General features: G+C 60.4%; 91 protein-coding genes, 1 tRNA gene, 1 pseudogene and 1 riboswitch. Of the genes and pseudogenes, 51 read left to right on the top strand and 42 right to left on the bottom strand.

Annotated elements, in window-relative coordinates; translation table 11 throughout:
* A partial coding sequence (locus PMI31_RS17250; RefSeq protein ID WP_008019470.1) for a DUF5801 repeats-in-toxin domain-containing protein occupies window positions 1–1,838 on the top strand: 1,838 nt, incomplete at its 5' end.
* A 285-nt stretch (window positions 1,839–2,123) separates the two neighbouring features.
* On the opposite strand, the gene PMI31_RS17245 is transcribed toward PMI31_RS17250, so the two are convergent.
* Window positions 2,124–2,843 carry a response regulator transcription factor gene (locus tag PMI31_RS17245; RefSeq protein ID WP_008019469.1) on the bottom strand — a complete coding sequence of 240 codons (720 nt, stop codon included), beginning with the start codon at window positions 2,841–2,843 and terminating at the stop codon, window positions 2,124–2,126.
* A 918-nt stretch (window positions 2,844–3,761) separates the two neighbouring features.
* Here PMI31_RS17245 and PMI31_RS17235 point away from each other — a divergent pair.
* The 4 genes from PMI31_RS17235 to PMI31_RS17220 all read left to right on the top strand — a co-directional run bounded on the left by PMI31_RS17235 (window position 3,762) and on the right by PMI31_RS17220 (window position 8,954).
* Entirely contained in the window at window positions 3,762–5,363 is a 1,602-nt protein-coding gene (locus tag PMI31_RS17235) for a tetratricopeptide repeat-containing response regulator (protein WP_008019466.1), read from the top strand.
* Window positions 5,363–6,055 carry a sensor histidine kinase gene (locus PMI31_RS17230; RefSeq protein WP_008019465.1) on the top strand — a complete coding sequence of 231 codons (693 nt, stop codon included), beginning with the start codon at window positions 5,363–5,365 and terminating at the stop codon, window positions 6,053–6,055. The genes PMI31_RS17235 and PMI31_RS17230 overlap by 1 nt, the downstream gene beginning before the upstream one ends.
* 201 nt (window positions 6,056–6,256) lie before the next feature.
* On the top strand, window positions 6,257–7,501 hold the full coding sequence (locus tag PMI31_RS17225; protein WP_177323570.1) for a glutamine synthetase family protein: 1,245 nt from the start codon (window positions 6,257–6,259) through the stop codon (window positions 7,499–7,501).
* A 70-nt stretch (window positions 7,502–7,571) separates the two neighbouring features.
* Window positions 7,572–8,954 carry an MFS transporter gene (locus PMI31_RS17220; protein ID WP_008019462.1) on the top strand — a complete coding sequence of 461 codons (1,383 nt, stop codon included), beginning with the start codon at window positions 7,572–7,574 and terminating at the stop codon, window positions 8,952–8,954.
* A 64-nt stretch (window positions 8,955–9,018) separates the two neighbouring features.
* Here the strand turns inward: PMI31_RS17220 and PMI31_RS17215 are convergent, their stop codons facing one another.
* From PMI31_RS17215 to flgA, 4 genes are all read right to left on the bottom strand, one after another.
* Window positions 9,019–9,765, bottom strand: coding sequence for a flagellar brake protein (locus PMI31_RS17215; RefSeq protein ID WP_008019461.1), 747 nt, complete (start codon window positions 9,763–9,765; stop codon window positions 9,019–9,021).
* 93 nt (window positions 9,766–9,858) lie between these two features.
* Window positions 9,859–10,326, bottom strand: a complete 468-nt coding sequence (locus tag PMI31_RS17210) for a flagella synthesis protein FlgN (RefSeq protein ID WP_008019460.1) — start codon at window positions 10,324–10,326, stop codon at window positions 9,859–9,861.
* A 48-nt stretch (window positions 10,327–10,374) separates the two neighbouring features.
* Window positions 10,375–10,701 carry a flagellar biosynthesis anti-sigma factor FlgM gene (gene flgM / locus PMI31_RS17205; RefSeq protein WP_008019459.1) on the bottom strand — a complete coding sequence of 109 codons (327 nt, stop codon included), beginning with the start codon at window positions 10,699–10,701 and terminating at the stop codon, window positions 10,375–10,377.
* Between the two features lie 167 nt (window positions 10,702–10,868).
* A complete protein-coding gene (flgA, locus tag PMI31_RS17200) occupies window positions 10,869–11,627 on the bottom strand; it encodes a flagellar basal body P-ring formation chaperone FlgA (protein ID WP_008019457.1) in 759 nt (252 codons plus the stop codon).
* A gap of 83 nt (window positions 11,628–11,710) precedes the next feature.
* Between flgA and PMI31_RS17195 the strand changes: the two genes are divergently transcribed.
* The gene (locus PMI31_RS17195; RefSeq protein WP_008019456.1) at window positions 11,711–12,643 is read left to right on the top strand and encodes a chemotaxis protein CheV; all 933 of its coding nucleotides are present in this window, start codon (window positions 11,711–11,713) and stop codon (window positions 12,641–12,643) included.
* A gap of 45 nt (window positions 12,644–12,688) precedes the next feature.
* The gene (cheR, locus tag PMI31_RS17190) at window positions 12,689–13,516 is read left to right on the top strand and encodes a protein-glutamate O-methyltransferase CheR (protein WP_008019455.1); all 828 of its coding nucleotides are present in this window, start codon (window positions 12,689–12,691) and stop codon (window positions 13,514–13,516) included.
* Window positions 13,517–13,564: 48 nt separating this feature from the next.
* Here cheR and PMI31_RS30805 read toward each other — a convergent pair whose 3' ends face one another.
* Window positions 13,565–13,918, bottom strand: a complete 354-nt coding sequence (locus PMI31_RS30805) for a hypothetical protein (protein WP_157213287.1) — start codon at window positions 13,916–13,918, stop codon at window positions 13,565–13,567.
* Between PMI31_RS30805 and flgB the strand changes: the two genes are divergently transcribed.
* From flgB to flgE, 4 genes are read left to right on the top strand one after another with little or no spacing between them, the layout of a single operon-like run.
* A complete protein-coding gene (flgB, locus tag PMI31_RS17185) occupies window positions 13,883–14,290 on the top strand; it encodes a flagellar basal body rod protein FlgB (RefSeq protein ID WP_007988729.1) in 408 nt (135 codons plus the stop codon). The two genes, PMI31_RS30805 and flgB, sit on opposite strands and share 36 nt — an antisense overlap.
* Window positions 14,291–14,293: 3 nt before the next feature.
* Window positions 14,294–14,737 (top strand): flagellar basal body rod protein FlgC, encoded by a 444-nt coding sequence (gene flgC, locus PMI31_RS17180; protein WP_007980123.1) that lies wholly within the window; start codon window positions 14,294–14,296, stop codon window positions 14,735–14,737.
* A 15-nt stretch (window positions 14,738–14,752) separates the two neighbouring features.
* A complete protein-coding gene (flgD, locus tag PMI31_RS17175; protein ID WP_008019453.1) occupies window positions 14,753–15,475 on the top strand; it encodes a flagellar hook assembly protein FlgD in 723 nt (240 codons plus the stop codon).
* A 31-nt stretch (window positions 15,476–15,506) separates the two neighbouring features.
* The gene (gene flgE / locus PMI31_RS17170) at window positions 15,507–16,838 is read left to right on the top strand and encodes a flagellar hook protein FlgE (protein WP_008019452.1); all 1,332 of its coding nucleotides are present in this window, start codon (window positions 15,507–15,509) and stop codon (window positions 16,836–16,838) included.
* 177 nt (window positions 16,839–17,015) lie between these two features.
* On the opposite strand, the gene PMI31_RS17165 is transcribed toward flgE, so the two are convergent.
* The 4 genes from PMI31_RS17165 to PMI31_RS17150 form a co-directional block, all read right to left on the bottom strand.
* Window positions 17,016–18,275, bottom strand: coding sequence for an OprD family porin (locus PMI31_RS17165; protein ID WP_008019451.1), 1,260 nt, complete (start codon window positions 18,273–18,275; stop codon window positions 17,016–17,018).
* Between the two features lie 437 nt (window positions 18,276–18,712).
* On the bottom strand, window positions 18,713–20,173 hold the full coding sequence (gene emhC / locus PMI31_RS17160) for an efflux RND transporter outer membrane subunit EmhC (RefSeq protein ID WP_008019450.1): 1,461 nt from the start codon (window positions 20,171–20,173) through the stop codon (window positions 18,713–18,715).
* Window positions 20,173–23,334: an efflux RND transporter permease subunit EmhB gene (emhB, locus tag PMI31_RS17155; protein ID WP_008019449.1), complete on the bottom strand. Its 3,162-nt coding sequence runs from the start codon at window positions 23,332–23,334 to the stop codon at window positions 20,173–20,175. The genes emhC and emhB overlap by 1 nt, the downstream gene beginning before the upstream one ends.
* A 3-nt stretch (window positions 23,335–23,337) precedes the next feature.
* Window positions 23,338–24,495: an efflux RND transporter periplasmic adaptor subunit gene (locus PMI31_RS17150; RefSeq protein WP_008019448.1), complete on the bottom strand. Its 1,158-nt coding sequence runs from the start codon at window positions 24,493–24,495 to the stop codon at window positions 23,338–23,340.
* A 266-nt stretch (window positions 24,496–24,761) separates the two neighbouring features.
* On the opposite strand from PMI31_RS17150, the gene emhR reads away from it, so the two are divergent.
* Window positions 24,762–25,394, top strand: a complete 633-nt coding sequence (gene emhR / locus PMI31_RS17145) for an efflux system transcriptional repressor EmhR (protein ID WP_008019447.1) — start codon at window positions 24,762–24,764, stop codon at window positions 25,392–25,394.
* Between the two features lie 229 nt (window positions 25,395–25,623).
* Here the strand turns inward: emhR and PMI31_RS17140 are convergent, their stop codons facing one another.
* Genes PMI31_RS17140 through PMI31_RS17130 form a run of 3 tightly spaced genes read right to left on the bottom strand, consistent with a single transcriptional unit; the run spans window position 25,624 to window position 28,210 of the window.
* On the bottom strand, window positions 25,624–26,673 hold the full coding sequence (locus PMI31_RS17140; RefSeq protein ID WP_008019445.1) for an alkene reductase: 1,050 nt from the start codon (window positions 26,671–26,673) through the stop codon (window positions 25,624–25,626).
* A 30-nt stretch (window positions 26,674–26,703) separates the two neighbouring features.
* Window positions 26,704–27,870 (bottom strand): MFS transporter, encoded by a 1,167-nt coding sequence (locus PMI31_RS17135; RefSeq protein ID WP_008019444.1) that lies wholly within the window; start codon window positions 27,868–27,870, stop codon window positions 26,704–26,706.
* 37 nt (window positions 27,871–27,907) lie between these two features.
* Entirely contained in the window at window positions 27,908–28,210 is a 303-nt protein-coding gene (locus tag PMI31_RS17130) for an ArsR/SmtB family transcription factor (RefSeq protein ID WP_008019443.1), read from the bottom strand.
* Window positions 28,211–28,380: 170 nt separating this feature from the next.
* On the opposite strand from PMI31_RS17130, the gene PMI31_RS17125 reads away from it, so the two are divergent.
* Window positions 28,381–28,959 (top strand): acyl carrier protein phosphodiesterase, encoded by a 579-nt coding sequence (locus PMI31_RS17125; RefSeq protein ID WP_008019442.1) that lies wholly within the window; start codon window positions 28,381–28,383, stop codon window positions 28,957–28,959.
* A 47-nt stretch (window positions 28,960–29,006) separates the two neighbouring features.
* Here PMI31_RS17125 and PMI31_RS17120 read toward each other — a convergent pair whose 3' ends face one another.
* Window positions 29,007–29,798 (bottom strand): lysophospholipid acyltransferase family protein, encoded by a 792-nt coding sequence (locus PMI31_RS17120; RefSeq protein WP_008019441.1) that lies wholly within the window; start codon window positions 29,796–29,798, stop codon window positions 29,007–29,009.
* Window positions 29,798–30,553 (bottom strand): L-ornithine N(alpha)-acyltransferase, encoded by a 756-nt coding sequence (gene olsB, locus PMI31_RS17115; protein WP_008019440.1) that lies wholly within the window; start codon window positions 30,551–30,553, stop codon window positions 29,798–29,800. Before olsB ends, PMI31_RS17120 begins: the two co-directional genes overlap by 1 nt.
* A gap of 155 nt (window positions 30,554–30,708) precedes the next feature.
* Between olsB and PMI31_RS17110 the strand changes: the two genes are divergently transcribed.
* The 5 genes from PMI31_RS17110 (at window position 30,709) to PMI31_RS17090 (ending at window position 35,048) form a co-directional block, all read left to right on the top strand.
* Window positions 30,709–31,596 carry an acyl-CoA dehydrogenase family protein gene (locus tag PMI31_RS17110; RefSeq protein ID WP_008019438.1) on the top strand — a complete coding sequence of 296 codons (888 nt, stop codon included), beginning with the start codon at window positions 30,709–30,711 and terminating at the stop codon, window positions 31,594–31,596.
* A 153-nt stretch (window positions 31,597–31,749) separates the two neighbouring features.
* The gene (locus tag PMI31_RS17105; protein WP_008019437.1) at window positions 31,750–32,844 is read left to right on the top strand and encodes a serine hydrolase domain-containing protein; all 1,095 of its coding nucleotides are present in this window, start codon (window positions 31,750–31,752) and stop codon (window positions 32,842–32,844) included.
* On the top strand, window positions 32,841–33,164 hold the full coding sequence (locus PMI31_RS17100) for a hypothetical protein (RefSeq protein ID WP_008019435.1): 324 nt from the start codon (window positions 32,841–32,843) through the stop codon (window positions 33,162–33,164). The genes PMI31_RS17105 and PMI31_RS17100 overlap by 4 nt, the downstream gene beginning before the upstream one ends.
* 134 nt (window positions 33,165–33,298) lie before the next feature.
* On the top strand, window positions 33,299–33,889 hold the full coding sequence (locus tag PMI31_RS17095) for a YceI family protein (protein ID WP_008019433.1): 591 nt from the start codon (window positions 33,299–33,301) through the stop codon (window positions 33,887–33,889).
* 1 nt (window position 33,890) lies between these two features.
* Window positions 33,891–35,048 (top strand): phospholipase D-like domain-containing protein, encoded by a 1,158-nt coding sequence (locus PMI31_RS17090; protein WP_008019432.1) that lies wholly within the window; start codon window positions 33,891–33,893, stop codon window positions 35,046–35,048.
* A 70-nt stretch (window positions 35,049–35,118) separates the two neighbouring features.
* Here the strand turns inward: PMI31_RS17090 and bglX are convergent, their stop codons facing one another.
* The gene (gene bglX, locus PMI31_RS17085) at window positions 35,119–37,410 is read right to left on the bottom strand and encodes a beta-glucosidase BglX (protein WP_008019430.1); all 2,292 of its coding nucleotides are present in this window, start codon (window positions 37,408–37,410) and stop codon (window positions 35,119–35,121) included.
* Between the two features lie 262 nt (window positions 37,411–37,672).
* On the opposite strand from bglX, the gene PMI31_RS17080 reads away from it, so the two are divergent.
* From PMI31_RS17080 to PMI31_RS17055, 6 genes are all read left to right on the top strand, one after another.
* Window positions 37,673–38,278, top strand: a complete 606-nt coding sequence (locus tag PMI31_RS17080) for a LemA family protein (RefSeq protein WP_008019429.1) — start codon at window positions 37,673–37,675, stop codon at window positions 38,276–38,278.
* 37 nt (window positions 38,279–38,315) lie between these two features.
* Window positions 38,316–39,068 carry a TPM domain-containing protein gene (locus PMI31_RS17075; RefSeq protein WP_008019428.1) on the top strand — a complete coding sequence of 251 codons (753 nt, stop codon included), beginning with the start codon at window positions 38,316–38,318 and terminating at the stop codon, window positions 39,066–39,068.
* Window positions 39,069–39,096: 28 nt separating this feature from the next.
* Window positions 39,097–39,714 (top strand): TPM domain-containing protein, encoded by a 618-nt coding sequence (locus tag PMI31_RS17070; RefSeq protein ID WP_008019427.1) that lies wholly within the window; start codon window positions 39,097–39,099, stop codon window positions 39,712–39,714.
* Between the two features lie 132 nt (window positions 39,715–39,846).
* Window positions 39,847–40,149, top strand: coding sequence for a helix-turn-helix transcriptional regulator (locus PMI31_RS17065; protein ID WP_008019426.1), 303 nt, complete (start codon window positions 39,847–39,849; stop codon window positions 40,147–40,149).
* Entirely contained in the window at window positions 40,136–40,492 is a 357-nt protein-coding gene (locus PMI31_RS17060; RefSeq protein ID WP_008019425.1) for a putative holin, read from the top strand. The genes PMI31_RS17065 and PMI31_RS17060 overlap by 14 nt, the downstream gene beginning before the upstream one ends.
* Window positions 40,492–40,770 carry a phage holin family protein gene (locus tag PMI31_RS17055; RefSeq protein WP_008019424.1) on the top strand — a complete coding sequence of 93 codons (279 nt, stop codon included), beginning with the start codon at window positions 40,492–40,494 and terminating at the stop codon, window positions 40,768–40,770. The genes PMI31_RS17060 and PMI31_RS17055 overlap by 1 nt, the downstream gene beginning before the upstream one ends.
* A 23-nt stretch (window positions 40,771–40,793) precedes the next feature.
* On the opposite strand, the gene PMI31_RS30045 is transcribed toward PMI31_RS17055, so the two are convergent.
* Window positions 40,794–41,219 carry a helix-turn-helix domain-containing protein gene (locus PMI31_RS30045; protein WP_081500318.1) on the bottom strand — a complete coding sequence of 142 codons (426 nt, stop codon included), beginning with the start codon at window positions 41,217–41,219 and terminating at the stop codon, window positions 40,794–40,796.
* Window positions 41,220–41,519: 300 nt separating this feature from the next.
* Between PMI31_RS30045 and PMI31_RS30040 the strand changes: the two genes are divergently transcribed.
* The 3 genes from PMI31_RS30040 to PMI31_RS17045 all read left to right on the top strand — a co-directional run bounded on the left by PMI31_RS30040 (window position 41,520) and on the right by PMI31_RS17045 (window position 43,523).
* Window positions 41,520–41,798 (top strand): ogr/Delta-like zinc finger family protein, encoded by a 279-nt coding sequence (locus PMI31_RS30040; protein ID WP_008019422.1) that lies wholly within the window; start codon window positions 41,520–41,522, stop codon window positions 41,796–41,798.
* Window positions 41,799–41,800: 2 nt separating this feature from the next.
* The gene (locus tag PMI31_RS17050; RefSeq protein WP_008019421.1) at window positions 41,801–42,163 is read left to right on the top strand and encodes a hypothetical protein; all 363 of its coding nucleotides are present in this window, start codon (window positions 41,801–41,803) and stop codon (window positions 42,161–42,163) included.
* Between the two features lie 133 nt (window positions 42,164–42,296).
* The gene (locus tag PMI31_RS17045) at window positions 42,297–43,523 is read left to right on the top strand and encodes a class I SAM-dependent methyltransferase (RefSeq protein ID WP_008019419.1); all 1,227 of its coding nucleotides are present in this window, start codon (window positions 42,297–42,299) and stop codon (window positions 43,521–43,523) included.
* Here the strand turns inward: PMI31_RS17045 and PMI31_RS17040 are convergent.
* Together PMI31_RS17040 and PMI31_RS30035 are read right to left on the bottom strand one after the other, a co-directional pair.
* Window positions 43,513–44,428 (bottom strand): annotated as a pseudogene (locus PMI31_RS17040) (DMT family transporter). The gene PMI31_RS17045 and the pseudogene PMI31_RS17040 sit on opposite strands and share 11 nt — an antisense overlap.
* Window positions 44,429–44,592: 164 nt before the next feature.
* Complete coding sequence (locus PMI31_RS30035; protein ID WP_157213286.1) at window positions 44,593–45,579, bottom strand: hypothetical protein; 987 nt, start codon at window positions 45,577–45,579, stop codon at window positions 44,593–44,595.
* Between the two features lie 117 nt (window positions 45,580–45,696).
* Here PMI31_RS30035 and PMI31_RS17030 point away from each other — a divergent pair, with 117 nt between their 5' ends.
* From PMI31_RS17030 to PMI31_RS17020, 3 genes are all read left to right on the top strand, one after another.
* The gene (locus PMI31_RS17030) at window positions 45,697–46,278 is read left to right on the top strand and encodes a DJ-1/PfpI family protein (protein WP_008019414.1); all 582 of its coding nucleotides are present in this window, start codon (window positions 45,697–45,699) and stop codon (window positions 46,276–46,278) included.
* A 14-nt stretch (window positions 46,279–46,292) separates the two neighbouring features.
* Window positions 46,293–46,598, top strand: coding sequence for a ribbon-helix-helix domain-containing protein (locus PMI31_RS17025; protein WP_008019413.1), 306 nt, complete (start codon window positions 46,293–46,295; stop codon window positions 46,596–46,598).
* A 178-nt stretch (window positions 46,599–46,776) separates the two neighbouring features.
* Entirely contained in the window at window positions 46,777–47,121 is a 345-nt protein-coding gene (locus PMI31_RS17020; protein WP_007999360.1) for a YegP family protein, read from the top strand.
* 109 nt (window positions 47,122–47,230) lie between these two features.
* Here PMI31_RS17020 and PMI31_RS17015 read toward each other — a convergent pair whose 3' ends face one another.
* Window positions 47,231–48,250 (bottom strand): DUF4917 family protein, encoded by a 1,020-nt coding sequence (locus PMI31_RS17015; protein ID WP_008019412.1) that lies wholly within the window; start codon window positions 48,248–48,250, stop codon window positions 47,231–47,233.
* A 132-nt stretch (window positions 48,251–48,382) separates the two neighbouring features.
* Here PMI31_RS17015 and PMI31_RS17010 point away from each other — a divergent pair, with 132 nt between their 5' ends.
* The 4 genes from PMI31_RS17010 to PMI31_RS16995 all read left to right on the top strand — a co-directional run bounded on the left by PMI31_RS17010 (window position 48,383) and on the right by PMI31_RS16995 (window position 53,164).
* Window positions 48,383–49,291, top strand: coding sequence for a LysR family transcriptional regulator (locus PMI31_RS17010; protein ID WP_008019410.1), 909 nt, complete (start codon window positions 48,383–48,385; stop codon window positions 49,289–49,291).
* Window positions 49,292–49,539: 248 nt separating this feature from the next.
* Window positions 49,540–50,733, top strand: a complete 1,194-nt coding sequence (locus tag PMI31_RS17005; protein ID WP_008019409.1) for a CaiB/BaiF CoA transferase family protein — start codon at window positions 49,540–49,542, stop codon at window positions 50,731–50,733.
* Window positions 50,730–51,656 carry a hydroxymethylglutaryl-CoA lyase gene (locus tag PMI31_RS17000; protein WP_008019408.1) on the top strand — a complete coding sequence of 309 codons (927 nt, stop codon included), beginning with the start codon at window positions 50,730–50,732 and terminating at the stop codon, window positions 51,654–51,656. Before PMI31_RS17005 ends, PMI31_RS17000 begins: the two co-directional genes overlap by 4 nt.
* A gap of 176 nt (window positions 51,657–51,832) precedes the next feature.
* Complete coding sequence (locus PMI31_RS16995; RefSeq protein ID WP_008019407.1) at window positions 51,833–53,164, top strand: MFS transporter; 1,332 nt, start codon at window positions 51,833–51,835, stop codon at window positions 53,162–53,164.
* 128 nt (window positions 53,165–53,292) lie between these two features.
* Here PMI31_RS16995 and PMI31_RS16990 read toward each other — a convergent pair whose 3' ends face one another.
* Window positions 53,293–53,781 (bottom strand): DMT family transporter, encoded by a 489-nt coding sequence (locus PMI31_RS16990; protein WP_008019405.1) that lies wholly within the window; start codon window positions 53,779–53,781, stop codon window positions 53,293–53,295.
* Between the two features lie 77 nt (window positions 53,782–53,858).
* On the opposite strand from PMI31_RS16990, the gene PMI31_RS16985 reads away from it, so the two are divergent.
* The 6 genes from PMI31_RS16985 to tam all read left to right on the top strand — a co-directional run bounded on the left by PMI31_RS16985 (window position 53,859) and on the right by tam (window position 58,674).
* Window positions 53,859–54,767, top strand: coding sequence for a LysR family transcriptional regulator (locus PMI31_RS16985; protein WP_008019404.1), 909 nt, complete (start codon window positions 53,859–53,861; stop codon window positions 54,765–54,767).
* A gap of 87 nt (window positions 54,768–54,854) precedes the next feature.
* Entirely contained in the window at window positions 54,855–55,493 is a 639-nt protein-coding gene (locus tag PMI31_RS16980) for a LysE family translocator (RefSeq protein ID WP_008019403.1), read from the top strand.
* 79 nt (window positions 55,494–55,572) lie between these two features.
* Entirely contained in the window at window positions 55,573–56,919 is a 1,347-nt protein-coding gene (locus tag PMI31_RS16975) for a sensor domain-containing protein (RefSeq protein ID WP_008019402.1), read from the top strand.
* Window positions 56,920–57,036: 117 nt separating this feature from the next.
* Complete coding sequence (locus PMI31_RS30030; RefSeq protein WP_008019401.1) at window positions 57,037–57,195, top strand: KGG domain-containing protein; 159 nt, start codon at window positions 57,037–57,039, stop codon at window positions 57,193–57,195.
* 73 nt (window positions 57,196–57,268) lie between these two features.
* Entirely contained in the window at window positions 57,269–57,772 is a 504-nt protein-coding gene (locus tag PMI31_RS16965) for a DUF4142 domain-containing protein (protein WP_008019400.1), read from the top strand.
* A 131-nt stretch (window positions 57,773–57,903) separates the two neighbouring features.
* Window positions 57,904–58,674 carry a trans-aconitate 2-methyltransferase gene (gene tam / locus PMI31_RS16960; protein ID WP_008019399.1) on the top strand — a complete coding sequence of 257 codons (771 nt, stop codon included), beginning with the start codon at window positions 57,904–57,906 and terminating at the stop codon, window positions 58,672–58,674.
* A 548-nt stretch (window positions 58,675–59,222) separates the two neighbouring features.
* Here the strand turns inward: tam and PMI31_RS16950 are convergent.
* From PMI31_RS16950 to PMI31_RS16895, 12 genes are all read right to left on the bottom strand, one after another.
* Window positions 59,223–59,296, bottom strand: a tRNA-Gly gene (locus PMI31_RS16950).
* Between the two features lie 181 nt (window positions 59,297–59,477).
* Window positions 59,478–60,362: an alpha/beta fold hydrolase gene (locus tag PMI31_RS16945; protein ID WP_008019397.1), complete on the bottom strand. Its 885-nt coding sequence runs from the start codon at window positions 60,360–60,362 to the stop codon at window positions 59,478–59,480.
* Between the two features lie 314 nt (window positions 60,363–60,676).
* Complete coding sequence (locus PMI31_RS16940) at window positions 60,677–61,369, bottom strand: pseudouridine synthase (RefSeq protein WP_008019395.1); 693 nt, start codon at window positions 61,367–61,369, stop codon at window positions 60,677–60,679.
* A 34-nt stretch (window positions 61,370–61,403) separates the two neighbouring features.
* Entirely contained in the window at window positions 61,404–61,622 is a 219-nt protein-coding gene (locus tag PMI31_RS16935; protein WP_008019394.1) for a cysteine-rich CWC family protein, read from the bottom strand.
* Window positions 61,609–62,445: a GGDEF domain-containing protein gene (locus PMI31_RS16930; RefSeq protein ID WP_008019393.1), complete on the bottom strand. Its 837-nt coding sequence runs from the start codon at window positions 62,443–62,445 to the stop codon at window positions 61,609–61,611. The genes PMI31_RS16935 and PMI31_RS16930 overlap by 14 nt, the downstream gene beginning before the upstream one ends.
* Window positions 62,446–62,636: 191 nt before the next feature.
* Window positions 62,637–64,415 carry an allophanate hydrolase gene (gene atzF / locus PMI31_RS16925; protein WP_008019392.1) on the bottom strand — a complete coding sequence of 593 codons (1,779 nt, stop codon included), beginning with the start codon at window positions 64,413–64,415 and terminating at the stop codon, window positions 62,637–62,639.
* A gap of 25 nt (window positions 64,416–64,440) precedes the next feature.
* Window positions 64,441–68,073: an urea carboxylase gene (uca, locus tag PMI31_RS16920; protein ID WP_008019391.1), complete on the bottom strand. Its 3,633-nt coding sequence runs from the start codon at window positions 68,071–68,073 to the stop codon at window positions 64,441–64,443.
* Window positions 68,074–68,329: 256 nt separating this feature from the next.
* Window positions 68,330–68,971: an urea amidolyase associated protein UAAP2 gene (locus tag PMI31_RS16915; protein WP_008019390.1), complete on the bottom strand. Its 642-nt coding sequence runs from the start codon at window positions 68,969–68,971 to the stop codon at window positions 68,330–68,332.
* Between the two features lie 11 nt (window positions 68,972–68,982).
* Entirely contained in the window at window positions 68,983–69,708 is a 726-nt protein-coding gene (locus PMI31_RS16910; RefSeq protein ID WP_008019389.1) for an urea amidolyase associated protein UAAP1, read from the bottom strand.
* Window positions 69,709–69,721: 13 nt separating this feature from the next.
* A complete protein-coding gene (locus tag PMI31_RS16905) occupies window positions 69,722–70,510 on the bottom strand; it encodes an ABC transporter ATP-binding protein (protein WP_008019388.1) in 789 nt (262 codons plus the stop codon).
* A complete protein-coding gene (locus PMI31_RS16900; protein WP_008019387.1) occupies window positions 70,507–71,322 on the bottom strand; it encodes an ABC transporter permease in 816 nt (271 codons plus the stop codon). The genes PMI31_RS16905 and PMI31_RS16900 overlap by 4 nt, the downstream gene beginning before the upstream one ends.
* Before the next feature lie 15 nt (window positions 71,323–71,337).
* Window positions 71,338–72,405: a putative urea ABC transporter substrate-binding protein gene (locus tag PMI31_RS16895; protein WP_008019386.1), complete on the bottom strand. Its 1,068-nt coding sequence runs from the start codon at window positions 72,403–72,405 to the stop codon at window positions 71,338–71,340.
* A 60-nt stretch (window positions 72,406–72,465) separates the two neighbouring features.
* Window positions 72,466–72,566: riboswitch (guanidine-I (ykkC/yxkD leader) on the bottom strand.
* 283 nt (window positions 72,567–72,849) lie between these two features.
* Between PMI31_RS16895 and PMI31_RS16890 the strand changes: the two genes are divergently transcribed.
* Both PMI31_RS16890 and PMI31_RS16885 read left to right on the top strand, forming a co-directional pair.
* A complete protein-coding gene (locus tag PMI31_RS16890) occupies window positions 72,850–73,107 on the top strand; it encodes a hypothetical protein (RefSeq protein ID WP_008019384.1) in 258 nt (85 codons plus the stop codon).
* 167 nt (window positions 73,108–73,274) lie between these two features.
* Window positions 73,275–73,721, top strand: a complete 447-nt coding sequence (locus tag PMI31_RS16885; RefSeq protein WP_008019383.1) for a hypothetical protein — start codon at window positions 73,275–73,277, stop codon at window positions 73,719–73,721.
* Window positions 73,722–73,787: 66 nt separating this feature from the next.
* Here PMI31_RS16885 and PMI31_RS16880 read toward each other — a convergent pair whose 3' ends face one another.
* Window positions 73,788–74,900 carry an enoyl-CoA hydratase/isomerase family protein gene (locus PMI31_RS16880; protein ID WP_008019382.1) on the bottom strand — a complete coding sequence of 371 codons (1,113 nt, stop codon included), beginning with the start codon at window positions 74,898–74,900 and terminating at the stop codon, window positions 73,788–73,790.
* Between the two features lie 132 nt (window positions 74,901–75,032).
* Between PMI31_RS16880 and ung the strand changes: the two genes are divergently transcribed.
* Complete coding sequence (gene ung, locus PMI31_RS16875) at window positions 75,033–75,725, top strand: uracil-DNA glycosylase (protein WP_008019381.1); 693 nt, start codon at window positions 75,033–75,035, stop codon at window positions 75,723–75,725.
* A 97-nt stretch (window positions 75,726–75,822) separates the two neighbouring features.
* On the opposite strand, the gene PMI31_RS16870 is transcribed toward ung, so the two are convergent.
* The 5 genes from PMI31_RS16870 to PMI31_RS16850 are packed head-to-tail and all read right to left on the bottom strand — an operon-like array spanning window position 75,823 to window position 81,198.
* Window positions 75,823–76,866 carry an AbrB family transcriptional regulator gene (locus PMI31_RS16870; RefSeq protein WP_008019380.1) on the bottom strand — a complete coding sequence of 348 codons (1,044 nt, stop codon included), beginning with the start codon at window positions 76,864–76,866 and terminating at the stop codon, window positions 75,823–75,825.
* On the bottom strand, window positions 76,859–78,373 hold the full coding sequence (locus tag PMI31_RS16865) for a tripartite tricarboxylate transporter permease (protein ID WP_008019379.1): 1,515 nt from the start codon (window positions 78,371–78,373) through the stop codon (window positions 76,859–76,861). The genes PMI31_RS16870 and PMI31_RS16865 overlap by 8 nt, the downstream gene beginning before the upstream one ends.
* 1 nt (window position 78,374) lies before the next feature.
* The gene (locus tag PMI31_RS16860; RefSeq protein WP_008019378.1) at window positions 78,375–78,833 is read right to left on the bottom strand and encodes a tripartite tricarboxylate transporter TctB family protein; all 459 of its coding nucleotides are present in this window, start codon (window positions 78,831–78,833) and stop codon (window positions 78,375–78,377) included.
* Between the two features lie 58 nt (window positions 78,834–78,891).
* Window positions 78,892–79,869 carry a Bug family tripartite tricarboxylate transporter substrate binding protein gene (locus tag PMI31_RS16855; protein WP_008019377.1) on the bottom strand — a complete coding sequence of 326 codons (978 nt, stop codon included), beginning with the start codon at window positions 79,867–79,869 and terminating at the stop codon, window positions 78,892–78,894.
* 39 nt (window positions 79,870–79,908) lie between these two features.
* A complete protein-coding gene (locus PMI31_RS16850; protein WP_008019375.1) occupies window positions 79,909–81,198 on the bottom strand; it encodes an OprD family porin in 1,290 nt (429 codons plus the stop codon).
* A 238-nt stretch (window positions 81,199–81,436) separates the two neighbouring features.
* Here PMI31_RS16850 and PMI31_RS16845 point away from each other — a divergent pair, with 238 nt between their 5' ends.
* Entirely contained in the window at window positions 81,437–82,108 is a 672-nt protein-coding gene (locus PMI31_RS16845) for a response regulator (RefSeq protein WP_007979804.1), read from the top strand.
* Window positions 82,101–83,489, top strand: coding sequence for a sensor histidine kinase (locus PMI31_RS16840; protein WP_008019374.1), 1,389 nt, complete (start codon window positions 82,101–82,103; stop codon window positions 83,487–83,489). Before PMI31_RS16845 ends, PMI31_RS16840 begins: the two co-directional genes overlap by 8 nt.
* Window positions 83,490–83,564: 75 nt before the next feature.
* Here PMI31_RS16840 and PMI31_RS16835 read toward each other — a convergent pair whose 3' ends face one another.
* Together PMI31_RS16835 and ygfZ are read right to left on the bottom strand one after the other, a co-directional pair.
* The gene (locus tag PMI31_RS16835; RefSeq protein WP_008019373.1) at window positions 83,565–84,386 is read right to left on the bottom strand and encodes an HDOD domain-containing protein; all 822 of its coding nucleotides are present in this window, start codon (window positions 84,384–84,386) and stop codon (window positions 83,565–83,567) included.
* 34 nt (window positions 84,387–84,420) lie between these two features.
* Complete coding sequence (gene ygfZ / locus PMI31_RS16830) at window positions 84,421–85,362, bottom strand: CAF17-like 4Fe-4S cluster assembly/insertion protein YgfZ (protein ID WP_008019371.1); 942 nt, start codon at window positions 85,360–85,362, stop codon at window positions 84,421–84,423.
* 148 nt (window positions 85,363–85,510) lie between these two features.
* On the opposite strand from ygfZ, the gene PMI31_RS16825 reads away from it, so the two are divergent.
* A complete protein-coding gene (locus tag PMI31_RS16825; RefSeq protein ID WP_007979797.1) occupies window positions 85,511–85,765 on the top strand; it encodes an FAD assembly factor SdhE in 255 nt (84 codons plus the stop codon).
* Window positions 85,749–86,201 carry a protein YgfX gene (locus PMI31_RS16820; protein ID WP_008019370.1) on the top strand — a complete coding sequence of 151 codons (453 nt, stop codon included), beginning with the start codon at window positions 85,749–85,751 and terminating at the stop codon, window positions 86,199–86,201. The genes PMI31_RS16825 and PMI31_RS16820 overlap by 17 nt, the downstream gene beginning before the upstream one ends.
* Here the strand turns inward: PMI31_RS16820 and nadB are convergent.
* Window positions 86,170–87,786, bottom strand: a complete 1,617-nt coding sequence (nadB, locus tag PMI31_RS16815) for an L-aspartate oxidase (RefSeq protein ID WP_008019369.1) — start codon at window positions 87,784–87,786, stop codon at window positions 86,170–86,172. The genes PMI31_RS16820 and nadB overlap by 32 nt on opposite strands.
* Window positions 87,787–88,338: 552 nt before the next feature.
* Between nadB and rpoE the strand changes: the two genes are divergently transcribed.
* The 4 genes from rpoE (at window position 88,339) to PMI31_RS16795 (ending at window position 92,110) form a co-directional block, all read left to right on the top strand.
* The gene (rpoE, locus tag PMI31_RS16810; RefSeq protein ID WP_003172477.1) at window positions 88,339–88,920 is read left to right on the top strand and encodes an RNA polymerase sigma factor RpoE; all 582 of its coding nucleotides are present in this window, start codon (window positions 88,339–88,341) and stop codon (window positions 88,918–88,920) included.
* Between the two features lie 31 nt (window positions 88,921–88,951).
* The gene (locus PMI31_RS16805; protein WP_008019368.1) at window positions 88,952–89,539 is read left to right on the top strand and encodes a sigma-E factor negative regulatory protein; all 588 of its coding nucleotides are present in this window, start codon (window positions 88,952–88,954) and stop codon (window positions 89,537–89,539) included.
* Window positions 89,540–89,547: 8 nt separating this feature from the next.
* A complete protein-coding gene (locus PMI31_RS16800) occupies window positions 89,548–90,507 on the top strand; it encodes a MucB/RseB C-terminal domain-containing protein (protein WP_008019367.1) in 960 nt (319 codons plus the stop codon).
* Window positions 90,508–90,685: 178 nt separating this feature from the next.
* On the top strand, window positions 90,686–92,110 hold the full coding sequence (locus tag PMI31_RS16795; protein WP_008019365.1) for a DegQ family serine endoprotease: 1,425 nt from the start codon (window positions 90,686–90,688) through the stop codon (window positions 92,108–92,110).
* The last annotated feature ends 183 nt before the right edge of the window (window positions 92,111–92,293 follow it).

Here is a 92,293-nt window from a genome sequence, read left to right as displayed (position 1 = left end):
TGTTCAAGGACGACGGACCGAGTATCAGCACCACCGGCACGGAGCCGACGCTGACAGTGGACGAGACGCTGCTGGCGAGCAACGCCACCCAGAGCTTTGCGGCCAACTTCACTTCGGCGTTTGGTGCCGATGATGCCGGCACCCTGACCTATGCGCTGGGCGTGGTGGCCGGAGCCTCCGGGCTGACCGACACGGCCTCGGGCCAGGCGGTGAACCTGTCGCTCAATGGCACCGTGGTGGAAGGGCGTACGGCCACGAGCAACCTGCTGGTGTTCACCGTCGGCGTAGCCGCCAATGGCAGCGTCACGCTCGACCAGCTCCGCGCCGTGGTGCATTCCAACACCACTAATCCCGATGACTCGACGAGCCTGACCTCGGACAACCTGGTGACGCTGACGGCGATCAAGACCGACAGGGACGGCGACAGCGCCCAGGCGACGCTGAACATTGGGCAGAATCTGGTGTTCAAGGACGATGGGCCCGCACTCACTTTCGGCAACCTGATCGGGACCGGTAGCGTCCTTGCGCAATCCGGGTTCTGGAGTATGGCGACGGGAGCCGACGGGCTGGGTGCGGCCGGTTTGGATATCTCGTTGGTCAATGGCCAGTTCACCCTCGTCAGGCCAGACAACACGACCACGACCGGGACCGGCACGCTCCACGAGCTGTCGCCATCACCGGATATCAATGGCGCGTACCAGTTCGCAGGAACCTTGACCGGTGATTTCGACAACAACGCCGCAACGGCGAATACCACCGTCGACTACACGTTGACCGCCTATGCCGATGGCCGCTATGCGCTGGATCTGGTGCAAGGCTTCAGTTCGACGATAGTGCTCAGCAGTGCCGACGGCTCGCTCGCTGCCGGTGGCCCGGACTCGGTGCGCACATTGTTGATTCCGCAGACGAGTAACCCGGCTATTCCTTCGACATCCGAGGAGATCGTGTTCTTTTCCGCGAAGGCTCTGGCGTCGACCTCCGACATCCTGACCGGCATCGGGCTCGGAGCACCCGACCCCACCGAAGCCGCGCTACAGACCAACCCCCTGCCATCGTACATAGACCCGGCGGCCATGAACGTCAGCACGTCCGGTATCGGCGTCGGCAACAACGTTTTCCAGGGCGATAACCTGGCGGCAATCAGCGCTGCCGATGAAAGTTTCGTCATCAATCCAGAGAGCCTGCTGACGGGAATGAAGGTCTTCATCGACAACTCCGTGGCGGGTTACAACACCGCAACCGAGGACCTGTACTACAGGATCTTCTACGCGGATGGCTCGTTTTCGAACCGCGTCGAGGTGAACACCCTGACGCCGGAGGCGGGCGGACAGGTGTCCTTCCTCATCCAGAAGGAGGGTGCGACACTGATCGACGCTGTTCAGCTGACGATGGGCCGGGGCGATGTCAAGATCCCGGTGATCCAGTTCATTCAGCAGAGCGAGAGTCTGGCCAGCGATGTCCAGCTGGCGTTCAGCGCGACGCTGACGGACAAGGATGGCGACTCGGCGACGAGTACGTTTGCCGCCAACCTGTTCGCCAACGACCCGGCCAACGCATCCTTCGACTTCTCGCTGGTTGGCACGATCGGTAAGCAGGATGCGTTCAACATCGATCTGTCAGTCAATGAGAACCTGTACCAGGTCACCGGCTTCGATGTGGGTTCAGGCGTGCAAGACAAGCTGGTGCTCAACGGCGACCCGAACGCCGTTGTCCAATCGATCAACAACACCGGCGCAAACAGCGTCGTGACGGTTGCCGAGACTGGCGGACAAACAACAACCATCACCTTGGTCGGGGTCGATCTTCAGAGCACCGACATCTTTTTTGGCAGCGCCTGAGGCATTGCGCGCGTGAACGGATGCGAGGGTGGCCTAGGAAACCACCCTCGCATTCTTTTTGCAGTTCTGATACGAGATCCCCATGATCGCATGCGCTGTGAACTGGCGAGCAGCACAGGGCTTAAAGAACGCGGCGGGTAGATACAGGTTGACTCGGCAGGATATGCCGAGAACGACTGGAACATTCCGGGCACTCTGTTCCAGGCCACCGACAAGGACGGCGACACGCTGACGGCCAACCTTCCCTGAAAGTGAGGGGCAGACCGTCTTGTATTGGCTTGAAATTCAATCCAGCTCCACCCAGGAGGACTTGGGCGGTGTTTCGTTGTTGGTGAGCCCGTGTTTCAGTGCATACATCAGCAAGTCGATGCGGTTGATGAGATTCAGCTTTTGATAGATGTTGCTGAGGTGGTTGTGCACGGTGTGCTCGCTGATCCCCAGGCGCCCGGCGATGCTCACATATTTGGCCGACGGTTCGCCCACGATGGCGCAAATCAGCTCTCTCTCGCGCAGCGTCAACCGCGCCTGTTTCGCCTGCTCCAGATTGCATTTAAAGGGTGCTTGCCCGGTCGCGGCATAGCCGGAAAGGCCGCCGGCCCAGGCTCTATCCATTGCGATGTCGCTATGGTGGACCTTGAGGATGGCCTGGGTAATCGATTCCGTCGGGTCTTCCGCCAGCACGATGCCGCGAGCGCCAGCCTCTATCGCCTGGGCTGCGGGAACGGCTTCGTACAGGCCCTTGAACAGCAGCACTTTCATTTCGGAGTTGCGGGTGAGTCCCGCGACGACCTCCAGAGGATTCAGCGCATCCGGAAAGAAACTGAAAAAAATGACATTGGGTCGCAATTGATTGGCAAGATCCAGTGCATGGGTATAGGTGGTGGCCTGGCCTGTCACTTCCATTCTGGGCTTTCTGGCATCAATCAAGTCGTGAAGGCCCTTGAGCACGAGGGGGCGGCAATCGATCAGCATCACGCTAATTGGCTCTTTTGGGTCAGTGATCATCTTCCTGTCCCCCTTGAAAAACCAAGGATGGCCTCCGCCCACAGGCCTTTGCGGGTCAGCAACTTGCTTGTCTGGTCGCCGCGATTGAAGGACAGATTTGAGCGCCGGGAGGCCGCGATGGTGCTCGCCCAGGTATTGGCAACCGCCGGCCATGAGGCTATCTCCATCAACAGCGCCGGCAGCGAGGGCAAACATTTCCAAAAGGCAGGCAAAGCCCGAGACAGAAAATAAATACGAATAATTATCAGTGAATTGCACATGACGATGTACTCCCTCACCCCTCAACGGAGTCTAGGTCAGCCCAGGGTGCTGCCAGACTGACCATCCGTCAGTCGTCAATGCAAGCCCAGTGCAGGCTGGCCTGACCGATGTTCTCAAGGGACGGGGTAACCCTCGAAAATCAAGGCATTAGGCTCGTCACAGGTGACCTGCGACTAAAGACTGATTCTGATCAAAATCGTCAATTAATCGACGAATGGCGTTAGCTTAGGAGTGCTGTTTTTGGTTAGTCAATTTATCGGCGTATCTTGCCGGGTCTAGCCATCTGCAAGTCAGAGCTTGGCGACATCAGTGAGCAGCACTGGCCGCTCCCGTCCTGCGTATGCGTCAGGCCATTGAGGGCGTTCATTTATCAGCACTTTTTTGTGCGCGATGTCTCGTTTTCAGTAACGTCTTCACCTATTCGGAGTGAGCGTTGGGGAAGCTTCTCAAGGGAACACCACTGCTGGCCGATAACACGGACAGTCAGGGGCCATTTTGCCTTTTGCGGTTGGCTGGGGGGGCTCATCTCTGTGAGAAGGTGTTTGATAGCCTAGTGCCACCAGTTATCATCTGCGCGCCAAAACAGCGGCTGCGAAGCTGAGTCCGTCCGTGTATTTGCCTTTGGGTTGTTCTTCTTAAATTGCCTGGAAATCTTCGATGCTGTCGTATCACCAAAAGCGTTTTCTGATCGTCGATGATTTCTCGGACTTCCGCAGTTCGGTTCGGTCGATGCTGCGCGAACTGGGTGTCAAGGAAGTGGACACTGCCGATACCGGCGAACAGGCGCTGAAAATGTGTTCGCAGAAGCAGTACGACTTCATCCTGCAGGACTTTCACCTGGGTGACGGCAAGAAAAACGGCCAGCAGGTGCTCGAAGACCTGATGGAGGAAAAGCTGATCAGCCATGAAGCGGTGTTCGTCATGGTCACCGCTGAAACCAGCCAGGCCATGGTGCTCAGTGCGCTGGAGCACGAGCCCGATGCCTATCTGACCAAGCCCTTCAACCGTTCCAGCCTGGCCCAGCGCCTGGAGCGTCTGGAGCAGCGCAAAACCCTGCTCAAGCCAATCCTGCAGGCCCTTGACCGCGGCAAACCGATGGAGGTGCTCAACGCCTGCATCGCCTTGTGCAAGCAAGACATCCGCTATTCGCCACTGTGCCTGCGCTACCGCGCCGATGCCCTGCGCGACCTCAATCAGAACGAAGCGCTGGAGCGGCTGTACGACGGCATCATCGCCGACCGCCCGTTGCCATGGGCGTTTGCCGGGTTGGGCAAGTTGCTGTTCAAGCGCGGCCAGGTCGGGCAGGCCAAAGGCATCTACGAAAAAGCCCTGAAGGTCTTCCCGATGATGCCGTCGCTGTATGACGGCATGGCTGACGTGCTGGTCGCCGAAGGGGATACCAAAGGTGCACAGCGTGTTCTGGAAGAGGCAATTCGCCTGTCGCCGCTGGCGGTGCGCCGGCAAGCGTTGCTCGGTAAGCTGGCGATGACCAACGAAGACTTCGACACGGCGGCCAAGGCCTATCGCCAGGCCGTAAGCCAGGGTGCGCAGTCGCGATTCAAGGATGCCGAGAGCAACCTCGGCCTGGCCCACGCATTGATCAGCAAGGGCAGCGAAAGGGGGCTGGACACGCGAACCCGACTGGAAATCAACACCACATTGAGCGCCGTGGCCAAGGAAAATCCCTCTGATCCGGGCCTGCAAATCCGCGCGCGCCTGATGAAGGCCACCAGTCTGTTGCTCAACGATGCCGAGACGGCGGACAAGCTCACCGAGCAAGCCCTGTTGCGCCTGGACGGCATGGAGCAATTCATGAGCGCCGAAGCGGCATTGCTGGTGGCCAAGCAACTGAAAATGCTCGGGCAGAGCGAGGCCGGCACCGCGATGCTGAAAAATTGCGTGGAAATCTACGGCGACGACCCGGCGGTCATGAAGGACATCGCCAAGCAGACCGACGACCCGAGCATCCTCAATTCCGGCAATGCCGCGGCAGAACTCAACCGTCAGGGCGTGCGCGTGTACAAGACCGGCAATCTGGTGGAGGCCCGGCAGGTCTTTCGCAAAGCCCTGGCCATGCAGCCCAAGAACATCAGTATCGCCCTGAACCTGGCGCAGTCGTTGTTGCACGGCACCGATACCGGCGCTCCTTCAGCGGAGCTGGAAGAATGCCGGACCTGCCTGAAAATGGTTGGCCTGATGCCCGACACCGACGCACGCTATCCGCGTTACCAGAAGCTCAACAGCAAGGCGTTTGGATAATGAACGAAAACCGGCAGGCACTGGATTTCTCCACGGTGATCGCCTCTACCGTGCACGACATGAAGAACTCGCTGGCCATGCTGATGCAGGCTCAGAGCCAGTGGCTGGCGCGATTGCCGGAGTCGGCGCAGCGGACGCCGGAGCAGGGCGTGATCGACTTCGAGTTCGCCCACCTCAACGGCATGCTGGTGCAGCTGCTGGGTCTGTACAAGCTCGGCGTCAATCAGATGCCATTGCAACCGGCCTACCATGAACTGGACGACTTCATCGAAGCGCAACTGGCTTGTCATCAGGAAGTGTTCGCCAGCCGCGGCATCATGGCCACCTATGAAGTGGACCCGCTGAGCCCGCTGGGTTTCTTCGACCGCGAGTTGATCGCGTCGGTGTTGGCCAACTGCATCAACAACGCGATTCGCTTTGCACGGCATGCCGTGTTGATCAGCGCCAGCGACGAAGCCGGGCAACTGGTGTTGACCATCAATGACGATGGCGAGGGGTATCCGGCGCAGATGATCGAGCGTCAGGCCGATTACGTGCAGGGCATCAATCAAAGCACCGGCAGCACAGGGTTGGGCCTGTACTTTGCCGGACGAATTGCTGCGTTGCATCAACGCAACGGCGTCGGCGGACGCACCGAAATCGGCAATGGCGGTCCGTTGGGCGGTGGGGTGTTCCGTCTTTACCTGCCCTGACAGGCAGCATATTTATCGACGCTGCTTGAAATTCCGAACACGCGGAGCCTATTTTGTACGGTCGCCGTTCGCGGCCCGCACAATAACAAGGATAGTGTCATGACCACCGTTGGCCTGAGTTCACTCGCGCAGCGATTGACGGGCATTGATGAAGTTGAATGTGTCACGCCGGATTTGAATGGCGTTCCACGGGGCAAAGTGATGACCTGCGAGGGGTTTCTCGACGGTCGACGTTTGCAGATGGCGCGGGGTGTGCTGCTGCAATGCATCATGGGCGGATACCCGCCGGCGCGTTTTTACGGCAGCGACGATGGCGACCTGGCGCTGATCCCGGACCCTGCGCAAATCCACCGTCTGCCCTGGAGCCATCCGCCGCGGGCCTTCGCCATTTGTGACGCGGATGAACTGGGCACCACCACCAGCTGCAATCTGTCGACCCGTGGTCAGCTCAAGTCGGTGATTGCCCGTTATGCGGCCCGTGGCCTGGCGCCAGTGGTGGCGACCGAGCTCGAGTTTTTTGTCTTCGCACCCAACACTGATCCGACCCAGGCTTTTCAACCGCCATTGGGGTTGGACGGTCGTCGCGAGGATGGTCAGTCGGCGTTCAGCGTCAGCTCCAACAATGGGCTGCGTCCCTTCTTCCATGAAGTCTACGAATGCATGGCTGCGTTGGGTTTGCCTCGCGATACCTTCATGCACGAAATGGGCGTCAGCCAGTTCGAGATCAATCTGCTGCATGGTGATCCGCTGTTGCTGGCCGACCAGACGTTCCTGTTCAAGCACCTGCTCAAGGAAGTTGCACTCAAGCATGGTCTGAGCGTGGTGTGCATGGCCAAGCCGTTGGCGCATACGCCGGGCAGTTCGATGCATATCCACCAGAGCGTGGTCGAGATCGATTCGGGGCGCAACGTGTTCAGCGATGAGGCGGGGCAGGAGACGGCCACCTTCCGCCATTTCATTGCCGGTCAGCAAGCGTGCATGGCCGACTTCACCGCGCTGTTTGCGCCGAACGTGAACTCCTATCAGCGCTTGTGCCACCCTTACGCCTCACCGAATAATGCCTGCTGGTCCTACGACAACCGGGCGGCCGGCCTGCGTATTCCGGCCAGTCTGCCGGTGGCCCGTCGGGTCGAGAACCGCCTGCCGGGCGCCGATGCCAATCCCTATCTGGCGATTGCCGCCAGCCTGGCGGCGGGGTTGCATGGCATCGAGAACGCGTTGGAACCGAGCGCGCCGATCCAGGGTGAATTCGAAGTGCCGGACAATCTTTCGTTGCCGTGTACCTTGCATGCGGCACTTGAGCGTCTGAAACGTAGCCAGTTGGCCAGGGAACTGTTCGGTGCGGAATTCATCGAAGGCTACATTGCTTCGAAGACTCTGGAACTGAGCAGTTTCCTTGATGAAATTTCTCCCTGGGAACGGCGTGTTTTAGCCGCCCAGGCCTGACGATCCGTCGACATCCGGCTATCGTTTAGCGATAGCCGATTCTCACTGCAAGGAGCCGCTCGGAACGCCGATGCGCCAAATCTGGAAATCCTTTCGAGCGCTGTATTTCGCCTCGCTGATGATGTTGATCGGCTCGGGCCTGTTGAGTACTTACCTGGGCTTGCGCCTGGCGGCCGATCATGTCGACAGCCTGTGGGTCGGTGCCTTGATGGCCGCCAACTACTTCGGCCTGGTGCTGGGGGGCAAGATCGGTCACCGCTTGATTGCCCGGGTCGGGCATATCCGGGCCTATTCGGCCTGTGCCGGGATTGTCGGCGCGGCGGTGCTGGGCCATGGCCTGATCGATTGGCTGCCGGCCTGGTTGTTCCTGCGGGTGATCGTCGGCCTCGGCATGATGTGCCAGTACATGGTGATCGAGAGCTGGCTGAACGAGCAGGCCGAAGCCAGGCAACGCGGATTGGTGTTCAGCGGCTACATGATCGCCTCTTACCTGGGGCTGGTGATGGGGCAGCTGATTCTGGTCATGCACCCGGCGCTGGGGCTGGAGTTGCTGATGCTGGTCGCCCTGTGTTTCGCCCTTTGCCTGGTGCCCGTGGCGCTGACCCGACGGATTCACCCTGCACCCTTGCATCCGGCGCCCATGGAACCACGGTTCTTTATCAATCGCGTGCCACAGTCATTGAGCACGGTGCTCGGGGCTGGCCTGATCGTCGGTTCGTTCTACGGTCTGGCGCCGCTGTATGCCTCGCAGCAAGGGTTGTCCACGGAGCAGGTCGGCCTGTTCATGGGGTGCTGCATTTTTGCCGGGCTGGTGGTGCAGTGGCCGTTGGGCTGGTTGTCCGACCGCTACGATCGGGCGGTGTTGATCCGCAGTTTTGCATTCAGCCTGGCCCTGGCGGCATTGCCGTTGGCGATCATGCCGCAGGTGCCGCTGGAGGTTCTGTTTATCGCCGGTTTCGTCTGCTCGTTGGTGCAGTTCTGCCTGTATCCGTTGGCGGTGGCGTTCTCCAACGACCATGTCGAAGGCGATCGCAGGGTGTCCCTGACGGCAATGTTGCTGGTGACCTATGGCGTTGGCGCGAGTATCGGGCCGCTGGTAGCCGGCGTGCTGATGAAGTTGTTCGGCAGCCAGATGCTTTATGCGTTTTTCAGTTTCTTCGCGCTGGTACTGGTGTGGCGGATTCGCCCGAAAGCGGTGACCAACCTGCATCAGGTGGAAGATGCGCCGCTGCATCACGTGGCCATGCCGGACAACATGACGAGTTCACCGCTGGTGGCCTGCCTCGACCCGCGTGTTGACGAGCAGGTGGTGCAGGATCAGATGCACAGTCCGGTGAGTACCGGGCCAGAGCCTGAATCAGAACCTGAAACTGTCACCGAAACTGAATCCGATCAGCCGCCGGAAGATCCTGATACGGGGCGGGACCCAAACCTCAGCGAGGTCAGGCCTTAAATCCCGGGCACAAAAAAACGGGCAGTCACCGCAAGGGGGCTGCCCGTTTTTTTTTGGCGCTCTATCAGATGTCGTCTTTGTCGAAGCGGCGTGCTTCGCGTTGCAGCTGGTAGACGAAGCGTTCGACCTGACGCTGCACCAATCCGCTCATGTTGTGGAAGCGAACGCCGGCGAAGGTGGTGGAAATCTTTTCTTCGAAGTGCAGATAACGCAATTCGACCGGAGCGGTCATTTTGCCAAAGGGCAGGTCGGCGTTGAAGCGGTCGTACACCTGGCCCAGTTGCAGGCTGCCAGTGATGTCGCCGTCGAAGCGCAGTTTGCAGCCGGTCGCGGAAATATCCAGCAGCTTGCCGCTGATGGGGGCCTTGAGCTTTTCGCCGTCGAGGTTGACGTTGACCAGTTGTGCCAGCTTCAGTGCCGCACGGAACGCATTGCGGCGCTGGTGATACACCACTTCATCGGGCAGGGCGCCGCGATAGCAGCGGCTGTCACCGGATTCGTCGATGTTCAATTGGCCGTTGCTTTCCCAGGCAATGCGCACGCCTTCGTGGAAGCCTTCGACCTTGAACGGTTCGCCCGCCAGCAGGTAGCGCTCGCCATCGCGGGGGATCATTTCGTCCAGGGCAATCATGTTGCGGTCACGGTCCAGATCCACCAGATAGCTCTGGAAGCGCTGGCTGCGCTCGTGGAACGTGATGATCAGCGGGTCATGGCTTTCGAGCAGCTGGCGCAGGTTGCCGGAGATTTCCAAGGGCGTGGAGAGCACCTTGGGTGGCTGCGGAGCATCATCCACGGATAAGGCATTGGACACGGTTAATCAATCTCCAGACAAAATTTGACTACGGCTAGCCAGCATTTTGCCAGCATCTTTCGCGTCTTGGATAGAGCGGGCTCATCGAGCGGGCTAAGCCTGACTGAGCGGGCGTGGCTTAGCAAGCTTGGAGAATGTACCGCTGGCATCGTACAGCGCCGGGGTTTCACCGCCATTGAGGATTTTCAGCTGGGTGGCCGTAGCGGCCTGCTGAGTGAGGATCGACTGACCGTTGTTGGCGTTGATGGCCTGGCACTGGGCCAGGAGATCGGTCAACACGTCACTTTGCGCCAGCAACTGGTCGCCAATGCTCGACTGGCTGGCCAATTGCTCAAGACCGGCACGGTTGGTCGGCAGGTTGAGGCTGGCGAGAACTTCACTGCGCTTGCGGCCATGCTGTTCGAGCAGGACGACCAATGCCTGTTTCTGCGCCAGGATGTCCTCGAGCAATGGCATGTCGCGGCCATGCAATGCGAGGGATTCGGTCTGCAGTAATTCCAGCAAGTGTTGCGCTGGAGCAAAGTCGTCGGTGATCAGTTGCAGTAAATGAGTGTCGTGCATGGCTGGCCTTGGGTTTTAAGCGTCCAAAAGCCTGGCGCTGGCGGTGGCCTAGCGCTGGGCTTCGAAGTTGAGCAGTTTGCTGGCTACACGGTTGCTGTCGACCTTATAGCTGCCATCGGCAATCGCTGCTTTCAACTCGGCCACGCGGGCTTTGTCGACGGCAGGCTGATCGCGCAGCTTGTCAGTGACCTTCTGCAACTGTTGAGCCTCATCGCTGAGGTGTACCGATTCCCCGCTTTTGACGGTACCGGCCTGTTCGGCCGCGGACTCCAGCGGCGCGGGTTTGCCGGCTTCGGCGTTTTCCTTGCTGGCGCTGGTACGTGTACTGCCCGTAAGGGACGAGGAGCTGTTCAAACGGCTGAAATCGATGACCATGATAAAAAACCTCTGGGAATTTGGACGCTTGCCATGGTTTCGGCCATTCCCTGGAAAACTTTAGGTCCATTTATCAATGAACCTCGCGCGCGTCAGCGCTTGCCCTGCATGGAGCACAGTCTAGGGAACCGCCGCGGCAAGCGCCACATTCCGCTGAACAGAGAGCCTTACATGGACACTTCCACCTGCCCCGGCGCCATGACCTGTGCCTTGATGACTCGCTGGGAGTTGAGGTTTTTCACCCGGATCTGTTCGCTCAGGCTGCCGTTTGACAGGGCTTCGCCCGGCATGCGCACGCTGAGCGTACCGCTGCGGGCGGTAATCACCACCTGATCACCCTTGCGGATGACCTCGGCCTGTTCGATGTGCACCAGGGTAATCACCTGGTCGGCGACCGTTGGTCGGGTCAGTCGCTGCCCGATCGCCTGATCAAGGGAGGTCAGGTAGCCCTGGCTGATCAGGCTGATATCGCGCTCGCGCAGGACCACATCACCAGGCTCGACAATGGCGGCACGGCGCAGTGGCCGGGCGGTGGTCACGACATCGCGAAACAGGCGGACTTGAGCGGGCACGAAGACGGTCCAGGGGGCCGCGCCCTCGCAGCGGACCTTGACCGTGACCCGGCCCAACGGTTTGGGACTCTCAAGGGTTGCTGTCAATTCCTTGTCGCACATGGGCATGTGCATGCGCGGATCGAGCGGGTTGACCTGGATCTCGTAGCGACCTTCCGTTTGACTGGTAGCCAGATAGTCTTCTACGGTGAATTCAAGAAAGCCCTGAGTGACGCCGATAAGCATGTCAGGCAAGGTAACCGCGTCAGCAAGGGCAGGGCTGCCAGCGTTGAACAGGCAAACAGTCGCCAGCACGCCGAGCCATTTGCGGCAGGGTGTGGTCAGGCGTCGAAAAAATGTCGGTTCTGTGTTCATAACGATTAAAAAAGCAAGCGCCGTGCCGTTTAGTGATGAAGGCGCGTCGCAACAACACTTGGCGTTGGGGTAGGAGTCTGGGCATGGCTGGTGTAATGGATTCGGTAAACCAGCGCACGCAACTGGTGGGGCAGAATCGCCTGGAGCTGTTGTTGTTCCGTCTCGACGGTCAGCAGCTGTACGGGATCAACGTATTCAAGGTTCGGGAGGTGCTGCAATGCCCAAAATTGACGCTGATGCCCAAATCCAGTCCTGTCGTGTGCGGCGTGGCGAACATCCGGGGGGCGACCATACCGATCCTTGATCTGGCGATGGCCACCGGCTCCGGTGCTTTGAAGGACAAGAACAATCCCTTCGTGATCATCACGGAGTACAACACCAAGACCCAGGGTTTCCTGGTCCGCTCGGTGGAACGCATCGTCAACATGAACTGGGAGGAGATCCATCCGCCACCCAAGGGCACCGGACGCGATCATTACCTGACGGCGGTGACGCGGGTCGACAATCAGTTGGTCGAAATCATCGACGTCGAGAAAGTGCTGGCGGAAGTGGCACCGACGCCGGAAGCGATTTCCGTCGGCGTGGTGGATGTCGAAACCCAGCACAAGGCGCTTTCGTTGCGCGTGCTGACGGTCGACGACTCGTCGGTGGCGCGCAAGCAGGTCACGCGTTGCCTGCAGACGGTCGGCGTCGAAGTGGTGGCGTTGAACGACGGTCGGCAAGCGCTGGACTACCTGCGCAAACTGGTCGATGAGGGCAAGAAACCGGAAGAAGAGTTCCTGATGATGATCTCCGACATCGAGATGCCGGAGATGGACGGGTACACACTGACGGCGGAAATCCGCAACGACCCGCGCATGCAAAAGCTTCATATCATCCTGCATACTTCGTTGTCGGGGGTGTTCAATCAGGCGATGGTCAAGAAGGTCGGTGCCGATGACTTCCTGGCAAAATTCCGTCCTGATGACCTGGCATCCCGGGTAGTCGACCGGATCAGGGCAGCAGATATCAGCTAGGGGCCTGCGCCCCTGGCAGTCAACACGATTTAAGAGGCGGCATCATTGTCTACGGGTAATTTGGATTTCGAACAGTTCCGGGTGTTCCTGGAAAAAGCCTGTGGCATTTTGCTCGGTGAAAACAAGCAGTACCTGGTCTCCAGCCGTCTCAACAAACTGATGGAACAGCAAGGCATCAAGTCTCTGGGGGAGCTGGTTCAGCGCATGCAGACTCAGCCGCGCAGCGGTTTGCGCGAGCAGGTGGTAGACGCCATGACCACCAACGAAACCCTGTGGTTTCGTGACACCTACCCGTTTGAAGTCTTGAAGAACAAGGTACTGCCCGAAGCGATCAAGGCCAGTCCCGGCCAGCGCCTGCGCATCTGGTCGGCGGCGTGCTCCTCAGGCCAGGAACCGTATTCGCTGTCGATGTCCATCGACGAGTTCGAGCGGGTCAACATGGGCCAGTTGCGGATGGGCGTGCAGATTGTCGCCACCGACCTGTCCGGCACCATGCTGAGCAACTGCAAGACCGGCGAGTACGACAGCCTGGCCATCGGCCGTGGTCTGTCGCCCGAGCGCCTGCAGCGTTATTTCGACCCGAAAGGGCCGGGGCGCTGGGCGATCAAGGCGCCGATCAAGAGCCGGGTGGAGTTCCGTTCCTTCAACCTGCTGGACAGCTACGCGAGCCTGGGCAAGTTCGATATCGTGTTCTGCCGCAACGTGTTGATCTACTTCTCCGCCGAGGTGAAGAAGGACATCCTGTTGCGCATCCACAGTACGTTGAAGCCGGGGGGGTACCTGTTCCTCGGTGCTTCCGAAGCACTGAACGGTTTGCCGGATCATTACCAGATGGTCCAGTGCAGCCCGGGGATCATTTACCAGGCGAAGTGATTTCGTTGGTGTTGTCAAAAAAACGGGAGTCCTCAGGGGCTCCCTTTTTTATGCCTGCCGATATCCCACGGTTAACTCAATCCCATGTAGGAGCTGGCTTGCCAGCGAAGGCGTCGTGTCAGTCGATCTCAGCTTTTCTGGTCCACAGCTTTCGCTGGCAAGCCAGCTCCTACCTGGTGAGGTGGTGTTCTCAAGAAGGGTGCCAAGCGGCAGAAAAGCGGCATCCGGCGGAAAACCGTTGCCGCTTTTCTGGCATTGCCGCACTGCCATGGCCGGCAAAGCCCCGGTTTCCGGGCTTTTTTGAATTGGCATGGGGCTTGCTAAGTTGATCCTACGAAAAATCAGGTCACCCGAAGGTTTCCCGACATGAGCATCAGCTTCGATAAAGCGCTCGGTATCCACGAACAAGCCCTGGGCTTCCGCGCCCAGCGTGCCGAAGTCCTGGCCAACAACATCGCCAACGCCGATACCCCGAACTACAAGGCTCGGGATCTGGACTTCTCGAAAGTGCTCGCCGAGCAGAACGAGAAAACCAAAAACGGCACCTTCGCCTTGAACATGACCAACAGCCGTCATATCGAAGCTGAAGGTCTGGGCAATGGCGACGAGTCGTTGCTGTATCGCACGCCGATGCAACCGTCGATCGACCAGAACACCGTGGATGCTCAGCTGGAGCAGTCGAACTACGCGGAAAACGCGATCGGCTTCCAGGCCAGCTTCACCCTGCTCAACAGCAAATTCAAAGGGCTGGTATCGGCCCTGCGCGGAGAGTAAGCCATGTCTCTATCCAGTGTTTTCAACATTGCCGGTAGCGGCATGAGTGCGCAGACCACGCGTTTGAACACCGTCGCTTCGAACATCGCCAACGCCGAGACCGTCTCGTCGAGCATCGACCAGACCTACCGCGCGCGCCACCCGGTGTTCGCCACCATGTTCCAGGGCGGCCAGAGCGGCGGCAGCGACTCGCTGTTCCAGAGCCAGGACGCCGCCGGTCAGGGCGTGCAGGTACTGGGGGTGGTCGAAGACCAGAGCAACCTCGAGGCGCGCTACGAGCCGAACCATCCGGCGGCTGATGCCAAGGGCTACGTCTACTACCCGAACGTCAACGTGGTTGAAGAAATGGCCGACATGATTTCCGCGAGCCGTTCGTTTCAGACCAACGCCGAAATGATGAATACCGCCAAGACCATGATGCAGAAGGTCCTGACCCTCGGTCAGTGATAAGGGGCGACTCAGATGAGTGTTACCGATTCCACCAGTGGTTTGAGCCTCAAGGACATCCTGGCCAACTCCTCGATCAAGACCAACACCACGACTGATGGTCTGGCGTCGGCGACCGGCAAATCCACGGGCAACCAGGCGCTGGGCAAGGATGCGTTCCTGCAGTTGCTGGTGACCCAGCTGAAAAACCAGAACCCGCTGGAGCCCCAGGACAACGGCGCGTTCGTGGCTCAGTTGGCGCAGTTCAGCAGCCTGGAAGGCATTACCACGCTCAACGACACTGTGAGCGGCCTGGCCAGCAACTACAACTCGTCCCAGGCATTGCAGGCTTCGTCGCTGGTGGGTCGTTCGGTCATTGCACCCGGTGACAAGGCTGTGGTCGACACGTCGAAGAGCCTCAGCGGTACGGTGGTGGTGCCATCGTCGGTGGCCGCCGCCACCCTGAAGATCACTGATGCGGACGGCAAGACCGTACGCACCATCGACCTGGGCGCTCAGAAAGCAGGCAACGCCAGCTTCATCTGGGACGGCAAGAATGACGCGGGCGAAACGGTAGCTGCAGGCACTTACACCTTCGGCGCTACCAGCACGATCGATGGGCAGTCCGTGGCGCTGATCACCAACCTGCCAGCGACCGTCAACAGCGTGACCATCAGCCAGACCGGCGGTGAGTTGATGCTCAATCTGGCCGGGCTGGGCACCATCGCTCTGTCCAAAGTACAAACCATTGGTATGTAAAGCCGACTAACCCGGCACAAAGGAGTGGATCATGTCTTTTAATATCGGCCTTAGCGGTCTCTTTGCATCCAACAAACAACTGGACGTGACCGGCAACAACATCGCCAACGTCGCGACCACCGGTTTCAAATCGTCCCGTGCAGAATTCGAAGATGTTTACTCGGCAACTCGTCTGGGCACCGGCAGCAAGACCGTCGGCAACGGCGTGCGCCTGGCCAACATTTCCCAGCAGTTCGGCCAGGGTGACGTGAGCAACACCGGCAACGTGCTCGACATGGGTATCCAGGGCAATGGCTTTTTTGTCCTGAGCAATAACGGCTCGCTGACCTACACCCGTGCCGGTACGTTCAAGACTGACAAGGACGGCTACGTCACCAACAGCGACGGCACTGCCCGCCTGCAAGGTTATGGTGTGGACTCCAACGGCAAGATCGTCAATGGTGTGCTGACCGACCTGCGGATCGATACTTCCAACCTGGCGCCAAAATCCACCAGCCTGGTTTCATCGACCATCAACCTGAACTCCACCTCGCCGGTGATCGACCAGGCAGTAGCCGCCAACAAGTTCGATCCGTCCAAGACCGAGACCTTCACCAAGTCGTTCAGTACCCCGGTTTTCGATACTCAGGGTAACCAGCACCCCATGGATCAATACATGGTCAAGACCGGGCCGAACACCTGGGATACCTATACCCTGATCGATGGTCGCAACCCGGACGGCAGCGATCCCAAGGTGACCGCGCCGATCCCTTCGACCATGACGTTCGACGCCTCCGGCAAACTGGTCTCGGTCAGCACGCCGGTGACGCCACCCACCACGCCACCGACTTCGGTGATCAGCAGCGACCTGAAAATCGCCAACTGGACGCCGGGTACCGTGACCAATGGCGTGTGGACCGCCAACGGTTCTGCCGCCAACCCGGCCGGTGTGACCATTTCCATGGCCAACACCACCCAGTTCAACGCCGATACAGCGCGTTCGATTCCTTCGCAGAACGGTTACGCCACTGGCCAGATCACCAACCTGACCATCGACGGCAGCGGTGTGCTGCTGGCCAACTTCAGCAACAACCAGACCAAGCCGATCGGCCAGATTTCCCTGGCCAGCTTCACCAACGAGCAAGGCCTGCAGCCGGTAGGCGGCACCAGCTGGAAAGAAACCTACGTGTCGGGCATCCCGGGCTACGATGCTCCGCAAACCGGCACGCTGGGTTCGATCGTTTCCAACTCCCTGGAAGAGTCCAACGTCAACCTGACCAACGAACTGGTCGACCTGATCAAGGCGCAGAGCAACTATCAGGCGAACGCCAAGACCATCTCCACCCAGAGCACCATCATGCAGACCATCATTCAGATGACTTGATGCGTGTTGGTTGAGGCTGCTTCACAAAGAGCCCCTCGAGAGAGGGGTTTAGTGAGAGGGTCAGCCTGACCGAAAAGCCCTGCAAGCGTAAACCTGCAGGGCTTTTCGGTCGGGCTGACCATGCACTTCTGTGTCCGGTGTTTTTCTGTAGAAGACTCGCGATAGCGGTAGTGAATTTTACAGCAGGCTGATCGGGTAGCTGATGATCAGGCGGTTCTCATCGAACTCGTTGTTGCTGTAGTCGCGACGCATGGTCGAGTTGCGCCATTTCACGTTCAGGTCTTTCAGCGCACCGCTCTGCACGGTGTAGCCCAGTTCCGATTCACGCCCCCATTCCTTGCCATCGGTGATGCTGCCGGTGTGCACATTATTGCCACTGATGTAGCGATTCATCAGGGTCAGGCCCGGTACGCCGAGGGCGACGAAGTTGTAGTCGTGGCGCACTTGCCAGGACTTTTCCCGAGCATTGTCGTAGCTGGAGTTGTAGCTGTCGTTGGCCAGTGTGCCGCCGCTGGTGCCGTTGACCCGCATCCAGGCGTTATCACCGGTGAGTTTCTGCAGGCCGACGTAGAACGTGTTGCCGCCGTACTTGGCCGAGAACAAGCCATACAGGGTTTTGTTGTCCAGCTCGCCGGCCCGGGCGCTGCCGTCATCCTTGCCGTAGAAGAAACCGAGGTTGGCGCCCAGAGTCCAGTCGCCAAGCGGTTGGCTGTGAATCAGGTTGATGAACTGCTGGCTGTAGATGTCCTTGAGCTCGGCGTTCCACAGACCGATCTGGGTACGTTTGTCGTTGAACACGTATTCACCGCCCTCGAAGTTGAAACGGTCGGAGGTGAACGCGGCTTTGCCGGTCATCGACATGTCGCTCATGCTGCTGTCGTCGCGTGGGCTGTTCTGGCGGAACTGGCCGCCGTAGAGCGTCAGGCCATTGATTTCCTTTGAGGTGATCTGGCCGCCGCGGAAAGTTTGCGGCAACGAGCGACCGTCGTCCGAGCGCAGGATCGGCAACACGGGCATCCACTCGCCAACCTTGACTTCGGTCTGCGACAGCTTCGCCTTGAATGCCACGTTGGTGCGGCCGAAGTTGTCCGCCGGGCGGCCGTCGTGATCCAGCGGCAGCAGTTGCGTACCGCCGGTGCCTTTGCCGCCGTCGAGCTTCACCGAATACAAACCGAGCACATCCATGCCGAACCCGACGGTGCCCTGGGTGAACCCGGATTTGGCGTCGAGGATGAAACTCTGCGTCCATTCTTCAGCCTTGCCCTGGGCCTTGGTCGGATTGGTGAAGTTGCGGTTGATGTAGAAGTTGCGCAGGTTCAGGTTGACCTTGGCGCCTTCGACAAAACCCGGCTCTTCGGCGCAGGCGGGCAGGGCGGCACTGGCCAGGGCGGCGGCGATCAGGCCGGGAACGAAATAATGCGCGGTGGAAGGCGTCATGGGCTCGGGTCTCTCTAATTCTTGGGGATGAAGCAGGGTGATGCCGCAACCCGGGGTTGCAGACGAACATTGCAAATCAGCACAAACGAAGCGGGTCAGCCGGAGAGGGCGGGGCGCGGGGGCATGGTGTCGAACCTGTTGTTATTGGTTTTGTGGGGCGGATGGTGAATTGAATGTACTAGATGGTTCAATCGGTGAAAGCAGGTTTTGGGCGATTATCGAACGCAAGATTGGCCAGGGTTTTGTGGTGACGGTACTGGCCTCATCGCGGGCAAGCCCGCTCCCACAAGGATTGATGTCGTTTACTTAATTTGTGCTCGACACCAAAACCTGTGGGAGCGGGCTTGCCCGCGATGAGGCCATACCTGACAACACAAATTTTCTCGCAGCCAACAAAAAGCCCACCAAAAGGTGGGCTTCTCGTATTCACAGCGCTATCAGAAATACTTCATCTTCGGCGCTTCTTCTTTCAACGGCTCGTTCTTCGCCGTCTGTTCGTTCCAGCCACCACCCAGGGCCTTGTACAGGTTGACCTGGCTGACCAGTTGCGCCAGACGGTCAGTGATCAACACCTGTTGCGCACTGAACAACTGACGCTGGGCATCGAGGAAGGTCAGGTTGCTGTCGACACCGATGCGGTAACGACGCTCGGCCAGGCCGTAGTACGCCTGGTTGGCGCTGACGAAGTCTTTCTGTGCCTGCAACTGCTGGACGTAGGTCTGGCGGGCGGCCAGGCCGTCGGCGACTTCCTGGAAGGCCGTTTGAATGGACTTCTCGTAGTTCGCCACGCTGATGTCTTTCTGGATTTTCGAGTAATCCAGGCTGGCGCTCAGGGCGCCGGCGTTGAAGATCGGCAGGTTGATCTGCGGCTGGAACAGCCAGGTGCCCGAACCACCCTTGAACAGACCGGACAGGTCGGGGCTCAGGGTACCGGCATTGGCGGTGAGGCTGATGCTCGGGAAGAATGCAGCCCGTGCCGCGCCGATGTTGGCGTTGGCGGCCTTCAGGTTGTACTCGGCTTGAAGGATGTCCGGACGACGCTGCAGCAGGTCCGACGGCAGGCCGGGTGGAACGTCGCTCAGCAGGTCGTCGTCAAGTGGCTTGGCCGCTTGCAGGTTGGCCGGGACTCCAGTACCGAGCAGCAGCACCAGGCTGTTCTCATCCTGGGCGACCTGACGGGTGTACTTGGCCAGTTGCGCACGGGCGTTTTCCACCGAGGTGCGCGACTGTGCCAGGTCCAGGGCCGAGGCGACGCCGACTTCGTTGCTGCGGGCGGTGAGCTTGTAGCTCTCCTCGAAGGTGGCGAGGGTGTCCTGGGTCAGCTTGTACAGTTCCTTGTCGGCCTGCCAGGTCAGGTAGGCATTGGCCACACTGGCCACCAGGCTGATCTGCGTGCTGCGACGGCCTTCTTCGGTGGCGAAGTACTTCTGCAACGCTTCTTCGTTCAGGCTGCGAACCCGACCGAACAGGTCGAGTTCATAGGCGCTGACCCCGACCGTGGCCGAGTAGGAACTGACGATGCCCGACTGACCCGTTTGCGAGGAGTTTTCCGGAACCCGCTGACGGCTGCCGGTGCCGTTGGCCGAGACAGCCGGGAACAGATCGGCACGGGAGATGCGGTACTGAGCCGCAAACGCGTCGATGTTCAGGGCCGCGACACGCAGGTCCCGGTTGTTTTCCAGGGCAACCTGGATCAGCTGTTGCAGCGCCGGGTCATGGAAAAACTGCTTCCAGCCCTGCTCGGCGGCAGCTTGCGCCGGTGCCTGGGCCGGCGAGTACGCCAGGCCCTGCGGGTACTGCCCCGCCACCGGCGCTTCGGGCTGCTGATAATCAGGTATCAGCGAGCAACCACCGAGCACGAAGGCGGCGACTGCCAGGGAGAGTAGCGACTTGCTCATTAGCCAGCCTCTTTAGAAGTTTCAATAGCGTCATCCTGGTCGGCGATTTTACGCTGGCCAATGGACGACACGGTGACGAAGAACAGCGGGACCCAGAAGATCGCCAGCACAGTGGCCGTGATCATACCGCCGATCACGCCGGTACCGATTGCATGCTGGCTACCCGAACCTGCCCCTGTGGAAATCGCCAGTGGTACCACACCCAGAACGAAGGCGAGCGAGGTCATGATGATCGGTCGCAGACGCATGCGGCAGGCTTCGATTGCCGCATCACGCAGGCTACGCCCTTGTTCGTGCAGTTCCTTGGCAAATTCGACAATCAGAATGGCGTTTTTCGCCGCCAGACCGATAGTCGTCAACAGACCTACCTGGAAGTACACGTCGTTGGACAATCCGCGCAGGCTGGTGGCCATCAGTGCACCGATGATCCCCAGCGGTACCACCAACATCACCGCGATCGGAATCGACCAGCTTTCATACAACGCCGCCAGGCACAGGAACACCATCAGCAGCGACAGGGCGTACAGCGCCGGCGCTTGCGAACCGGACAGACGTTCTTCATACGACAGGCCGGTCCAGGAAATACCGACACCCGCCGGCAGTTTCTTGGCAATGGCTTCGACTTCGAGCATGGCTTCACCGGTGGAGTAACCCGGTGCCGGGGAGCCGAGGATTTCCATCGCTTCCACGCCATTGTAGCGAGCCAGTTTCGGCGAGCCGTAAATCCACTCGCCCCTGGCGAACGCCGAGAACGGAACCATGGTGCCGCTGGCGTTGCGCACGTACCACTTCTGCAGGTCTTCAGGGCCCATTCGAGCGCCTGGCCTGCCTTGCACGTAAACCTTCTTCACTCGACCGCGGTCGATGAAGTCGTTGACGTAGCTACTGCCCAGGGCAATCGACAGGGTGTTGTTGATGTCGGCGATGGTAATGCCCAGGGCACTGGCCTTCTCGTCATCGATTTCCAGCTGGTATTGCGGCTCGTCGTTCAGGCCGTTCGGACGCACCTGAGTCAGAATCTTGCTTTGCGCGGCCATACCAAGGAACTGGTTTCGCGCTTGCATCAATTTTTCGTGGCCGATACCGGCGCGGTCCTGCAGGAACACGTCGAAACCGGTGGCGTTACCCAGTTCCAGTACCGCCGGTGGCGCGAAGGCGAACACCATGGCATCGCGGAAGGTGAAGAAGTGCTTCTGGGCACGGGCCGCCACCTTGAACACGTTGTTGTCGGCGTTACGTTCGTCCCAGGGTCTGAGCATGATGAACGCCATCCCCGAACTCTGGCCACGGCCGGCGAAGTTGAAGCCGGTCACGGTAAACACCGAGTTCACCGCATCGCCTTCGCCGCCGTCCTTGCCCGGGCGCAGCAGGAATTCACGCATTTCATCGACGACCACTTGGGTACGCTGGGCCGTGGAACCGGCCGGGGTTTGCACCTGGGCGAACAGTACACCCTGGTCTTCCTCAGGCAGGAACGCCGTTGGAATGCGGCTGAACAGCCAGATCATACCCACCACGATCAGCAGATACGCCAGCAGATACGGGATCTTGCGCTGCAGGATATTGCCGACACCGCGTTCGTAGCTGCGAACGCCGCGGTCGAAATTGCGGTTGAACCAGCCAAAGAAACCGCGTTTCGGGGTGCCGTGCTCGCCTTTCGGAATCGGCTTGAGCATGGTGGCGCAGAGCGCCGGGGTGAAGATCAGTGCAACCAGTACCGACAGGGCCATGGCCGAGACGATGGTGATCGAGAACTGCTTGTAGATCACACCGGTGGAACCGCTGAAGAATGCCATTGGCAGCAGAACCGCCGACAGCACCAGGGCGATACCGACCAGTGCGCCCTGGATCTGGCCCATGGACTTCTTGGTGGCTTCTTTCGGTGACAGGCCTTCTTCGCTCATCACCCGTTCGACGTTTTCCACCACGACGATGGCGTCGTCCACCAGCAAGCCGATGGCCAGCACCATACCGAACATGGTCAGGGTGTTGATGCTGAAACCGGCGGCCGCGAGGATCCCGAACGTACCGAGCAATACCACCGGCACGGTCATCGTGGTGATGATGGTGGCACGGAAGTTCTGCAGGAACAGGAACATCACCAGGAACACCAGGGCGACCGCTTCGACCAGGGTGTGAACCACGCCCTTGATCGATTCGGTTACGACCGGAGTGGTGTCATACGGGAACACCACTTCCATCCCTTGCGGGAAGAACGGCTTGAGGTTGTCGATGGTCGCGCGCAGGGCCTTGGCGGTATCGAGAGCGTTGGCACCGGTGGCCAGTTTCACGGCCAGGCCGGAAGCCGGAGCACCGTTGAACTGGGCGTTGATGCTGTAGTTCTCACCCCCCAGGCCGACTTCGGCAACATCCCTCAAGCGAACCTGGGAACCGTCCTTGTTGACCTTGAGCAGGATCTTGTCGAATTGCTCCGCAGTCTGCAGGCGGGTCTTGCCGATGATCGTCGCGTTCAACTGGGTGCCGGGCAGGGCAGGCAGGCCGCCGAGCTGACCGGACGACACCTGGACGTTCTGTGCGGCGATGGCGGTTTTGACGTCGATCGGGGTCAGGTTGAAGTTGTTCAACTTGGCCGGGTCGAGCCAGATACGCATGGCGTACTGGGAACCGAACACCTGGAAGTCGCCGACACCGGCGGTCCGCGAGATCGGGTCCTGCATGTTCGACACGATGTAGTTGGACAGGTCGTCCTTGGTCATGCTGCCGTCACGCGACACCACGCCGATCACCAACAGGAAGTTCTTCACGGCCTTGGTGACGCGGATACCTTGCTGTTGCACTTCTTGCGGCAGCAGCGGGGTGGCCAGGTTCAGCTTGTTCTGGACCTGAACCTGCGCGGTGTCGGAGTTGGTGCCTTGCTCGAAGGTGGCGGTAATGGTCATGGTGCCGTCGGAGTTACTTTCCGACGAGACATAACGCAGGTTGTCGATACCGTTGAGCTGTTGCTCGATCACCTGAACCACGGTGTCCTGAACCGTTTGTGCCGAAGCACCCGGGTAGGCCACGGAGATGGCGATCGCTGGCGGCGCAATGCTCGGGTACTGGTTGATCGGCAGTCTGAGGATCGATAGTGCCCCGACCAACATGATCACCAGGGCAATTACCCAGGCGAAAATCGGACGGTCGATAAAAAATTTCGACATGGTTTACTCCCCTTTGCCGCCAGAGGCTTTATCAGCTACCTGGGCGGGGGCCGGGTTCTTTACGGCTACGTTGGTCGCTTCACTGACCTTGACTTCGATGCCAGGTTTGACGAATTGCAGACCTTCGGTGATCAGGCGATCGCCGGCCTTCAGGCCGTCTTCGATCAGCCATTGGTTACCGACGGTGCGGTTGGCCTTGAGTTGACGCAGTTCGACCTTGTTGTCCGGGCCGACGACCAGTGCGGTCGGCGTACCTTTGAGGTCGCGGGTCACGCCTTGCTGCGGGGCCAGGATCGCCGCGCTGTTCACACCGGCCAGCAACTTGGCGTGCACGAACATGCCGGGCAGAAGGGTGTGGTCAGGGTTCGGGAAAATGGCGCGCAGGGTGACGGAACCGGTGGTCTGGTCAACCGAGATTTCGGAGAACTCCAGCTTGCCGTCCAGCTTGTAGTCGCTGCCGTCTTCGAGGGTCAGCTTGACCGAGGCCGCGTTGTCGCCGGCTTTCTGCAGGCGACCGCTTTCCAGCTCACGGCGCAATTGCAGCAGCTCGACCGAGGACTGCGTCACGTCGACGTAGATCGGGTCGATTTGCTGAATCACCGCCATCGCATCGACCTGGGCATTGCTGACCAGCGCGCCTTCGGTCACCGAGGAGCGGCCGATGCGGCCGGTCAGCGGGGCGTAGACCTTGGTGTAGCGCACATTGATCTGCGCGGTTTGCAGCGCGGCTTCCGATTGCAGGCGGTTGGCTACTGCGGTGTCGTATTCCTGACGGCTGACGGCTTGTTCGTCGACCAATTGCTTGTAGCGGTCGGAAATCGACTTGGTCGAACGCAGGTTCGCTTCCGCGCTGGCGAGCGTTGCTTCATAGATCGATGGATCGATCTGATAGAGCTGCTGGCCGGCCTTGACGTCGCTGCCTTCCTTGAACAGGCGCTTGAGAATGATGCCGTTGACCTGAGGACGGACTTCGGCAATGCGGAATGCACTGGTACGGCCGGGCAGATCGGATGTCAGGGTGAAGGCTTGAGGTTGCAGAGTCACGACGCCGACCTGAGGTGGTGGGGCGGCCGGTGCTGCCTCTTCCTTTTTGCATCCGCTGAGCAGCGATGCCAGGGCGACGGCGGCGACCAGAGCGGTAACAGCTGGCTTGAATTGCATGAAAATCCTCGGGTCAGGCGCGTAAAGAACGCACTAGAAAGGTGGAAGGTTGAAAAGTGTATGCCGAGTGGATAAGTAGCTTGCTAAGGAATATACTTACGTACATGGCTGTTTGTAAATACCCAGGCTGCGTATCAACGCCGTTACACAAGCCGTTTGAAGGTTGGAATTGTAGGCCGGGGATGAATCCCTGGAACGTTCGCCCCACTTTGTATTCAGCTGATATTCAGACATCGCTGAAGCACCCTGATTGAGGTTGTACTGCCATGGTCCGTCGTACCAAAGAGGAAGCTCAGGAAACCCGCGCGCAAATTCTCGTGGCGGCCGAAAAGGCCTTTTTCGAGCGAGGCGTGGCGCGCACGACCCTGGCGGACATCGCGACCCTGGCCGGCGTCACTCGCGGGGCCATTTACTGGCATTTCAGCAACAAGGCGGACCTGGTACAGGCCATGCTCGACAGCTTGCATGAGCCCCTTGATGAACTGGCCAAAGCCGCCGAGAGCGAAGACGAACTCGACCCGCTGGGCTGTATGCGTCGGCTGCTGATTCATTTGTTTCATGACGTTGCACTGGATCCCAAGACCCGGCGTATTAACGAGATTCTTTTTCATAAGTGCGAATTCACCGATGAAATGTGCGACCTGCGCCAACAACGGGTGTCGGCCAGCCTCGAATGCAATGTACGAATCGGCCTGGCCCTGAGTAATGCCGTGAATCGCGGCCAGTTGCCGGAAAACCTCGATACCGCCCGCGCCGCAATCAGCTTGCATGCTTATATAGATGGCATCCTGTACCAGTGGTTGCTGGCCCCCGACAGTTTTGAATTGCACACCGAAGCCGAGCGTTGGGTTGATACCGGACTGGATATGCTGCGCTTGAGCCCCAGCCTGCGCAAATGAAACAAAATGTGTAATAGGCTCGGCGTGTGTCAGCCGGGGGGCTTTTTGACTCGATGTGCCGTAATGGGGTGCTTTTATATACGCACCCCGGGCGGGATGACAGGTAGCAAGCTCAGTATTTTGTAGGGATTTTGTGTCGAGTCTGTGAGAGATCCGTATATCGCTCCTACAGGCAGTAAAAAGCCCCGGCTCTTTCGAGTCGGGGCTTTTGGTTTTAAACGGTTGCCGGTTACAGCGTCGGGTAGTCGATGTAACCAACCGGGCCCTTGGCGTAGAACAGTTCCGGACGCGCTTCGTTCAGCGGCGCGTCAGCCTGCAAACGTGCCGGCAGGTCAGGGTTGGCAATGAAAGGTACGCCGAAGGCGACTGCATCAGCCTTGCCGCTGGCGAGCAATGCGTTGGCACTGTCCTTGGTGAAACGCTCGTTGGCAATGTAGGGGCCGCCGAAGGCTTCCTTGAGTTGTGCGCCGAGGCTGTCGGCACCTTCTTTCTCGCGCGAGCAGATGAAGGCAATGCCACGCTTGCCCAGTTCGCTTGCGACGTAGGTGAAGGTTTCAGCCAGGTTGTCGTCGCCCATGTCATGCAAGTCAGCGCGTGGCGACAGGTGCACACCCACGCGGCCGGCACCCCAGATTTCGATGGCGGCGTCAGTCACTTCCAGCAACAGGCGCGCACGGTTTTCCAGGGAGCCGCCGTAGTTGTCGGTGCGCTGGTTGGTGCTGCTTTGCAGGAACTGGTCGAGCAGGTAACCATTGGCGGCATGGATTTCCACGCCGTCGAAGCCGGCGGCCTTGGCGTTCTCGGCACCGACGCGGTATGCGTCGACGATGTCGGCGATTTCAGCGATTTCCAGGGCGCGCGGGACAGGAAAGTCGGCCAACGGACGAACCAGGCTGACGTGGCCCTTTGGCTGGATGGCGCTCGGGGCGACCGGGGCTTCACCGTTCAGGTACAAACCGTGGGAAATGCGACCCACATGCCACAACTGCAGGAAGATCTTGCCGCCCGCGCCATGGATGGCCTTGGTCACGTTGGACCAGCCACGCACCTGATCGTTGGACCAGATGCCCGGGGTGTCCGGGTAACCGACGCCCATCGGGGTAACCGACGTGGCTTCACTGAGGATCAGCCCGGCGGAGGCGCGCTGTACGTAGTACTCGGCCATCAGCGCGTTTGGCACGCGACCTTCGTCGGCGCGGCAGCGGGTCAGTGGCGCCATGATGATGCGGTTGGCCAACTCGAGGTCGCCCAGTTTGATCGGATCGAAAATAGTCGTCATTTAATGCAACCCTCGTGAGGTAATGGTCTGTCAGTTGGTAGCAGGGGCCAGATCGGGATTGCCGCTCTGACGGAAAGTCATCAGGGTCACCAGCAGGGCGAGTACCGCCAGGGCCGCCGCGGCGAGGGGCACGCTGGTCAGGCCGAAGCCGTGGGCGATCACGCTGCCGCCGACCCAGGCACCGAGTGCGTTGCCGATGTTGAAAGCGCCGATGTTCAGGGTCGACACCAGGTTCGGTGCCGCTTTGCCGAAGGTCACCACGTTCACTTGCAAGGCCGGTACGGCGGCAAAGCACGCGGTGGCCCAGAGGAACAGGGTGATCTCGGTCGGGATCAGCGCGACGCTGGTCCAGGTCAGCACGGTGGACACCACGGCCATGGTGATGAACACACCGATCAGCGTGGCGGCCAGGCCTTTGTCGGCCATCTTGCCGCCGAGGATGTTGCCGACCGTCAGGCCCAAGCCGATGAGCATCAGGGTCCAGGTCACGCCACGGGGCGAGACGCCGGTGACTTCGCCCAGCAGCGGCGCGACGTAGGTGAACAGGGTGAACACCGAGGCGGCGAACAATGCCGTCATGCTCAGGGACAGCCAGATGCCAGCGCCCTTGAGCGCAGCCAGTTCGGCGCGCATGTCGAGTTTTTCTTCATCACGCTTGGCCGGCAGGAAGCGGATCAGACCGATCAGCGCGATCACACCGATCACAGTCACGGCCCAGAAGGTCGAACGCCAGCCGGCTTCCTGACCGAGGGCGGTGCCCAGCGGTACGCCGAGGACGTTGGCCAGGGTCAGGCCGGTGAACATCAGGGCCACGGCCGAAGCGCGTTTGTTTGCAGGCACCAGACCGGCAGCCACGACAGAACCGATACCGAAGAAGGCGCCATGACAAAGGGCCGTCACCACACGGGCGAACATCAGCACGTTGTAGTCACTGGCCACTGCGCAGAGCAGGTTGCCGATAATGAAAATGCCCATCAACGCCACCAGCGCAGCCTTGCGCGGCAGTCTGGCGGTGGCCAGCGCCATGAACGGCGCGCCGATGGCCACACCCAGGGCGTAACCGGTCACCAGCCAGCCGGCACCGGGAATCGACACACCGAGGTCAGCCGCCACGTTGGGCAGCAGGCCCATGATGACGAACTCGGTGGTGCCGATGGCGAAGGCGCTCAAGGCCAGGATGAGTAGCGAGAGGGGCATGGGGTAATTCCTTTTTTAAGCTGGCTGACGTTAAGGGTCAGAGCTCTTTACTGAAGGTTTTGAGGAACTCCTGGATGGTTTCCTCGTTGCGTTTGAAGAAATGCCACTGGCCGACTTTGCGGCTGCTGATCAGGCCGGCGCGTTGCAGGGTCGCCAGGTGTGCGGACACCGTGGATTGCGACAGGCCGCAACGCTGATCGATCTGCCCGGCGCAAACGCCGTGCTCGTTACTGTGGGACTGGTCGGGAAATTCGACGGTCGGGTCCTTGAGCCAGTGCAGGATGTCTCGCCGGACTGGGTGTGCCAGGGCTTTTATTATTTCGTCGAGATTGATGGTCATGATGTGGGCTCGTGATGTTTAAAACGCTATATCGCGATGAAGCGAACTTTAAATCGGTATTTCGCGATATACAAATATGATTTGGCTCTGACCAGCTCACATTTCGGTATATCGAGTTATAACGATATGTTGAGTGTAACAAGGCAATGGGGCAGTGCTAAGCTGCGCCCATGAACTATCTCGCACATCTTCACCTCGGTGGCCAGCGTCCTGGCCAATTGCTCGGCAGTCTGTATGGCGATTTCGTCAAGGGACGGCTGCAAGGGCAGTTCGCTCCGGAAATCGAGGGGGCCATCCAGTTGCACCGCAGCATCGACGTGTTCACCGATCGCCATCCGCTGGTGGATGTCGCGTTGTCGCGTTTTTCCCTGACCCGTCGTCGCTACGCGGGGATCGTGCTCGACGTGTTTTTCGACCATTGCCTGGCCCGGGACTGGGCGCTGTATGCCGACCGGCCCCTGGCGTTGTTTACCTCGGACGTTTACCGGGTGCTGTCCAGCGAACGGCAATTGCCGGGGCGGCTGGCGCAGATTGCGCCGCACATGGTGGCCAATGACTGGTTGGGTTCTTATCGGGAGTTCGAAGTGCTGGAGCAGGTATTGCGCGGGATCTCGCGACGCCTGACCCGGCCGGAGGAACTGGCGGCGGCGATGCAAGAGTTGCGGCGGTTGTATGAACCGTTGAGCGAGGACTTTCGGTTGTTCTATCCGCAGCTGCAGGATTTTGCCCGGAACTATCCAACAACATAAAACCCCTGTAGGAGCGAGCAAGCTCGCTCCTACAGGGGGGCATGTGTTTACGCCGCGATGGCAGGGCGCATCGGTGCTCGCTGAGGTTCAACCACAGCCCCGAACAACGCCTTCTGCACCGCCTGCTGCGCCTCGAACGCCAGTGCCGCGCGTTCCCGGCCCTGGCACTCGATTGGCTTGAGCAGATGAATCTCCACGCCGCCACGGTCATTGGCGAACAGGCGCATCAGGTGCGAGAGCAGATCATCGTCGCCAATGAACGGCGCCAGCGCGCAAGGCTCGCCGTCACGCACATAACGAATCGCTACCGGCTGCATCGCCACTTCGGAATCGATGGCGGCGGACAGCAGGCGACCATGGAAGGTACGCAGCGAACGGCCATCGGTGGTGGTGCCTTCCGGGAACATCAGCAGCGGGTAGGCTTGTTCCAGGTGGCGGGTCATCTGCTTGCGGATCAACTGGCTGTCACCCGAGCCGCGGCGGATGAACAGGCTGCCGGCCTTGGCCGCCAACCAGCCGGCCACTGGCCAGGTGCGCACTTCGGCCTTGGACAGGAACGACAGCGGCGTGAGCATGCCCAGCAGCGGGATGTCGGTCCAGGACACGTGGTTGCTGACCCAGAGCATCGGTGCCTTCGGCAGCTCGCCGTGGACGGTCACGTCAAAGGGCAAGGCGTTGCTCAGGCGGGCCATGAAAAACCGCGACCAGCGTTGCCGGCGCGCCATCGAATGGGCCATGCCCAGGCGCTCGAATACCCCGAACACACTGGCCATGCCCAGGCCCAGCGTCACCACCATCAGCACTCGCGCGATTCGCGCGTATACGCGCAACCGGCTCATTACACAGCCGCCTTGAAGTGTTTGGCGTAGCGCGGGCAGAGTTCGTCGCGCTTGAGCAGGATGAACACGTCGGCGACCTGGAAGTCTTCGTCCCAGCATGGCTCGCCGCAGATCTTCGCGCCCAGGCGCATGTAGGCCTTGAGCAGCGGTGGCATTTCGGCAATCACGTTCGACGGGATGTCCAGGCTTGGCAGCGGGTTCTTCGGCTCGGCGCGCAGGTGTTCGGTGCACAGGTAGCGTTCGCGCAGACGCTGCATGATCGCGTGTGCCTGCACGCCGCCATCCTGCATCGGAATGCTCGCGCAACCCATCAGGTAGCTGTAGCCGCCCTGGTTCAGGACTTCGGCCAGTTCGCCCCAGAGCACGGCAATGGTGCCGCCGTTGCGGTAGGCCGGGTCGACGCAGGTGCGACCGATTTCCAGGATAGGGCCCTGCAGGTGCACCAGGCCGTGGAGGCTGAATTCTTCTTCGCTGTAAAACCTGCCCAGGCTGCTGGCAGCGGTGTGGTCGAGCAAGCGGGTGGTCGCCACCAGACGCCCGGTGTTCAAGTCACGCACACCGATGTGGGCGCAGTGAACGTCGTAGTCATCCATGTCCAGACCCAGTTCAGCGCCCTTGAGCCTGGCGTTGAATTCGCCGCTGAACACGTTGAAGCGCAAGGCCTGGGCTTCCTGCAGCGCCACGGCGCCCACCAGGCGTTCGGCTTGCAGGCGGCGTTCGTTGCCGGTGTCGCTGATGCGGGCGATCTGAGTCATGGCGAATCTCCGTGCGGGCTGCTCACCCGTCTTTGGGCTACAGCGAATCGACTTTCTTTGTCTAGCCGTGTTGTGCAAAGTCAGGCTATGTAGCCCCGGTGTCATCGCCATTAAGCTTTGGTGATGCTTATATGACAGCCCTCAAGGAGCCCCCTATGCCCTGGCAAACCCTGTTGAACCGCCGTGATCGCTTGCCCGCCAACCCGGATCTGGCCGAAGGTTTCGCGACTTTGCTGCAGCAGTTGGGAGCGGTCACGCCGTTTGAATTGGCCGTGCTCGGCGGGCGGCTGATGGCGACGCCGGGGCTGGCATTTCTGGTGGGCTATCAAGCGGCCTTGCGCATGCTCTGGCCGAGCGCGCCACTGAGCCTGGGCGCGTTGTGCGCCACCGAACAGCGCAGCCTGCGCCCGGCCGACATGCAAACCCGGGTGAGCGGTTTGCGCCTGAGCGGACGCAAGGATTTCGTCACCGCCGGGGATGCCGCCGACTGGCTGCTGGTGGCGGCGCGCAGCGAGGCACCCGGCGCCGATCCGCGTTTGAGCCTGGCGGTGATCTATCGCGATGAACCGGGTGTGCGCGTTGAAAAACTGGTGCCGATCCCGTTGATGCCGGACATCAGCCATGGCCGGTTGTATCTGGATAACGCGCAGTGCGAGTTGCTCGCGGGGGATGGCTGGGATGCCTACGTCAAACCGTTCCGCACACTGGAAGACATCTATGTACTGAGCGCCATGACGGCTTGGTTGTATGGCATCGGCCAGGACTGTGCCTGGCCGCAATCCTTGCAATTGCGCCTGTTGGGGTTGTTGGCCGGGTGCGCGGAAACCAGCCGCCAGCCACCGACCAGCCTGGCCGGGCATGTGGTGCTGGGCGGGTTGTTTGCACAGTTCGAAGGGCTCAAGGCTGAAGTGAACGAGGCACTGGCTGCAGGGCCTCAAGAGTGGGCGGCGATGTGGCAGCGCGACCGAGCGGTGATGGAGTTGGCGGCGGGGGCGCGGGGCAAGCGGTTGGCCAAGGCGTTGGCGGAATCTGCGTTGCCCTGACTGGCCTCTTCGCTGGCAAGCCAGCTCCTACAGGGGTGATGATGACCTGTAGGAGCTGGCTTGCCAGCGAAGGCGCCTTCAAAGGCAACACAAACTCCAAAACTGTCATCAACCTCGATTAGGCTCAGCCAGTTCAATCTCCGAGCCCCCGCCATGCCCAAAGGCTTGTCCCTGATTTTCATGCTGTTGCTCAGTTTCACGGCCCGGGCCGAATATTGGCCCGCCGAGCAATGGCCGACCGCCCCGACACCGACCGGCCCGGCGCTTCAAGCCCTGGAGGTCTACGCCTTCCCATCTCGCGATGACAGCACACGCCAGGGCATTCGCACCGATGCCTTGCTGGTGATCCGCGACGGCCAGTTGCTCTACGAGCGCTACGCCGGTCCGACGACGGCCGAGACGCCGCACCTGACCTGGTCGATCAGCAAGAGTCTGATGGCCACGGTCCTCGGCGTGGCCTACGGCGAAGGCTTGTTCAAGCTCGACGACCCGGTGGCGAAGTTTTATCCGCCCCTGCAAAAGCATCCCGACATGACCATGGCCGACCTGCTGCACTGGGCCTCGGGCCTGGATTGGCAGGAGGACTATGAATACGCACCGCTGAAGTCTTCGGTGGTGGCCATGCTCTACACCCGCGGTTACCACGACATGGCCGCGTTCACCGCAGCCCATGCTGCGTACGCGGCGCCGGGCCAGGCATTTCGCTACTCCAGCGGAGACAGCAACCTGTTGTCCGCTGCGCTGAAAACCATCGTCGGCCCCAGCCGCTATCCCGACTATCCGTGGGCTGCATTGTTCGAACCGCTGGGCATTCGCCACGCCGTCTGGGAAACCGATGCCACGGGCACTTTCGTCGCTTCGTCCTATGCCTACCTCACTGCACGGGATCTGGCCCGGGTCGGTCTGTTGATGGACCGCGAGGGTCGCTGGGGAGACAAACAACTGCTGCCCAAGGACTGGGTCACGTTCAACCGCGAACCGTTCGCTCACTATCACGCCCATCAGGACGATGCCGTTCCTGGCGGGCAATGGTGGCTCAATCGAGCTGTTGAGGGCATGGCACGACCCTGGCCCGATGCCCCGGCCGACACCTTCGCCGCGCTGGGTCATTGGGGGCAGGCGATGTATGTGATCCCCAGTGAACACCTGGTGATCGTCCGCTACGGCGATGACCGCGACGGCAGTTACCGGCACAACGAATTGCTCAAGCTCGCGCTCAACGCCTTTGCCGGGAAGGTGCAGCCATGACCGGTTTCATTCGCCGTCGACCGGTGAGTTCCCTGTTGCTGATCCTGCTGATCGCCTTGCTCGGCTGGAGCTGGCACGAACGGCTGGCACTGTGGGCGTTCCCCGACATCATCAGCGCGTACACGGCCAAGGAATACTGTTCGTGCCGCTACGTGATGAACAACGACGTCGAGTACTGCCACCGTTATGTGAAACAGTGGCTGCCCGCCAGCAGCTTTACCGATGACCCGACCGGCAAGCGCGTAGCGGTCAGCGGCATGGGCCGCAGCAACAGCGCCGTGTGGATCGGCGAGCGCCAGGGCTGTCGCTTGCAGCCTTGAATACGAATGGAATCCAGGGTGAGGGCAAGGCTTTTTGTGGCGAGGGGGAATGAGTTCAAAGGGCAATAGAAAGTTTGCAACTTGTGACAACCCAGTTAAGGTTCAGCACAGGTTTATCTGCCCCACGAGTCTCTATGTTGATGCGCTCCACCCTCCAACCCCTCGCCTTCCTGCTGCTGGCTGGCGCCGCTTTGTCGGCCCGTGCCGATTGGTACCTCGATGGCGAGTCTTCGCGCCTGTCGTTTGTCAGTACCAAAAATGCCAATGTCTCGGAAGTGCAGCGTTTTCTGGTGCTGCACGGCAAGGTCGATCCCGAGGGGCTGGCGCAGGTGGAAGTCGAACTGGAGTCGATCAATAGCGGCGTTCCGTTGCGCGATGAGCGCATGCGCAAGGCACTGTTCCAGATCGACCGGTTTCCCGACGCCTTGATCACCACGAAAATCGATCTGCGCCCGATCAACGACCTCGCTCCCGGCGCACAGCTGGAGTTGCGCCTGCCGCTGAAGGTCGACCTGCACGGCAAACAGCGTGAGTACCAGGCCCAACTGCTGGCGACCCGTCTGGATGACCGGCGCTTTCAGGTGGTGACCCTCGAGCCGCTGGTGATCAACGCCGAAGATTTCGATTTGGCTCCCGGCCTGGAAGCATTGCGCAAGATGGCCGATCTGTCGGCGATCAGTCTGTCGGTACCGGTGGGTGCGGTACTGATTTTCACGGCGCGCTGACATGGCCGGTCCGGTTTTTCCCTGGCGTGAAGGCAACCATTTCGAACTGCTGGTCGACGGTCCGCAGTTTTTTCCGCGCATGCTGGTGGCGATTGCCCGGGCTGAAGAGCAGGTCGAGCTGGAGCTGTATCTGGTGGAGGCGGGCGCCTGTGCCGAAGCCATGGTCCAGGCCTTGGTGCAGGCCGCCGAGCGCGGTGTGCGGGTGCGCTGCCTGTTCGATGATTACGGCAGCCTCGCCTTCACCCTGGCCTTGCGTCAGCGCCTGATGTCTACCGGTGTGGAGCTGCGTTTTTATAATCGCCTGAGTTGGCGACGTTGGGTCGGCAACTTTTACCGCGATCACCGCAAGCTGCTGCTGGTGGACCAGAGCCTGGCCGTGGTCGGCGGCACAGGTGTCACGGATGAGTTCTGGACGCCGGGCGAAGACGTCAGCGAATGGCACGAAGTGATGGTGGAAATCACCGGCCCGCTGGTGCTCGACTGGCAGCTGCTGTTCGATCGACAGTGGATTGCCAACCGCCATCGACGTGCCTGGCGACCGGCCTCGCATTTCGGCTTGCCGCGATTACCCCGTGTGCCGTCCCAGGGCGAGGGTATGGGGCGGGTGGCGTATGCCGACGCCCGTCAACACCGGGACATTCTACAATCGCTGGTGCGCGCCCTGAACAGCGGCCATCGACGGATCTGGCTGGCCACGCCGTACTTTTTGCCGACCTGGAAAGTCCGCCGTTCCCTGCGCCGGGCGGCTGCCCGGGGCGTCGATGTGCGCTTGCTGCTGACCGGCCCCCGTACCGATCACCCATCCGTGCGTTACGCAGGCCATCGCTACTACCCGCGGCTGCTCAGGGTCGGGGTGAAGATCTACGAATACCAGCCGTGTTTCCTGCACCTGAAAATGGTCCTGATCGATGATTGGGTGAGCATCGGCTCGTGCAACTTCGATCACTGGAATCTGCGCTTCAACCTGGAAGCCAACCTGGAAGCACTGGACCCTGGATTGACCCGAGCGGTAGCCGCGAGTTTCGAGAACGACTTCGCCCTGAGCCAGCAAGTCAGCCTGGAAGAATGGAAGCGACGGCCACTGTGGCGGCGGGTCAAGCAGCGGGTGTGGGGATGGGTGGATCGGGTGGTGGTGAATCTGCTGAATCGGCGGGGATAGTCGCTACACCCAGAAACATTGTGGGAGCTGGCAAGCCAGCTCCCACAATGTTTCTGGGTGTCTGGAATAGTTACAGCAACTCAAAACTCTGCTGCGTCACGTCCGCTGAATCCAGGCCGATCTGCACGTTGAACTTGCCCGGCTCTGCCGCGTACTTGAGCTGGGTGTTGTAGAACTTCAGGTCGTCCTCGGTGATGGTGAAGTGCACGACCTTCTGTTCGCCGGCCTTGAGCATCACTTTCTGGAAGTTCTTCAGTTCCTTGATCGGGCGGATCATCGAGCCGGCCACGTCCTGGATGTACAACTGCACCACGGTTTCGCCGTCACGCTTGCCGGTGTTTTTCACCGTGACGCTGGCGTCGAGCTTGCCGGTCTTGTTCAGCGTGGTCGACGACAGCGCCATGTCGCTCAGGCTGAAGTCGGTGTAGCTCAGGCCGTAACCGAACGGGTACAGGGGACCTGTGGTGTCATCGAAATACTGCGAGGTGTAGTTGCCCGGTTTACCCGGGGTGAACGGCCGGCCAATGGTCAGGTGGTTATAGTAGGTCGGAATCTGGCCTACCGAACGCGGGATGGTGATCGGCAGTTTGCCCGACGGGTTGTAGTCGCCGAACAGCACATCGGCGATGGCGTTGCCGCCCTCGGTGCCGGTGAACCAGGTTTCCAGGATCGCGTCGGCCTGTTCTTTCTCTTCGAGGATCGTCAGTGGACGGCCGTTCATCAACACCAGCACCAGCGGTTTGCCGGTGGCTTTCAGGGCACGGATCAGCTCGCGCTGGTTTTCCGGGATGTTGAGGTCGGTGCGGCTCGACGATTCGTGGGACATGCCACGGGATTCGCCGACTGCTGCCACCACGACGTCAGCCTCCTTGGCTGCTTTTACTGCTTCATCGATCAGCACGTTCGCCGGGCGCGGATCATCCACCACTTCCGGCGCATCGAAGTTGAGGAAGTTCAGGTAACCGAGGATTTTCGGGTCGCTGGTGATGTTGGCGCCACGGGCGTAGATCAGTGTCGACTTGTCGCCCAGGGCGTTGGTCATGCCGTCGAACAGGGTCACCGATTGCGCCGGCCTGCCGGCGGCGGCCCAACTGCCCATCATGTCGATGGGGGCCTTGGCCAGCGGGCCGACCAGGGCGATTTTCGCGGTCTTGTTCAGTGGCAGGGTTTCGTTCCGGTTCTTCAGCAACACCATGCTGCGGCGCGCCACATCACGGGCCTCGGCACGGTGCAGGCGGCTGTCGGCGTAGGTGTCGGCCGGATCATCCTCGGCCTTGCCAATACGCAGGTACGGGTCCTTGAACAGGCCCATGTCGTACTTGGCTTCCAGTACCGCGCGCACGGCGTTGTCGATGTCGCTCTGCTGGATCTCGCCGGACTTCAGCAACCCAGGCAGTTCTTTGCCGTACAGGGTGTCGTTCATGCTCATGTGGATGCCGGCCTTGATCGCCAGCTTCGCCGCTTCGCGACCATCGGCGGCAACGCCGTGCTTGATCAGCTCGAATATCGCCCCGTGGTCGCTGACCGCCAGGCCCTTGAAGCCCCATTCCTTGCGCAGCAGGTCGTTCATCAGCCAGGTGTTGGCCGTGGCCGGTACGCCGTTGATCGAGTTCAGCGCGACCATGACCCCGCCAGCGCCGGCATCGATGGCGGCGCGGTACGGCGGCAGGTAATCCTGGTACATCTTGACCGGGCTCATGTCGACCACGTTGTAGTCGCGGCCACCCTCGACGGCGCCGTACAGGGCGAAGTGCTTGACGCTGGCCATGATGCTGTCGGCCGCGTTCGCGCCAGTCCCCTGGAACGCCTTGACCATCACGCCGGCAATGCGCGACACCAGGTAGGTATCTTCGCCGAAGCCTTCGGAAGTACGGCCCCAACGCGGGTCGCGGGAGATGTCGACCATCGGCGCGAAGGTAATGTCGAGGCTGTCAGCCGCGGCTTCCTTGGCGGCGATGCGCCCGGACAGGCCGATGGCGTCCATGTCCCAGCTCGAGGCCAGGGCCAGCGGGATCGGGAAAATGGTGCGGTGGCCGTGGATCACGTCGTAGGCGAAGAACATCGGGATCTTCAGGCGGCTGCGCATGGCCGCGTCCTGCATCGGCCGGTTTTCCGGGCGGGTGATCGAGTTGAACGTACCGCCGATGTTGCCTGCCGCGATTTCCTTGCGGATCATTTCGCGCGGCATTTCCGGGCCGATACTGATCAGGCGCAACTGGCCGATTTTTTCATCGAGGGTCATTTGCTTCATCAGGTTGCTGACGAAGGCTTCCTTGTTCTCCAGGGGTGCGGGGGTCGTGGCGGCCAATACGTTATGACTGGCCAGGCTGACGAACAGGCCCAGCAAACACAGCTTCTTCATGAATAGTTTTCTCAAGGGCCCAAACGGCGATGTACACGCCGGCCAGCCAAAATTTAGGGAGCGTCTATTGTTGTTCGGGTGCCGGCTCAACAAACCAGAGCCAAAAACGACAGCCAGCGGGCGGATGCGTTTTTGCGCAGGGCCTCTTTTTAGCCCATCGGCCCGTTGCAATCCAGAGGCGCGGGCGATTATGCCCCAAGACCCGGCTCAGAAGGATTCACGGTCGGTTTTTTCATGAAATGTACAAGGGAGCGTCATTCTGATGAATGTAAGTCCAACCTACCGTTCGCGTTTGCAGGTCGTCACGCTGCTGGTGCTGGCCACGTTGCTGACAGCCTGCGGCATCAACAACATCCCGACGCTCGATGAACAGGCCAAGGCCGCCTGGGGCCAGGTGCAGAACCAGTATCAGCGGCGCGCCGACCTGATTCCCAACCTGGTGGAAACCGTCAAGGGCTACGCCAGGCATGAAGAAGAGACATTGACTGCGGTCATTGAGGCCCGGGCCAAAGCCACGTCGATCCAGGTGGATGCCTCGACCCTCGACAACCCGGAAAAACTCAAGCAGTACCAGCAGGCCCAGGATCAACTGAGTGGCGCCTTGAGCCGTTTGATGGTGGTTTCCGAGCGTTATCCGGACCTGAAGGCCAACCAGAACTTCCTCGCCTTGCAATCGCAGCTCGAAGGCACCGAGAACCGGATCAGCGTGGCCCGGCGGGATTTCATCCTCGCGGTGCAGAAATACAACACCGAGATCCGCACGTTCCCCGGACGCCTGTGGCACAGCGTGATGTACAGCAATCTGCCGGTTCGCGAGACCTTCGAAGCCACACCAGGGGCGGAAAAGGCCCCCGAGGTCAAATTCTGAACAGCGGTAATCGGCGTCACCACGCAAGAGGTTGCCCATGCGCGTCCTGAAAACAGGCCTGTTGCTGTTGTTGTGGGTGGTGACGATCACGGCCCGGGCCGAGCTGAGCTTCCCGGCGCTGACCGGACGGGTGGTCGACAACGCGCAGATGATCGAGCCATCGGTGCGCGAGCAACTCACCCGGCAACTTCAGGCCCATGAGCAAGCCACCGGCGAACAGCTTGTGGTAGTGACTTTGCCGGATTTGCAAGGCACCGACATCGCCGACTTCGGTTATCAACTGGGGCGTCACTGGGGCATCGGGCAGAAGGACAAGAACAACGGCGCCTTGCTGATCGTCGCCCGCAACGAGCGCAAACTGCGCATTGAAGTCGGCTACGGCCTGGAGGACCGACTGACGGACGCCCAGAGTTCGGTGATCATCAACCGGGTCGTCACCCCGGCGTTCAAGACCGGCAACTTCAGTAAAGGTATCAGTGACGGCGTGGCGGCGATGCTGGTGGTGCTGGGCGGCAACCCCTTGGACGAACCGTCGACCGCGTATGAATCCAGGGGCGATCCGGGGGACGATTTCGTCTCGCGGCATCCCGGGTTGTTGGTGTTTTTGGTGATGTTGTTCATCCTGACTGTTTTTGTGTGCCAGATGCTCGGTATCCTTCCCGCCGGCCGGGGCGGCTCCGGTGGATCCGGGGGCGGCTTTGGCGGTGGTGGATTTGGCGGCGGTGGAGGAGGAGGCTTCAGCGGCGGCGGGGGCAGTTTCGGCGGGGGCGGTTCGTCCGGCGGCTGGTGATAATAAAAACGAGCAGGCAATTCACGACATGGCATTACTGACTGAACACGAACAGCGCAAAGTTGCCGAGGCCATTGCCCGGGTCGAGCGCGATACCGATGCAGAACTGGTGACCGTGCTCGCGGCCCGCGCCGACGACTATGCGTACATCCCGTTGCTATGGGCCAGCCTGCTGGCGCTGCTGGTGCCGGGCATCGTGCATTACCTTACCGGTTGGCTGACCATGCACAGCCTGCTGATGGTGCAATGGGCCCTCTTCATCGTCCTGTGCCTGGTGTTCCGTCTGCCGAAAGTCACCACCCATCTGATCCCGCGCTCGGTGCGCCACTGGCGCGCCTCGAACCTGGCGCGCCGACAGTTTCTGGAGCAGAACCTGCACCACACCGAAGGCCGCACCGGCGTGCTGATTTTCGTTTCCGAGGCCGAGCGTTATGTGGAGATCCTGGTGGATGAGGGCATATCCAGTCGCCTGGACAACAAGAACTGGGACGCCATCGTCGCCACGTTCACCCAGCAGGTGAAGCAGGGGCAGACGCTGCAAGGGTTTGTCAGTTGTATCGAAGCCTGCGGCGAGCTGCTCAAGGTGCATGTGCCCGTGACCCATGTGCGCAATGAGTTGCCGAACCGGTTGGTGGTGCTCGGCTAACCCTTGATATAGAGCGGTTTGTCGCGCGCAAGGGTACAAAGGCCACGTGTTGTCCGAGTCCGTTCTTCTCTTCAACATCTCTCTCTAACAGCTAGCGCTCTGTGACGGGCGTTCTGACGTAGAGGGAATTTCATGCCTGAGCATCAAACGTGTGACTCTTTTTCCGATGCAGTACCCGATGGCGAGGAAGATCAGCCACCGGCGCAACTGACCGCGAAGGAGACGCAAACCTTAATGTGGTTGTTCAAAGGTAAAACGTCCTGGGAAATCGCCCGGATTCAGAATTGCTCGGAATCCACGGTCAATTTCCACTTCTCCAATATCCGCCGCAAGTTCGCCGTTAACTCCCGCAGTGCCGCGTTGCTCAAAGCCATCGAGTTGGGTGCCATCAGCATCGGCAAGACGGTTGCGCGAGGTGTTCATGAATCTGAGTGATTCGGCCTACAACAGTTTCAGCGGGCTTTTGTTGGGGCTGGGTATCGCAACGTTGCCGGCGATTGATGGCGAGGCACTGTTTGGTGCAGCGCTGGGGGCGTGGCTGGTTACTACCACTCGCGGCAACTTCAAGGCGTGGCAGCGAATGGGCTCCTGGTTGTTGTCGGCAGGTGTTGGCTATCTTTTTACGCCTGTCGCGCTGCAGCTGGCCCCTTTCCTGACTACAGGCGTGACGGCGTTTTTCTGTGCGCTGATCGTGATTCCGATCAGTATCAAAATCATGCAGTGGATCGATGGTGCCGGTCTCGGCGAAATCATGCGTCACTTCAGGGGGCGAGGGTAATGGGCAATGAAATGGTTGCGCTGATTCTTGTAACTGGCGTTGCTCATCTACTGAGTGCCCTCAGGCTGGCGTGTTATCAGCGCGACGAAGAACGTCACTGTTGGCGCGATGGACTATTGACCAGTCTGCTCGGTGGGGCGTCATGCATTGCCGGCATGGATGTACTACTGGCATTTGTACCGGTGAGCCCGTGGCACACCGTCATGAGCGTTTTGTCATGTGCAGTCATTATTCGTAGTGGCGGAAACATCATGGTGTTGTGGCACGCGTTGAAATAATGAGCTTGAGACTGTCTGTGGTTTCACGTTTCGTTTGGATGTTGAAGTGATGAAAGGACAGAGGCCATTTCCGAAAGTTTGAGCTCCAGATCACGCAGGCGTCGCTTTTCTTCCAATGTGTTTTGTATGGCGCAACGGTCATCTTCATCGAGCAATCGCCACAACGCGAGAATGGTGTTTTCCCGAGTCGTGCTTTCCTGTGAGCTTTCGAACGGCCCGGTCGGTGCTGGTCGCCGGATAGGGCCTTCACCCAGTAGCAACCAGTCAAGAGAGATGCCGCGAGTCTGGGCGATTTCTATGCATATTGAGTATGGCGTGCTGTCGCGGCCCTTCCAGCTGCTGAGGGTTTGCGGGCTGATCTTTAGTGCTGAAGATAAGGATGCATCGGTTTTTGTTCCGGTAATCTGTTTTAGACGCGCCAGAACATCTTGTGATTTTTTGCTACGCAATTTGAGCCTCTTCCTTTTGACATATGCTTTTCGAGTGCCTAACGTATGCGTAATGAGTACTTTTTTTCTTGTGAGTAATCAATCATCAACTATGAATCAGAAGAATACGATGTCGAAACTTCCTAATGGTATCAGGGTGATTTCCTACGAGCATGGATCACACCCAATACGCATCCACCCATTGCACTTCCTTTTGACGGGCAAATGTTTTTCGCTAGACCGAACAGCAGAGACCAATGTTTCAAGCAGTATTGCGTTTGATTCAGTCGATTACCACCAGATGACCGCCAGGAATCAAGCATGAGTACTTATAAAATGGTATGTCCGCACTGCTTGAACCGCATGCGTATCCGAACCAGCGAGGGGCGGCATATTTTCCTGCGGGTGGCCTACCTGCAATGCACATCGGAAGCCTGTGGCTGGTCGGTGCGGGCCGAATTTGAAATGACCCATGAACTGTCGCCCAGTGGAATGCCCAACCCCTCTGTACGTCTGCCGTGCGCCGGACCGGACTTGCGTCGCGCCGCCCGGCCTGTTGTACAGAGTGTACTGTCGGCTGACACCCCACAGCAGTCGTGAGCATGGATACAGTCGAAGAAAACACGGAGTTGAAAGAGGAGCTATTGGCCATCGCTCAGGCGTTTCTGGTTCGGCATGAAAGCGATGGATTTATCGATGACCAAGTGCTGTTCTGTCGTGCAGTGAAGCACCTGGAAGGCATTGATGTGCCCATGCATCTGGCGGAAAAGCTGGTTAGCCATGCTTATGGAATACTAAAATCCAGTAATGACCGCCGACGTCTGGACCTCGCCGCAAGCTCCGAAACCGTCGCCGTGGTGACTGACCCGGCCAATGGTCTGACCTGGGCGGTACCGGTGGGATTGATCGTCAAATTCATCATCAACTCGCCGAGCAGTCGCAAGCTTCGGTTGGTGGAACCCTGAGAATCAAGGGGGGGCAATTCAGGTCCTGGGCTGCGCATCGGGACCTGGCACGAAATAACCCCGTGCCCAAAACCCTCATCCCCCCTAAAATACCCGGCATTCCCTGATCTGCACCGCCTGAGGCCGTTTTTCCATGTCCGTCACTGCCACTCCCGCCAGCCTCGCGCCGGATCATCACGCCCAGTTCATCGACCTGCTGCAAACCAGCCTCGAGCACAATGCATTCATCAAGCTGGTGCTGGCCAAGTACGCGGGCGATGAAACGGACCTGCAGCGGATCATCATCAAGCCGGTGACGGTCAAGGCGCAGCCTTGCCTGTCTTTTGTCTACCGCTACAAGACTCGCGATATCACCAGGAACCTGCCGCTGGCCGAAGGCGTGGCGAGCATTGCCGGGCTGCTGCCGACGTCGTTCAAAAATGCGCATTTGTTGTCGTTGACCGACGAAGCCCAGCTCGAATACAGCAAAAAGGGCAAGTCATCGCTGTTCAAGAGCAAACCTCAGCAATTGCGCGAAGCGCCATCGGCCGAGCACAACCGTGAGAAAAACCGTTTTCTTGACCTGAGCCGGCCGTTTCTCACCGACCTGGGTGTGACCAACAAGCAGCATGAGCTGATCCCGGCGATGTCGCGCAAGTGGAAGCAGATCAACAAGTTCATCGAAGTGTTCAGTCATGCGCTGACCTCGTCACCCCTGGCGCTGGACAAACCGGTGCGTGTGGCGGACTTCGGTTCGGGCAAGGGGTACCTGACCTTCGCCATCCACGATTACCTGCGCAACACCTTGAAGGCCGAAGGCGAAGTGACCGGCGTCGAGCTGCGCGAAGACATGGTCACCCTGTGCAACACCGCGGCCGCCAGGCTCGAACACCCCGGCCTGGTGTTCAAGTGCGGGGACGTGCGCAGCGTGGCGCCGAGCGAACTGGACGTGATGATTGCCCTGCATGCCTGCGATATCGCCACCGACTATGCGATCCACACCGGCATCCGTTCGGGCGCGTCGATCATCATGTGTTCGCCGTGCTGCCACAAACAGATCCGCCTGCAAATCCAGAGCCCGGCGCTGCTCAAACCGATGCTGCAATACGGCTTGCACCTGGGCCAGCAGGCGGAGATGGTCACCGACAGTTTGCGTGCGTTGTTCCTTGAGGCCTGCGGTTACGAGACCAAGGTGTTCGAGTTCATCTCACTGGACCACACCAACAAGAACAAGATGATCCTGGCGGTCAAGCGCGCCGAGCCGGTGGATCCGACTCAACTGTTGGCGAAAATCCAGGAGCTGAAGGATTTCTACCACATCACCGAGCATTGCCTGGAAACGTTGCTGCGCGCTGACGGCTACCTCGCGGCTAAGGTTTGACCTGAACTCCGGCCGGTAATGTGCCCGGTTGCGCCGGGCGCACCGCAGTCTTGCGTCCCAGCATCACCGTCACGATCACCCCGCCAGCAAACAGCCAGGTAATCGGCTGCACATGTTCACCGAAGAACAGTGCCGAGAAGGCAATGGTGAAGAAGATCTGCAGCAACTGGATCTGACTGACCCGGGCAATGCCGCCCATGGCCAGCCCGGCGTACCAGGCAAAGAAGCCGATGAACTGCGAAAACAGCGAGACGTAGCCAAAGGCCCACCAGGTTTTCGCCGATACTGCACCCTGATGCTGCAACGCCAGGTACACCACGGGGCCGATCAGCAGCGGCGTCGACAGCACCAGCGCCCAGCAGATCACCTGCCAGCCGCCCATCTCCCTGGCCAGTCGGGCCTCCCTCGGCGTACCCCAGCCCACCCACTGCAATGGCGCCAAGCATCAGCAAGTCACCGGCCTGAATGCTGCCGGCACCGCTGATCAGTGCATAACCGAGCACCAACGCACTGCCCAATGCGGCACAGGCCCAGAAGGCTTTCGAAGGTCGCTCATGGGACAACCACGCGGCGTACAGCGCCACGCACAGCGGCTGTAAACCGTTGACCAGCGCACCGTGGGACGCCGGCAAGGTTTGCATGGCCCAGGCCGAGAGCACCGGGAAACCGAGAATCACCCCGGCGATCACCAGGCTCAGACCTTTGACTTGCTGCCAGGTCGGCCACTTCTCCCGTCGCCAGAGCAACAGCGCCGCTGCCGGAATCGCCGCGAACAGCGCGCGGCCGAGGCCATTGAGCAACGGATGCAGTTCTTGCACCACGATGCGAGTGAAGGGCAGGGTGAGGCTGAAGATCACAACCCCGAGCAGGCCCAGGGCCATGCCGGTGTTCTCGCGTGAAGACATGATGGCAACCAGAATCGAGGTGACAGTGCCTTCATCTAGCCACAAACCATTGGCAACGCCCTGTTACAGCTGAGTGCAGAGTTATCCGTACAGTTACGGGCATCGCCCATCGCTGTACGGATCATTCGCTGCTTTTTCTGCTTTCAGACTGGGGGGGAGGTCCTTTATTTCTTGGTCAGGTTCGACTGAATGCAGTTGTGAACAAAGTTTGTGCGGGTGCAAAAGTCGAAGCTGATGATGCTGCTCTTTTGTTGCCACTCGCCATGGGTGCTGTACCAGCTGCTGAGTTCGTTTCCAATGTGGCCTGGCCCAAGCCAATTGTAAGTTGTCGCGGACATCGACCAGGGCATGCTATTTGACGGTGGATTACGCATGACCTCGGTGATGTATGCCTTCAGCTCTGTGGCATTGCTGAGATCTTTCCCGATCCATCTGCCGGTGATTCTTTCCCAGAAATAAGTAGTGTCCAGGTTAGCCAGTTCAGTCGGCGCTGCAATAATCAGGTGTCGTCCAGGATATTGTTTTTTGATTTGATCAATTGATAAGGACGCTGCAGAGCGTGGCAATAACTTCCATCCGTGATCACGCATGATTGCATTATAGAGCGATCGATAAGGTACTGCTCTGTTGCTTGAAGAGACGATTTTCTGCAGGTCGATGATAATCAGTTCACCCCTGTTTTCCAGCCAGAAATAATTCAGGGCAAGCATCGCTTCCTTGAAAGTTCTGCCGGAGTCCTGTTTGTGAAAGAAGTAAAAGGCATCACTGTCTTCTCCTCTACCGAAGTACCATCTGATACGGAAGTCGAAGGATCGAATGCCGTTGTCGAGCATATGGCGAAAGCTGCGATCCTGACAGGTGATGTAGGAATTCCAATAAGGTGCTTCTTTATCCATTCCGCTGTTATGGGCGCCTGCCAGGCTGAGCTGGCCGATTCTAAGGTGGCCGATACGGGAATGAAGATCTCCCATCCAACTGTTTAACTTATAGCTTGGCGTGCGTGTTGTTTCGGATGTTGAGATTGAAGTGTCAGTACTCATGATTTTTCCTTGGAATGGCTGTTTGTATTTATCAACTTCTAAGTTGAGTTTTGTGAGTATTGATTGATTTGATTTGCTGGTCGTGTTGTTTGGTGTTTCGATTTTTTTCAATGCGCTTTTTGGTTGAAATAGTTGTCTGAGAAGTAAGGGGTGGTAGTTGTCGCGCAAATTCGAGATTTGACTATTATGTGATGGTTGATTTTTATTGTTATCAGAGGAGTGCTCCCCATGGCCGCAAAAAAAATCCTGATGCTGGTCGGCGATTACGTCGAAGACTACGAAGTGATGGTGCCGTTCCAGGCCCTGCAAATGGTCGGTCATACGGTTCACGCCGTATGCCCGGACAAGGCAGCCGGTAAAACCGTGCGCACCGCGATCCATGACTTTGAAGGGGACCAGACCTACAGCGAGAAACCAGGTCACCTGTTCGCCCTGAATTTCGATTTCGCCAAAGTCGACGCCAAGGATTATGACGCGTTGCTGGTGCCTGGCGGTCGTGCGCCGGAATACCTGCGGCTGAACGAAAAAGTCCTGGAGTTGGTGAGAGCCTTCGACAAGGCCGGCAAACCGATCGCCGCCGTGTGCCATGGCGCGCAGCTGCTGGCGGCAGCGGGTGTTCTCGAGGGTCGCGAATGCAGCGCTTATCCGGCCTGCGCTCCGGAAGTGCGGCTGGCGGGCGGTACGTATATCGATATTCCGGTGACGGACGGCCACGTTCAGGGCAATCTGGCCACGGCTCCGGCCTGGCCTGCACACCCGAACTGGCTGGCCGGTTTCCTGGGGTTGCTGGGTACAAAAATCACGCTGTAACGAGGGACATGTCCATGTGCGAGCTGTACGTCAAAGCCGACCCGATTCTTTACGAATCGCGCTCCCGTTCGCTGCGCATCTGCGGGGTGGTCACCACCCTGCGCCTGGAAAATCAGTTCTGGGACATCCTCCGCGAAATCGCCGAGGTCGACGGCATGACCACCAATCAGTTGATCGCCAAGCTGTATGAAGAAGTGATGGACTATCGCGGCGAGGTGGTCAATTTCGCCTCGTTCCTGCGGGTGAGTTGTACGCGGTATCTGAGTCAGCGGCGGGCTCAGGTGCCGGAGTTGTCGGTGGTGCGGGCGGTGGTGAAGTAGTCAAAACTGCGTCGACCTTTTCGTCGGATCGCCGCCCGGACCAAGCCCGCTCCCACGGGTTCAGCGTAATCCCTGTAGGAGCGGGCTTGCCCGCGAAGGGGGCCGTACAGGCGACAGAAATCCCGGGCTGGTCTTTACTGTGAAGCGCGCAATCTCTCAATCGCCCAGGAGAAAAAGCATGTCCGGATGGTATGAAGTGAGCAAAAGCAGCAATGGCCAGTTCAGGTTTGTCCTCAAGGCGGCCAACGCCGAGACTATCCTGACCAGCGAGCTGTACACCACCCACGCCGCCGCCGACAAAGGCATCGCCTCGGTCCAGGCCAACAGCCCGCTGGATGAGCGTTACGAGAAGAAAACCACCAAGGATGGCCATCCGTATTTCAACCTCAAGGCGGGTAACCACGAGATCATCGGCAGCAGCGAGGCCTATTCCTCCGATGCCGCCATGGAGAAAGGCATCGCCAGCGTGAAGGCCAACGGCTCGACCAAGGTGATCAAGGACAAGACGTTGCCGGTGCTTTGATCCCACTACCAATCCCTTGTAGGCGCTGGCTTGCCAGCGATGGCGATCGAAGGGGCAATGTAAAGCTCAAGACCGCTTCGCCAGCAAGCCGGCTCCTACAGGTTTTGGACTAAACCTCGACCGGAACCGCCAGCTTCGGGCCACCCAGCGCATGGCTCTTCGAATCAAAAAACCGCAACTCCACCCCCGTCCCCTCGAACACTTTCGCGTAATGCCGCTTCTGGTGCTGGATGAACGCCTTGCTGCGCGGGTAAATCGAGATTGCCACCACCTGCGGTTTCGCCAGGCGCAAGGCGTGGATGATGTGGCTGTCCTGCTCCCCCAGCGCATGGCCGAAGATGCACAGCGCCTGGCCGTGACCGAGTAACTGCTCGTAGCAGAACGACAGGTAGTCCGAACTGCGAATGGTCTTGAGCTTGTCCGTACTCGGGCCTTCATTGACGAACAGCGGCACGTCGTCGAGGGTCTTGATCGTGTTGTTGATGGCGAAATTGCCCAGCAACGTGCCCTCGGTCGACATCAGCTTGCGCGCCGTGCCGTCCTGGTTGCGCACCAGATGCAGACCGCCGTGCAGGTACAGCAAGCGGGTTTTGTCGGTGGCCGTATCGCTCAGGTCGAAAGCGGGTTCGGCACCCTGGAACAGATCGGTGATCGCCTCGGGCTGGTGTTGCACCGCCCAGTAGTTGAGCAGGTCGTAATTGGTGGTGAACACCGTGCGGTAGCTGGCCAGTTCCTGATGGACGGTTGCCAGCGTCGATGGCACTACCAGCCTCCACGGGATATGCACCGCATGCACGGTATTGATCAGCGCTTCCTTGATCGCGTAGTAGCGATTGCGCGGGGCGGCGGAGCTGACAGCTAGGGCCTTGTTGACCCGGCTGGTGGTTTTCAACGCGCTCAGAACCTGCTCGAAACTGCGGGTTTGCATCGCATCGAACACACTGAGTTCGGACGGGCTCAGGGGTTTTTCTTCAACGGTGCGTGCGTTTTCGAACAGCGACTCGTAGCCGAAATCGTCCCACACCGCGCGGCTGGCACCGTTGCCCACCAGCAAACCACTGAACGAAGTGGTGCTGCGCAAGGCGTTCCAGTCTTCAAGTTGGGCATCGACATCCTGGAAATCGGTCATTGCGGTCTTCGTCTCACGGCAAAAAGTCTATGGGCGGCGACTTTATCACGACCGGGTGCCCGGACCACGGCACGACTCGGGTGAAGAACGCTATGCTGCGACTTCGCCTGAGCCGACTTCGCCGAGTACCCGATGCTGCAAAAAAGCCTGATCCGCCGTCTCGACCTGATCACTCTGCAACTGTTCGTCGCCGTCCATGAAGAGGGCACGCTGACCCGTGCGGCGTCGCGCGAAGCGATTGCCGTTTCGGCGGCGAGCAAGCGTTTGATGGAGCTGGAGGAGGCGCTGGGTATCAGCCTGTTCGTGCGCCAGGCCAAGGGCATGTCCCTGACGCCGGCCGGTGAAACGCTGCTGCACCATGCCCGGCAGATGTTGTTCAACGTCGAGAAAATGGGCCTTGAACTGGGCGAGCACAGCCACGGTGTGCGCGGCTATGTGCGGATGCTCGCCAACCTGTCGGCGATCATTCAGTTTTTGCCCGAGGACCTGCGGGACTTTTCCGAGCGTCATCCTCAGGTCAAGACCGACCTCGAAGAACGCCCCAGCGCCGGGGTGATCCAGGGTGTGCTCGACGGGGTGGCCGACCTCGGCATCTGCTCCATCGACAGCGACATCAAGGGCCTGCACAGCGTGCTGTACCGCCAGGACAAACTGGTGGTGTTGATGCCGCCGCATCATCCATTGGCGAGCCGCTCGAGCGTGGCTTTCGCCGATACGCTGGACAGCGATTACGTCGGGTTGCATGCCGCCAGTTCGATCAACATGCGCACCCACGCCGCCGCCCGCCAGGCCGGCAAGGTGTTGCGGGTGCGCATTCATGTGCCTGGGTTCGATGCCATGTGTCGCATGATCCAGGCCAACATGGGGATCGGCATCCTGCCGCAGCGGGCCTATGAATTGTTTGGCCGGGCGCTGGGTTTGCACGCGGTGCCGTTGACGGACGAATGGTCGGACCGGGCGTTGATTCTGGTGGTGCGGGATGAGGCGTTGCTGTCGCCGGTGAGCCGGATGTTGTTTGAGCATTTGCGGGGTTCAGCCTGACAGATCCCGGTTGATTGCACCGGCCCTATCGCGGGCAAGCCCGCTCCCACAGTGTACTGTGGTGTTCACAGAACCTGTGGGAGCGGCGGTGCGGCGATCCGACTTGCCCGCGATGGCGGTCCTGAGGTCGCGAAGAATTTCGCGGGCGTTCGCATTTCGCGAACGCCCGTTGCCAACTGAAGGTTGGATTCCCGAGTCCCCTGTCCTCTAGCCTTGGCTCATATTCCAAGAACAAGAGGTACCCCGCGATGACTGCCCCCTTGAGTGCGATCAAAGTGATCGAGATCGGCACGCTGATCGCCGCGCCGTTTGCCGCGCGCATGCTCGCCGAGTTCGGCGCCGAGGTGATCAAGATCGAAGCCATGGGCCAGGGCGATCCCCTGCGCAAATGGCGCAAGCTGCACGAAGGCACCTCATTGTGGTGGTACCTGCAATCACGCAACAAGAAGTCCCTGGCGCTGAACCTCAAATCCCCGGAAGGCATCGAACTGGTCAAGCAATTGGCGACCAGCGCCGATGTGCTGATCGAGAACCTGCGCCCCGGCGCCCTTGAAAAACTCGGCCTCGGTTGGGACGTGCTGCACGCGCTCAACCCCAACCTGACGCTGGTGCGGATTTCCGGATACGGCCAGACCGGCCCGTACCGCGATCGTCCGGGTTTCGGTGCCATCGGCGAGGCCATGGGCGGGATTCGCTACACCACCGGCACGCCCGGTTCGCCGCCGGCGCGGGTTGGTGTGAGCCTTGGCGATTCCCTGGCTTCGCTGCATGCGGTGATCGGCGCGCTGATGTCGCTGCTAAGGGTCAAGACCGGGCAGGGCGGCGGGCAAGTCGTTGATGTGTCCCTGGCCGAAAGCGTGTTCAACGTGATGGAAAGCCTGGTGCCGGAATACGACATGCTTGGCCATGTGCGTGAACGCAGCGGTGGTGCCTTGCCGGGGATCGCGCCGTCCAATACCTATCTGACCGCCGACGGCGCCTACGTGGTGATTGCCGGCAACAGCGACCCGATCTACCGGCGCCTGATGCAAACCATTGGTCGCGCCGATCTGGCCGAAGCGCCGGAGTTCGCCCACAACGACGGGCGTGCAGCCAAAAGCAATCTGCTCGACGCCGCCATCACCCACTGGACCAGCAGCCTGCCCATCGACGAGGTGTTGGCCGCGCTGGAAGCTGCCGAAGTCCCGGCCGGACGCATCTACTCGGTGGCCGACATCGTTGCCGACCCGCACTATCAGGCGCGGGACATGCTGCTCAATGCCGAGCTGCCCGGTGGCGCCACGGTGAAGATGCCGGGCATCGTGCCGAAACTCTCCGAGACCCCCGGCGGCGTGAACTGGTCCGGCCCCGGGCTGGGCCAGCACACCGACGGCATCCTCGCGCAATTGGGCCTGACTGCAACAGACATCGAACGCCTGAAAGTCGAAGGGGTGGTGCAATGATCAGCGATTATTCCGACCACCTGATCGTGCAGGAAGTGTCCCCGCGCGACGGTTTGCAAATCGAGCCGACCTGGGTTGAAACCCACGACAAGATTGCCTTGATCGACCAGCTGTCGCAGGCCGGATTCAGCCGTATCGAAGCCGGTTCGTTCGTGTCGCCCAAAGCCATACCGGCACTGCGCGATGGCGAGTCGGTGTTCAAGGGCATCACCCGGCAACCTGGGGTGATCTACGTCGCGTTGATCCCCAACCTCAAGGGCGCACAACGGGCACTGGCGTGCAGGGCCGATGAGCTGAACCTGGTGATGTCCGCCAGCCAGACCCACAACCTGGCGAACATGCGCATGCGTTGCGAAGATTCATTGGCGGCGTTCGGCGAGATTGTGCACTTCGTTGGCGATAGCCCTGTGCGACTCAACGCCAGCATCGCCACCACCTTCGGCTGCCCGTTCGAAGGCAAGATCGATGAGGACCGCGTACTGCAAATCGTCGAGGCCTATCAGGAGCTCGGCATCCGGGGCATTACCCTGGCCGATACGACGGGCATGGCCAACCCGCGTCAGGTCGACCGGCTGGTGCGCCGGGTGCTGCAAAGGGTCTCTCCATCAGACCTGACCCTGCATTTTCACAACACTCGCGGCCTTGGCCTGTGCAACGTGCTGGCCGCTTACGAGGCCGGTGCCCGGCGCTTCGACGCGGCCCTCGGCGGCCTCGGCGGCTGCCCGTTCGCACCGGGAGCATCGGGGAACATCTGCACCGAGGATCTGGTGAACCTGTGCGATGAAGTCGGCATTCACACCGGTATCGATTTGCCGCTGCTGCTGAAACTGTCGCGAGGACTGCCGGCGCTGCTCGGTCACGAGGTGCCCGGTCAACTGGCCAAGGCCGGGCGCAATTGCGACCTGCATCCGAACCCTTCTTGATACACCGAACGAAACTGTAGGAGCTGGCTTGCCAGCGATGAGGCCAGCCCATTCCACATCAATGTCGACTGACACGCCGCTTCGCCGGCAAGCCGGCTCCTACAGAAAAAACATCACACCTGACCAGACAACAAAAACAATCGGACACCCACGGGAAGTCCGCCTGGAGAACCACAATGAGCCTCAATGCACTGGAGGCGGGCGTGAGCCCGTCCGTTAGCCACGACACCGAAAAAGCCCTGGTCAGCAAAGTCGCCTGGCGCCTGATGCCGCTGATCATGGTCTGCTACCTGTTCGCCTTTTTCGACCGCATCAACATCAGCTTCGCCAAGTTTCAGCTGCAGACCGACCTGAGCCTGAGCGACACCGCGTACGGCCTCGGCGCCGGGTTGTTCGTGGTCGGCTATGTGATCTTCGAAGTGCCGAGCAACATGATGCTGTACAAGGTCGGTGCCCGGCGCTGGATCGCCCGGATCATGATGTCCTGGGGGCTGGCCACGGCGGCCATGGTGTTCGTCAACAGCGAATGGCAGTTCTACGTGCTGCGCTTCGTGATCGGCGCGATGGAGGCGGGTTTCGCCCCGGGCGTGCTGTATTACCTGACCCTGTGGTTCCCGCAGCACTATCGCGGGCGCATCACCTCGATGCTGTTCCTGTCGTCGGCGTTCGCCGGCCTGGTGGGCGCGCCGTTCTCCGGCCTGGTGCTGCAACACCTCGACGGCGTGCTGCAAATGCGTGGCTGGCACTGGCTGTTCCTGCTCGGTGGCGTGCCATGCATCGGCCTCGGTTTGCTGGTGTTGACCCTGCTCAAGGACCGTATCGAAGACGCCCATTGGCTGACGCCTTCGGAGAAGACCCTGCTGGCCAGCCGCATCGCTCAGCATGAGCCGCACAAGAGCGGCGGTTCGCTGCTCGCCGCCCTGCGGATCCCGGGTTTCCTGACATTGGGGCTGATCTATTTCCTGATTCAGGTGGCGTCCTACGGCTTGAATTTCTGGGCACCGCAACTGATCCGCAGCGCCGGCACCGAAAGTCCGGTGATGATCGGCTTGCTGACGTCCATCCCGTACATCTGCGGCGCCATCAGCATGGTGGTGATCGGACGCCTGTCCGATGCTTCCGGCGAGCGGCGCAAGTATGTCGCCGGTCTGGTGGCAGTCGGTGCGGTCGGGTTCTTCTGTGCGGGGATCTTCGCCAGCCACACGACTTTCCTGATTGTTGCGTTGGGCCTGCTCGGTGCCGGGATCATCGCCTCCATCCCGAGCTTCTGGACCCTGCCGCCGAAACTGCTGGCCGGAGCTGGTGCGGGGGCTGCCGGCGGGATCGCAGTGATCAACACCCTGGGCCAGTTCGGCGGCATTGTCAGCCCGGTGATGGTCGGCCGGATCAAGGACCTGACCGGCAGTACCACGCCGGCGCTGTATGTCATTGGTGTTTGCGCGCTGATTGCCGTGGCGCTGTTGCTGTGGGGGTTGCCGCAGAAGTTGCGGACTCTGGATAAGGCTTGATAGCTGCGGTGTCAGACAAATCGCTTTCGCGGGCAAGCCCGCTCCCACAATGACCGCTTACCTCCTGTGGGAGCGGGCTTGCCCGCGATGGCGGCCTGAAAAGCGCCATCGCACTTTCAGTTGCCCCCTCAACCCGCCGTCGCCAAACCTTTGGCCGGTGCATCAAAAAATTGAATCAACACCACCCCGGCCATCAACAGCACCACCCCAAACACCTTGGGCAAGCTGATTGGCCGCTCCACCAACCCAAACCAGCCAAAGTGATCCAGCAACAACGACGCCACCACTTGACCCGCCAGCGCCAATGCCATGAACCCCGCGGCACCGAGTGTGGGCAGCAGCACCAATGCCAGCGAAATAAAGCACACCCCAAAAGCGCCACCTGCCCACATCCAGAGCGGCGCCTGGCTGATGAATGCCAGAGACGGCAACGGTAAACGCATCGCAACGATGATCGGCAACAACACCGCAACACTCACCAGCAACGAGGCGAGCGTCGCCCACAACGGATGACCCAAGCCGCGTCCCAGGTTGACGTTGATTGCGCTCTGAAACGGCACCACCGCCCCGGCGAATGCGGCCAGCAGCAACCAACCGGCCCAATGCAACGTACTCATGATCGATCTCCAACAGGTTTTGCTGGACTCTAGGGTATTCGTCACGCAGATTTAAATTCCGTTTTGTTATTCAGAACATGCAGCAAATGAATGATCTACGCCGAATCGACCTCAACTTGCTGGTGATCCTTGACGCTTTGCTCAGCGAGCAACATGTGACCCGGGCGGCCGAGCGTCTGCATTTGAGCCAGCCAGCGGTCAGTCATGCGCTGGCTCGGTTGCGCGATCTGCTCGGCGATCCGCTGCTGGTGCGCGCCGGGGCCGGGCTTGTAGCGACGCCGCGAGCGTTGGAACTGGTGGCGCCGCTGGCCGAAGCCCTGGCCCAGGTGCAAGCGCTGCTGGCGCCCAATGCCTTCGATCCCGCGACCACCCAGCGCACCTTGCGCCTGGCGATGTCCGACTATGGCGCCGCCATTGTCCTGCCGGGACTGATTCGTACGTTGCGCCACGAAGCGCCGGGCATCGACCTGCAAATCAGCCACGGCAGCCGCGAAGGCATGCTCGACGGGGTGCTCAACGGTGACATTGATGTCGCCATCGGTGTGTTCCCGGAGATGCCCAATGATTTGCGCAGCACCCCGCTGTTCGAAGAGCACTACGCCTGCCTGGTAGACCGCAAAAGCTTGCCCGCCAACGGTGTGCTCGACCTGCCCACCTATCTGGCACGGCCTCACGTCCTGCTGGAGATGCGCGGCAGCGGCACCCCGGAAATCGAGCGGGCCCTGACCGCCCTGCGTGAACGCCGCCGCGTCGCCATCAGCCTGCCGCACTGGAGCGTGGCCCCGGAACTCATTAGTGGCACCGACCTGATCCTTACCGTCGCGTCCCGGGGCTTGCGCGATATCGATGAGTCCTCATTGGTCGTCGTGTCACCGCCGTTTCACATCCCGTCGTTCACCTTCGTACTGGTCTGGCACAAGCGGCGAGGCGGGGATCAGGCGTTGAACTGGTTGAATGAGCGGATCATGCAGGGGACCCACCGTTGACTGCTTTCTGTCGCGATCAGGCAGTCGGCAGTTGAGGACCTGATATAGACTGGCCACCATTCACCAAGCCGTTCAAAAGGACTCCCCATGACCCCATCGTTGCTAATGGCCGTGCTTGCCTCGGGTTTTATCTACGGCATCACCCCGGGGCCGGGTGTGCTGGCGGTGTTCGGCATTGGCGCAGCCCATGGGCGACGGGCCGGGGCGGGGTTTCTGTGCGGGCATTTGCTCGGCGATGTGGTCTGGTGCGGCACGGCGCTGATCGCGATTGTCGGTGCGCGGGAGATCGGCAGTACGGCGTTCGACGTGCTTGGTGTGCTCAGCGGCCTGTACCTGTTCTGGCTCGGCTGGCGTGCGGTGCGCGCGCGGCGCAGCAGCGGTGATGCGCCGCAGGGTGCGGCGCGGCAGCCGTTCTGGCACGGCATCCTGTTTGGCCTGACCAATCCCAAGGCCTATCCGGTGGCGGTGGCGACGTTCACGGCGCTGTTGTCGAGCCGCGCGGAACTGCTCCACTGGTCAATGCTGCCGACACTGATCGGCCTGAGCTTCGTCGGCGGGTTGCTCGCCTACGCTATTCTCATCGGCATCGTCGGTGCACGGCGAGTGCGTACCTTGTACCAGCGTCATGAACTGGCAATCACCCGGTTGTGCGGGGTAATGTTCATCGGTTTCGCCATCAATGCGCTGGTCCATGCGTTGCCGGGGCTGATGCCGGACAAGGCTTGAATATGATCACAGGGATGCAAGGCTGACGGGGCAGGGATGATTTAAGAGCGCTGCATTATCGGGGCACCCACGCTGAACCATGGAAAACCGAAATTCCGCGCCGCTGGCGAGCTATATCGATCTGTTGCTGGACGCCGTCTGTGCGGTGGATAAACAGGGCCGCTTCGTCTTTGTCAGTGCGGCGTGCGAGCGCATATTCGGCTACAGCGCCGATGAGATGATCGGCCAGCCGATGATCGACATGGTGCATCCGGCCGATCGCCAGCGCACCCTCGACGCTGCCCGGGAAATCATGGGCGGCGAGCCCAAGCTCAACTTCGAAAACCGCTACCTGCGCAAGGATGGCCGCGTGGTGCACATCCTCTGGTCGGCACGCTGGTCCGAGGTCGACCAGTTGCGCATCGCGGTGGCTCGCGACATCACCGAACGCAAGCAGGCCGAATCCCGGCAGGCCGCGTTGTATGCGATTTCCGAGGCGGCCCATGCGGCAGAGGATCTGCTGGCGTTGTTCAAGCGCATCCACTTGATCATTGGCGAATGGCTGCCGGCACTGAATTTTTCCGTGGCGCTGTACGACGAGCACTGCGCGCAACTGAATTTCCCTTATCACGTCGATGACCACGAGCCACAGCCCGAACAACCCGGAACCATCACCGGGCGCCTGTGCACCGAAGTGATCCGCACGGGGCAGCCGATCCTGCTGACCCCGGACCAGAGCACACCGCCTGCCGGCTTCGAAGTGCTGGTAACCGGGCAGAACGCACCCTGTTGGCTGGGTGTGCCGCTGAACTCGCAAAACGGCACCATCGGCGCATTGATCGTCAAAAGCATTCCGGGCGGTGAACGCTACACCGAGCAAGACATGGAACTGCTGCAATACGTCTGTGCCCAGATCGCGACCGCCATCGAGCGCAAGCAATTGCACGCCCGCCTGCAACACATGGCCCAGTACGACCAACTGACCCAGTTACCCAACCGTGAGCTGCTGCGCGACCGGCTCAAGGCGTCACTGCGATTGGCCCGTGAGGACGGCGGGTACATGGCGCTGTTGTACGTCGACCTCGACCGCTTCAAGCAAGTCAATGACACCCATGGCCACGCGGTTGGCGACATGCTGCTGCAGGCAGTGGCCAACCGGCTCAAGGGCTGCGTGCGGGAAACCGACACGGTGGCCCGCATTGGCGGCGATGAGTTCGTGGTGCTGCTGCACAGCATTCACGCCTCGGGAGACACCGATATCGTGGTCGCAAAAATCCGTCAGGTCCTGGCCCAGCCCCTGCGTCTGGACGGGCATAACCTGAGTATCCAGCCAAGTATCGGCGTCGCCCGATACCCCGATCACGGCACCGAAGAAAAGCAGTTGTTCCGGCATGCCGACGAGGCGATGTATTGCGCCAAACGCGAACATCACCTGCGAATGGTCTGACAGCCGGGCACCGTTCGTCGTGTTATCCACGCAATTCTCTAAACCTTTTGCGACGCGCAAATTCAGATTCTATGCGGGCGCAGGCTCGCCGCGATCATCACCAAGAGGAAGAGAATCATGCCTGACTCAAGAAACTCGAACTCGGGAAACTTCGCCAAGGACCGAACGAAGGTCTCTGAAGCGGGTCGCAAGGGTGGGAAAACCACCACCACGACCGTCGATAAAGACCCGGCGAAACCCGACATGGGCCGCAAGGGCGGTCAGAAATCCCGCTAATGGATGCAGGTGGTTTTGATTGAGAGGCGGGGGCGAAAGCTCCCGTTTGAATTGGAAAAAGGAGGGCGCGACCATGAACCGCATGGCCACCCGATTATGCAATGCCAGTTTTGCCATGTTACTGGGCCTGTCAGCCAGCAGCACTTTTGCCCAGTCCCCCGCCGAATTCATCGACGAGGCCTCGGCAAAAGGTATCGCCGACATTGAAGCGAGTCGCCTGGCACACCAGAAATCCGAGTCCAGGGAAGTCAAGGACTACACCATCGTCGTCATCAACGACCGCACCACTGCGAACCAGCACCTGGCGAAAATCGCCAAACAGTTGGATTTGCCGGTGGCCCCGCGGGAAGAAATTGTCGAAAAGGCCAAAGCCCTGATGCCGCAAGTCATGGATGGGGCGACCTTCGATGAGGCCTATACAGCCAGTCAAGTGAAGACCACGCAGGAAGCCATCGATCAGTTGCAGCAGCAAGCGCAGACCACCGACGTACCGCAAATCAAGGCATTCGCCGAGGAAACCCTGCCTAAATTGCACAATCATCTGCAAATGGCCAAGGCGTTGCAGGCCAAAAGTTGAGCGTCAGCAGGTCAAGGGAAAGCTCAACGCACTCCACCAAAGGTCGGGATAGGGCAATGCCTTCCAGTCGAGGTATCGTAGCGATCCGGTTGCTGACCTCGGCCAGAACGATACACCGACAGGAGAACGCAATGAGTTGGTCCGCCAAGCAGTACGTCGCTTTTGAAGATGAGCGCACCCGTCCCGCCCGTGACCTGCTGGCGGCCATCCCCGCCGGGGACGTGCATTCGGCCATTGATATCGGTTGCGGCCCCGGTAACTCCACCGAGTTGCTGGTCGAGCGTTTTGCCAACGCCACGGTGCGCGGGCTGGACAGTTCGACCGACATGATCGAGGCCGCGCGCAAGCGCCTGCCGAATGTGCAGTTCGATGTTGCCGATATCGACACCTGGAACGACAGCGGCCCGTTCGACGTGATTTTCGCCAACGCGGTGTTGCAGTGGGTGCCCGATCACGCAGCGTTGCTGCCGTCATTGGTGAATAAATTGGCACCGGGTGGCAGCCTGGCGATCCAGATGCCTGACAACCTCAATGAACCTTCACATCGCTTGATGCGCGATGTGGCCGCGGACGGTCCATGGGTGGGAAAACTGGCAGGCGCTGCCGGGCAGCGCACGGAGATGGAAAGTGCCAGCGGTTACTACTCGATACTCAAAGCCTGCTGCACCCGCGTCGATGTGTGGCGCACCACCTACCATCATCCCCTCGCGGGCGGTGCGTCTGGTGTGGTGGAGTGGTTCAAGGGCAGCGGTTTGCGGCCGTTCCTCGATCCGCTGGATGAGGCGGAACGGGTGCAGTATCTGAAGCAGTATCAGGCGGCTATCGAACGGGCGTATCCGGCCTTGACCGATGGTTCGGTACTGTTGCCATTCCCGCGACTGTTTATCGTCGCGACCCGCTGATGCAAAAAAGGGACAGTTGATGAGCGTTATCTGCCCCTTTTTACGGTTTGGAAAAATCACTGTGGCTTGTTCTTTTTTGAGCGCCGGGCACTCAAGTACTCAAAGGCAAAGGAGGCAAAGCCGAACAACCCGATCAATGAAATGATCATGATTCCCAACTCTGAATTGTGCATGTTGATCTCGGGGCGAAGGGTGAGCCGGGAGAATAAGGGATCAATTGCCGGGCTCAACGTCGCTCTACGGTTTCTTTATTCGCGTACCGGGATCTATACGCAAAAGATGCGAAAACGCTAATTTCGAAACGGTGAAAACACTAATGTCGGATTGAATTTGATAACAAATCTATGTTTTTCGAAAAAAACGCTAACAGGTCTCAGGATAGACGCTATCGCCCAGGGGCACTTGCTAATCGATGAGGGAAGATGGCGGAATGACTGAAGAAGCAAAACCCACCAAATCCCGGGCACAAAAAAACCGGCCATCAAGGCCGGTTTTTTCTGTGTCTATATCCCCCGTCAAAACCATCCTGACGTGAGACTGAATTCGATTGGAGCGGGTGAAGGGAATCGAACCCTCGTTATCAGCTTGGGAAGCTGGAGTAATGCCATTATACGACACCCGCTCAGAGCGGTGACTTTGTACCAGATACGGCCGGCGATTTGAAGTTTTTCTTTACGTGGGGCGGGTTTAACCCGGATGTATCAACAACGCGTGGAACCCGTGACGGTCGATCGCGGGCAAGCCTCGCGCCTGCGCAATACGTTTAATGCTGCAGGGCGGGGCTTGCTCGCGATGACGCTACTTCAGCTTGCCAATGCATGGTGTTCCTGGACGTTGTGGTAACGCGGTCGGCTTTCGTGTTGCGCTGGTTTCAGGAACCCCATCAGTGCGTTGCGGCTGTCTCGGCAGGCGGCTTTGTGCTCCATGTCGAGAAAGTGGCCGGTGGCCTGAAGGGTGCTGAACGTGCTGTGTTGCACGTGGCCGGCGAACAACCGGGCGTCGTCGGCGGCGGTGTATTCGTCCCATTCGCCGTTGAGGAACAGCACCGGCACATCGATTTTTTTCGCCGCGTGCAGGTAGCACTGGCGGTCGCTGTGCAGCACGTCGTTGATGTGGAAGTGCATCTGCCCGTACTCATGCTCGGCCAGGGAGCTGACGTGGCGATAGTTGAAGCGCTTGAAAAGCGACGGCAGGTGTTTGCCGATGGTGTCGTTCACCAGGTGCCCGACCCGGTCGCGGTCCAGGTTGCCGAGGTGTTCGACGCCGCGCTCGAGGTAGTCGAGCATGTGCGCGTTGATCACCGGGGAGAACGAGCTGATCACGGCTTTTTCGATGCGCCGTGGCCGTTGCGACAACGCCATCATGGTCGCGGCGCCCCCCCAGGAAAAAGACAGCACGTGCTCGGCGGCGAAGTGGTCGATCAGCTCCAGCAGGATCTGCCCTTCGATTTCCTTGGTGAGCATTTTCTCATGCAGGTTGTGGGCTTTTGACCGGCCCGCGTAGGGCTGGTCGTAGCAGACGACGTTGAACTGCGGATGGAGGTTTTTCACGGTTTGTGCAAACGACGCAGTCGTGGCCATCGAGCCGTTGACCAGAATAATGGTCTTCTCTGCGGCGTCTGCGCGATAGAACTCCGTGTAAACCCGGTACTGACCCTGTATATCCAGCACAGCGATTTCTGGCCTCATGTCATAAGACTCCTGGCAAGCGGGTATGCGCGCAAATAGAGATTGCACGAGCTTTGTGACAGGTAGGCATACGCCTGGAATTTGAGAGGCCCATGTCGATCCATTGCAGTCCGGTCGACGGGTATTGTTATTGGCGGGCAGTCTGCCGGGTGAGGCCGGAACCCTTGGGTTCCTACCGGCAAAAAGTTTCTTAGAAGTATGGGGTGACTCATCGGTCACAATTCGGCCGACGTCCTGATTCAAGCAGGGGTCACATCATTGCGCAAGTGCCGTTGATAAATTGTTCGACAACTTTCTGCTGAGCGGTCGTGCGCTTAGATCGATCGGATCTCTTCGTTGGTCAGCGGGCGGTATTCGCCCGGTTTCAACGCGTCGTCGAGCACCAGCGGCCCCATGCGTTCGCGGTGCAGGCGCAGCACCTTGTTGTCGAAGTGGCCGAACATGCGCTTCACCTGGTGATAACGGCCCTCGACAATGCTCAGGCGTGCCGATTTCGGCCCGAGCCGCTCTATCTCGGCTGGTTGCGTGGTGAGGTCTTCGAAGGCGAAGTACAACCCTTCGCTGAATTTGATCGCGTATTCAGGGCCGATGTCCTGCTCGGTTTCGACGTAATAGACCTTGGGCAATTTGGTCTGCGGCTGGGTCAGTCGACGCGACCAGCTGCCGTCATTGGTGATCAGCATCAGGCCGGTGGTATTGAAATCCAGGCGGCCGGCGATGTGCAGTTCGTCCTTGCCCGGTTCATGGATCAGATCGAGCACGGTCGGGTGCTGCGGATCCCGCGTGGCACTGACGCATCCGATGGGCTTGTGCAACATGAAGTGGCGCAGCGGCTTGCCGACTTGCAGCACGTCGTCGTCCACTTCGACACGGCTGAATTCGCGGACTTCGCTGTGCGGGTCGCTGACGACTTTTCCGTCAACCCTGACGCGTTTTTCCACCAGCAACAGGCGCACCTGCTTACGGTTGAAGCACGGCAGGTTGCTGAGGAATCGGTCGACACGCATGACTAGGGATCAGTGAAGAAAAGGGGCGCGCATCTTACTTGATCGACCCGGACGCTGCTTGCAACTGCGCCTCGACCTCGGCGCAACGCGGGCACAGGCACGCGGCGTTGCGCAGTTGCGCCGGCAGCGCCTGGAGCACTGCCGGGTCGATGCTGACGCCGTAGCACCAGCAGGCGCGGTCGGCGGTTCGCGGGTCAGCCAGGGTGCAGTCGTTGGGGGCGCCGCAGGCGGGGCAGAGGTCAGGCTGGTTCATGGACGGAGTGAGACATTTCCACGCAGGTTCGGTTACGGCCACTTTGCTTGGCCCGGTACATCGCATGATCCGCCCGTGACAGCAGGCTGTGCAAGGTGTCATCGGGCTGCAGGGTCGTGAGACCAATGCTCACGGTCAGTTGCAAGGCTTTGTCGTGGTAGGCATGGCGCTGTTGTTCCACGTGCTGGCGAATTTTCTCGGCAATCATCAGGCCTGTCTTGCCGTCGGTGTCCTTGAGCAGCACGATGAACTCTCCACCGACCCAGCGGCAGACGATGTCGGAATGCCGCAGACAACTTTCCAGATCCCGGGCGAAACCGATCAGTACCTGGTCGAGGTCCAGCTGCGAGGCGGTCAGCGGTTTGGGCTCGCGCCGGGCTTCGTGCATGTCCCGCACGCGGAAGTACCAGGCGTCGCGGGGTTCGGTGGCCTTGACCTGTTTGAGCACTCCCTTGGCGTGGTAGTAGGTCAGGCTGGTGTCGGAGACGAAGAATGCGGTGTAGGCACCGTAGTGGGTCATGACCTCGTTGAGGTAGCGGGTCATCTGGTCGGAGTCTATTTCACCGTTGACCACCCAGTCGCGCATGAAGGTATCGCGGGCCATCATCGAGGAAATCAGGATCGGCCTGACGAGGTCTTTCTGGATTTCCGAATAGACCGTGTCCGACGTCAGCGGCAGCTCGGTGTTGACGATGTTGTCGCGGATCGAGGCCCGGGAGGCGTAGTAGCTGAGAAAGGAAGTGGCGAGGAAACCTGCGCCCAGCAACGCGACCAGCGTAAGAACCAACGAACGTTGAGAATACAGCGGCGAGCGAAGCGGCATGGCAGCTCCATTGGCAGTGATCCGATGGCATGCATTCTAAGGGTACGGTCGGGAAATAACTGCTGGATTCGCAGGGTATATCGGTAGGTATCAGGTGTGGCGGTGTCTGGGCTGACGTCTTCGCTGGCAAGCCAGCTCCTACAGGGACAGCGCAGAACCTGTAGGAGCTGGCTTGCCAGCGAATCGAAAGATCACCGAAGTGTTTTCAGATACATCCGCCACCCGCCAAAATGGCTGATGTTCACCGCGCCCTCCAGCCCATGCGCCTCGCAGATAAACCCGCTCTCCCAGCGACCATCCGCCAGTTGTACCTTGCCCAACCCCAGCGGCGCCGGAATCCCGGTCAGGAACGACCCCAACTCGCTGCTCGGCAACTCCCAGACTTCCACCGCAATCGCCACGCCGCTATCCTTCACGCGGACCATGCCCGGACGAAACGGCGGGCCGCCGGCCAGGGCATAGAGTTGATAGTCCGGCGAACTGAAGGTCGTTTCCACCAAGCGGGCACCGCGCTGCTTGAGTTGCCAGTTCAACGCCAAGCCGTCCAGATGCGCACCGCAGACCACCAGCCGCGCCCGATCATGGCGTGCAACCGCCAGCGGTGCAGGTGCGGCCAAGCCTTGCTGACGCTGCAAGGCATCCGCCACGCTCAACAGGTACTGATCGGTAAAGGCCCGGCCAAACAGCGTCACGCCCCATGGCAGGCCGTTGTCCATGAATGCACTGGGTACGGCGACGGCGGCGTAATCGAGCAGGTTCATGAAGTTGGTGTAGTAGCCCAGTTCCGAGTTGCGCAGCACCGGTTCGGCCTTGAGCTCCGCTAGCCTGACCGGGCGGCCGATGGTCGGCGTGACGACGCAATCAAGGCCTTCCAGCGCGGTGTCGCACAAGGCTTTGAGCGCTTGCAGCCGGTATTGGGCGCGGAAGGTTTGCACGCCGTCGACGGCGGTTGCCTTGGCCAATACGGCGCGAATCACTGGCAACACGGCCTCGGGTTTTTGCGCCATCAACTCACCGGCCACGCTGTAGCGCTCGGCCACCCACGGGCCTTCATAGAGCAAACGAGCGGCCTCCAAAAACGGTGACAGGTCCAGTTCCACCGCTTCGCCGCCCAAGGCCTTGAGGCGGTCGATGGCGTCACCGAACAACAGCGGGCCTTCAGGGCAGCCGAAGAATTGCAGGTCCTGCGCACGCGGCACGCCGAAACGGAACGGCCGTGGTGTGCCGAACGCCGAGCCGTCGTTCCACAACGGATTGCTGCGGCTGTATTCGTCCCGTGGGTCGAGGCGCGCAGTGAGCGCCAGCAACTGGCTGGCCTCCCGCGCCGTGGCGGTAAATGTGGTGACGCAATCGAGCGTACGACAGGCCGGTACGACGCCGGCCGTCGAAATCAGGCCCTTGGTGGCTTTCATGCCGACCAGATTGTTCAACGCCGCCGGCACACGCCCGGAGCCAGCGGTGTCAGTGCCCAGCGAAAAACTCGCGACCCCGAGCGCTACCGCCAGCGACGAACCGGCGCTGGAGCCGCCCGACGGGTACTCCGGCAACACGCTGTTGGGGCATGCGCCGTACGGTGAGCGGCTGCCGTTGAGCCCCGTGGCGAACTGGTCGAGATTGGTCTTGCCCAACGGAATCGCACCGAGTGCCAGCAGTTGTTCGACGATGGTCGCCGAACGGTCCGGCACGTAGGCAAATGCCGGGCACGCCGCCGTGGTCGGAATGCCCGCCAGGTCGATATTGTCCTTGATCGCGAATGGCACGCCATACAGGGGCAGGCTGTCGAGGTCGCGACCGTCAAGGGCGGCGAGGTAAGATTCCAGTTCTTCAGCGCTGAGCAAGTGGATGAACAGGTGATAGTCCGGGTTCAGCGCCGCGGCTTTGTCCCGCAGGCCCGGCAGCAGTTGCCGGGGGGTGATGCTGCCATCGCGGTAGGCGCTGCGCAGGGCGTCGAGTTGCAGATTGATGTTCATGGCATGAGTCCTTGGCAAAATGGGTTCAGTCGAGTTCCAGCACCACGACGCGTTGTCCAGCGCGCACCGCCGAACCCGGTTGCACGCGAATCTCGCGCACCACGCCGGCCATTGGTGCAAGCAGGGGGATTTCCATCTTCATCGACTCCAGGATCACCAGCACATCACCGGCCTCGACGCGGCTGCCGGCCTCGACCAGGACCTGCCAGAGGTTGCCGGCGATGTGGCTGTCGACGCTCTGTTGACCGCAGGTCAACGGCGCCTCTTCGGTCGCCTCCGGGGCCGGTTCTTCACTGTCGAAATGGGCCTGGCCACTGGCGATCCAGCGTTCGCGTTCAGCATTGAATGCGCCTTTTTGCTGATCGCGAAACGCGGCAATGCTCTCGGCTTGCTGCGCCAGGAATGCCTGATATTCCTCCAGATTCAACTGACTGTGCTCGATGTTCAGGTCGAAGCGCCCGAGGGGGAAATCCCGGCGGATGCGCAGCAGTTCATCGGCGCTGACCGGGTAGAAACGGATCTGGTCGAAAAAACGCAGCAGCCACGGTTTACCATCGAACGCGGCGACTTCGCGGTAGCGGTTCCACATCTGCAACGTACGCCCGACAAACTGATAACCGCCGGGGCCTTCCATGCCGTAGACGCACATGTAGGCGCCACCGATGCCCACCGAGTTCTCGGCGGTCCAGGTGCGCGCCGGGTTGTACTTGGTGGTCACCAGGCGATGGCGCGGGTCGAGCGGAGTGGCGACCGGTGCGCCGAGGTAAACGTCACCCAGCCCCATCACCAGGTAACTGGCATCGAACACCGTGCGCTGGACTTCATCGAGGTTCGGCAGGTCGTTGATGCGGCGGATGAACTCCAGGTTGCTCGGGCACCATGGAGCATCCTTGCGCACGGTGGTCATGTATTTCTCGATGGCCAACTGGCACGCAGGGTCATCCCAGGACAGCGGCAGATGGACGATCCTCGAGGGCACTTGCAGGTCTTTGGCGGCGCACACGGCGTCCCATTCGCCGGCAACGATGCCAAGCAGGTCGGCCAGTGGCAGTTGCTCGGGTTGATAGTGGATTTGCAGCGAACGAATGCCGGGGGTGAGGTCGATCACGCCGTGCAGGTGTTTGCTTTCCAGGGCCTGCATCAGGGCGTGGGCGCGGAAACGCAGGACCAGATCGAGTTCGGGGGCGCCGATCTCAAGGAGAAGATGGGTATCGCCGGACAGTCTTGCGACCAGCCGCGTATCGTCCTGCCCGATATCCAGCACAACAGGCGACACAACCCCCTGTAGGAGCTGGCTTGCCAGCGAAGAATTTGATGCGGTGCCTGATCTGTCCCCTTCGCTGGCAAGCCAGCTCCTACAGGGTTCCCATTTCAAGGCGAGGGTGCGGGCGGTTTTGATATCGACGGGCACAAACTGCACCTTGTCCCCGGCCTTGAGCTGGCCCAATTGCCAAAGATCCGCCTCGATCACCGTCACCGGACACACGAACCCGCCGAGGCTCGGGCCATCCGGGCCGAGGATGACCGGCATGTCACCGGTAAAATCCACCGCACCGATGGCATACGGATTGTCGTGGATGTTCGAGGGATGCAAACCGGCTTCACCACCGTCGGCGCGCACCCATTGCGGTTTTGGCCCGATCAGGCGGACGCCCGTGCGGCTGGAGTTGAAATGCACTTCCCACTGAGTGGAGAAGAAGGTGCCGATGTAGTTTTCCGTGAAATATTCCGGGGCGCCGTGGGGGCCGTAGATCACACGAATCTGCCGAATCGCTGGCAGCCCGGTGAGCTGATCTTCCGCCAGTTGTTGACCGACGCTGCGGTCATTCAGGGCTGGCAGGTGCAACACATCACCGGCCCGCAAGGCGCGCCCGCCATGGCCGCCGAACTGGCCGAGGGTGAAGGTGCTTTTGCTGCCCAGATAGTCCGGCACCTGCAGGCCGCCGCGCAGGCACAGGTAACTACGGGCGCCCGCGCCAGCAATGGTGCCGAGGCTCAACTTCGCGCCCGCCGTAACGGCCAGTGCGGTGTTCATCGGCACGCTTTCACCGTTCAACATCAACGGAATCACTGCCCCGGTTACTGCGATAACGGAATCGCAATTGAAGCGCAGCAACGGCCCGCTCATGGTGATTTCCAGCGCCGCCGCGCCTTCGTCATTGCCCAGTAAACGATTGCCCAGACGCAGCGCGCGACTGTCCATCGGCCCCGAAGGCGGCACGCCGACCGCCCAGTAGCCGAGGCGCCCGGGATAGTCTTGTACGCTGGTCTGGGTGCCAGCGCTGAGCACCTCGAACGTGTTGGCCTGATAGACCAGGCCTTCCAGGCAACGGGTCCACGGTTGCCCGCTGGCGAAAGGCGCATCGAGCAGAATCTGCCGCAGGTAGTCGCGGTTGGTTTCCACGCCATAGAGCAGGCTGGCTCCCAGCGCCTGATGCAGATCCGCAGTCGCCTCTTCGCGAGTCGGCGCCCAACTGATGATCTTGGCGATCATCGGATCGAAGTACGGTGGGATCTCGCAGCCAGCCTCGACCCAGCTGTCGATGCGCAGCTGTTTGCCATCGGCGGCGGGGAAATTCACCGCAGTGAGCAAACCGGGGCTCGGCTGGAAATCGCGACCCGGATCCTCGGCATACAACCGCGCCTGAATCGCATGACCCTGCGGTTTCAAACCCTGTATCAGGTCCCTCAGCGGCGGCAGGTCACCGGCCGCCAATTGCACCATCCAGCGCACCAGGTCGACGCCCCACACCTGTTCTGTGACGCCGTGCTCCACCTGCAAACGGGTGTTCACTTCCAGAAAGTAGAAACGCCGGGCATCGCTGTCGAAGACGAATTCCACGGTGCCGGCGCTGCGGTAACTCACCGCTTTGGCCAGTTTGATCGCCGCCGCGCACAGTTCATCGGCCATGCCGTCGGGCAGGTTCGGCGCCGGGGTTTCCTCGAGGACCTTCTGGTTGCGGCGTTGCACCGAGCAGTCGCGCACGCCGAGGGCGATCACTTCACCGTGACCGTCGCCGAACACCTGCACTTCCAGATGACGCGCGCGCTGGATGTACTTCTCGATGAACACCCCGGCGTCGCTGAAGTTGTTCTGGCCCAGGCGTTTGACCGCTTCGAAGGATTCGCTCAACTCGGCCGCGCTGCGACACACGCGCATGCCGATGCCGCCACCGCCGGCGGTGCTCTTGAGCATCACCGGGTAGCCGACCTGTTCACCGGCCTGCAGCGCGGCATCGAGGCTGTCGAGCAGTTCGGTGCCTTCGAGCATCGGCACGCCGTGTTGTTTGGCCAGGGCGCGCGCAGTGTGCTTGAGGCCAAACACGCGCAGTTGTTCGGGCGTCGGGCCGATGAAGGCGATGTTGGCGGCCGCGCAGGCTTCGGCGAACGCGGCGTTTTCCGAGAGAAAGCCGTAGCCGGGATGGATCGCGGTGGCGCCGCAGGTCTTGGCAATGGCGAGGATTTTATCGACCGCCAGGTAAGTGCCGGCGGCCGCACCTTCGCCGAGGCTGTGGGCTTCATCGGCTTGCAGGATGTGCAGGCTGGCGGCATCGGCTTCGGAGTACACGGCAACACCCTGCACTTGCAGCTCGCGCAAGGTCCGCAGGATGCGGCAGGCAATGGCGCCACGGTTGGCGATCAGGACTTTTTCGAACATGGCATAACCCCTGGAGGGGATGCGGGCCGTCCCGCAGTTTTTCGATGAGAGCCGGGGTCGTCCCCGACGGCAGAAATTGACAGCAGCCCTGTAGGAGCTGGCTTGCCAGCGAAAGCGGTGTGTCAGTCACATCATTGTTGAAAGTGCTGGCCCATTCGCTGGCAAGCCAGCTCCTACAGATGGATCGGTTACTTGATGCACTGCCCCGAGCGGGCCTGGCATAAGGCAAACAACCAGCGGCGCAACCGCGCGAATCTCAGTTCCATACCAGCAGCTCCGCAGGGGTGGGGTTGTAGGCATTGCACGGGTTGTTCAGTTGCGGGCAGTTGGAGATCAGCACGATGACGTCCATCTCTGCACGCAGGTCGACGTACTTGCCCGGTGCCGAGATGCCGTCTTCGAAGGTCAGGCCGCCGTCGGCGGTGACCGGTACGTTCATGAAGAAATTGATGTTCGGCCCGATGTCGCCCTTGCTCAGGCGGCCATCATGGACACAGGCGCGCAGGTAGTTGTCGCGGCAGCTGTGCATGTAGCGTTTTTCCAGGGCATAGCGCACGGTGTTGCTCTCTTGCGCACAGGCGCCGCCTAGGGTGTCGTGACGTCCGCAAGTATCGGCGACGATGGTCAGCATCGGCTTGCCGAGGTTGGAATACAGCACGCTGCCGGTGCTCAGGTACACGCTGTTCTGCCGGCGCAGGGTGCGCTGCACGTCGTAGCGCTCCTTCGGGTTGGCGACGCTGTAGAACAGCGTATCGACAGCCTGATTGCCTTCAAGATCGAGGATGCGCAGGGTCTGGCCGGCCTTGACCTCCATCAGCCAGGGTTCGCCAGCGGGGATGGTGGCTCGGTAAACGGCCGTTTCGGGCGACTGTGGAGCGCAAGCGATAGCGAGTGACATGGCAGCGATCCTCAGGCGAACAAGCGGTCGGTGTTGATGAAACCGCGCTCGTTTTCCGGGCGCGAGGTGCGGCAGTGTTCGGCGACACTGGCGTCGGCGTTCATCCAGCTCAGCTTCAAGGGTTTCGGCGCGTATTCAGGCAGAGGGTCCATCGGGTGCTGCAAGGCGGTGAGCACCACCAAGGTGTCCATCGGCGCGTACAACTCGATGTAGTCGCCAGCCTTGGAATTGCCTGCGACGAAATGGAAGCGTCCGGTGTCGTCGACGTTCACGCGGCTGAACAGGTTGAGGGTCATCAGCAGGTCGGACAGGCCCAGCCCCCACTTGCCCAGCTCCACCAACAGGTTGTCGGTACCGTTGCGGAAGAAGCCGTTGCGCAGTTCCTGGTAGCGGCCTGTGCCGTACTTTTCTGCCACTTCTTCTGCGCAGAGCACGCCGCCCAGGCTGTCGCTCCAGCCGCAAGTGTCGGCGGTGATTGCAGCCAGCACGCGGCCCATGTCGGAGTACAGGCAATGGCCGGCGGTGAGTTTGGCGGTGTGTTGGCACTTGAGGCTGTCGGGCAGGTTCAGGCGTTCGGTTTTTTCATTGGCGTTGAGCAACGTCAGGCTGACGTTGGCGCCACCGCGCAGATCGGTCAGGCGCAGCAATTGGCCGCGCTTGAGCACGAAAGAACGATGGCCGCCGCCGGGGAGCGTTTCCTCGGCGAAGGGCGGGAACAGTTGGGTCGAATCAGTCATGGGCAAAACCCTCTCAAGCGGTTCGAAGTGAGCCCGCCAGTTGCACTGGCAAGGCGTCGACGGCGGCACGGCGGGTGCGGCGGTCGCTGTTCAAAGGGATGTCGTAGGTGATGCGTGCGCCGTAGGCGCCGGGGGCGTGCGGGTCGAGGCGGACCTTGTCGAACACCAGCAGGCGTGTGCCGAGGCTGAAGCCTTCGGACAGGTCATGGGTGACCATGAACACCGTCAGTCGGGTCTCGCGCCACAGCTCCAGCAGCAAGGCGTGCATGTCTTTGCGGATGCCCGGATCAAGGGCGCCGAAGGGTTCGTCGAGCAACAACACGCGCGGCTTCATGATCAGCGCCTGGGCAATGGCCAGCCGTTGTTGCATGCCGCCGGAGAGCTGCGCCGGGTACTTGTCCAGCGAGTGACCGAGGCCGACTTTTTGCAGCATCTGCGATGCCTGTTCGCGGGCGTCTTTTTTGGCACTGCCGAACAGACGTCCGAGCAGCGGTGAGCGTGGCAATTCGAGACCGAGCGCTACGTTGTCCAGCACGCTCAGGTGCGGGAATACCGAATAGCGCTGGAACACCACGCCACGGCTGGCATCCGGTTCGCCGGCCAAGGGCTGGCCGTCGAGCAGGATCTCGCCGCGACTGGCACGCTCCTGGCCGAGCAGCAGGCGCAGGAAGGTCGATTTGCCGCAACCGGATGCACCCACGAGCGTGCAGAACTCACCCTCGTTGACGTTCAGGTTCAGGCCTTCGAGCACCACTTGGTCGGCGTATTGCTGCCAGACGTTTTTCACGGTGATGAAGCTCATTTGGCGGCCCCCTCATACCAGGGAAACGCCCGACGGGTCAGGTGCTTGAGCCCCCAATCCATCAGCCAGGCGAGCAGGGTGATCCACACCACGTACGGCAGGATCACGTCCATGGCCAGGTAGCGGCGCACCAGGAAGATCCGGTAACCGAGGCCGTCGGTGGAGGCGATGGCTTCGGCGGCGATCAGGAACAGCCACGCCGAGCCGAGCATCAGCCGCAGGGAAATCAGCAGGCGCGGCAACAATTGCGGCAGCACCACCCGCAGCATCAAAGTCCAGGTCGAGGCACCGAGGGTCTGGGCCTTGATCAGCAGCTCCACGGGGATTTCCCGGGCGCGCTGTTCCAGGTCCCGGGCCAGGGCCGGGGTGATGCCGATGACGATCAGCATCACTTTCGACAATTCCCCCAGGCCGAAGACAATGAACAGGATCGGCAGGATCGCCAGTGGCGGCACCATCGACAGCACTGTCAGCAAGGGGGATAACGGCGCACCGAACAGCGGCAGGGTACCGGCGGCGATGCCCAGGCACAGACCGGCCAGGGCGCTGATTCCCAGGCCGATGGCCAGGCGCTTCAGGCTGGACGCCGTGTCCTGCCAGAGCAGGTATTCGCCGGTACGGGTGTCGGCCACGAACGCCAGGCGTTTCACTGCGTCGGTCATCTGCACGGCGCTGGGCAGCAGTTTGTCGTTGGGGTTGTCCGTCAGTCGCTCGGCCGAGCCCGTGAAGTAGGCGAACAGCACCAGGGCAAACGGCAGGATCACCAACAGCAGGCGACTCGGGCGGTCCGGGTGACGGTTGATCAGGCGCATGGCCAGTTCTCCTGATTACAGCTTGGCGTCGGCGGCCATCTGCACGTAACTCGGGTCGAAGCGCAGCTTGAGGTTGCCTTTGTCGCCGCTGGTCACGCCGTTGGCGAAGGCCATGCCGACTGCGCTGGTGTCCTTGGCGCCTTCACCCAGCAAGCCATGCTGGAAGGAGAACTCTGCGACCTTGCGCATGGTGTCCGGCAGTTGCTTGCTGGTGCTGAACGCCAGGGCCTCCTTGGGCGTGGCGAACAATCGGGTGGTGTCCAGTTGCGCCTGGAAACCCGCCAGGTCAGTGCCCGAGGCTTTGGCCATGTGTTCCAGCGCGGCTTTGCTGGCGGCGTTTTTCGCGTTCATCAACTCGACGACTTCGAACCAGGCACCGGTCAGGGCCTTGCCCAGGGCCGGGTTGTCTTTGAGGGTGGCGCTGTTGACCACCATCATGTCCATGATTTCGCCGGGGATCTGGCTGGAGTTGAACACTTCGCTCACCCCGGGCTTGGCCTTGATGTCCGAGAGCATCGGGTTCCAGGTAGTAACGGCGTTGACCTGGTCGGTGTTGAAGGCGGCGGAGATGTCGGCGTCGGAGGTGTTGACCACTTTCAGGTCTTTTTCGGTGAGGTCCACCGAATCCAGCGCTCGGGCCAGCAGGTAGTGGGACACCGACAGTTCGACCAGATTGACGTCCATGCCCTTGAGGTCGGCGACTTTCTTGCCCGCGCCCTTGAGCACGATGCCGTCGTTGCCGTTGGAGAAATCGCTGACGATCAGCGCCGTGCTGTCAACGCCACCGGCGGCCGGAATGGTCAGCGCGTCCATGTTGGTCATGGTGCAGCCATCGAACTGGCCAGCGGTGTACTGGTTGATCGATTCGACATAGTCATTGAGCTGCACCACGTCGATCTTGATGCCGTACTTCTTCGCCCATTTGTCGACGATGCCCTGGCTGCCGGCGTATTCCCATGGCATCCAGCCGGCATAGATCGTCCAGCAAACACTGAAGTGATCTTTCTGGGCAGCCTGGGACGAGAAGCTCACGAGGGCTGCGAATGCAGCGGCGAGCAGGGCGGGTAAACGAAGCTGGGACATGGTGGTTCTCCAGTTGATCAAGGACGGACAGGACGGCAGCGGCACCGCTAGCGGTGGCTTGTCTCCCGGGCTTTTGTCCCGCCGTGTAACCTCAACTGGAGGTCGCCAACTCTCGGACCAGTCACTCGCGATTGCGAGCCGGAACCCTAGTCAGCCATTTTCAAATTGTGGTGCCGCGAACCTGTAGTGACTCCTGCACGGTCTTGCTAAAGCGAGAGGCGTGCCAAGTTGCTCCGAGGGCTCTGGCGCGGGGGGCAGGGAGGACGACGGGTTGGACTGGCAAGGCGGACTGCCTTGTGATGGTGCGCAGGCGCACCGCATTGGAACGTATTCGCCGCTGATCAGAAGGTGGGTGCGACGTTGCACTTGGCAGGGATTTACCAGTCAAAACAGATGTCAGCCGGTCTGTGCTGGCTGCTGTCACAGGTCTTTACGGAGGCCGTCATGTTACGTCGATTGTTGTTCGGTGCAGTGCTCGGTGTTGGATTGTCTGGCTGCTACTACTACGACGGTCCTGCCGATGTTTACGCGGCACCTTATTACTATCCCGGTTACTACTCGCCTTACTCCTACGGTTACTACGGTCCACATTATTACGGCGGCTATCGCTCCTATTACTACGGTGGGCATGGTTATTACCGTGGTCACGGGTATCACGGCGGTGGCTATCACGGGGGTGGATATCGTGGTGGCCACTATTAATCAGGACGTGAATGGATGAATAACCCTTCATCGGCCAGATGTTTCTACTTGTTTCATTGGCGCACCAGATTCTGAATTCGATGTCTGATCTATCGACAGTCACTGAATGTTTGACTGTCGCCTGCCAGCGTCGCTGGTATGGCTTACCCGCGGTCCAGGAGGCCGCCATGCTCTGTCAAAAAACGCTGCGGCGAATTTTTCTGCTTGCTGTGTTGGGATTGTCCCTTGGTGGGTGTGAGCCTTACTACGACGAAGGAGGCAGTTACTACAGTTCCGAAGTCTATACCTCGCCGGCGCCAACCCATTACGCCGGGGGGAGTTCCTACTACTCCAATGGTTACTACACGCCGCCGCCCCGGTATTACATGCCGCCAGCGCGGTATTACCAGCCAACACCGCGTTATTACTCGCAGCCGCGGATGTATCAACCGCACTATTACCAGCCCGCTCCGCGTTACTATCAGCAGCCATACCGGGGCGATTACCGGATGCATCAGAACCATGGCTGGGACGGCCGTAACCGCGGGGGCTGGAACAATGACTTTGGCGGTCACGACGGGCGCAACCATCGTGGCGGGCGAGGCGATCACAACTGGCGGGACAATCACCGCTGATCATTCAGTTAAATACCAAACCTGTGGGAGCGAGCAAGCCCGCTCCCACAGTGTTGTGTGCAGTTTTCAGTATTCAGACAAATCCGCCAGCGGATGCCGACCTTCCCAGGCCTTGTGGAAATGCGCCTCTACCACCGCGTCCGGCACATTGTTGATGTCCGGCCAGTGCCAGTGCGGCTTCTGATCCTTGTCGATCAACCGGGCGCGTACGCCTTCGCTGAACTCCGGATGACGACAGCAGTTGAGGCTTATGGTGTATTCCATCTGAAAGACCTCGGCCAGCGACAGGTGCCGGGCACGGACGATCTGCTCCCACACCAGATGTGCGGTCAACGGCGAGCCTTCGCTCAGGGTCCTGGCTGCGCGGCTCAGCAACAGATCGCTGTGATCGCGCAAGGCACTGATGGCCTTCCAGGCGCAACGCACGTCGCTGACATCCAGCCACTCGTCGATCTGCTGACGGCGCGGCAGCCACTGGGCTTCGGGCATCTGTGCCACGGCTTCCTGCTGCAAGGCCTTGAGCAGGCTGTTGAGCTGCATGGGTGTCTGTTCCTGCCAGTTCAATTGCAGCAGTCCGTCGAGCAGTGCCGGCAGTTGATCGTCGCGCAGGAAACGGTCGGCCAGGTCCAGATCGATGGCATCGCGGCCGTTCATGTGCGCGCCGGTCAGGCCCAGGAACAACCCGAGCTTGCCGGGCAGGCGCGACAGAAACCAACTGCCGCCAACATCCGGGTACAGGCCGATGCTGATCTCCGGCATGGCCAACCGGCTGCTCGGCGTGACGATGCGGATGCCCGCACCTTGCAACAGTCCCATGCCACCACCGAGCACATAGCCGTGGCCCCAACAGATCAACGGTTTGGGGTAGGTGTGCAGTTTGAAGTCCAGGCGATATTCCGCCGCAAAAAACTGCGCGGCCAGTGGCGGTACTTCACCCGGATGGGCGCGACTGGCTTCCACCAGGCTGCGCACTTCGCCACCGGCGCAAAAAGCCTTGGCGCCGTTGCCGCGCAAGAGGACGCAAACGATCTGCGGGTCCTTGGCCCAGGCCTCCAAGCGGTCGCGCAGGGCGTTGATCATCGGCAGGGACAGGGCGTTCAGGGACTTTTCGGCATCCAGGCTGGCGATGCCGATGCGCGCGCCATCGGTGCCGGTGAGTTCTTCGAAGTGCAGATTCATCGTGACCTCGATCGGGAATTTGAGGGTTAATTATGATCGTTGTGTGGGAAAGTGCCGGATCTGTGTCAGATCAATTGACAAGCGTGATGCGCTTTCCTAGGGTTCGCCCCATTGTTTTTGCCGGATGTAACCATGACTGCTGACGACCGTATCAAACTCGAACCGGGCTGGAAGGAGGCACTGCGTGCCGAATTCGACCAGCCCTACATGGCAGAGTTGCGAAACTTCCTGCAACAGGAGCGGGCGGCCGGCAAGGAGATCTATCCGCCGGGGCCGATGATATTCAACGCGCTCAATTCCACGCCGCTGAACAAGGTCAAAGTGGTGATCCTCGGCCAGGACCCCTATCACGGCCCGGGTCAGGCCCATGGTTTGTGCTTCTCGGTGCAACCGGGCGTGCCGGCGCCACCGTCGCTGGTGAACATCTACAAAGAACTCAAGCGCGACCTGAACATCGACATCCCCAACCATGGCTATCTGCAGAGCTGGGCCGATCAGGGCGTGCTGATGCTCAACACCACCATGACCGTTGAACGCGCCAACGCCAATGCACACAAGGACAAGGGCTGGCAGTTTTTCACCGATCGCATCATTGAAGTGGTCAGCCAACAGCAGCCGCACCTGGTATTCATGCTGTGGGGCGCCCATGCCCAGAGCAAGCAGAAGCTGATCGATGCGACCAAGCATCTGGTGTTGACCTCGGTGCACCCGTCACCTTTGTCCGCCTATCGCGGCTTCCTCGGTTGCGGGCACTTCAGCCGGACCAACAAGTTTCTGGAGCAGAATGGCGAGACGCCGATCGAGTGGCGGTTGCCGCCTGTTTGAGTATTGACCTGAAGGCCCCATCGCGGGCAAGCCCGCTCCCACAGGGACCGCGCAAACCCTGTGGGAGCGGGCTTGCCCGCGATGGGGGCGACTCGGTCTAACTGTCTGAATCCGGGCCCCGGTTCCAGTACCTGAACAACGGCTCCGCCAGAAACAGTACAAACAACAACCGCATCACCTGCATCGCCGTCACCAGCGGTACCGACAGTTGCAGGGTCTCCGCCGTCAGGCTCATCTCGGCAATGCCGCCTGGCATCATGCCCAAGGTCAGTGAACGCAGGTCCAGGTGGGTCAAGGCACTCAAGCCCAGCGCCGCCGCCGTTGCAATCAACATGGTCAACACCGTGCCGATCAGGGTGCGCCCCATGAACGATGGCGCACGGCGGAAAAACTGCCGGTTGAAGTGACAGCCCAACCCGCTGCCGATCAACCATTGGCCGATCTGGCTACCGCCATTGGGCAGGCCGATGTGCAGATCCCAGCCGATGCTGACTGCCGCACTGACCAGCAACGGCCCGAACAGCCAGGGGTTGGGTTGACGCAGGCGTTCCCAGGTCCAGGCCGCCAATGCGCCTGCCGGAAACAGCAGGGCCAGCCAGCGCCAGTCCACAGCGGTGGCATGTAAAACCGGGGCACCATCGCCCAGTAAATACTTGAAAGCCGCTGGCACGCAGAGCACCACCACCAGCACCCGCAAACTCTGCCCCGCCGCCACACGGCTGAGCACCGCACCATTGCGGGCACCGAGGTTGACCATCTCCCCGGACCCGCCGGGCATGCTGGAAAAGAACGCCGTGGCGCGATCTTCACCGGTGCGGCGCATCAGCCAGACGCCGACGACCGCAGACAGGCTGGTGACCAACGCACCAAAGAAGATCAGGCCGAAATGACTCAGCACCTGCTCCATCACCAGCGGGGTGAAGTGCAGGCCAATGCCGATACCGACGATCCACTGGCCGCACTTGCGGCCGCCAGGGATTTCGGTCAATTGCCAGGGTGTCAGGCAGCGCACGAGGATGATCGCCAGCAACGAGCCGACCATCCACGGCAAAGGCCAGCCGACCTGGCTGGCGAGGTAACCGCCAAGCAGGCCGACCAGCGGAGTTCCCCACCAGTTTCTGAAGGGTGTCCGATCAGACATCGGCGATAGCGCGTTGCGCGGCCGAACGTTTACGCCAGATGCGGATGATCGGCATCAGCAGCATGATCGCCGTCAGCACCCAGACACCGAAGGTGATCGGGCTCGACCAGAGGATTTCCAGCGCACCGTTGGAAATCGACAGTGCGCGACGCAGGTTCTGCTCCATCAGGCCACCGAGGATGAAGCCCAGCAGCAGCGGCGACAAAGGGAAGTCCAGCTTGCGCAGGATGTAGCCGAAGATGCCGATACCGATCATCAGGAACAGGTCGAAGGTGGTGGCGTGCACCGCGTAGACACCGATCCCGGTGATGATGGCGATCACCGGCACCAGTGCCCAGTTCGGCACGGCGAGGATGCGGGTGAATACGCGGATCATCGGGATATTGAGGATCACCAGCATTACGTTGGCGATGAACAACGAAGCGATCAGGCCCCAGACGATGTCGGGTTGTTCCTGGAACAGCAGCGGGCCCGGGGTGATGTTGTACAGCGACAGTGCGCCGATCATCACCGCCGTGGTGCCGGAACCTGGAACACCGAGGGTCAGCATCGGTACCAGCGCACCGCAGGCCGCGCCACCGATGGCGGTTTCCGGGGCAGCGAGGCCGCGCTTGTCGCCTTGGCCGAATTTGCCGCTGGCACCGGCGATGCGTTTTTCGGTCATGTAGGCCACGGCGCTGGCCAGGGTCGCGCCGGCACCCGGCAACACGCCCATGATGAAGCCCAGCACGCCGCAGCGAACGTTCACCACGAACACCGACGCCGCTTCCTTGAAGTTGAACATCATGCGGCCGGTGGCTTTCACCGCTTCCTGGCCGTGATGGGTTTTTTCCAGCAGCAGGAGGATTTCGCTGATGGAGAACAGCCCCAGCACCAGCACGACAAACTGGATGCCGTCGGTCAGGTGGATGTTGTCCCCGGTGAAGCGATACACGCCGCTGTTGGCGTCGATGCCGACCGTCGACAGGAACAGACCGATCAACGCCGCGATGAAGGTCTTCAACGGTCGATCACCGGCCATGCCGCCGAGACAGACAATCGCAAATACCATCAGCACGAAGTATTCCGCCGGGCCGAAGGCAATTGCCCATTTCGCCAGCAGCGGGGCGAACAGCACCATGCCGCAGGTAGCGATGAAGGCGCCGATGAACGAACTCCAGGCCGACAGCGACAGCGCGACACCGGCCAGGCCCTGGCGGGCCATCGGGTAGCCGTCGAGGGTGGTCATCACAGTGGAGGCTTCGCCCGGGATGTTCAGCAGGATCGAGCTGATCCGGCCGCCGTATTCGCAACCCAGGTACACCGCCGCCAGCAGAATCAACGCCGACTCCGGTGGCAGGCCGAGGGCAAATGCGATCGGGATCAACAGTGCCACGCCGTTGATCGGGCCCAGGCCGGGCAACAGGCCGACCACGGTGCCGATCAGGGTGCCGCACAGGGCGGTCACCAGGTTGTAGGGGCTCAGCGCGACGCCGAAGCCCTGACCCAAATAGCCAAGAGTATCCATGTCAGTTCTCCAGAACGTCGAGCAGGCCGAGGGGCAGCGGTACGTCCATCACGCGGTCGAACAGCAGGTAAAGGCCGACGGCCATCAGGCTGATGATCACGATGCTGGGTATCCAACGGCCGCCATACAGGCGCGCCATCGGCACGCCGGTGAGGATGCTGGCGACGATGAAACCAAGGGGTTCGAAGGCGCCGGCGAATACCAGCAACAGCACCACACAGATGCCGATCTTGGTCAGGGTTTCGCGGTCCAGCGGCGGCTCGTCATCGCTGTGCTTGATCGGCGCAGGACGAAATACCATGTACAGAAGTGCCGAGCCCATCAGGCCGAGCATCAGCAATGGAAAGGCCCGAGGTCCCACCGGTTCGTAGGAAAAAGCCGCTTGGTACGGCCACGCCATCAGTGCCAGGCCGATACAGGCCAGCAATAGCACCGAGGCGAAAATGCGTTGTAAGAGCATGAGGAACTCCTGGGCTGCGGCACCGCAAAACGGCGCCGCAGCCGCTAGACAGAGACGATCACTGGATCAGGCCGAACTCTTTGGCCAGCACTTTGTAGTCCGCGACCTGCTTCTTCACGTAGGTGTCCAGCTCCGGGCCGGTCATGGCGAACGGGAAGAGCTCGCGCTGATCGCGCAGCTTGGCGAAGTCTTCGGAGGCCAGCAGTTTGTCGAAGGCCGCTTTCCACCAGGCGTAGTCTTCATCGCTGACTTTTGGCCCTAGGTAGAAACCGCGCACCACTGGCCAGACGATGTCGTAGCCTTGCTCGCGAGCTGTCGGAATGTCCTTCATTTCCGGCTCGTCCAGACGCTTGTCAGCGAACACCGCCAGCAGGCGCATGTCACCGCTGAGGATGTGCGGCATGGAGTCGGAGATGTCGGTGCTGCCGACCTGGATGTGACCGCCGAGCAGGGCGGTGGCAATTTCACCGCCACCTTCAAGGGCAACGTAACGCAGGTCGCGTGGGTTGATTCCGGCGGCCTTGGCGATCAGCGCGGTTTGCATCCAGTCCTGGCTGCCGACGGTGCCGCCGGAACCGATCACCACTTTGCTCGGATCTTTCTTCAGTGCCTGAACCAGATCGTCGAGGGTCTTGTAGGGCGAATCGCTTTTCACCGCGATGGCGCCATAGCTGGTACCGACGGCGGCCAGCCAGCGCACGTTGCTTTCATCGAAGCGACCGAACTTGCCTTGGGCCAGGTTCAACAGCGAACCACTGGACCACGCCACCAGGGTGCCGGCATCGGCGGGGCGCTGGGCGACCACCGCGTTGTACGCCACCGCGCCGACACCGCCAGGCATGTAGGTCACGCGCATCGGTTTGGTCAGCAGCTTTTCGTTGATCAGCGCGCTTTGCGCCAGTTTGCAGGTCAGGTCGAAGCCACCGCCGGGCGAGGCCGGTGCGATGCATTCCGGGCGTTTGGGTTCGGCGAGCGCTTGGCCGGTGAACAGCAGGACGCTGGCGGCGAGGGCGATTTTACGCATTGACAGGTTCATTCAAGTCTCCTTGGGAGTTGTTGTTATGGACGTACTGAATTACCAAAGGGCAACGCTATAGCTCACCAGCAGACGCACTTCATCGGCATCGCGAGCGGAGTAGTTGGAGCGGTAGGTGGCATTGCGCAGACGCACGGCGACATCCTTGAGCGCGCCGCTTTGTACAACATATTTGATCTCGCTGTTGCGTTCCCATTCCTTGCCTTCGTCACCGTTCTTGAGCTTGATGTTGTCACCGCTCACGTAACGGCTCATGAAGCTGAGACCGGGGACGCCGAGGGTGACGAAGTCGAAGTCATAACGCGCTTGCCAGGAGCGCTCTTCGGCGCCGGCAAAGTCATTGATCTGCACGAAGTTCACCAGGTACGGGTCGCTGCCATCCACATAGGGGAACGCGCTGTCGCCGGACATGTGCTGGTAGCCCGCGCTGAACTTGTGCCCGCTCAAGGCGTAACTCACCAGGCCGTTGAGGGACTTGTTGTCGATCTTGCCGCCACGGGCCTCGCCCTGGTCATCACTGATGGCAAACCGCAGGTCAGTGGCAAAGGTGCCGGGGCCGAACGGCTGCGAGGCAACCAGCCCGAGATAGTGCTGGTTGTAGACTTCATCGAGCTGCGCGAAGTGGTAGCTGCCGGTGATCTTGTCGGTGAACTTGTAGTCCACGCCGCCAAAGTCGAAGTGTTCGCCGGCCACCGTTCCGGCGAAGCGGCCGTTCTTGTTGTTGAGGGCAACGTCCTCGAAGTCGGTGCTGTCGCGATCCTTGGCTTTGTCCAGACGCCCGCCGGTGAAGGTCAGGTTCCTGATCTCTTTGGAGGTCAGCATGCCGCCTTCAAAGGTCTGCGGCAGGATGCGCCCGTCGTTGGGCTTGAGGATCGGCAGTTCCGGGATCAGGCTGCCGATTTTCAGCTCGCTGGCGGAGATCTTCACTTTGCCGGTCAGGCCGAGCTTGGAGTATTCGTCGACGGCCCGTCCATCGTCAGTCGGCAGCAGGCCGGTGCCGGTGCGGTCCGGGCTCGAATCGAGCTTGACCCCCAGCATGCCCAGCGCGTCGACACCGAACCCCACGGTGCCGTCGGTGTAGCCTGATTTCAGATTGAGCATGAAACCCTGGGCCCACTCGTCACGCTTGGATTGTTGGGCACTGGTACCGTCGCGAAAATCGCGATTGAAGTACATGTTGCGGGTTTCGAAAGTGGCCGAGCTGTCTTCGAAGAATGCGGCGTGGCTCAACGGTGAAAAACCGGCAAGGGCGGCAGCGCTGGCAAGCGCAGTGTGGCTGAAACGGGAGAGGCGGGCAGGCGCGATAGCCTGGGTCTGCAAGGACTGCATGGATGACTTACTCCGTTTATTGTTCTTATTTGTCGAAAACGCTTCGAGGCGTTTTTCCTATCGCTGTGTGGCGGCAGCGACGGCAGCCGAAACTGTCCGTGGCTGGACTGTAACGGGCTAACCTTTCGCTAAGCTTTCAGCTGGCTTTCACGGTTTTTCGGGCTTCACAGTAGCGATTGCGGCTGTAAACTCCGCGCCAAAGAATGGCGTCGACCATCCCTGAACGAGGTAAAGATCCATGCGTGTCCTGCTCGTCGAAGACCATCTGCAGCTCGCCGAAAGTGTTGCCCAGGCACTCAAGAGCACCGGGTTGACCGTGGACGTTCTGCACGATGGCGTGGCGGCCGACCTGGCGCTGGGCAGTGAGGAATACGCCATGGCGATCCTCGACGTCGGCTTGCCGCGCATGGATGGCTTCGAAGTGCTGGCGCGTCTGCGGGCGCGGGGCAAGAACCTGCCGGTGTTGATGCTGACCGCCCGCAGCGACGTCAAGGACCGGGTCCACGGCCTGAACCTCGGCGCCGATGACTACCTGGCCAAGCCGTTCGAACTGACCGAGCTCGAAGCCCGGGTCAAAGCCTTGTTGCGCCGCAGTGTGCTGGGCGGTGAACGCATTCAGCGTTGCGGTGTGCTGGCCTATGACCTGGAAACCCGGCGCTTCACCCTCGGCGAAGAATTGCTGACCCTGACCTCCCGCGAGCAAGCCGTACTCGAAGCCCTGATCGCACGCCCCGGTCGGGTGATGAGCAAGGAGCAATTGGCGTCGCAAGTGTTCGGTCTCGATGAAGAGGCCAGCCCCGATGCGATCGAAATCTACGTGCACCGCCTGCGCAAGAAACTCGATGGCCAGCCGGTCGCCATCGTGACCTTCCGTGGCCTCGGTTACTTGCTGGAAAGCCGTGATGCATAAGCCCAGCAGCCTGCGCTGGCGGCTGCTGTGGAACCTGGCGCTGTTGCTGGTGGTGTTGATGCTGGCCAGCGGGTTGAGCGCCTACTGGAACGGTCGTGAAGCCGCCGACACGGCCTATGACCGGACCTTGCTGGCCTCGGCGCGGACCATCGCCGCCGGTGTCTCCCAGCGCGACGGCTCCCTGAGTGCCGACGTGCCCTACGTGGCCCTCGATACGTTTGCCTACGACAGTGCCGGGCGAATTTTCTACCTGGTCAACGACATCAATCAGAAGCTGATTTCCGGTTACGAAAACCTGCCCGCGCCGCCGCCGGGAACGCCGCGCACCGACGATTATCCGGCGCTGGCACGCTTCTACAACGCCCAGTACCGCGGGCAGAACGTGCGCGTGGTGAGCCTGCTCAAGCCCGTGAGCGAGCCGAACATGAACGGCATGGCGGAAATTCGCGTGGCGGAAACCGATGAGGCGCGGGTGAGCATGGCCCGCAGTCTGGCGGCGGATACGTTGTTGCGCCTGGGCATGCTGGCCATCGGTGCGTTGATGCTGGTGTGGTTCGCGGTGAGTGCTGCGTTGCGCCCGCTGGAGCGCTTGCGCACAGCGGTGGAAGAGCGCCAGCCGGACGATCTGCGCCCTTTGCCATTAGTGGAAGTGCAGCGCGAATTGTGGCCGCTGGTGCGCGCGCTCAATCACTTTACCGAGCGCTTGCGCGGCCAGTTCGAGAAGCAGGCGCAATTCATTGCCGACGCCGCCCACGAACTGCGTACGCCATTGGCAGCACTCAAGGCGCGACTGGAACTGGGCATGCGCTCGGCCGAGCCCGATACCTGGCGCAGCACGCTGGAGACCGCCGCCCAGGGTACTGATCGCTTGACCCATCTGGCCAATCAGTTGCTGTCCCTGGCACGGGTCGAAAATGGCGCCCGGGCGATTGCCGAGGGCGGCGCGCAGTTACTCGACCTGAGTCAATTGGCTCGCGAGCTGGGCATGGCCATGGCACCCTTGGCCCACAAGCGCGGTATCGCGCTGGCGCTGGAAGCGGATGAACCCGTCTGGTTGCGGGGCGAGCCGACGCTACTGAACGAACTGCTGAGCAACTTGGTGGATAACGCACTGGCTCACACGCCGCCAGGTGGCAATGTAATTCTGCGCGTCTCGGCGCCCGCCGTGCTGGAAGTCGAAGATGATGGCCCCGGCATCCCTCTTGAAGAGCGCGATCGGGTATTCGAACGCTTTTACCGACGCAATCAGCAAGTGGCCGGTTCCGGATTGGGGTTGGCGATTGTCGGTGAGATCTGTCGCGCGCATCTGGCACAGATCAGCCTGCACGATGGTGAGCAGGCGGGTTTGAAGGTGCGGGTGAGTTTTATTGCGGGGGAGTGATGCAGCGCCTGTTCAGGCCTCTTCGTCGGATCGCCGCCCGGAGCCAGCTCGCGAAGGGGGCAACACGGTTCTGGATCAATAAAACATCGTGCGTGTTTCTTCCAGATCGGCGCACATCGCCACGTCGTCGAAATCGATTCCGAGCGCCCTGTAGGCCGGTACATTCAGCGCGTCGGTACGGGCGAGCGGATGATCGGTGTCCTGGAGGCAATACAGGCTGGCCACCTGCACCAGATCCACATAGTCGACCTGCGCAGACTGGCGTTTGAAGTTCAGGTATAGCCGCGGCACCTGCACCAGCATGTCGGGAAATTCCCAGACCCTGAGCAGTTTTTCGCCGATCAGCGGATGAATCTGGTCGATGACATGGTTGAGGCTGACCGGGTCGGACAGCAGCTCATAGTGATCTTCGGCGTAGGTCAGGATCGGCAGCACGCCGATCTGGTGCACCAGCCCGCCAAGGGCTGCCTGATCGGGTTTGAGACGGGTGTAGCGGCGGCACAAGGCGTAGCTGACACCGGCGATTTCCAGGCTTTTACGCCAGACATCGCGCATCTTCTGTTCCACCACATCGGAGCGGGCATGGAAAATCTGCTCCATGACCAGGCCGATCGCCAGATTACAGCTGTAGTTGATGCCCAGGCGGGTGATCGCGGTATGCAGGTCGGTCACTTCCTGGGTCGCGCGCAACAGTGGGCTGTTGACCACTTTGATCAGGCGTGCCGACAGCGCGGTATCACGGCCAATCACTTTGCTCAGGGTACTGACGCTGACTTCCGGGTTTTCTGCGGCCCTGCGAATTTGCAGGGCCACTTCCGGTAACGTTGGCAGAACCAGGTCATCGTTATTGATGGCCTCAACCAAATCCTGTTGGACCTTTTCCGCCAGCTCGCTCATTTAGTCTCTCTAGGTGTCGCGCCAGGTGCTGCCGTTATTGCTGGGTTTCGCGATCGCGGTCCAGTTCATAAGGCAGGTCGAGCAGCTGCAAGGACGGCCCTTCGAGCGCGCCCAGGTGGATGTCTCCACTCTCTGCTGCTTCGGCTTGCAACACCGCCAGGAGTTCGATGTTCTGCCCGGCGCGGGCAGCCAGCACCACTTCGCCGATCGAACTGCCGTGGGTCGGGGAGAACAGCGCGACACCCGGTTCAGGCAGCTCGCTGGCAGCCAGTTGCAGGCGATACAGGCGACGCTTGAGTTTGCCCAGGTACTGCATCCGCGCAACGATTTCCTGCCCGGTGTAGCAACCTTTCTTGAAACTCACGCCGCCGACCGCTTGCAGGTTGAGCATCTGCGGGATGAACAACTCGCGGGTGCCGGGCATGACCTGGCCGATCCCGGCGCGGACCTGGCCAAGAAGCCACTGGTTCAGGTCGCCTTCGCTCAGCACGGCCGACAGCTTGCCTTTGACCGCATCGGCTTGAGCGGCGGCGACCCACAACTCGGCGCGTTCCGGCGAGACACGGATGGCGATCAGTCCATCGTTGCGCACGACGCTGTCGGTTTCTGCCGGCAGGTCCAGACCGAGGCTGATCAGTGCAGCATCGCCATGGTCAACGCCGAAGCGGACCCAGGCGGCACTTTCGTCGGTCAGTTTCGATTTGGAGAACACCGCGTATTTTTTCAGGTCCGCCAATTGCGGTTCGAGCAATTCGGTGGCCATGGCCAGGACCACGCCGTCACCTTCGAGCAGGATGCGGAAACTCGATTGCATCCGGCCTTTTTGCGTGCAGCGCGCACCGAGGCTGGCCCGGGAATCGCTCAGGTAATTGAGATTGCAGGTCAGTTGGCCTTGCAGGAATTTGCTGGCGTCCGCGCCGCGGACCGCGAGAACACCTTCATGAGAAAGCGTGCAGAAAAAAGCAGAATCGGCCATGGGTCATCGCAGGGTAAAGAGTCTGGCGGACATCATAAGGGGGCGCCTTCGAAATGGGTAGTTCACAAAGGATCGCCGGTGCCGACCAAAGCCGACTGTTCGACGGGGCACGGGCCTGTATACTTGCGGCCTATTTGAGGAGCGCTCCATGGTCGAAGATGTTGAACTGAACCGCCTCTTTTGGCACAGCCGCCGCGGCATGCTTGAGCTTGACGTGTTGCTGGTGCCGTTCACGAAAGAGGTTTACGCAACGCTCAACGAGGTGGATCGCGCGTTGTACGTCCGACTGCTGACGTGTGAGGATCAGGACATGTTCGGCTGGTTCATGGAACGCAGCGAGTCCGAGGATCCTGAGCTGCAACGCATGGTTCGCATGATCCTGGATCGTGTCCAGCCCAAGTAACGGGTTCGAATGCCGCTGGCATGCCTCACGGCAGTTGCTGGCGGCGTATCTTTTGGCCCAGCTGTTCGCGTTGGGTTCGTTGTGTCTACTGTCGATTCCGCTCTGGGCCAGCTCGCTCGGCGTCATGCTGTGCCTGGCTCACGGAGCCTGGCTGTTGCCCCGGCAGATCTTGCTGACACACCCGCAGGCATTTTGCGGCTTGCGGCGCGATGCCGATGGCTGGCAGTTGTGGAGTCGGGCCAAGGGTTGGCAGCCTGTGCAATTAAGGCCGGACAGCCTGGCGCTGCCGTTGGTGGTGGTGCTGCGTTTCCGTCTGCGTGGCGAGCGCCGGGTCAGGGCCATTTGCGTGCCCCGGGATGCGCAGGCGGCGGATGTGCACCGTCGCCTGCGGGTCCGGCTCAAATTCAGCCGACGTAGGTGGGCGGCACCAGAATAGTGTCCAGCGCGACCGGCAACATGTCCGGGTAGTCGAGGGTGTAATGCAGGCCTCGGCTTTCCTTGCGCTCCATGGCTGACAGAATCATCAGCTCGGCAACCTGGGCCAGGTTGCGCAGCTCGATCAGATCCCGGCTGACCTTGTAGTTGCTGTAGAACTCGTCGATTTCATCCAGCAACAGTTGCACGCGGTGTTGCGCCCGCTGCAGACGCTTGTTGGTGCGCACGATGCCCACGTAGTCCCACATGAACCGTCGCAGTTCATCCCAGTTGTGCGCAATGATCACGTCCTCGTCGGAATCGGTGACCTGGCTCGCGTCCCAGGCGGGAAGGGGGGCTGGCATCGGAACCTGGGCTAACTGTTCGATAATGTCCGCGGCGGCCGAACGGGCATAAACGAAACATTCCAGCAGCGAGTTGCTGGCCATGCGGTTGGCGCCGTGCAGGCCGGTAAAACTGGTTTCGCCAATGGCGTACAGTCCCGGCACATCGGTGCGGCCCTGTTGATCGACCATCACGCCGCCGCAGGTATAGTGCGCCGCCGGGACCACCGGAATCGGTTGTCGGGTGATGTCGATGGAAAATTCCAGGCAGCGTTCGTACACCGTCGGGAAGTGCGTCTTGATGAAAGCTTCGGGCTTGTGGCTGATGTCCAGATAGACGCAATCGATGCCCAGACGCTTCATTTCATGGTCGATGGCCCGGGCGACGATGTCCCGTGGCGCCAACTCTGCCCGTGGATCGAAGCGCTGCATGAAGCGCTCGCCGTTGGGCAGCTTCAGGTGGGCACCTTCGCCTCGCAGGGCTTCGGTGATCAGGAAACTCTTGGCTTGCGGGTGATACAGGCAAGTGGGGTGGAACTGATTGAATTCCAGGTTTGCCACCCGGCAGCCCGAGCGCCAGGCCATGGCGATGCCATCGCCGCAGGCGCCGTCAGGGTTACTGGTGTACAGGTAAACCTTGGCCGCTCCACCCGAGGCGAGGATCACAAAACGGGCACCATAGGTGTCGACTTCGCCGGTGCCGCGATTGAGCACATAAGCGCCAAGGCAGCGGTCACCTTCGAGTCCCAGGCGCTTCTCCGTGATCAGGTCAACCGCAACCCGCTGTTCCAGCAGTTCGATGTTCGGTCTTTTCCTGGCCTGGTCGAGCAGGGTTGTGAAAATGGCAGCGCCCGTGGCATCGGCGGCGTGGATGATGCGCCGGTGGCTGTGACCGCCCTCGCGGGTCAGGTGGAATTCGAACCCGCCATCTTCGTTGCTCGAGTGTTCATCGCGGGTAAAGGGCACGCCCTGGTCGATCAGCCATTGAATCGCTTCCTTGCTGTGCTCGACGGTAAAGCGCACGGCGTCCTCATGGCACAGGCCGCCGCCGGCATTGAGTGTGTCATCGACATGGGATTCAACGGTATCGGTGTCATCCAGCACGGCCGCAACGCCGCCCTGGGCCCAGAAAGTCGAGCCATTGGCGAGGCTGCCCTTGCTCAGAACGGCAATGCGCAAATGACCGGGCAAGGTCAGCGCAAGGCTCAAGCCGGCAGCACCGCTGCCAATTACCAGAACATCGTGTTGAAACTGTTGGCTCATTTCAGGATTCCGCTCAAAGCGACCCGGGTCGGGGGTGGCGCAGCCGGACTGGCGAGTCAAGTCGGCCGTACAGCCCACTAGTATATAGAGGGGGGGAGCGGCACAATACCCGAGCCAGCATGGCATTGTGAAACTACTGTGACGCAAAACATCGGTCGCTTCGTCGGATGTTTTTCTGCCTGTTGGGCGCGAGAATGACTGTATCGCCGATTTAACAGTCATTTTCGCTTCACGGTTGCACAATGTCGGTTTGGCGCAGCTATAAATATTTGGAACTTTTGCCAAAGGGCCAAGATCAATAGACCATTGCCTGAAACAAGGGACAGTGTCGGCTTCAGTGCGGGATTGCGGTTCGATCCTTGCCGAAGAATCCGATGACAAGATTATTCGCGCAGCCGGGTCAACTCGCGCTGCGCTTTTCGTGCGTGCCAAATCAGCGCCCGCAGGAAACTTGCCTGGAGGGGGAGAACTTTTGCGAAAAGCCCGAGTCTATGTTTGCAAGTCTGGTCGTTTGGTTCTGCAAGCCTCCTCCGAGCTCATCGAGGAGTGTTCATGCTAACCCAGGAAGAGGATCAGCAACTGGTCGAACGCGTTCAGCGCGGCGACAAGCGTGCTTTCGATCTGCTAGTGCTGAAATACCAGCACAAAATTCTCGGGTTGATCGTGCGTTTCGTGCACGACACCCATGAAGCCCAGGATGTGGCACAAGAAGCCTTTATCAAGGCGTACCGTGCACTTGGAAATTTTCGCGGAGACAGCGCGTTTTATACGTGGCTTTACCGCATCGCCATCAACACGGCGAAAAACTATCTGGTTTCACGCGGCCGTCGGCCGCCGGATAGCGATGTCAGTTCCGAGGATGCAGAGTTCTACGATGGCGATCATGGCCTCAAGGATCTCGAGTCGCCAGAACGGGCTTTGCTGCGGGATGAGATCGAAGGCACCGTCCATCGAACCATTCAGCAACTGCCGGAAGATTTGCGTACGGCGTTAACTTTACGTGAGTTTGATGGTCTGAGTTACGAGGACATTGCGAGCGTCATGCAATGTCCGGTAGGCACCGTGCGCTCCCGGATCTTCCGCGCCCGGGAGGCCATCGACAAAGCCCTGCAGCCGTTGTTGCAGGAAAACTAAAGACAGCGGCGACAGCCAAGAGAGGAACGCCATGAGTCGTGAAGCCCTGCAGGAATCGCTGTCCGCAGTGATGGATAACGAAGCGGACGAATTGGAATTGCGTCGGGTATTGAATGCCTGCGACGATGTTGAAACCCGTGATACCTGGGCTCGTTATCAGATCGCTCGGGCAGTGATGCACAAGGATCTGCTGCTTCCACGTCTGGACATCGCTGCGGCTGTTTCTGCTGCCCTGGCTGACGAAGCCGTACCGGCAAAAGCTTCCCGCGGTCCATGGCGCAGCCTGGGTCGTCTGGCGGTCGCAGCTTCGGTGACCCTGGCGGTGCTGGCCGGTGTGCGTCTGTACAACCAGGATGAGATCGCCGGTGTCGAACTGGCCCAGCAATCCAGTCAACCGGCACTGGCCGTTCCTCAAGTAAAAGGCCCAGCCGTTTTGGCAGGCTACAATGAGAGTTCGCAAGCCACCGGCCCAATGGCCAACGGCGTTTTGCAAGGTCAGCCAGGCTGGCACGATCAGCGTCTGCCAGGTTACTTGCGCCAACATGCACAACAGGCTGCACTGAAAGGCACTGAGAGCGCGCTGCCATACGCCCGTGCCGCAAGCCTGGAAAACCGTTAAGGAGGATCATGCGCGCCATACCCCTACTTTCGCTTCTGCTCAGCGGCTGGTTCATCGTTCCAGCCCAAGCCGATGAAGCCCAGGACTGGTTGACCCGCCTGGGCCAGGCAGAGCAGCAGCAAAGCTTTCAGGGTACTTTCGTCTACGAGCGTAACGGTAGTTTTTCTACCCATAACATCTGGCATCGCGTCCAGGATGGAAAGGTCCGCGAGCGATTGATCCAGCTCGACGGTTCCGCTCAGGAAGTCGTGCGCATTGATGGGCATACTCAATGCGTTAGCGGCACGCTGATAGCAGGGCTAGGGGATTCCTCCAACTCCGCTGCCCGTGCACTCGATCCTCAAAAGCTCAAGAATTGGTATGACCTCGCCGTGATCGGCAAGTCGCGTGTCGCCGGGCGTTCGGCGGTGATCGTCTCGTTGACACCCCGCGATCAACACCGCTACGGTTTTGAAGTGCATCTGGATAAGGAAACCGGCCTGCCTCTGAAGTCTTTGCTATTGGACGATAAGGGGCGGTTGTTGGAACGCTTCCAGTTCACGCATCTGGATACGTCTGACGTTCCTTCTGAAAACGACCTGCAGGCCAGTAACGACTGCAAGCCGGTCAATCTCGAAAGTGACAAGGCGTCTGCCGTCAAGTCTGCCCAGGTCTGGCGTTCCGACTGGTTACCGCCGGGCTTCGAGTTGACCAGCAGCACCGCTCGCAAGGATCCGGAGACCAAAACCCAGGTCAATAGCCTGCTGTATGACGATGGTCTGGCGCGCTTTTCGGTATTCCTCGAGCCGTTGAATGGCGCAACAGTCACCGACACCCGTACTCAGTTGGGGCCGACCGTTGCGGTTTCCCGGCGCTTGACCACGGCACAGGGTGAGATGATGGTGACCGTTGTCGGCGAGATACCGGTCGGTACTGCTGAACGGATAGCGCTTTCGATGCGTGCCGACGCTGCTGCAACCAAGCAGTGAGCTGAATTCGAAATGTTTCGTGAGCATTTCAATTTGCAAAAATCCCTTAAATTTCTTATAGGTCAGAGCCCCTCGGCTCTGGCCTTGTTTGTTGTTCCCGGAACAAAAATACCGGCGTATTGTTCCCGGTGTTCCTTGCTCCATATCGCTTAACCATGCTCGTCGTAACGGGAGCCGTATGTCGATACCACGCTTGAAGTCCTACCTTTCCATAATTGCCACCGTGCTGGTGCTCGGTCAGGCGGTCACCGCCCAAGCGGTCGAGTTGCCTGACTTTACGCAACTGGTCGAACAGGCCTCGCCTGCGGTCGTGAACATCAGTACCACGCAAAAGCTGCCGGATCGCAAGGTCAGCCAGCAAATGCCCGACCTCGAAGGCTTGCCGCCAATGCTGCGCGAATTCTTCGAGCGGGGCATGCCGCCGCAATCGCGTTCACCTCGCGACCGTCAGCGCGAGGCAACGTCCCTGGGCTCGGGTTTCATCATCTCTTCTGATGGCTATATCCTGACCAACAACCACGTGATCGCCGACGCTGACGAAATCCTCGTTCGTCTGGCCGATCGCAGCGAAATGAAAGCCAAGCTGATCGGTACCGATCCACGTTCCGACGTGGCGCTGCTGAAAATCGAAGGCAAGGATCTGCCCGTGCTGAAGCTCGGCAAATCCCAGGACCTGAAGGCCGGCCAATGGGTTGTCGCAATCGGTTCGCCATTCGGCTTTGACCACACGGTGACCCAAGGCATCGTCAGCGCCGTCGGTCGCAGCCTGCCGAACGAAAACTATGTGCCGTTCATCCAGACCGACGTGCCGATCAACCCGGGCAACTCGGGCGGCCCGCTGTTCAACCTGAACGGTGAGGTGGTCGGGATCAACTCGCAGATCTATACCCGCTCCGGTGGCTTCATGGGTGTGTCGTTTGCAATCCCGATCGACGTGGCCATGGATGTTTCCAACCAGCTGAAATCCGGTGGCAAGGTCAGCCGTGGCTGGCTGGGTGTGGTGATTCAGGAAGTGAGCAAGGACCTGGCCGAGTCGTTCGGTCTGGAGAAGCCGGCGGGTGCGCTGGTTGCGCAGATCCAGGATGATGGCCCGGCTGCCAAGGGTGGCCTGCAGGTTGGCGACGTGATCCTGAGTATGAACGGTCAGCCAATCGTCATGTCGGCCGACCTGCCGCATCTCGTTGGCGCATTGAAGGCTGGCTCCAAGGCCAATCTGGAAGTGATTCGTGACGGCAAGCGCAAGAATGTCGAACTGACGGTCGGCGCAATTCCGGAAGAAGGCAAGGAGCTGGAAGCGCTGCCAAAATCCAGCATCGAACGTAGCAGCAATCGCCTCGGTGTTTCCGTGGTCGAGCTGACTGACGAGCAAAAGAAAACCTACGACCTCAAAGGTGGCGTGCTGATCAAGGAAGTACAGGACGGTCCTGCGGCCATGATCGGCTTGCAGCCGGGTGATGTGATCACCCACCTGAACAACCAGGCCATCGGTTCCACCAAGGAGTTCGCGGACATCGCCAAGGCGCTGCCAAAGAACCGCTCGGTGTCGATGCGGGTTCTGCGTCAGGGTCGTGCGAGCTTCATCACCTTCAAACTGGCTGAATAACCCGGTTGTCGGCTGAATGAAAAACCGCCTCGAAAGAGGCGGTTTTTTTTTTGCGTCTGGCGGGGTTCAGATTCCCATGCTGGCCAAGGCCTGGTCCTGTAGGAGCTGGCTTGCCAGCGAAGGCAATCTATCGGTCAACTAGAATATCGACCGAACCAGCGATTTCGCTGGCAAGCCAGCTCC

The organism is Pseudomonas sp. GM55 (assembly GCF_000282395.1).
GTDB lineage: Bacteria > Pseudomonadota > Gammaproteobacteria > Pseudomonadales > Pseudomonadaceae > Aquipseudomonas > Aquipseudomonas fluorescens_CC.
The sequence above is the reverse complement of the archived record's forward strand: the minus strand, read 5'-3'. Positions and strand labels throughout refer to the sequence as shown.

What these genes read in the sequence shown, in the direction of transcription:
- PMI31_RS17245 (WP_008019469.1), bottom strand. Translation starts at nt 2,843, where the DNA reads ATGATCACTGACCCAAAAGAGCCAATTAGCGTGATGCTGATCGATTGC.
- PMI31_RS17235 (WP_008019466.1), top strand. Translation starts at nt 3,762, where the DNA reads ATGCTGTCGTATCACCAAAAGCGTTTTCTGATCGTCGATGATTTCTCG.
- PMI31_RS17230 (WP_008019465.1), top strand. Translation starts at nt 5,363, where the DNA reads ATGAACGAAAACCGGCAGGCACTGGATTTCTCCACGGTGATCGCCTCT.
- PMI31_RS17225 (WP_177323570.1), top strand. Translation starts at nt 6,257, where the DNA reads ATGACCTGCGAGGGGTTTCTCGACGGTCGACGTTTGCAGATGGCGCGG.
- PMI31_RS17220 (WP_008019462.1), top strand. Translation starts at nt 7,572, where the DNA reads ATGCGCCAAATCTGGAAATCCTTTCGAGCGCTGTATTTCGCCTCGCTG.
- PMI31_RS17210 (WP_008019460.1), bottom strand. Translation starts at nt 10,326, where the DNA reads ATGCACGACACTCATTTACTGCAACTGATCACCGACGACTTTGCTCCA.
- flgM (WP_008019459.1), bottom strand. Translation starts at nt 10,701, where the DNA reads ATGGTCATCGATTTCAGCCGTTTGAACAGCTCCTCGTCCCTTACGGGC.
- flgA (WP_008019457.1), bottom strand. Translation starts at nt 11,627, where the DNA reads ATGAACACAGAACCGACATTTTTTCGACGCCTGACCACACCCTGCCGC.
- PMI31_RS17195 (WP_008019456.1), top strand. Translation starts at nt 11,711, where the DNA reads ATGGCTGGTGTAATGGATTCGGTAAACCAGCGCACGCAACTGGTGGGG.
- flgB (WP_007988729.1), top strand. Translation starts at nt 13,883, where the DNA reads ATGAGCATCAGCTTCGATAAAGCGCTCGGTATCCACGAACAAGCCCTG.
- flgC (WP_007980123.1), top strand. Translation starts at nt 14,294, where the DNA reads ATGTCTCTATCCAGTGTTTTCAACATTGCCGGTAGCGGCATGAGTGCG.
- flgD (WP_008019453.1), top strand. Translation starts at nt 14,753, where the DNA reads ATGAGTGTTACCGATTCCACCAGTGGTTTGAGCCTCAAGGACATCCTG.
- flgE (WP_008019452.1), top strand. Translation starts at nt 15,507, where the DNA reads ATGTCTTTTAATATCGGCCTTAGCGGTCTCTTTGCATCCAACAAACAA.
- PMI31_RS17165 (WP_008019451.1), bottom strand. Translation starts at nt 18,275, where the DNA reads ATGACGCCTTCCACCGCGCATTATTTCGTTCCCGGCCTGATCGCCGCC.
- emhC (WP_008019450.1), bottom strand. Translation starts at nt 20,173, where the DNA reads ATGAGCAAGTCGCTACTCTCCCTGGCAGTCGCCGCCTTCGTGCTCGGT.
- emhB (WP_008019449.1), bottom strand. Translation starts at nt 23,334, where the DNA reads ATGTCGAAATTTTTTATCGACCGTCCGATTTTCGCCTGGGTAATTGCC.
- PMI31_RS17150 (WP_008019448.1), bottom strand. Translation starts at nt 24,495, where the DNA reads ATGCAATTCAAGCCAGCTGTTACCGCTCTGGTCGCCGCCGTCGCCCTG.
- emhR (WP_008019447.1), top strand. Translation starts at nt 24,762, where the DNA reads ATGGTCCGTCGTACCAAAGAGGAAGCTCAGGAAACCCGCGCGCAAATT.
- PMI31_RS17140 (WP_008019445.1), bottom strand. Translation starts at nt 26,673, where the DNA reads ATGACGACTATTTTCGATCCGATCAAACTGGGCGACCTCGAGTTGGCC.
- PMI31_RS17135 (WP_008019444.1), bottom strand. Translation starts at nt 27,870, where the DNA reads ATGCCCCTCTCGCTACTCATCCTGGCCTTGAGCGCCTTCGCCATCGGC.
- PMI31_RS17130 (WP_008019443.1), bottom strand. Translation starts at nt 28,210, where the DNA reads ATGACCATCAATCTCGACGAAATAATAAAAGCCCTGGCACACCCAGTC.
- PMI31_RS17125 (WP_008019442.1), top strand. Translation starts at nt 28,381, where the DNA reads ATGAACTATCTCGCACATCTTCACCTCGGTGGCCAGCGTCCTGGCCAA.
- PMI31_RS17120 (WP_008019441.1), bottom strand. Translation starts at nt 29,798, where the DNA reads ATGAGCCGGTTGCGCGTATACGCGCGAATCGCGCGAGTGCTGATGGTG.
- olsB (WP_008019440.1), bottom strand. Translation starts at nt 30,553, where the DNA reads ATGACTCAGATCGCCCGCATCAGCGACACCGGCAACGAACGCCGCCTG.
- PMI31_RS17110 (WP_008019438.1), top strand. Translation starts at nt 30,709, where the DNA reads ATGCCCTGGCAAACCCTGTTGAACCGCCGTGATCGCTTGCCCGCCAAC.
- PMI31_RS17105 (WP_008019437.1), top strand. Translation starts at nt 31,750, where the DNA reads ATGCCCAAAGGCTTGTCCCTGATTTTCATGCTGTTGCTCAGTTTCACG.
- PMI31_RS17100 (WP_008019435.1), top strand. Translation starts at nt 32,841, where the DNA reads ATGACCGGTTTCATTCGCCGTCGACCGGTGAGTTCCCTGTTGCTGATC.
- PMI31_RS17095 (WP_008019433.1), top strand. Translation starts at nt 33,299, where the DNA reads ATGTTGATGCGCTCCACCCTCCAACCCCTCGCCTTCCTGCTGCTGGCT.
- PMI31_RS17090 (WP_008019432.1), top strand. Translation starts at nt 33,891, where the DNA reads ATGGCCGGTCCGGTTTTTCCCTGGCGTGAAGGCAACCATTTCGAACTG.
- bglX (WP_008019430.1), bottom strand. Translation starts at nt 37,410, where the DNA reads ATGAAGAAGCTGTGTTTGCTGGGCCTGTTCGTCAGCCTGGCCAGTCAT.
- PMI31_RS17080 (WP_008019429.1), top strand. Translation starts at nt 37,673, where the DNA reads ATGAATGTAAGTCCAACCTACCGTTCGCGTTTGCAGGTCGTCACGCTG.
- PMI31_RS17075 (WP_008019428.1), top strand. Translation starts at nt 38,316, where the DNA reads ATGCGCGTCCTGAAAACAGGCCTGTTGCTGTTGTTGTGGGTGGTGACG.
- PMI31_RS17070 (WP_008019427.1), top strand. Translation starts at nt 39,097, where the DNA reads ATGGCATTACTGACTGAACACGAACAGCGCAAAGTTGCCGAGGCCATT.
- PMI31_RS17065 (WP_008019426.1), top strand. Translation starts at nt 39,847, where the DNA reads ATGCCTGAGCATCAAACGTGTGACTCTTTTTCCGATGCAGTACCCGAT.
- PMI31_RS17060 (WP_008019425.1), top strand. Translation starts at nt 40,136, where the DNA reads ATGAATCTGAGTGATTCGGCCTACAACAGTTTCAGCGGGCTTTTGTTG.
- PMI31_RS17055 (WP_008019424.1), top strand. Translation starts at nt 40,492, where the DNA reads ATGGGCAATGAAATGGTTGCGCTGATTCTTGTAACTGGCGTTGCTCAT.
- PMI31_RS30040 (WP_008019422.1), top strand. Translation starts at nt 41,520, where the DNA reads ATGAGTACTTATAAAATGGTATGTCCGCACTGCTTGAACCGCATGCGT.
- PMI31_RS17050 (WP_008019421.1), top strand. Translation starts at nt 41,801, where the DNA reads ATGGATACAGTCGAAGAAAACACGGAGTTGAAAGAGGAGCTATTGGCC.
- PMI31_RS17045 (WP_008019419.1), top strand. Translation starts at nt 42,297, where the DNA reads ATGTCCGTCACTGCCACTCCCGCCAGCCTCGCGCCGGATCATCACGCC.
- PMI31_RS17030 (WP_008019414.1), top strand. Translation starts at nt 45,697, where the DNA reads ATGGCCGCAAAAAAAATCCTGATGCTGGTCGGCGATTACGTCGAAGAC.
- PMI31_RS17025 (WP_008019413.1), top strand. Translation starts at nt 46,293, where the DNA reads ATGTGCGAGCTGTACGTCAAAGCCGACCCGATTCTTTACGAATCGCGC.
- PMI31_RS17020 (WP_007999360.1), top strand. Translation starts at nt 46,777, where the DNA reads ATGTCCGGATGGTATGAAGTGAGCAAAAGCAGCAATGGCCAGTTCAGG.
- PMI31_RS17015 (WP_008019412.1), bottom strand. Translation starts at nt 48,250, where the DNA reads ATGACCGATTTCCAGGATGTCGATGCCCAACTTGAAGACTGGAACGCC.
- PMI31_RS17010 (WP_008019410.1), top strand. Translation starts at nt 48,383, where the DNA reads ATGCTGCAAAAAAGCCTGATCCGCCGTCTCGACCTGATCACTCTGCAA.
- PMI31_RS17005 (WP_008019409.1), top strand. Translation starts at nt 49,540, where the DNA reads ATGACTGCCCCCTTGAGTGCGATCAAAGTGATCGAGATCGGCACGCTG.
- PMI31_RS17000 (WP_008019408.1), top strand. Translation starts at nt 50,730, where the DNA reads ATGATCAGCGATTATTCCGACCACCTGATCGTGCAGGAAGTGTCCCCG.
- PMI31_RS16995 (WP_008019407.1), top strand. Translation starts at nt 51,833, where the DNA reads ATGAGCCTCAATGCACTGGAGGCGGGCGTGAGCCCGTCCGTTAGCCAC.
- PMI31_RS16990 (WP_008019405.1), bottom strand. Translation starts at nt 53,781, where the DNA reads ATGAGTACGTTGCATTGGGCCGGTTGGTTGCTGCTGGCCGCATTCGCC.
- PMI31_RS16985 (WP_008019404.1), top strand. Translation starts at nt 53,859, where the DNA reads ATGCAGCAAATGAATGATCTACGCCGAATCGACCTCAACTTGCTGGTG.
- PMI31_RS16980 (WP_008019403.1), top strand. Translation starts at nt 54,855, where the DNA reads ATGACCCCATCGTTGCTAATGGCCGTGCTTGCCTCGGGTTTTATCTAC.
- PMI31_RS16975 (WP_008019402.1), top strand. Translation starts at nt 55,573, where the DNA reads ATGGAAAACCGAAATTCCGCGCCGCTGGCGAGCTATATCGATCTGTTG.
- PMI31_RS30030 (WP_008019401.1), top strand. Translation starts at nt 57,037, where the DNA reads ATGCCTGACTCAAGAAACTCGAACTCGGGAAACTTCGCCAAGGACCGA.
- PMI31_RS16965 (WP_008019400.1), top strand. Translation starts at nt 57,269, where the DNA reads ATGAACCGCATGGCCACCCGATTATGCAATGCCAGTTTTGCCATGTTA.
- tam (WP_008019399.1), top strand. Translation starts at nt 57,904, where the DNA reads ATGAGTTGGTCCGCCAAGCAGTACGTCGCTTTTGAAGATGAGCGCACC.
- PMI31_RS16945 (WP_008019397.1), bottom strand. Translation starts at nt 60,362, where the DNA reads ATGAGGCCAGAAATCGCTGTGCTGGATATACAGGGTCAGTACCGGGTT.
- PMI31_RS16940 (WP_008019395.1), bottom strand. Translation starts at nt 61,369, where the DNA reads ATGCGTGTCGACCGATTCCTCAGCAACCTGCCGTGCTTCAACCGTAAG.
- PMI31_RS16935 (WP_008019394.1), bottom strand. Translation starts at nt 61,622, where the DNA reads ATGAACCAGCCTGACCTCTGCCCCGCCTGCGGCGCCCCCAACGACTGC.
- PMI31_RS16930 (WP_008019393.1), bottom strand. Translation starts at nt 62,445, where the DNA reads ATGCCGCTTCGCTCGCCGCTGTATTCTCAACGTTCGTTGGTTCTTACG.
- atzF (WP_008019392.1), bottom strand. Translation starts at nt 64,415, where the DNA reads ATGAACATCAATCTGCAACTCGACGCCCTGCGCAGCGCCTACCGCGAT.
- uca (WP_008019391.1), bottom strand. Translation starts at nt 68,073, where the DNA reads ATGTTCGAAAAAGTCCTGATCGCCAACCGTGGCGCCATTGCCTGCCGC.
- PMI31_RS16915 (WP_008019390.1), bottom strand. Translation starts at nt 68,971, where the DNA reads ATGTCACTCGCTATCGCTTGCGCTCCACAGTCGCCCGAAACGGCCGTT.
- PMI31_RS16910 (WP_008019389.1), bottom strand. Translation starts at nt 69,708, where the DNA reads ATGACTGATTCGACCCAACTGTTCCCGCCCTTCGCCGAGGAAACGCTC.
- PMI31_RS16905 (WP_008019388.1), bottom strand. Translation starts at nt 70,510, where the DNA reads ATGAGCTTCATCACCGTGAAAAACGTCTGGCAGCAATACGCCGACCAA.
- PMI31_RS16900 (WP_008019387.1), bottom strand. Translation starts at nt 71,322, where the DNA reads ATGCGCCTGATCAACCGTCACCCGGACCGCCCGAGTCGCCTGCTGTTG.
- PMI31_RS16895 (WP_008019386.1), bottom strand. Translation starts at nt 72,405, where the DNA reads ATGTCCCAGCTTCGTTTACCCGCCCTGCTCGCCGCTGCATTCGCAGCC.
- PMI31_RS16890 (WP_008019384.1), top strand. Translation starts at nt 72,850, where the DNA reads ATGTTACGTCGATTGTTGTTCGGTGCAGTGCTCGGTGTTGGATTGTCT.
- PMI31_RS16885 (WP_008019383.1), top strand. Translation starts at nt 73,275, where the DNA reads ATGCTCTGTCAAAAAACGCTGCGGCGAATTTTTCTGCTTGCTGTGTTG.
- PMI31_RS16880 (WP_008019382.1), bottom strand. Translation starts at nt 74,900, where the DNA reads ATGAATCTGCACTTCGAAGAACTCACCGGCACCGATGGCGCGCGCATC.
- ung (WP_008019381.1), top strand. Translation starts at nt 75,033, where the DNA reads ATGACTGCTGACGACCGTATCAAACTCGAACCGGGCTGGAAGGAGGCA.
- PMI31_RS16870 (WP_008019380.1), bottom strand. Translation starts at nt 76,866, where the DNA reads ATGTCTGATCGGACACCCTTCAGAAACTGGTGGGGAACTCCGCTGGTC.
- PMI31_RS16865 (WP_008019379.1), bottom strand. Translation starts at nt 78,373, where the DNA reads ATGGATACTCTTGGCTATTTGGGTCAGGGCTTCGGCGTCGCGCTGAGC.
- PMI31_RS16860 (WP_008019378.1), bottom strand. Translation starts at nt 78,833, where the DNA reads ATGCTCTTACAACGCATTTTCGCCTCGGTGCTATTGCTGGCCTGTATC.
- PMI31_RS16855 (WP_008019377.1), bottom strand. Translation starts at nt 79,869, where the DNA reads ATGAACCTGTCAATGCGTAAAATCGCCCTCGCCGCCAGCGTCCTGCTG.
- PMI31_RS16850 (WP_008019375.1), bottom strand. Translation starts at nt 81,198, where the DNA reads ATGCAGTCCTTGCAGACCCAGGCTATCGCGCCTGCCCGCCTCTCCCGT.
- PMI31_RS16845 (WP_007979804.1), top strand. Translation starts at nt 81,437, where the DNA reads ATGCGTGTCCTGCTCGTCGAAGACCATCTGCAGCTCGCCGAAAGTGTT.
- PMI31_RS16840 (WP_008019374.1), top strand. Translation starts at nt 82,101, where the DNA reads ATGCATAAGCCCAGCAGCCTGCGCTGGCGGCTGCTGTGGAACCTGGCG.
- PMI31_RS16835 (WP_008019373.1), bottom strand. Translation starts at nt 84,386, where the DNA reads ATGAGCGAGCTGGCGGAAAAGGTCCAACAGGATTTGGTTGAGGCCATC.
- ygfZ (WP_008019371.1), bottom strand. Translation starts at nt 85,362, where the DNA reads ATGGCCGATTCTGCTTTTTTCTGCACGCTTTCTCATGAAGGTGTTCTC.
- PMI31_RS16825 (WP_007979797.1), top strand. Translation starts at nt 85,511, where the DNA reads ATGGTCGAAGATGTTGAACTGAACCGCCTCTTTTGGCACAGCCGCCGC.
- nadB (WP_008019369.1), bottom strand. Translation starts at nt 87,786, where the DNA reads ATGAGCCAACAGTTTCAACACGATGTTCTGGTAATTGGCAGCGGTGCT.
- rpoE (WP_003172477.1), top strand. Translation starts at nt 88,339, where the DNA reads ATGCTAACCCAGGAAGAGGATCAGCAACTGGTCGAACGCGTTCAGCGC.
- PMI31_RS16805 (WP_008019368.1), top strand. Translation starts at nt 88,952, where the DNA reads ATGAGTCGTGAAGCCCTGCAGGAATCGCTGTCCGCAGTGATGGATAAC.
- PMI31_RS16800 (WP_008019367.1), top strand. Translation starts at nt 89,548, where the DNA reads ATGCGCGCCATACCCCTACTTTCGCTTCTGCTCAGCGGCTGGTTCATC.
- PMI31_RS16795 (WP_008019365.1), top strand. Translation starts at nt 90,686, where the DNA reads ATGTCGATACCACGCTTGAAGTCCTACCTTTCCATAATTGCCACCGTG.